This is a genomic window from Leptolyngbya sp. CALU 1928, from assembly GCF_056784215.1.
Genome location: NZ_JBXBCE010000001.1, coordinates 519,043 through 634,385 on the forward strand (window position 1 = coordinate 519,043; position 115,343 = coordinate 634,385).

Annotated in this window: 96 protein-coding genes, 1 tRNA gene and 1 pseudogene (2 of these 98 only partly in view); 44 read left to right on the forward strand and 54 right to left on the reverse strand. The window is 49.1% G+C overall.

Features of this window, described 5'->3' with window-relative positions; genetic code table 11:
* Positions 1–3,119: the 5' portion of an nSTAND1 domain-containing NTPase gene (locus AC1S5B_RS02365; protein ID WP_482034117.1), read on the reverse strand. It extends 271 nt beyond the left edge of the window; 3,119 of the gene's 3,390 nt are visible here — the first part of the coding sequence; its start codon is at positions 3,117–3,119; its stop codon lies beyond the left edge, outside the window.
* Positions 3,120–3,215: 96 nt separating this feature from the next.
* Between AC1S5B_RS02365 and AC1S5B_RS02370 the strand changes: the two genes are divergently transcribed.
* Positions 3,216–3,566, forward strand: coding sequence for a CU044_2847 family protein (locus AC1S5B_RS02370; protein ID WP_482034118.1), 351 nt, complete (start codon positions 3,216–3,218; stop codon positions 3,564–3,566).
* A 1-nt stretch (position 3,567) separates the two neighbouring features.
* On the opposite strand, the gene AC1S5B_RS02375 is transcribed toward AC1S5B_RS02370, so the two are convergent.
* From AC1S5B_RS02375 to AC1S5B_RS02405, 7 genes are all read right to left on the reverse strand, one after another.
* The gene (locus AC1S5B_RS02375; RefSeq protein WP_482034119.1) at positions 3,568–4,374 is read right to left on the reverse strand and encodes a hypothetical protein; all 807 of its coding nucleotides are present in this window, start codon (positions 4,372–4,374) and stop codon (positions 3,568–3,570) included.
* 174 nt (positions 4,375–4,548) lie between these two features.
* Entirely contained in the window at positions 4,549–5,151 is a 603-nt protein-coding gene (locus AC1S5B_RS02380; RefSeq protein WP_482034120.1) for a DUF1517 domain-containing protein, read from the reverse strand.
* Positions 5,152–5,376: 225 nt separating this feature from the next.
* A complete protein-coding gene (locus AC1S5B_RS02385; protein ID WP_482034121.1) occupies positions 5,377–6,924 on the reverse strand; it encodes a mercuric reductase in 1,548 nt (515 codons plus the stop codon).
* Positions 6,902–7,567, reverse strand: coding sequence for a TVP38/TMEM64 family protein (locus AC1S5B_RS02390; protein ID WP_482034122.1), 666 nt, complete (start codon positions 7,565–7,567; stop codon positions 6,902–6,904). The genes AC1S5B_RS02385 and AC1S5B_RS02390 overlap by 23 nt, the downstream gene beginning before the upstream one ends.
* Before the next feature lie 75 nt (positions 7,568–7,642).
* Positions 7,643–9,082, reverse strand: coding sequence for an argininosuccinate lyase (argH, locus tag AC1S5B_RS02395; RefSeq protein ID WP_482034123.1), 1,440 nt, complete (start codon positions 9,080–9,082; stop codon positions 7,643–7,645).
* Positions 9,083–9,151: 69 nt separating this feature from the next.
* On the reverse strand, positions 9,152–9,400 hold the full coding sequence (locus tag AC1S5B_RS02400; RefSeq protein WP_482034124.1) for a hypothetical protein: 249 nt from the start codon (positions 9,398–9,400) through the stop codon (positions 9,152–9,154).
* A gap of 61 nt (positions 9,401–9,461) precedes the next feature.
* Positions 9,462–10,886 carry a PP2C family protein-serine/threonine phosphatase gene (locus tag AC1S5B_RS02405; protein ID WP_482034125.1) on the reverse strand — a complete coding sequence of 475 codons (1,425 nt, stop codon included), beginning with the start codon at positions 10,884–10,886 and terminating at the stop codon, positions 9,462–9,464.
* Between the two features lie 542 nt (positions 10,887–11,428).
* On the opposite strand from AC1S5B_RS02405, the gene AC1S5B_RS02410 reads away from it, so the two are divergent.
* Positions 11,429–12,166, forward strand: coding sequence for an HpsJ family protein (locus tag AC1S5B_RS02410; protein ID WP_482034126.1), 738 nt, complete (start codon positions 11,429–11,431; stop codon positions 12,164–12,166).
* A 32-nt stretch (positions 12,167–12,198) separates the two neighbouring features.
* Here AC1S5B_RS02410 and AC1S5B_RS02415 read toward each other — a convergent pair whose 3' ends face one another.
* Positions 12,199–13,188 carry a Rieske 2Fe-2S domain-containing protein gene (locus AC1S5B_RS02415; protein ID WP_482034127.1) on the reverse strand — a complete coding sequence of 330 codons (990 nt, stop codon included), beginning with the start codon at positions 13,186–13,188 and terminating at the stop codon, positions 12,199–12,201.
* Between the two features lie 52 nt (positions 13,189–13,240).
* On the opposite strand from AC1S5B_RS02415, the gene AC1S5B_RS02420 reads away from it, so the two are divergent.
* The 7 genes from AC1S5B_RS02420 (at position 13,241) to uvrC (ending at position 21,604) form a co-directional block, all read left to right on the forward strand.
* Positions 13,241–14,044 carry a TetR/AcrR family transcriptional regulator gene (locus AC1S5B_RS02420; protein ID WP_482034128.1) on the forward strand — a complete coding sequence of 268 codons (804 nt, stop codon included), beginning with the start codon at positions 13,241–13,243 and terminating at the stop codon, positions 14,042–14,044.
* Between the two features lie 178 nt (positions 14,045–14,222).
* On the forward strand, positions 14,223–15,914 hold the full coding sequence (locus AC1S5B_RS02425; protein ID WP_482034129.1) for a sensor histidine kinase: 1,692 nt from the start codon (positions 14,223–14,225) through the stop codon (positions 15,912–15,914).
* 142 nt (positions 15,915–16,056) lie between these two features.
* The gene (locus AC1S5B_RS02430; RefSeq protein WP_482034130.1) at positions 16,057–17,127 is read left to right on the forward strand and encodes an Mrp/NBP35 family ATP-binding protein; all 1,071 of its coding nucleotides are present in this window, start codon (positions 16,057–16,059) and stop codon (positions 17,125–17,127) included.
* A gap of 117 nt (positions 17,128–17,244) precedes the next feature.
* Entirely contained in the window at positions 17,245–18,501 is a 1,257-nt protein-coding gene (rodA, locus tag AC1S5B_RS02435; protein ID WP_482034131.1) for a rod shape-determining protein RodA, read from the forward strand.
* Between the two features lie 116 nt (positions 18,502–18,617).
* On the forward strand, positions 18,618–18,815 hold the full coding sequence (locus AC1S5B_RS02440) for an NAD(P)H dehydrogenase subunit NdhS (RefSeq protein WP_482034132.1): 198 nt from the start codon (positions 18,618–18,620) through the stop codon (positions 18,813–18,815).
* A 72-nt stretch (positions 18,816–18,887) separates the two neighbouring features.
* Positions 18,888–19,556 carry an HAS-barrel domain-containing protein gene (locus tag AC1S5B_RS02445; protein ID WP_482034133.1) on the forward strand — a complete coding sequence of 223 codons (669 nt, stop codon included), beginning with the start codon at positions 18,888–18,890 and terminating at the stop codon, positions 19,554–19,556.
* A gap of 44 nt (positions 19,557–19,600) precedes the next feature.
* Complete coding sequence (gene uvrC, locus AC1S5B_RS02450; protein ID WP_482034134.1) at positions 19,601–21,604, forward strand: excinuclease ABC subunit UvrC; 2,004 nt, start codon at positions 19,601–19,603, stop codon at positions 21,602–21,604.
* A gap of 54 nt (positions 21,605–21,658) precedes the next feature.
* On the opposite strand, the gene AC1S5B_RS02455 is transcribed toward uvrC, so the two are convergent.
* The 3 genes from AC1S5B_RS02455 to cbiT all read right to left on the reverse strand — a co-directional run bounded on the left by AC1S5B_RS02455 (position 21,659) and on the right by cbiT (position 22,819).
* Positions 21,659–21,766 (reverse strand): DUF4351 domain-containing protein, encoded by a 108-nt coding sequence (locus tag AC1S5B_RS02455; RefSeq protein ID WP_482036593.1) that lies wholly within the window; start codon positions 21,764–21,766, stop codon positions 21,659–21,661.
* Between the two features lie 94 nt (positions 21,767–21,860).
* Positions 21,861–22,079, reverse strand: coding sequence for an IS1/IS1595 family N-terminal zinc-binding domain-containing protein (locus AC1S5B_RS02460; protein WP_482034135.1), 219 nt, complete (start codon positions 22,077–22,079; stop codon positions 21,861–21,863).
* Between the two features lie 140 nt (positions 22,080–22,219).
* Positions 22,220–22,819: a precorrin-6Y C5,15-methyltransferase subunit CbiT gene (gene cbiT, locus AC1S5B_RS02465; protein ID WP_482034136.1), complete on the reverse strand. Its 600-nt coding sequence runs from the start codon at positions 22,817–22,819 to the stop codon at positions 22,220–22,222.
* Positions 22,820–22,991: 172 nt separating this feature from the next.
* On the opposite strand from cbiT, the gene AC1S5B_RS02470 reads away from it, so the two are divergent.
* On the forward strand, positions 22,992–23,408 hold the full coding sequence (locus AC1S5B_RS02470; RefSeq protein WP_482034137.1) for an FHA domain-containing protein: 417 nt from the start codon (positions 22,992–22,994) through the stop codon (positions 23,406–23,408).
* Here the strand turns inward: AC1S5B_RS02470 and AC1S5B_RS02475 are convergent.
* Positions 23,405–24,910, reverse strand: a complete 1,506-nt coding sequence (locus tag AC1S5B_RS02475; RefSeq protein ID WP_482034138.1) for an aminotransferase class I/II-fold pyridoxal phosphate-dependent enzyme — start codon at positions 24,908–24,910, stop codon at positions 23,405–23,407. The two genes, AC1S5B_RS02470 and AC1S5B_RS02475, sit on opposite strands and share 4 nt — an antisense overlap.
* A 9-nt stretch (positions 24,911–24,919) precedes the next feature.
* Positions 24,920–28,423, reverse strand: a complete 3,504-nt coding sequence (locus tag AC1S5B_RS02480) for a GAF domain-containing protein (protein WP_482034139.1) — start codon at positions 28,421–28,423, stop codon at positions 24,920–24,922.
* A 302-nt stretch (positions 28,424–28,725) separates the two neighbouring features.
* Between AC1S5B_RS02480 and AC1S5B_RS02485 the strand changes: the two genes are divergently transcribed.
* The 5 genes from AC1S5B_RS02485 (at position 28,726) to AC1S5B_RS02505 (ending at position 38,536) form a co-directional block, all read left to right on the forward strand.
* A complete protein-coding gene (locus AC1S5B_RS02485; protein ID WP_482034140.1) occupies positions 28,726–30,078 on the forward strand; it encodes an AAA-like domain-containing protein in 1,353 nt (450 codons plus the stop codon).
* Between the two features lie 2 nt (positions 30,079–30,080).
* Positions 30,081–33,569 carry an AAA-like domain-containing protein gene (locus tag AC1S5B_RS02490; protein WP_482034141.1) on the forward strand — a complete coding sequence of 1,163 codons (3,489 nt, stop codon included), beginning with the start codon at positions 30,081–30,083 and terminating at the stop codon, positions 33,567–33,569.
* Between the two features lie 91 nt (positions 33,570–33,660).
* Complete coding sequence (gene ychF, locus AC1S5B_RS02495) at positions 33,661–34,752, forward strand: redox-regulated ATPase YchF (RefSeq protein WP_482034142.1); 1,092 nt, start codon at positions 33,661–33,663, stop codon at positions 34,750–34,752.
* Positions 34,753–35,158: 406 nt separating this feature from the next.
* A complete protein-coding gene (locus tag AC1S5B_RS02500; protein WP_482034143.1) occupies positions 35,159–36,460 on the forward strand; it encodes a glycosyltransferase in 1,302 nt (433 codons plus the stop codon).
* A 216-nt stretch (positions 36,461–36,676) separates the two neighbouring features.
* Complete coding sequence (locus tag AC1S5B_RS02505; RefSeq protein ID WP_482034144.1) at positions 36,677–38,536, forward strand: GMC oxidoreductase; 1,860 nt, start codon at positions 36,677–36,679, stop codon at positions 38,534–38,536.
* Positions 38,537–38,695: 159 nt separating this feature from the next.
* Here the strand turns inward: AC1S5B_RS02505 and AC1S5B_RS02510 are convergent, their stop codons facing one another.
* A complete protein-coding gene (locus tag AC1S5B_RS02510; protein ID WP_482034145.1) occupies positions 38,696–39,340 on the reverse strand; it encodes a 5'-methylthioadenosine/S-adenosylhomocysteine nucleosidase family protein in 645 nt (214 codons plus the stop codon).
* A 55-nt stretch (positions 39,341–39,395) separates the two neighbouring features.
* Here AC1S5B_RS02510 and AC1S5B_RS02515 point away from each other — a divergent pair, with 55 nt between their 5' ends.
* Positions 39,396–39,905, forward strand: a complete 510-nt coding sequence (locus tag AC1S5B_RS02515) for a P-loop nucleotide/nucleoside kinase family protein (protein WP_482034146.1) — start codon at positions 39,396–39,398, stop codon at positions 39,903–39,905.
* A gap of 83 nt (positions 39,906–39,988) precedes the next feature.
* On the opposite strand, the gene AC1S5B_RS02520 is transcribed toward AC1S5B_RS02515, so the two are convergent.
* The 4 genes from AC1S5B_RS02520 to AC1S5B_RS02535 form a co-directional block, all read right to left on the reverse strand.
* On the reverse strand, positions 39,989–40,864 hold the full coding sequence (locus AC1S5B_RS02520) for a ferritin-like domain-containing protein (protein WP_482034147.1): 876 nt from the start codon (positions 40,862–40,864) through the stop codon (positions 39,989–39,991).
* A 210-nt stretch (positions 40,865–41,074) separates the two neighbouring features.
* Complete coding sequence (locus AC1S5B_RS02525; RefSeq protein ID WP_482034148.1) at positions 41,075–45,232, reverse strand: CheR family methyltransferase; 4,158 nt, start codon at positions 45,230–45,232, stop codon at positions 41,075–41,077.
* Positions 45,233–45,540: 308 nt separating this feature from the next.
* Positions 45,541–46,500: an NAD-dependent epimerase/dehydratase family protein gene (locus tag AC1S5B_RS02530; protein WP_482034149.1), complete on the reverse strand. Its 960-nt coding sequence runs from the start codon at positions 46,498–46,500 to the stop codon at positions 45,541–45,543.
* 24 nt (positions 46,501–46,524) lie between these two features.
* Entirely contained in the window at positions 46,525–47,544 is a 1,020-nt protein-coding gene (locus tag AC1S5B_RS02535; RefSeq protein ID WP_482034150.1) for a response regulator, read from the reverse strand.
* A 487-nt stretch (positions 47,545–48,031) separates the two neighbouring features.
* Between AC1S5B_RS02535 and AC1S5B_RS02540 the strand changes: the two genes are divergently transcribed.
* Both AC1S5B_RS02540 and hetR read left to right on the forward strand, forming a co-directional pair.
* Positions 48,032–48,169, forward strand: coding sequence for a hypothetical protein (locus AC1S5B_RS02540; protein ID WP_482034151.1), 138 nt, complete (start codon positions 48,032–48,034; stop codon positions 48,167–48,169).
* A gap of 18 nt (positions 48,170–48,187) precedes the next feature.
* Positions 48,188–49,096, forward strand: a complete 909-nt coding sequence (gene hetR / locus AC1S5B_RS02545) for a heterocyst differentiation master regulator HetR (RefSeq protein ID WP_482034152.1) — start codon at positions 48,188–48,190, stop codon at positions 49,094–49,096.
* A gap of 37 nt (positions 49,097–49,133) precedes the next feature.
* Here hetR and AC1S5B_RS02550 read toward each other — a convergent pair whose 3' ends face one another.
* The gene (locus AC1S5B_RS02550; RefSeq protein WP_482034153.1) at positions 49,134–49,853 is read right to left on the reverse strand and encodes a hypothetical protein; all 720 of its coding nucleotides are present in this window, start codon (positions 49,851–49,853) and stop codon (positions 49,134–49,136) included.
* A 79-nt stretch (positions 49,854–49,932) separates the two neighbouring features.
* On the opposite strand from AC1S5B_RS02550, the gene AC1S5B_RS02555 reads away from it, so the two are divergent.
* On the forward strand, positions 49,933–50,820 hold the full coding sequence (locus AC1S5B_RS02555) for an alpha/beta fold hydrolase (RefSeq protein ID WP_482034154.1): 888 nt from the start codon (positions 49,933–49,935) through the stop codon (positions 50,818–50,820).
* Between the two features lie 169 nt (positions 50,821–50,989).
* Here AC1S5B_RS02555 and AC1S5B_RS02560 read toward each other — a convergent pair whose 3' ends face one another.
* From AC1S5B_RS02560 to AC1S5B_RS02575, 4 genes are read right to left on the reverse strand one after another with little or no spacing between them, the layout of a single operon-like run.
* Positions 50,990–52,051: an NAD(P)-dependent alcohol dehydrogenase gene (locus tag AC1S5B_RS02560; RefSeq protein ID WP_482034155.1), complete on the reverse strand. Its 1,062-nt coding sequence runs from the start codon at positions 52,049–52,051 to the stop codon at positions 50,990–50,992.
* A 54-nt stretch (positions 52,052–52,105) separates the two neighbouring features.
* A complete protein-coding gene (locus AC1S5B_RS02565) occupies positions 52,106–53,260 on the reverse strand; it encodes an alpha/beta hydrolase (protein ID WP_482034156.1) in 1,155 nt (384 codons plus the stop codon).
* A gap of 12 nt (positions 53,261–53,272) precedes the next feature.
* Positions 53,273–53,812 (reverse strand): cyclophilin-like fold protein, encoded by a 540-nt coding sequence (locus tag AC1S5B_RS02570; protein WP_482034157.1) that lies wholly within the window; start codon positions 53,810–53,812, stop codon positions 53,273–53,275.
* A complete protein-coding gene (locus AC1S5B_RS02575) occupies positions 53,812–54,312 on the reverse strand; it encodes a (R)-mandelonitrile lyase (protein ID WP_482034158.1) in 501 nt (166 codons plus the stop codon). The genes AC1S5B_RS02570 and AC1S5B_RS02575 overlap by 1 nt, the downstream gene beginning before the upstream one ends.
* 30 nt (positions 54,313–54,342) lie before the next feature.
* Here AC1S5B_RS02575 and AC1S5B_RS02580 point away from each other — a divergent pair, with 30 nt between their 5' ends.
* Positions 54,343–54,501 (forward strand): hypothetical protein, encoded by a 159-nt coding sequence (locus tag AC1S5B_RS02580; RefSeq protein WP_482034159.1) that lies wholly within the window; start codon positions 54,343–54,345, stop codon positions 54,499–54,501.
* Positions 54,502–54,566: 65 nt separating this feature from the next.
* Complete coding sequence (locus tag AC1S5B_RS02585) at positions 54,567–55,550, forward strand: AraC family transcriptional regulator (RefSeq protein WP_482034160.1); 984 nt, start codon at positions 54,567–54,569, stop codon at positions 55,548–55,550.
* Between the two features lie 48 nt (positions 55,551–55,598).
* Here AC1S5B_RS02585 and AC1S5B_RS02590 read toward each other — a convergent pair whose 3' ends face one another.
* Complete coding sequence (locus AC1S5B_RS02590) at positions 55,599–57,866, reverse strand: pentapeptide repeat-containing protein (protein ID WP_482034161.1); 2,268 nt, start codon at positions 57,864–57,866, stop codon at positions 55,599–55,601.
* A 96-nt stretch (positions 57,867–57,962) separates the two neighbouring features.
* Here AC1S5B_RS02590 and AC1S5B_RS02595 point away from each other — a divergent pair, with 96 nt between their 5' ends.
* Both AC1S5B_RS02595 and AC1S5B_RS02600 read left to right on the forward strand, forming a co-directional pair.
* A complete protein-coding gene (locus AC1S5B_RS02595) occupies positions 57,963–58,145 on the forward strand; it encodes a type II toxin-antitoxin system RelE/ParE family toxin (protein WP_482034162.1) in 183 nt (60 codons plus the stop codon).
* 119 nt (positions 58,146–58,264) lie between these two features.
* A pseudogene (locus tag AC1S5B_RS02600) lies at positions 58,265–58,534 on the forward strand (HigA family addiction module antitoxin); the annotation flags it as partial.
* A gap of 10 nt (positions 58,535–58,544) precedes the next feature.
* Here AC1S5B_RS02600 and AC1S5B_RS02605 read toward each other — a convergent pair.
* Entirely contained in the window at positions 58,545–61,121 is a 2,577-nt protein-coding gene (locus tag AC1S5B_RS02605; RefSeq protein WP_482034163.1) for a tetratricopeptide repeat protein, read from the reverse strand.
* A gap of 786 nt (positions 61,122–61,907) precedes the next feature.
* Here AC1S5B_RS02605 and AC1S5B_RS02610 point away from each other — a divergent pair.
* Complete coding sequence (locus tag AC1S5B_RS02610; RefSeq protein WP_482034164.1) at positions 61,908–63,752, forward strand: hypothetical protein; 1,845 nt, start codon at positions 61,908–61,910, stop codon at positions 63,750–63,752.
* Positions 63,753–63,765: 13 nt separating this feature from the next.
* Here AC1S5B_RS02610 and AC1S5B_RS02615 read toward each other — a convergent pair whose 3' ends face one another.
* The 7 genes from AC1S5B_RS02615 to AC1S5B_RS02645 form a co-directional block, all read right to left on the reverse strand.
* Complete coding sequence (locus AC1S5B_RS02615; RefSeq protein ID WP_482034165.1) at positions 63,766–65,283, reverse strand: site-2 protease family protein; 1,518 nt, start codon at positions 65,281–65,283, stop codon at positions 63,766–63,768.
* A 180-nt stretch (positions 65,284–65,463) separates the two neighbouring features.
* A complete protein-coding gene (gene tsf, locus AC1S5B_RS02620; RefSeq protein ID WP_482034166.1) occupies positions 65,464–66,222 on the reverse strand; it encodes a translation elongation factor Ts in 759 nt (252 codons plus the stop codon).
* A gap of 84 nt (positions 66,223–66,306) precedes the next feature.
* On the reverse strand, positions 66,307–67,095 hold the full coding sequence (gene rpsB / locus AC1S5B_RS02625) for a 30S ribosomal protein S2 (protein ID WP_482034167.1): 789 nt from the start codon (positions 67,093–67,095) through the stop codon (positions 66,307–66,309).
* A gap of 140 nt (positions 67,096–67,235) precedes the next feature.
* The gene (locus AC1S5B_RS02630) at positions 67,236–68,168 is read right to left on the reverse strand and encodes a glycosyltransferase family 2 protein (protein WP_482034168.1); all 933 of its coding nucleotides are present in this window, start codon (positions 68,166–68,168) and stop codon (positions 67,236–67,238) included.
* Positions 68,169–68,225: 57 nt separating this feature from the next.
* Positions 68,226–69,083, reverse strand: a complete 858-nt coding sequence (locus tag AC1S5B_RS02635) for an alpha/beta fold hydrolase (protein ID WP_482034169.1) — start codon at positions 69,081–69,083, stop codon at positions 68,226–68,228.
* A gap of 158 nt (positions 69,084–69,241) precedes the next feature.
* Positions 69,242–69,661 (reverse strand): hypothetical protein, encoded by a 420-nt coding sequence (locus tag AC1S5B_RS02640; protein WP_482034170.1) that lies wholly within the window; start codon positions 69,659–69,661, stop codon positions 69,242–69,244.
* 63 nt (positions 69,662–69,724) lie between these two features.
* The gene (locus AC1S5B_RS02645) at positions 69,725–72,271 is read right to left on the reverse strand and encodes an EAL domain-containing protein (RefSeq protein WP_482034171.1); all 2,547 of its coding nucleotides are present in this window, start codon (positions 72,269–72,271) and stop codon (positions 69,725–69,727) included.
* A 515-nt stretch (positions 72,272–72,786) separates the two neighbouring features.
* Here AC1S5B_RS02645 and AC1S5B_RS02650 point away from each other — a divergent pair.
* Complete coding sequence (locus AC1S5B_RS02650) at positions 72,787–73,839, forward strand: bifunctional heptose 7-phosphate kinase/heptose 1-phosphate adenyltransferase (protein WP_482034172.1); 1,053 nt, start codon at positions 72,787–72,789, stop codon at positions 73,837–73,839.
* Positions 73,840–73,941: 102 nt separating this feature from the next.
* Complete coding sequence (locus tag AC1S5B_RS02655; protein ID WP_482034173.1) at positions 73,942–74,193, forward strand: hypothetical protein; 252 nt, start codon at positions 73,942–73,944, stop codon at positions 74,191–74,193.
* Between the two features lie 41 nt (positions 74,194–74,234).
* On the opposite strand, the gene mnmG is transcribed toward AC1S5B_RS02655, so the two are convergent.
* The 7 genes from mnmG to AC1S5B_RS02690 form a co-directional block, all read right to left on the reverse strand.
* Positions 74,235–76,172 carry a tRNA uridine-5-carboxymethylaminomethyl(34) synthesis enzyme MnmG gene (gene mnmG / locus AC1S5B_RS02660; protein ID WP_482034174.1) on the reverse strand — a complete coding sequence of 646 codons (1,938 nt, stop codon included), beginning with the start codon at positions 76,170–76,172 and terminating at the stop codon, positions 74,235–74,237.
* Positions 76,173–76,304: 132 nt separating this feature from the next.
* Positions 76,305–77,969 carry a serine/threonine protein kinase gene (locus tag AC1S5B_RS02665; RefSeq protein WP_482034175.1) on the reverse strand — a complete coding sequence of 555 codons (1,665 nt, stop codon included), beginning with the start codon at positions 77,967–77,969 and terminating at the stop codon, positions 76,305–76,307.
* Between the two features lie 131 nt (positions 77,970–78,100).
* Positions 78,101–78,757, reverse strand: a complete 657-nt coding sequence (nblB, locus tag AC1S5B_RS02670; RefSeq protein ID WP_482034176.1) for a phycobilisome degradation protein NblB — start codon at positions 78,755–78,757, stop codon at positions 78,101–78,103.
* A gap of 56 nt (positions 78,758–78,813) precedes the next feature.
* Positions 78,814–79,281, reverse strand: coding sequence for a CBS domain-containing protein (locus tag AC1S5B_RS02675; protein WP_482034177.1), 468 nt, complete (start codon positions 79,279–79,281; stop codon positions 78,814–78,816).
* 217 nt (positions 79,282–79,498) lie between these two features.
* Positions 79,499–80,125, reverse strand: a complete 627-nt coding sequence (locus AC1S5B_RS02680; RefSeq protein WP_482034178.1) for an SAM-dependent methyltransferase — start codon at positions 80,123–80,125, stop codon at positions 79,499–79,501.
* A 121-nt stretch (positions 80,126–80,246) separates the two neighbouring features.
* Positions 80,247–81,608 (reverse strand): APC family permease, encoded by a 1,362-nt coding sequence (locus AC1S5B_RS02685; RefSeq protein ID WP_482034179.1) that lies wholly within the window; start codon positions 81,606–81,608, stop codon positions 80,247–80,249.
* Positions 81,609–82,059: 451 nt separating this feature from the next.
* The gene (locus tag AC1S5B_RS02690) at positions 82,060–82,530 is read right to left on the reverse strand and encodes a hypothetical protein (RefSeq protein ID WP_482034180.1); all 471 of its coding nucleotides are present in this window, start codon (positions 82,528–82,530) and stop codon (positions 82,060–82,062) included.
* 178 nt (positions 82,531–82,708) lie between these two features.
* Here AC1S5B_RS02690 and AC1S5B_RS02695 point away from each other — a divergent pair.
* A tRNA-Lys gene (locus AC1S5B_RS02695) sits at positions 82,709–82,780 on the forward strand.
* A gap of 3 nt (positions 82,781–82,783) precedes the next feature.
* On the opposite strand, the gene AC1S5B_RS02700 is transcribed toward AC1S5B_RS02695, so the two are convergent.
* The 3 genes from AC1S5B_RS02700 to AC1S5B_RS02710 form a co-directional block, all read right to left on the reverse strand.
* Positions 82,784–84,850, reverse strand: coding sequence for a S9 family peptidase (locus AC1S5B_RS02700; RefSeq protein ID WP_482034181.1), 2,067 nt, complete (start codon positions 84,848–84,850; stop codon positions 82,784–82,786).
* 142 nt (positions 84,851–84,992) lie between these two features.
* The gene (locus AC1S5B_RS02705) at positions 84,993–85,925 is read right to left on the reverse strand and encodes a sensor histidine kinase (RefSeq protein WP_482034182.1); all 933 of its coding nucleotides are present in this window, start codon (positions 85,923–85,925) and stop codon (positions 84,993–84,995) included.
* A gap of 274 nt (positions 85,926–86,199) precedes the next feature.
* The gene (locus AC1S5B_RS02710) at positions 86,200–86,679 is read right to left on the reverse strand and encodes a Uma2 family endonuclease (protein WP_482034183.1); all 480 of its coding nucleotides are present in this window, start codon (positions 86,677–86,679) and stop codon (positions 86,200–86,202) included.
* Positions 86,680–87,066: 387 nt separating this feature from the next.
* Here AC1S5B_RS02710 and AC1S5B_RS02715 point away from each other — a divergent pair, with 387 nt between their 5' ends.
* The 6 genes from AC1S5B_RS02715 (at position 87,067) to murD (ending at position 92,614) form a co-directional block, all read left to right on the forward strand.
* Positions 87,067–87,786, forward strand: coding sequence for a vWA domain-containing protein (locus tag AC1S5B_RS02715; RefSeq protein WP_482034184.1), 720 nt, complete (start codon positions 87,067–87,069; stop codon positions 87,784–87,786).
* Positions 87,783–88,613 carry a PP2C family serine/threonine-protein phosphatase gene (locus tag AC1S5B_RS02720; protein ID WP_482034185.1) on the forward strand — a complete coding sequence of 277 codons (831 nt, stop codon included), beginning with the start codon at positions 87,783–87,785 and terminating at the stop codon, positions 88,611–88,613. Before AC1S5B_RS02715 ends, AC1S5B_RS02720 begins: the two co-directional genes overlap by 4 nt.
* Positions 88,600–90,414 carry a hypothetical protein gene (locus tag AC1S5B_RS02725; protein ID WP_482034186.1) on the forward strand — a complete coding sequence of 605 codons (1,815 nt, stop codon included), beginning with the start codon at positions 88,600–88,602 and terminating at the stop codon, positions 90,412–90,414. The genes AC1S5B_RS02720 and AC1S5B_RS02725 overlap by 14 nt, the downstream gene beginning before the upstream one ends.
* Positions 90,415–90,537: 123 nt before the next feature.
* Positions 90,538–90,765 (forward strand): hypothetical protein, encoded by a 228-nt coding sequence (locus AC1S5B_RS02730; RefSeq protein WP_482034187.1) that lies wholly within the window; start codon positions 90,538–90,540, stop codon positions 90,763–90,765.
* On the forward strand, positions 90,762–91,133 hold the full coding sequence (locus AC1S5B_RS02735) for a PIN domain-containing protein (RefSeq protein ID WP_482034188.1): 372 nt from the start codon (positions 90,762–90,764) through the stop codon (positions 91,131–91,133). Before AC1S5B_RS02730 ends, AC1S5B_RS02735 begins: the two co-directional genes overlap by 4 nt.
* 131 nt (positions 91,134–91,264) lie before the next feature.
* On the forward strand, positions 91,265–92,614 hold the full coding sequence (gene murD, locus AC1S5B_RS02740; protein ID WP_482034189.1) for a UDP-N-acetylmuramoyl-L-alanine--D-glutamate ligase: 1,350 nt from the start codon (positions 91,265–91,267) through the stop codon (positions 92,612–92,614).
* 54 nt (positions 92,615–92,668) lie between these two features.
* Here the strand turns inward: murD and AC1S5B_RS02745 are convergent, their stop codons facing one another.
* Positions 92,669–93,073, reverse strand: a complete 405-nt coding sequence (locus AC1S5B_RS02745; RefSeq protein WP_482034190.1) for a hypothetical protein — start codon at positions 93,071–93,073, stop codon at positions 92,669–92,671.
* 262 nt (positions 93,074–93,335) lie between these two features.
* Between AC1S5B_RS02745 and AC1S5B_RS02750 the strand changes: the two genes are divergently transcribed.
* Positions 93,336–94,379 carry a YihY/virulence factor BrkB family protein gene (locus tag AC1S5B_RS02750; RefSeq protein WP_482034191.1) on the forward strand — a complete coding sequence of 348 codons (1,044 nt, stop codon included), beginning with the start codon at positions 93,336–93,338 and terminating at the stop codon, positions 94,377–94,379.
* Between the two features lie 115 nt (positions 94,380–94,494).
* Here the strand turns inward: AC1S5B_RS02750 and AC1S5B_RS02755 are convergent, their stop codons facing one another.
* The gene (locus AC1S5B_RS02755; RefSeq protein WP_482034192.1) at positions 94,495–94,689 is read right to left on the reverse strand and encodes a hypothetical protein; all 195 of its coding nucleotides are present in this window, start codon (positions 94,687–94,689) and stop codon (positions 94,495–94,497) included.
* 292 nt (positions 94,690–94,981) lie between these two features.
* Between AC1S5B_RS02755 and AC1S5B_RS02760 the strand changes: the two genes are divergently transcribed.
* The gene (locus AC1S5B_RS02760) at positions 94,982–95,491 is read left to right on the forward strand and encodes an SRPBCC family protein (protein WP_482034193.1); all 510 of its coding nucleotides are present in this window, start codon (positions 94,982–94,984) and stop codon (positions 95,489–95,491) included.
* A 1-nt stretch (position 95,492) separates the two neighbouring features.
* Here the strand turns inward: AC1S5B_RS02760 and AC1S5B_RS02765 are convergent, their stop codons facing one another.
* Genes AC1S5B_RS02765 through AC1S5B_RS02775 form a run of 3 tightly spaced genes read right to left on the reverse strand, consistent with a single transcriptional unit; the run spans position 95,493 to position 100,451 of the window.
* Complete coding sequence (locus tag AC1S5B_RS02765) at positions 95,493–98,675, reverse strand: PAS domain-containing protein (RefSeq protein WP_482034194.1); 3,183 nt, start codon at positions 98,673–98,675, stop codon at positions 95,493–95,495.
* Positions 98,672–99,751: an ISAs1 family transposase gene (locus AC1S5B_RS02770; RefSeq protein ID WP_482033858.1), complete on the reverse strand. Its 1,080-nt coding sequence runs from the start codon at positions 99,749–99,751 to the stop codon at positions 98,672–98,674. Before AC1S5B_RS02770 ends, AC1S5B_RS02765 begins: the two co-directional genes overlap by 4 nt.
* A 55-nt stretch (positions 99,752–99,806) precedes the next feature.
* Positions 99,807–100,451 (reverse strand): PDC sensor domain-containing protein, encoded by a 645-nt coding sequence (locus AC1S5B_RS02775; protein WP_482034195.1) that lies wholly within the window; start codon positions 100,449–100,451, stop codon positions 99,807–99,809.
* A gap of 262 nt (positions 100,452–100,713) precedes the next feature.
* Here AC1S5B_RS02775 and AC1S5B_RS02780 point away from each other — a divergent pair, with 262 nt between their 5' ends.
* Positions 100,714–101,214, forward strand: a complete 501-nt coding sequence (locus AC1S5B_RS02780) for a hypothetical protein (RefSeq protein ID WP_482034196.1) — start codon at positions 100,714–100,716, stop codon at positions 101,212–101,214.
* Positions 101,215–101,266: 52 nt separating this feature from the next.
* Here the strand turns inward: AC1S5B_RS02780 and AC1S5B_RS02785 are convergent, their stop codons facing one another.
* From AC1S5B_RS02785 to AC1S5B_RS02795, 3 genes are all read right to left on the reverse strand, one after another.
* A complete protein-coding gene (locus tag AC1S5B_RS02785) occupies positions 101,267–102,817 on the reverse strand; it encodes a GldG family protein (RefSeq protein ID WP_482034197.1) in 1,551 nt (516 codons plus the stop codon).
* Positions 102,818–102,902: 85 nt separating this feature from the next.
* A complete protein-coding gene (locus tag AC1S5B_RS02790; RefSeq protein ID WP_482034198.1) occupies positions 102,903–103,733 on the reverse strand; it encodes an ABC transporter permease in 831 nt (276 codons plus the stop codon).
* A gap of 193 nt (positions 103,734–103,926) precedes the next feature.
* Entirely contained in the window at positions 103,927–104,976 is a 1,050-nt protein-coding gene (locus tag AC1S5B_RS02795; RefSeq protein ID WP_482034199.1) for an ABC transporter ATP-binding protein, read from the reverse strand.
* Positions 104,977–105,165: 189 nt separating this feature from the next.
* Here AC1S5B_RS02795 and AC1S5B_RS02800 point away from each other — a divergent pair, with 189 nt between their 5' ends.
* The 3 genes from AC1S5B_RS02800 (at position 105,166) to AC1S5B_RS02810 (ending at position 108,257) form a co-directional block, all read left to right on the forward strand.
* Positions 105,166–105,501: a DUF952 domain-containing protein gene (locus tag AC1S5B_RS02800; RefSeq protein ID WP_482034200.1), complete on the forward strand. Its 336-nt coding sequence runs from the start codon at positions 105,166–105,168 to the stop codon at positions 105,499–105,501.
* Between the two features lie 58 nt (positions 105,502–105,559).
* Complete coding sequence (locus AC1S5B_RS02805; protein ID WP_482034201.1) at positions 105,560–107,269, forward strand: hypothetical protein; 1,710 nt, start codon at positions 105,560–105,562, stop codon at positions 107,267–107,269.
* 361 nt (positions 107,270–107,630) lie between these two features.
* Positions 107,631–108,257 carry a class I SAM-dependent methyltransferase gene (locus AC1S5B_RS02810; protein WP_482034202.1) on the forward strand — a complete coding sequence of 209 codons (627 nt, stop codon included), beginning with the start codon at positions 107,631–107,633 and terminating at the stop codon, positions 108,255–108,257.
* 1 nt (position 108,258) lies between these two features.
* On the opposite strand, the gene AC1S5B_RS02815 is transcribed toward AC1S5B_RS02810, so the two are convergent.
* Entirely contained in the window at positions 108,259–109,680 is a 1,422-nt protein-coding gene (locus AC1S5B_RS02815; RefSeq protein ID WP_482034203.1) for an aromatic ring-hydroxylating dioxygenase subunit alpha, read from the reverse strand.
* A gap of 167 nt (positions 109,681–109,847) precedes the next feature.
* On the opposite strand from AC1S5B_RS02815, the gene AC1S5B_RS02820 reads away from it, so the two are divergent.
* The 4 genes from AC1S5B_RS02820 (at position 109,848) to AC1S5B_RS02835 (ending at position 112,698) form a co-directional block, all read left to right on the forward strand.
* On the forward strand, positions 109,848–110,015 hold the full coding sequence (locus tag AC1S5B_RS02820; RefSeq protein ID WP_482034204.1) for a hypothetical protein: 168 nt from the start codon (positions 109,848–109,850) through the stop codon (positions 110,013–110,015).
* 15 nt (positions 110,016–110,030) lie between these two features.
* Positions 110,031–111,194, forward strand: a complete 1,164-nt coding sequence (locus AC1S5B_RS02825; RefSeq protein WP_482034205.1) for an AI-2E family transporter — start codon at positions 110,031–110,033, stop codon at positions 111,192–111,194.
* A 54-nt stretch (positions 111,195–111,248) separates the two neighbouring features.
* Positions 111,249–112,007, forward strand: a complete 759-nt coding sequence (locus AC1S5B_RS02830; protein ID WP_482034206.1) for an HAD family hydrolase — start codon at positions 111,249–111,251, stop codon at positions 112,005–112,007.
* A 142-nt stretch (positions 112,008–112,149) separates the two neighbouring features.
* Positions 112,150–112,698, forward strand: a complete 549-nt coding sequence (locus AC1S5B_RS02835) for an FKBP-type peptidyl-prolyl cis-trans isomerase (protein ID WP_482034207.1) — start codon at positions 112,150–112,152, stop codon at positions 112,696–112,698.
* A gap of 39 nt (positions 112,699–112,737) precedes the next feature.
* Here AC1S5B_RS02835 and rbsK read toward each other — a convergent pair whose 3' ends face one another.
* Both rbsK and AC1S5B_RS02845 read right to left on the reverse strand, forming a co-directional pair.
* Entirely contained in the window at positions 112,738–113,661 is a 924-nt protein-coding gene (rbsK, locus tag AC1S5B_RS02840) for a ribokinase (protein ID WP_482034208.1), read from the reverse strand.
* Between the two features lie 3 nt (positions 113,662–113,664).
* On the reverse strand, positions 113,665–114,159 hold the full coding sequence (locus AC1S5B_RS02845; protein ID WP_482034209.1) for a DUF427 domain-containing protein: 495 nt from the start codon (positions 114,157–114,159) through the stop codon (positions 113,665–113,667).
* A gap of 342 nt (positions 114,160–114,501) precedes the next feature.
* Between AC1S5B_RS02845 and AC1S5B_RS02850 the strand changes: the two genes are divergently transcribed.
* A protein-coding gene (locus AC1S5B_RS02850; RefSeq protein ID WP_482034210.1) for an FHA domain-containing protein crosses the window boundary here: on the forward strand, positions 114,502–115,343 show its 5' portion. Its footprint extends 157 nt past the window's final position; the window shows 842 of its 999 coding nt (coding positions 1–842); its start codon is at positions 114,502–114,504; its stop codon lies off the right edge, out of view.

The following is a 115,343-nucleotide window of genomic DNA, read 5'->3' on the forward strand; positions in this document are numbered from 1 at the left end:
ATTCCTTGCTCATCTCCAGAAGCAAGCATTTGACCATTTGGGCTAAAATCAATACTAAAAACTTTGCTTTTATGTTGTAAATTTTTCAACTCTTTACCATCCGAGATCCTCCATATTCTGACAGATTTATCCCAACTAGCAGAAGCGATCATTTGACCATCGGGACTAAAGCTCACGTCCTCAACTTGGTCTCCGTGGTAGAAGATTTTTAGCAGTTTGCCATCAGCGACTCTCCATAACCTGACCGTCTTATCCGTGCTTGCAGAAGCAATTATTTGACCATTAGGGCTGAAACTTACTCCATACACTGGTCTAGGTTGCTGAAAGCTTTTTAGAAGCTTTCCATCTGATACACGCCAAAGTTTTACATACTTGTCGTAATTTCCAGTAGCAATTATCTTACTGTCGGGACTAAATTTAACAGCCAGGATAGCAGTATCCTCTTTAAGAGGCTGCGGATTTATTTCTTTGATCAGGTTTCCTTTAATATCCCAAAGTCTAATAGTTTCACCTAAGCCAACAGAAGCTATTGTTTTGCTATCTAAACTAAACGTCACTCCTTGGATATTTCCTCTAGAGTTATTACTACTTGATAGTAGCTTACCTTCCTGATCCCAAATTTTAATACTTCCGTCGAAACCACCAGATGCAATAGTCGTACCATCAGGACTAAAACTGACCGTGTTTACTTCTTCAGTATGTCCTTCTAGACGATTGACTTCTTGAGTTTCAGCAATGATTCTTTGAAGTTCTTCGGGTGTTTGAAGTTGTCTTCCCCGCAATTGTTTTAAGACTTTCACAGTTGCCCTAAGCGCTCCAAGTTGATCATGGGTGCGAGCTACTGCTTCCGAATAAGCTACTAATGCCTTAATTTCTTTTGCTTGTGCATTTTGTTTCTCTGCTTGTGCCCACAATGCTGATACACCGGCTACCGCCGCTAGTACAGCTAACGCAACTCCAGATATTGCAGCAATACGATTTTTTTGCCTTTCAGCTTTAACTCTGCCCAAGGCTTCTTTTTCTCGTCTTTCAGCTTCAATTTTTTCGCCGATTTCCGCGATCGCTCTGCCCTCGGCTTCTTCTCTCAACTTGCGTTCTTGGTCGAGTTGCGATTGAATTTCGCGATCGCGTTTCTCAATACTTTGATTCAAAAACTCGGTTTCAGTTTGGGTCAGTTTTGGTTGTTCTTTTGCCACCCATTCTTGAATTGCGGCAAGGCGACCTGCGGATAGGAGAAAATCCTGCGATCGCTCTTTCTCTTGCCAGTCGTGGCAATCGCTTTCTAGGCGGCGGCTGAGGCGGATATTTTCGCGGTTTTCTTCGATCCAGGTTTTCAGCAGCGTCCATTCGCTTAACAGCGCTTCGTGGGCAACTTCCACGGTTTTTTCATCGGTGACGATCAGCCGTTCTTGGGTCAGGCGTGCCACCACGCGATCGAGTTGGGCAGCAGGCGCGATCGCCCTCAGCTTTTCCCAGTGGGCTTTGCGGCGGGTCACTTCCTGCCCATCGCCCAACTGCACCAGTTCCATCAGCAGTTGCCGCGTAAACCCCTGATCATCGGGATGCAAACTGCGATAAAGCTGGTCGGCACGTTGCTTCAAGGCACCCTGCACACCACCGATTTGTTCGTAGCCCTGAAACGTCAGGATGGGCACACTGTCGGGTTGAATGCACAGATCCCAAAGTTGGGTCAGGGCATATTGCAACAACGGCAGGGCACCGGGTTCATTGCCCACATCGGCGATGATCTGCGGCACTAACCCCATTTCAAATCTGGCACCTTGCTGAGCGGCAGGACGTTCAATTGCCTCAGCCATTTCCTGAGCAGATAGGTGAGTCACCATGTAGGTAGTCAGTTCGGTTTCGCGGTTGATCAGCGTGGCAGATTCGGGAATTTTGGCGCAGCGATCCAAAAAGTCGCCCCGAATGGCAATCACAATCCGCTTCAGGTGATTCAATGAGCCAATCGCCGTGGTCATCAACTGAATAAAACTGCGCTGCTCAGCTTCCGAGTCACAAAGGGTAAACAGTTCCTCAAATTGGTCAATAAATAGAATAAACGGCGCAGTGGATTGGGAGCGCTGCTTCAAGCGATCGCCCAGATTTTCCAGGGGTTGCGCCGTGGGAGTTAACATTTCTACTTGCCAGGTTGTGCTTTCAAACGGGCGATCGCGTAGTTCTGGCAGCAGTCCCGCTTTCACCAAGGAAGATTTGCCACAGCCAGAAGGACCAAACACCGTCAGCACTCGACAATTCAGTAAACGCGCTTGCAATGCCCGGACTGCCTCTTCGCGTCCATAAAAATACTGGGCTGTGGCGCTATCAAAGGAGGCTAACCCGATATAGGGATTCGCCAGATTCAGGGCTGGCTCTGAGTTATCTTTTGGCAGGGCGGGGTGAATGGCGATCGAGATGTCATTTCCCCAACCCAAATGCAGCGCTTCCTGTCCCGATCCTTTCAGGCTTTGGGAAAGGCGATAAAACAGCAATCCGCTGGTGATGGTGCGATCGTCTTCTGGGCGAGTGGGTGGAGACAGGGCCTGCAACAAGGCACCCGTAAACAGGCTGTGATCGTCGCTGCGTTTGGCACGGGATTCTTCAAAGCTGCGGCAGGCGGTGATAAAGCAATAGTTTCGCTGCGTAGAATTGAATGCAGTCAACGCCCGTTCCACCGGATCGCGCTCCAGCATATCGCCGCTGTGGCAGCAGTCGAGCAGCAACACCAAACTGCTGAGGCTGGATTGCTGAATCAAGCTGTTCAGTTCACCAAAGGGCAAACTATAAAGCGGCTCCATTGGCTTTCTAGCTTGCCGGATAATCTCTGTGTCCGAGGCTGCCAAAAAGGTTTCTCGGTATCCGGTGATGCTTTCCAGCAGAATCCCGTGTCCCGTGAAATAAATCAGGGCATCATTGCCGTTTGCCTGCTCCAACAAAAATTGCTTTAATGTCTGCCGCAACGTCTCTAGAGCCAGTGTTTCCGCCAATAGCGTGACTTGAAAGCCGCCGTATTCTTGCAAACATCGTGCCACTGCCTGGGCATCCGTGGCAGGTTTGGTTAAGTTGCCTAGCGATCGATGATAATTCGAGATACCGATTACAAGAGCATAGCGCTGAGCCATTGGGTAGAAGCGATGGGGATAAGGTTAGGATTAACCTCATTAAGGCATAGCTTTTTTCCGCAATCCAGCAAAAATCCAATAAAGCTTAAGGAACCGATGGAAAACGAAGAATATTTAGCATTTGAAGTGGATGGTCAGGTGTATGAGATGACTGCCTCACCGAACCCCCCCATAAACGATGAATATGAAAATTATGGTCCGATGGAAGACGCGATCGCTCAAATGGATCGAACTCGCCTAATGATTCGTACCTGTGCTATTCAAGCAGTCAGCGCCTTTCGCAACTTTGGCGCGGCTGATGTGCAGGAAGTCAACCTGAAGTTTGGCGTAAAGTTGGGCGGTAAAGCAGGGGTTCCCTACATCACAGAAGGCTCTGCTGAAAGCAACCTGGAGATTTCAGTGAAGTGTACTTTTCCGCCCAAAGTGCCGCCCACAAGTCCGTTGTAACTTATCGTCTTCTGCCAAAGCTGCGACTACGGGAACCACTGCCAAAACCCGTTCTGGAAGGCTGACGATAGCTTGGGGTATTGCTACGGCGGAGAGTGTTAGTGCCAAAGCCTGCCCCAGTGGAGCGATCGCCCCCAGTAGTCCGTCTCTGGCTGGCTGTCGGCGTTCTCAAATTGCCCGTCGAGCGCACGGTTTGGCGATTGCGAACGGCTGCTGGAGGAGCATTGTAGCGCTGTTGATAGCTGCTAACTGCCTGGTTATAGTTACTGCCATAGCCCCCATGACCGAAAATGCCACCGGACTGATAAACAGGCGGCACGTAATATTGCGGTCTAAACAACATGCTGCCGATCGCCTGACCTGCCAGCGCCCCGGCAAACGGTGACCAGAAACTAGATTCTTGTCGCACCACGACCCGTTCTGTTTGTCCAGTTTGTTGATTAGTTTGCTCTTCCGTCACGTTATGGACGTAGTCAATTTTGAAATCCTTTTCAACGTGCATAGAAGCCTGATTGTTCTCCAACTTCAGGTAGTTCTTCTGTCCCTTGGAGACTTCTTCATCGGTCAGTTGAGCCATTTGCAGGTTTGTAGTGCGATAAGCAGAAGACTCACCGGGCTTTGTGTTGAGCAGCATCACTGTATACTCGCCATCAGCATCGTTATAGGTTGCCTGTTGTACGGGATATTGCCCGTTGCTCAAGCGATTTTGGACAGCACTTGCAGTTTGAGCCGTGGGGTTGGAAGATGAACCGCCCTGATTTGGACTGCCGCCACAAGAAACGGTCGTGATGGCGAGAGTCAGAACCATTGCATAGACAAGAAATCGACGGAGCATGTTCATAGTAAAAAAGGAGTTGGGACTATCAATAGTGGATTCAAAAAAGGGATAGTTACAGGCGAATTATGGCGTTGAGCCATTTCCATAAGAAGTTCTGTGGAACGGCGAACATTTGATGAATCGCGCTATTACCACCCTGATTCATTACAACGGAATCAACTCTGGAAAATGGAGGATTAACTGATCAGAGGTTAATTCATCACCCAGTTGGGCTGGAGAGAAGTGAATCTGCACGGCGCGTAATCGGTCTTGGTAGTGCAAATTAGTCAACGCCTTTAGAGCGGTTTTGAGAGCGCTGACATTGGAAAGGTCAGTTTCTAAAGCAGGCACGTCCCCTTCGTAGGCAACGGTCAACATGACAATCAGGTTTTGAGTAATGGGCACTGACAAAACATCGTTGGATATCTCTAAACCTTCTACTTCAGTACCACTGTGATAGCGCTGGGCAGAATCGGTAAACAGTTCCTCAACAAAGTCACCTGCTTCCCCTTCATCCCAAAATACATCGCCCTCATTGGACACCGATTGCCAGTAAACATCGTATTGCAGAAGGCTCTGGCAAATTTCCCCTAACCCTTCGCCAAAGGTTTGAATATCTCCATCTGCGTCGATCGCATGACGAGCCGCACTATTCAGCACACCCAGCAGCGGCGCGACTTCCTTGCCAGCCAAGTGTAGAAATAGGCGAAAAACAACAAAGCGAGTTTTGCCTGTCATTTGATTAAAGCGATCGCCCAGGGAACCCATCCTTGTAGCCTCCAATGTATGACTAATGTGTGACTCGATCAGTCATCTCATAATCTATAGTTCTACTTTAGATCACTCTTCTCAAGAGTCTTCAGGTAGATACTCGACAATAAATGGAGGGATTGCCGTATGGCAGAAAATGGCGAGTGACGTATGGCGAATGGCGATCGAAAGAATTAATCTGTTCGTATCCTGAACCCGAAACCTCGCACCTTGTCCTTGTCCTTATCCTAATCGAGCCAAGATTCCCAATAGGTTCTTGCTTTTCGGGGTTAGCAGGGTGCGGCGGTAGGCATCGGCAGCTTTTTTGATTGCCTCTGCTTGGGTGGGGTAAGGATGAATCACGGTAGACAATTTGCTGAGTCCAATTTTGGCGGTGATGGCGAGGGTGATTTCGCTGATCAAGTCTCCAGCATGACTGGCAACGATAGTCGCGCCCACAATTTCGTCAGAGCCGCGTTTGTGCAGAATTTTGATGAAGCCGTTGGTTTCACCATCCGCGATCGCCCGATCAACGGTATCAAAAGGAATATGAATCACGTCTACCTCAAGTCCTTTGGCGATCGCGTCCCGCTGGTACAGCCCGACATGGGCAATTTCGGGTGAGGTGTAGGTACACCAAGGCATGACCAGACTGCTGAGTTTGGCGCGTCCGATGCCAAAGGGAGAAAAGAGGGTATTTTTAATTACGATTCGGGCGGCAGCATCGGCAGCATGGGTAAATTTCCAATCCATGCAAATGTCGCCAGCGGCGTAAATTGTGGGGTTGGTGGTTTGCAGGTAATCATTAACGATTACGCCTTTGTGCGGGTCGTAATTCACGCCGACTTGCTCTAAGTTCAATCCTTCGACGTTGGGCGATCGCCCTGCCCCAATCAAAATTTCGTCTACGGTGATACTTTCTGGCTGACCGTTACGGCTAAAGTGCAGCACTTTGCCCAACTCGGATTTTTCGACCCGCTCCAGTTGGGAATTGAGTTGAAGATGAATCCCTTCTTGAATGAAGACTTGCTGGATGATCTCGGCGGCATCGCTATCTTCGCGATCGAGGAGATGACTATTTTTATGGAATAGCACAACCTCAGATCCCAATCGCTGGAAAGTTTGCGCCAGTTCACAGCCAATGGGTCCACCGCCAATCACGGCAAGTCGAGCGGGGCGATCTGTCAGATTAAACACCGTTTCGTTAGTCAAAAAGCCTGCTTCTGCCAGTCCGGGAATAGTCGGCTTGCTTGCCCGTGCGCCCGTGGCAATCACCGCTTTTTTGAACCTGAGGATTGCGTCATCCACCTGAATCGTGTCGCTAGAGTGAAAGTGTCCCTGTCCTAAAAACACATCTACGCCTAGCTTTTGCATCCGAGCAGCGGAGTCGTTTGGGCTAATGTCAGCTCTAATTTGCCGCATTCGTGCCATGACAGCAGGAAAGTCTACCTCGACTGCTCCATTCAGCTTTACCCCAAAGCGATCGCTGTCTCGAATTTCAGCCACCACTCGCGAGGAGCGAATCATGCATTTGGAGGGCACACAGCCAACATTGAGGCAATCGCCGCCCATCAGGTGCTTTTCAATCAGCGCCACTTTCAACCCTATCCCCAATCCGGCGGCTCCGGCGGCAACAACCAAGCCTGCGGTTCCGGCTCCAATCACGACCAAATCGTAGCGCTCAGCCGGGGTCGGGTTCACCCAGTCCGATGGATGCACTTGGGCAAGCAATGCCTGATTATAGTCATCCAACGGCGAAATTAAAGAGTCAGTTTGGAGGGGAGAAATCATCGGTGCTTCCTGCAACACTTTCAGCCAAGGCTTTTTTGGCAATTCGGGTAATGTAGAGGGTGACGGCGATCGTGGCAACCAGACCGATGATGCGAATCACCCACTGCGCGGTTTGCGCTTCAGAACTGAGGGGTTGTTGAGTCGTGATAGAAGTCAAATCTCCTGCCAGAGACCCTAAGTAGACGTATAGAATCGTTCCTGGCAGCATCCCAATTGAGCCTAGTATGTAATCCGTGAGGGAAACTTGAGTCACGCCAAAGGCATAGTTGAGTAGGTTGAATGGAAAAATGGGTGAGAGGCGAGTGAGTAACACAACTTTGAAGCCGTCTTGGGCAACGGCTGAGGCAATCGCGTTGAACGTGACATTTCCGGCAATCTTTTTACTGACCCAATCTTGGGCAATATAGCGACCAATCAAGAAGGCAAGGGTTGCTCCCAACGTTGCGGCTATGAACACGTAAATGGAACCCCAAACTACGCCATAGATTGCGCCACCGCCCAAGGTGAGCAGGGAACCGGGAATGAACAATACAGTCGCCAGATTGTAGATCAGAATGTAAGCGAACACCCCGATCGCTCCCAAGCCCTTGACCCACACAAGGGAGCTTTGGAGAGCCGTTTGGATGAATTCAATCAGGTTCATGAAAGCGGCTCTAGTAATTTTTCTTTGAGGAGGAAGGAAAGTAGAAATCCTGTTCCCTTTCCTTCTGGGAGAAAGCTAGGGGGAGGGTAATTCCGTGATGCGTTCTTGGGCAGATTTTAGGGCGTGACGAACTTGGTCGAACCCGGTGCCGCCGTAGCTATTCCGAGCAGCGACCACTTGCCGAGGCGCGATCGCATCATAAATATCTGCTTCAAATTTGGGATGGAGGGTTTGCCATTCCTCTAGGGTGAGATCCTTCAGTAATTTGCCTTGAGTGAGCGAGGTTTTCACCACTTTGCCTACGAGATTATAGGCTTCGCGGAAGGGAACGCCTTTGGTTGCCAGATAGTCCGCTACATCCGTTGCGTTGGAAAAGTCCTCGCTAACGGCAGCTTCCAAGCGATCGCGGCGAAACTCCATTCCTTCCCTGAGCAAAATCGTCATCGCTTCTAGACACGATTGCACCGTCAGCACCGTATCAAACAGCGCTTCTTTGTCTTCCTGCAAATCCTTGTTGTATGCCAGGGGTAAGCCTTTCATTAGCACCAGCAGCCCTTGCAGATGTCCAAACACGCGCCCAGTCTTCCCCCGCACCAGTTCTGGCACATCTGGGTTTTTCTTTTGGGGCATAATGCTGGAACCCGTAGAGCAGCTATCTTTCAGGGTGACAAAGCGAAATTCTTCTGATGCCCACAAAATCACTTCTTCAGATAAGCGGCTGAGATGCACCATGATCAGGCTGGAGGCACAGAGGAACTCGATCGCAAAATCGCGATCGCTGACTCCATCCAAGCTGTTGGCATACACGCCGCCAAAATTGAGCAACTCGGCGGTGTAATGGCGATCGATCGGAAAAGTCGTGCCTGCCAATGCGCCTGATCCCAAGGGAGACACATTCACCCGCTGATAAATTTCGCCCAACCGCTGCCAATCGCGCTGCGCCATTTCAAAATATGCCAGCAAATGGTGGGCAAGGCTGAGGGGCTGGGCGCGCTGCAAGTGGGTGTAGCCAGGAATCAAGGTTTCGACGTTTTGCTCTGCGAGGGTCAGCAATACGGTTTGAAACTCGCGCAGCCGCTCCCGAATGGTTTGAATCTGCGATCGCAAATACAGTCGCGTGTCGGTGCCGACTTGATCATTGCGCGATCGAGCGGTATGGAGTTTTTTACCCACATCGCCCACTAACTCGGTCAAACGACGTTCTACAGCAAAATGCACGTCTTCGGCTTCAATGCCGGGAGTAAACTGCCCCGCCCGATATTCCTGACGAATTTGCTCCAGTCCACTGACCAGTTGTTCGCCTTCGTCTGTGGAGATGATGCCTGTATGCGCCAGCATTTTGGCGTGGGCTTGGGAGCCGGTCAGGTCATATTCGATCAGTTGCATGTCAAAGCCAATGCTGGCGTTAAATCGGGCGATCGCGGGATGCAGCGCCGATTCAAATCGCTGGCTCCAAGTTTCAGATGGGTGAGAAGCAGCCGGGTTAGAAGCAGAGTGTGGCACAGGATTATTCAAAGGAAAAACTATCCAGACTGAGTGATTGATCTATTGAACCTGATCCACTGACAATCTAAAGTTCACAAATTAACCAAAACTGGTAAATGTTTTTACCATGTATCCAAAAACAATCCCTGCGATAAACGCAGCCAGTTGCCCGGTTTTTACAAAGCCATTCCACCAAACACCAATATCGCGCCCCAAATCGGTCTGTTTAATCTGAGCTAGAACTGAAAAATCTGAAGGCAAATGCCAGGACATCAGCGGTAGTGAATCGACCCAATGAGTGCTGTTAATTAACAGCGATCCCACATCTTGAACCATATGCATCACCATGTTTTTTCTCCTATCTAATCGCAGTCTAAAAAGGACAATCTTACAGCAGAATACTGAAATATCAACTGGGCTGAACTTGCATCACAATCAGAGTCATATCGTCTGCATTGCGATTGCCAGCCCCAATAAAATCTTGAACTTGCTCAAATAAATGATCCAGGATTTCTTGGGGCGATCGACACTGTTGACATGCCTCAAGAAATGCTTTCGTCAGATTTTCTTCATCAAATCGCTCTCCTCCTTGGTTCGCAGCATCTGTAAAGCCATCAGTGTAGTAAATCAGTGTGTCGCCTTCCTGTAGCTGAATTTGGGCATCTTGGTAATGTGTGTCAGCATCTAGCCCAATCAGCATTCCCAAGGTATCTAAGCGTTTGATTGTTTTGGTGGCAGCGTGCCACAGCAGTGGCGGGTTGTGGGCAGCGTTGCTGTAGGACAAGATTCGCGTTTGGGGATCGTACTCTGAATAAAACAGAGTGACAAATCGATTGGAGTTTTCTAGATCGGCATACATGACCCGGTTGAGGTGCTGCAAAATCCGGGCAGGTGAGTGACCGTTCAATACTTCAGCCCGCAACATACCGCGAGTCATGGTCATAATTAGCCCAGCGGGAACGCCTTTGCCCATGACATCGCCGATCGCCACACTCCATTTTGCCGTTTCGCTACCCCCATCTCGTTTCGAGCGAATTTGGTCATAGCTGGCAGGAATAAAGTCGTAATAATCACCGCCAACTCGGCTAGCGGTGAGGCATCGCGCTGCCAGATCTACGCCTAATATTTTGGGACAGTGGCGGGGCAGTAAGCGCAGTTGAATTTCTGCCCCAATTTCTAGTTCGCGATCGAGCCGTTCTTTTTTGCGAAGCTCCACCGATAGTTCGTCGTTTTCAATCGCAACGGCAGTTTGATCGGCCACCAGCCGCACCAGTTTTTGGCGTGTTTCTGTCCAAGTATATTGAGAATCGCGGCTAAACACATACAACCGACCGCGCTCTGCGTTTTTGACTAAGATAGCGGTGCCAAATAACTGAACGCTAGACCCTAAGTAGTGGTTCACCTGATGGTCTAACTCGGCGATCGCTTGTGCTGTTGGAGCGATCGCGCCATCGCTGCGATTGCCAAACGCCGATGACTGCCGGGTCGCTGTTTCCAGCGCTTTCCGCAAATCTTTACTCCAGCGGCTATCTTGGCAGTGCATTCGCTCCAAACGCACTTGCCCATTGGGTTTGAACAACAGCAGCGCGCCCCCATCACAATCAGTCACCCGGCTTGCCATCAGCGGGATTAACTCTAAAAACTGATTGAGGTTGTTAAAGCTGCGGAGCGCAAAGCCCAAGGAACTTAGTAAATCTTGAATCTTATGTTGCTCTCGATTCAGACGCGCCACTAACTCTTTCAACGCAAACACAGGGGTTATCTCCGGAGGCATATTGCTACCAGAGCGATCGGGCGGTTGAGAGGGTTGTCGAGGAAGAGGCACAGCAGTCATCAGGGCAACACTTGGCAAAAAGGATAGCCAACCTAGGTAAGTAAAGAAGTGATCTAAAGGACTACTAGAACAATCTCTATTAATTTCTATGAGATTACTTCAGACGTAGGCAACGCTCACAAACACTTCAAAGGAATCAAAGTCAGGTAAGCATAACCCGGTTTATCAAAAATGAGTGGATGATTTTTAGATGATTTCTCTGAGGGATTTATGGGAAAGGAGCGATCGCCTCTCGTATTCAGTTCTATCAACTTTACAAGATGAATGCCGAATTTAGGACAAGACCATACCAGAGCTTGCCACCGATGTCGCACTATCTTGAGCGCTAAGGGTTTTATGACGACCGACCCATCTGGTCTAGTATAGGTAAGCTACTGAATCGGTTTAAATTTCTGCCGATTAAACAAGTCTGCGATTCGTAAAATGCTAGCGAGCTTTCCACAAGAATCCCTACGCGATCGCTATTCGCCTCTATCACAAGACACTGACACAAGCACAAGACACTGACACAAGCACAAGACACTGACACAAAACACCGAGCCATGAAAGCCATTAATTCTTCCCCCTGGACTCCTCTAATCCTCAAACTAATTGGAGCCTTACTCCTTTTAACGAGCCTGATTGATTACCTTGTGTTGCTTTCAACGGCAAAATTTCAAGATAGCCAGTGGGTCATCACTTTTACAACCCAGGTCGTCGATCGCGGAGTCTTCCCCTTGATAGGGCTAGCATTGATATTTATCGGTTTTTGGCTAGAGGCTGGCATCAGCGATATCGCCCGGACTGCGTCTTGGCTCAAGCTTACTTCACTCATTTTAGCGAGCATCCTAGGACTATTTTTCTTGCTGGTAGTGCCTTGGGGTGTTGTCGCCACTCGTGATGCAGTGGATGCTCAAATGAAGCAGATTGGGCAAGAAGCCTCTAAAGCGGAAAGTCAAATCGATGCCCAAGTCCAGCAATTTAGGGGTCAATTAGATTCTCAGTTGGCTCAAATTGATCAGCTGATTAGTAGTGGGCAATTAAAAGATCCTCAGCTAGCCCAAGCAAAGCAGCAGCAGACCCAACTGAAGCGGCTGAAGTCTGATCCCAAAGCATTTGATGCCGAAATTGCTCCTAAGAAAAACGAAGAACTGAATAAAATCAAAACGCGGCAGCAAGAGTTGGAAAGCCAAACTCAGGGGAATGCACTCCGCTCTGGGCTAAGAACTGGACTGAACAGCCTGCTATTAGCGATCGGTTACATTATTATTGGCTGGACGGGTTTGCGGCAGAGGTTGTAAGCCTGAACTGACAGAATGAGGATTTAGACTCTCTATTTAGAGAGATTTGGTGCTACCACATCAGGGAAACTCTCAAAATTGCGCCTGACCCAATCTATTCCGACTTCATTGTTCAGTTTGATTTTCTGAGGGCTATCAGGATAAATCTTGCCTAAAATATCTGCGTCTTGATCTACAACGACCTTGCCAAACTTAAGATACGTTCCACCTAATAGCTTAAAGACGGGATGCTTCGCTTGACCAAAGAGCAAGATGTAAGTCCGGGTACGGTTTTCAGCTTCGGGCACAAAAATGTGACATTGTGCTGCCTTGCCGAAGGGCATTTCTCCATGAAAAATCACCAGACAGGGGAAGTGGTTTTCTAGATGCGCTTTAATCGTGCGGGGCAGCAACATGACATCTGGCTTTCTTAACTTTTCTGCCAGGGTATAAAGGGCGGTGGGCATATCGTAAAACGCATGGGAATAGTGTCCCTCATCAATGAACTGGTGAAACTCTACCTCTGTAATCCGAAATAGGTCGCGGTGAGTGCCGTTTTGATGATTGTAGTCGTGCATATTCAGCAGCATGGTTAGCAAATCTGTCTCAATGCTGCGATCGCCGATATGTCCCACAAAGTAATACTCGTTTGCAATCTCATTCAGCACCGGAGGAATCGGAATTTTCGGTTCGTAGCCTCCGTAAGACCAAATGAAATCTCCTTGAATGATCAGCTCTAGAGGTTGCAATTGGGGTAAAGTTTTTTGGTCTGATCCGGGTAGAACCGTGCAGCCTGCCGCATCAAACTGCAACGCATGAAATGGACATGCGATCGCGCTTGTTCCATTCTTTTGTTCACACCATCCTTCCGACAGCATGGCTCCCATATGAGGGCAGGCATTGGGGAGTGCATGAATTTCTCCACTCGCATCTTTCCACATCACATAGTCGGTTGAGTACAAGGAAATTTTTCGGGGTTGGTTTACGGTCAACATCGACTTGTGCGCCAATAGCCAAGGCGCACCGGGAAGCATAGACTGCATGGTGTTCTCCGCTCGATATAAAATTGTGAAAAATCCGTCGTGTTTTCACAATATGACAGAAGATTCACGTTCGTCAATCGAATCCTCGAAGACTTTGCGCCGCCAGCCAAAACAGCAGCGCGGCAAAGATCGAGTCGAAAAAATTCTAGATGCGGCGGCGGCGGTGTTTGATGAAGTAGGCTATGCTGCGGCAACCACTCATCTAATTGCTGCAAAAGCGGGAACAGCGATCGGATCGCTGTATCAGTTCTTTCCAGATAAAGCCGCTATTTTTAAGGCGATGGAGTTGCGCCATGTCGAGCGGGTCAAGCTCATGTGGTCACGGGTAAACATCCCGGAAATTGTCAAGTTGCCGCTGCGCTCAATGATCCATGCGCTTGCTACTGGCGTAGCAGAACTATTTGAGCAACCCGTATCGCGGGTCGTGTTTGTGCAGTTTTACACGGCACGCGAGATTTTTCAGTCGATTGACGAGAGCATGACCCAAGAGGCAATCAACTTTCTAGCCACTATCTTGACCCAGCGAAGCTCGGCTTTGAGTCAGGCGCACTGTCGATTACTCGCAGAGGTTTGTGTGCATAGTAGCAATGCGGTCATGCTAGCGGCGCTTCGCACTCCTGACCTAGAAGAGCGCCACCAATTGACTCAGCAAATTGAGGAGTTGTTGGTGTCATATTTAGAGCCATATGTGGGGGATAACCTAGCGGATAATGTAATGAAAGTAATGAAATGCCCCCATTGTCAATCAGAGCAACTATCGAAAAATGGGTATCGCCGGGGGAAGCAGTGCTATTGCTGTAAAAATTGTGGAAAACAGTTTGTAGAATCTAGGTTGCCGACTGCGATCGCCGAGTGAGATAAGTTGACCCTTTAAAATTTACTGTGCCTTTCTCACGCGACGGTTTTTCGGCTCACACTTATTTCTTCAAAAAAGTCTCAATACTTTTACGGTCGCTTCTTGGCGCTGTCAGTGCTAGCGTTTTGGGAAAACGTTATGTAAGTGCATTATTCGCTGTTTTCTGTAGGTTACTCATATGCTTTCCTCAATAGCTGGTGCAGGTTCGGCGATCGCTCCTGCTTTATGGCTGCTAGGGGCTTTTTCAACTCTCAGCCTGACGATAGCGGCAGTAGCCTTTCGCAGAAAGATTAGTCAGCTTGAACATCGCCACATTCAAGACTTGCAGCAGCGTGAGGCTGAACTGCATCAGCGAACTTGGGATCTAGAGTCAAATGTTCAACAGCGCACCACTGAGTTGCAGCGCTTAAGTGAGCAGCAAGCCGCCCTGTCGGAAGTGATCAGCAAAATCCGGTCTTCTCTGGATTTGAACACGATCTTTAAGCTGGCTGCAATTGAAGTTCGCCAACTGCTAGAGGTCGATCGCGTCGGGATCTTTCGCTTTTATCCTGAGTCAGGTTACGACGATGGTGAATTTATTTCAGAAGCAGTATTGCCGCCCTATGATTCGGCGCTGAAGATTCGGATTCACGATCATTGCTTTGGCGATCGCTATGCGGCTCACTATAGCAGTGGGCGAATTCAAGCGGTCAGCGATATCCTCAATGCGGGTCTGTCAGATTGTCATGTAGCGGTGTTGTCTCAATTTCAAATTCGCGCCAACCTAATCATTCCCCTGCGACGAGGCGAGGCTTTGTGGGGCTTGTTGTGTATCCATCAATGCTCTGCGCCCCGCGAATGGCAAGCAGCGGAGATTGATTTTGTTAAACAGATTGCCATACAGCTTGACGTTGCCCTTTATCAGGCAGAGCTATTAAGCCAAACGCAGCAAAAGACTCAACAGCTTGAGCGATCGCTGGATGAATTAAAGCAACTTCAGCTTCATCTAGTGCAAAACGAAAAAATGTCTGCTCTGGGTCAACTGGTAGCAGGCATCGCCCACGAAATTAATAATCCGGTAAATTTTATTTATGGCAACATCAACTATGTCGATATCTACACGCGTGACCTGTTGGAATTGTTGCAGCTTTATGAACAGTACGACACCTCTGCCAGTATAGAAGTGCAGGAAAAACTGGAATCGATGGATCTCGATTTCCTGGCAGAAGATTTGCCGAAACTATTGAAGTCTATGAAAATCGGCTCGGAGCGCATTCGAGAAATTGTTCTATCATTACGGAATTTTTCTCGGTTAGATCAAGCCGAAGTCAAAGAAGTGAACATTCACGAGGGATTAGACAGCACTCTGCGGATTTTGCAGCATCGGCTGAAGCCAACGTCTCTCCGATTTGGCATTGACGTGATTAAAAATTATGGCGCGTTGCCCTTGATAGATTGCCTTGCCGGTCAGCTAAACCAGGTGTTTATGAATCTGCTGGCAAATGCGATCGATGCCATCCAAGAGTTTTATGAAAGCTTACCGTCTGATGCCCCCCTTCAAGAACAAGGCAAAATTACCATCACCACTCAGGCGATCGATTCAGACTGGGTGCATATTTCCATTCAAGATAACGGGTCTGGTATTCCAGCAGAAGTACAAAGCAAACTGTTCAATCCATTTTTTACCACCAAACCCGTGGGCAAGGGCACTGGTTTAGGGCTATCCATCAGCTACCAAGTGATTGAGCGGCATGGAGGCACCTTGGAATACCTACCGCTGAGCGATCGCGGGGCTGAGTTTTTGATTAAAATTCCTATTCGGCAAGAACACTTTGGCTCAAAAAACAGCGTAACTATAGGACTTCCATCGATCTCAATGCTGATCGAGTAATCGGTTAACTCAGGGAATGAATCAAGCTGAATCAGTTGGGCGATCGCGGAAATACTCAGCAGTTCTCCGAAAATGGCTAACAACTGGCTCTAAGATCGAAAGGGCACGATCCGTCTCCCATTGCTTTAGTCAGAGTGAAGAAATGCTTGATACCTTAAGTTCCAGTTCTATTTTAGAAGTGTTGAAACCCGTCCAAGATCCCGAACTGCAAAAAAGTTTGGTGGACTTGAACATGATCCGCAACGTCGAGGTGGATCAGGGCATTGTTCGCTTCACCCTCGTGTTAACCACTCCCGCTTGCCCATTGCGCCAGTTTATTGTGGAAGATTGCGAGAGAGCCGTTCGCACATTGCCTGGAGTCACAGAGGTGCGAGTAGACGTGACGGCTGAAACGCCTCAGCAAAAAGCCTTACCCGATCGCCAGGGAATTGGCGGCGTGAAAAATATTTTGGCAGTGTCCAGCGGCAAAGGCGGCGTGGGCAAAAGCACGATCGCGGTGAATATTGCGGTGGCTTTGGCACAGGCGGGGGCAAAGGTGGGGTTAATCGATGCCGATATTTACGGTCCTAATGCACCAACCATGTTGGGCTTAACCGATGCCACGGTGACGGTGCAAAAAGGCGCAGATGGAGATATTTTAGAACCTGCTTTTAATCACGGCGTAAAACTGGTTTCCATGGGTTTTTTAATCGATAAAGATCAGCCTGTGATCTGGCGAGGTCCCATGCTTAACGGCGTGATTCGCCAGTTTCTCTATCAAGTGGCATGGGGCGAATTGGATTATTTGATCGTAGATATGCCGCCTGGAACGGGTGACGCGCAACTAACGATGGCGCAGGCAGTCCCGATGGCGGGAGTGGTGATTGTGACGACTCCTCAAACTGTTGCTTTATTGGATGCGCGGCGGGGCTTAAAAATGTTTCAGCAGCTTGGAGTTTCTGTTTTAGGGATTGTGGAAAACATGAGCTACTTCATTCCACCGGATATGCCCGACAAGCAATATGACATTTTTGGTTCGGCAGGCGGCAAGAAAACCGCAGATGAGCTTCAGGTGCCGTTGTTGGGCTGTGTGCCGCTGGAAATCCCGTTGCGAGAAGGCGGCGATCGCGGTCTGCCTATTGTTCTCGCTGATCCTGAATCGGCTTCTGCCAAAGCGCTGACGGCGATCGCGCAGCAGATTGCGGCAAAAGTTTCGATCGCCGCGTTGACATAAGTTTTTTTTCAGACTTAACTGAGGACGAAGGTTCTAAAAGATGTGAATGATTAGGGAAGCGTGTCACTCGCAGAAGCAGTGGCATCCTCCCAATGATTAGTGAGTTCTTCCTGATTCATGCTACACAAATCGTTGCCCAAAATTCGTTGGAAAACCCTAGTTCAGCCTTGGCAAAACATAGACTGGTGGCTGTTTATTTTCCCCATTGGACTGACTGTTTTAGGGGGCGTGATGATTCACAGCATCGAGTTGAGCCAAGAGGGTGCGAATTGGGCATCCCAACATTTGATCACCTGTGGCATAGGGATTATCGTAGCGCTGGCGATCGCCCGTTGTCGGTATGAGCGATTGCTTCAGTGGCACTGGATCATTTATGGCATCACCATCTTGCTGCTGCTATCCGTAAAATTCTTTGGCACGGAAGGGTTAGGTGCACAACGCTGGATCACGATCGCAGGGTTTAATCTGCAACCGTCAGAATTTGCCAAACTGGGGGCGATTATTACGATCGCCGCCCTGCTCAGCGATCGTCCGGCTTCAACCATTCCAGCAGCGTTGCGAGTCATGGCAGTAGTAGCCGTTCCGTGGGCGCTCGTTTTTCTAGAGCCTAACTTGGGCACCTCTTTGGTCTTTGGTGCTATCACCATGGGCATGTTGTATTGGGGTAACGCCAATCCGGGCTGGCTGCTGCTGCTGCTCTCTCCATTTATTTCTGCCATTCTGTTTAACACTGCGCTGCCCTTTTGGTTTGCCTGGATTGCAGTGATTGGGGTGGTTGCATGGCGCAGCCTTCCCTGGTATCGGCTCGGCACGTTGGGTGCTGTAGTGGTTAATTTGGTGTCCGGCGGTCTAGGACATTTGCTTTGGGGATTGCTGAAGGACTATCAAAAAAAACGTCTGATTATTTTTTTAGATCCCGACCAAGAACCGCTTAAAGGTGGCTATCACTTGATTCAATCGCGTATTGCCATTGGTGCCGGGGAAATGTGGGGCAGAGGGCTATATAAAGGGACGCAGACACAACTAAGTTTCATTCCAGAACAACATACCGACTTTGTTTTCACCGCCATCGGTGAAGAGTTAGGCTTTGTGGGCGGCATTCTAGTCCTCATTGCTTTCTGGCTGATTTGCTTACGGCTGGTGATTATTGCTCAGAATTCCAAAGATAATTTCGGCTCCCTGATTGCGATCGGTGTTTTTTCGATGATCGTGTTTCAGGTTGCCGTGAATGTTGGCATGACGATTGGATTGTCACCCGTGACAGGTATTCCGCTACCCTTTTTGAGTTATGGCAAATCTGCTCTGCTGATGAATTTTCTGGCGATCGGAGTGGTGCAATCCGTTGCAAATTTCCGACAGCGGCTGAAATTTTAGCGAGAACGATTATTGCTGTTTCCTATTGTCGACATAAACAAAAAACAATCAAAGGATTGACCATTCTTGCCTTCCACCTTGTAAGCTTGTTTATTGAATACATCTGAGCAAACGCTATGATTTTTCCGGGTTCAGTGGTTCGAGTAACCAACGCTCAAGATACTTACTATCAATTTCAAGGGCTGGTTCAACGGATGAGCGATGGCAAAGCGCTCGTCTTGTTTGAAGGCGGCAATTGGGATAAATCAGTCACATTTAAGCTATCAGAACTAGAGGAAGTAGACTTAGCAGCCACAAAGAAAAAGGGAAAATAACTCAGGTTTGATGGTGAAGGATTAAGCTATGAAGAAATGTAGCTTAGAATTTAAAGTCTTCCTGCTTGTCTCATGCGTCTTCCTCTTCCTCAGTTTGCTGCCCAAAATCGCCAGCCCAATCATATTGCCGAGGTGATTGAAACTTCCACTGCGGAGTTTCTAGCGCAGTGTTTAGATCCCGATGATCTCAGCTTTCCCGCGATGCCGCCCTTTGGCAGTTGGGTAAAATCGGCGGAAGAAGAGTCAGGCAATCAGATCTATGCGATCGTGTATTACGCTTCCACCAGCCCGATCGATTCGGTGCATCGAGCGCGGGCACTAGGTTTGTCGCTGGAAGAGTTGCGAGAACAACAGCCGCAAATCTTCGCAATGTTGAAGACAGAGTTCCGGGCAGCGATCGTCGGGTTTGAACCCTACGCTGCCAGAAATAATGGTGTAAAGTCAGACGCATCTGTGATCTATCAACATTTGCCACCCCGCCCGCCCCAACTTCACCAGGCAGTGTATCAATGCGACGCTGATGAAATTTTGCGCTTCACGGATCGGCTCGATTTTCTGCGAACCTTGTTGCAAATGAACGGGGTGCCTGTGGATGCTTTGGTCGCTGCGATGCTGCGGGAAGTATATGGGTTGAGACGGGCAGATCGAGACTGGTTGGTGCAAGCCGGACGAATGTTGAGTCTCTATTTGAAAGATGATTACGATCGCCTCCGCACGATTTTGAGTCAGGTTCATATCTGAAATTCGCACTAAGATCGAAGAGTATACCGAGCTATTTTTTTCGTGTGACCACTAAGATTCTGCCCTTACTTCAAGATCTAGAGCGCCTAGAGACTCGCCTGAAAGAGATTCCCCCGGAGCCGGGAGTCTACTACATGAAGGATGCGACTGATCAGGTGCTTTACATTGGCAAGTCGAAAAAGCTGCGATCGCGGGTGCGATCGTATTTTCGCGATGATCATCACCACAGTCCCCGGATTGCCATGATGGTGCGGCAAATCGCCGATATCGAGTTCATCGTCACGGATACCGAAGCCGAAGCCCTTGCCCTAGAAGCCAATTTGATCAAGCAGCACCAGCCCTACTACAACGTGCTGCTGAAGGATGACAAAAAATATCCCTGGCTGTGTATTACTTGGTCTGAAGACTATCCGCGAATTTTTATTACCCGCAAACGTCAGTTGGGTAAAAAAGCCGATCGCTTTTATGGCCCCTACGTGGATGTGGGGTTGCTGCGGAGTACGCTGCATTTGGTGAAGCGGGTGTTCCCATTGCGGCAACGTCCTCAATCGCTCTTTAAGGATCGCCCTTGCCTTAACTACGACATTGGGCGTTGTCCGGGGGTTTGCCAGCAGCTCATTTCCTCGGAGGAGTATCACAAGATTGTTCGCAAAGTGGCGATGGTGTTTCAGGGACGAATTGACGAACTGGTAGATATTCTATCGATGCAGATGGCAAAAGCTGCCGACGAGTTGAATTTTGAAGTAGCAGCCCGGATTCGTGATCAGATTGCGGGAGTGAAAACCCTAGGAGCCGATCAGAAGGTGGATCTGGCAGATGATACGGTGTCGCGGGATGCGATCGCCTTGGCTGCCGATGAAAACCATGCCTGTATTCAGCTATTTCAAATTCGCACCGGGCGATTGGTGGGTCGGTTGGGCTTCGTTGCCGATGCCCAATCGGGGACTCCTGGGGAAATTCTTCAACGTGTTTTAGAAGAACATTATCAACACATTGACCCAATCGAAATTCCTGGCGAGATTTTGGTGCAGCATGAATTGCCGGAAGCCGAGATGTTGGCAGCGTTTCTCACCACAGCGAAGGGACGAAAAGTCACGATCATTCATCCCCAACGGCAAACTAAAGCTGACCTGCTGGAAATGGTGGAACGCAATGCCGGCTTTGAGTTGGCACGCGCTCAACGCTTTGCCGATCGCAACACCCAAGCAATGCAAGATCTAGCAGAACTACTGGATATGCCCGATTTTCCACGCCGGATTGAAGGCTATGACATCTCCCATATTCAAGGGTCGGATGCTGTTGCTTCTCAGGTCGTTTTCATGGATGGAATGCCCGCAAAGCAGCACTACCGCCACTACAAGATTAAAAATCCTACGGTGACAAGTGGGCATTCAGACGACTTTGCATCGATGGCTGAAGTAATTACCCGGCGGTTTCGCAAGTATGCTGCCCTAAAAGAGCGGGGAGAACTGGTAAAACGTGACGAGACTTCTGTTCTCGATCGCCATGTGAGTGCTACTTCAGATTTTCCCGATTTGGTCATGATTGATGGGGGCAAGGGGCAACTATCCGCCGTAGTCAGCGTTTTACGAGAGATGAACTTGCTGGAAGAGGTGCGGGTAGTCAGCCTTGCCAAGCAGCGAGAAGAGATTTTCTTGCCGGGTGAATCGCTGCCCCTGAAGACGGAAGCAGAACAGCCTGGAGTTCAGCTTTTGCGACGTTTGCGAGATGAGGCACATCGATTTGCGGTCAGCTTCCATCGCCAAAAACGCACGGAGCGAATGCGGCGATCGCGTCTCGATGAAATTCCTGGATTGGGGTTCCATCGCCAAAAGCTGTTGCTCTCCACCTTTCGATCGATCGACTATCTGCGGGAAGCCAGCGCTGAAAAAATTGCCACAGTTCCTGGGATTGGTCCTCGCTTAGCCCAGCAAATTTATACTTACTTCCATCCTGCTCACGATGATAGCCTGGTTGAAGAGCCGCCAACATCTATACTTGAGCCTCACCTCGCTTCGGATACCGAGGAGAATACGGCAATTTTGTAGCGTAAAAAATGGTAATTTTGCTCGGCTTTGAGAAGATGGTTAGTGCGATCGCATCTACTGATTGGCTCGTAACCAGGTATTGAAATCAGCGATTTCTCTAAAATCCAGCAATGCCTCGCCCAATGCCTCTAACTGAGCCGTGGAGAGTGCGTCGATTTGCAGCTGGAGCTATTTGGTAGTTCTCCCAGTTGTCGGTTTAGGAGCCGGAGTGATCAGCGATCGCGCTTCTCTTTGAATCCCCTGTTCAATTCCCCAATCAGGTAGTGCTACACAAGTAATGATACGTTGTAGTGATGGATGAAATACCAAATGGCACCAATGTGATTAGTGCCCGCGTCGCTTGGTCGATAACTTTTTTGCTGGGTTGTTCGATGAACTGTCGTCCGCAGTCGTGGCATTTGAATCGTTGTTTACCATTGTGGATGCGACCGTTCTTAACCGTTTTGGCGGAGTCACAGATGGGGCAGAGAGGCATGATGGGAGAACAGCAAAAACTCTACTTCTCCATCATTACATCTTGAGCACTACCCACACGCGTTCCAACTAGCTCAACAATTCATTTATCAAGACGACAATCGTCCATTTATCTGGGCACTTTGCAATAAGCGCAGACAATTAGAGCTTTTCGCCGCTGAGGACAAAAATTGGGTCAGTTGCCGTAAAAACCTGGCTAATTCCGCGTTTTTCCAATCGGTTCACGGCAAGCTGCACCACTTCCACATTACGAACCTGTAGCTCGGCAAAACTTTCTGATACCTGATACAGTCCTTCCAAGCTAGCGGCGATCGCCACTACTCGCCCTGTCGCTGGTAAGTATTTCCAGACCTCCATCAAAATTACTTTGAGCGATCGCCCCCCTCCAATGCACACCCGCTGGGGCGATCGCGCTAAATCTTTGAGGCACTCTGGAGCAATGCCTTCAATCACTTCAACATTAGTGGCTCCAAAGCGATCGCAGTTGCGGCGAATTAAGCTAGCAACCTCTTCATCGCGCTCGATCGCAATTACATGTCCTTGGGAACAAAGCAATCCCGCTTCGACAGAAATGGTGCCCGTGCCTGCGCCAATATCCCACAGTACCGACGTTGACTCTAATCGCAAATAAGACAGGAGCAGGAGCCGAATTTCGCGGGGAGTCATAGGAATACCAGGCAGACGCTCAAACATCTCATCTGGGATTCCTGGAGTAACATAAGACCATGAGGAGGAAAGCATGAGAAAAAGTTGCACGGGATAAGTAGGCTGGTAAAGCTGGCTAACCCAACTGCTTACACCTTACACTCGCCCTTCTATGAACGAGGATATTTTACTCATTTGGGCGAAGATCCGGGCGATCGCTATCTGGTAGTGAATAATAGAATACCTTCATTAAATTTGCTTTCTACTAATGGTTTTAGACGCTAAGCATGTGTTGATTGTTGAAGACGATCAAGGACGCAAAGAGCATATTCTTGATGCGCCAATGTATTCGATTGGTAGAGATCCTAACTGCGATATTCGTCTAGCTTCTCAGTTTGTTTCGCGTCGTCATGCAACGTTGGTACAAATTATTGAGGACGAAGAAGAGTATCACTATCGGATTGTGGATGGCACGCCCAAGGGAAAACCAAGTTCTAATGGGTTGTTGGTGAATGGGCGAAAAGTGCAAGCCTGCAACCTGAGCGATCGCGACGAAATTCGGTTTGGTCCTAAGATTCACGCCACTTATCATCTCCAGGAGCAAGAACCAGAGCAGGTACGCCCCCAAAACTATGATGAAACCGTGATCCCCATGGATGATTGGGATAATGACGCAACAGACTAAGCTTTGATGACTTTCAAGGTGGCAAAACTCGGATCGGCGCAACCGCTGATCATGCCACCCGATGCTAGGATTTTTTGCAAGTGAGCGATCGCGTTTTCGGTCACCATTTCTCCGGGGATCAGCACGGGAATACCCGGTGGATAGGGGCAGACGAGTTCGGCGCTGATGCGGTTAATAGCCTGAGCGATCGCGACTGTTTCGGTAGCCGCAAAAAATGCCTTACGCGGAGAAATGGCGAATGAAGGTAAGGATTTTAGGTTCGGAATTCGGAATAACTCCTGCGGAGACGCTACGCGAACGGAACTCAGAACTCGGAACTCCTGTTTTGCTAGTTTTTCAAAGGCGTTGATTAGCTGATCAATATCTGCCGCTGTGTTGCCTAGGCTGATGATGAAGGTAAGGTGTTGTAGAGAAGGAAATTCGGCGGTTACGCCTAGCTGAGTATTTAAAATGTCGTCGGCGGTGAAGCCGTCCATACCCAAACCGGAGACGGAGACAGTGAGGCGGGTAGTGTCAAAATCAACAAATCCGGGTGTGGTGGCGTGGTGGTGGCTCAAGGTCGCCAGGTTGGGAATCTGGTTGATCTGCGATCGCGCTTTTTCCGCCAAGCGTAAAGTGTGGGTCATGAGGGCTTCTCCCTGCGTTGCCATTTGCCACCGAGCCGCATCAAGAGACGCTAATAATAAGTAATTGGGGCTAGTGGATTGCACTAAGGCGAGAGATTTGGAGAGGCGATCGCGATCGATTAAATCGCCCTGAACATGAATCATTGCCGCCTGCGTCAGGGCAGACAGAGTTTTGTGAGTAGATTGCACTGCAACATCAGCACCGGCTTGTAAGGCTGAGATCGGCAAATCGGCATGAAAGGCAAAATGGGCACCGTGGGCTTCATCGACGATCAGGGGAATGCCGTGGTCATGGGCAATCTGGGCGATCGCGTTCACATCTCCACAGGCACCATAGTAAGTCGGTGAAACCATCAACACAGCTTTTGCAGTGGGATGCTGGACTAAGGCAAGCTTTACCGCTTCGGGAGTAATGCAGTGGGCAATATCCAGTACCGGATCGTAGTCGGGATTGATAAACACGGGAACCGCACCAGACAAAATCAACCCCGAAATAACCGACTGATGCACTGTGCGCGGCAAGATGAGGCTATCTCCCGGATTGCAGGTTGCTAAAATTGCCGCAATCACACCGCTAGTGGAACCATTCGCCAAAAACCAAGTGCGATCGCTTCCAAATGCGGCGGCGGCGAGTTCTTGCGCTGCCAAAATTACGCCTTTGGGTGCAAACAAGTTGTCTAGCTCCGGCAGTTCTGGCAAATCTGTCCGAAAAACCTGTTCTCCTAGCAATTCTTTCAGGGGTGTTGCGATGCTCTGTCCGCGTTTATGTCCCGGTGTATAAAAGGGAGCATTGGGGCGATCGCGGCACTGGCGCAACGCATCGACCAAGGGCATCTCTGCCTGAGAGTGGTGAATCGTGCGGTTTTCGGTGTCCATCCAGCTATTCTAACTTTCGGAACGGGTTGGCTGAAGCAGCGCGAGTAGGCGATCGAACTGGTAGTTCTCAATCAAATGGGTCAATGTTTGAATTAGGGAGCGATGTTCCGAAGGAATTTGGGTGAGCAAGGTGAGACTGCGAGTATCGTTGCCCTGAGTCGCGGCAAGGCAAAGTTGGGCAATCCATTCGGCTGACATGACGGCAGAGATATCCAGACTCAAAGAAGGTTCATCAGGCATTGAGGGTTGAAAGACGGGTTCTGTTGCGATCGCGACATCCTCATCCAAATTTTGTAATCCCAAATGTTGAGATAAAACATTCAGCAATTCTTCCCGGCGGAAGGGTTTACTGACAAAATCATCACAGCCCGCTGCAAAACTGTCTTGCCGCTGTTCGGTAAAGGCGCTAGCTGTGAGGGCAATGATTTTAGTTGGGGTGCGGGGCTGGGAGTCAAGGACTGTTTCTGCCCCTAGCTCCTCGTTCCTGATTGCCTGTTCCCTAGCGCGAATCCGTCTGGTCGCTTCATAGCCATTGACGATCGGCATGTGCATATCCATAAAGATCAAATGGGGCTGCCACTGTTCCCAAAGTTCGATCGCAACCTGTCCGTTTTCAGCCTCTTGGATCTCAAATCCTACCTCGCTCAACAGTTTGTTCAATAGCAATCGATTAACAGGACTATCTTCGGCAATCAGAATGCGGTGATTAATCTGTTGAGACGTAATCTTGACGGTCGAGTTCGTTGGTATTGCGGTTGTGATTGATGCCGAGTGAGATCGCTCCACTTGAATCTGAAACGCAAAACAACTGCCTTCACCGAGTTCGGTCTGCACCGTAATTTTGCCCCCCATCAACTGCACAAATTGTTGACTAATTCGTAATCCTAACCCCGTTCCTTCTTGAGATTTCTGTCCCGATTGAGTCTGCTTAAAGGCTTGAAACAAATCGCCCAATTCCTCTGCCGCAATTCCGGGTCCCGTATCTTCCACTTCAAATCGCAGGAAGAAGACGGAGCCGTTTAGTTTCTTCCTGCTGTTGTCCTGCAAGCTTTTCACCCTAACCGTGACTCTGCCGGTATCGGTGAACTTAATTCCATTCCCTATTAAATTAATCAAGACTTGGCGCAGTTTATTTTCGTCGGTTTTGATAGACTCCGGTAGCGTCGCATCCCAGTCAAATTGGAGTTGCAACCCTTTGGATTGGGCTTTGAGTTGCAGCATATCTTCCAAATTTTGCAACAGCTTGTGTAGGTCACAGTCTGTTTCATGCAGAGTCACTTGCCCCGCTTCAATCTTGGACATCTCTAGCACATCGTTGATCAATGCCAATAGATGCTCACCGCTCTGGTTGACAATTTTGACGGAGCGGCGATGGTCTGTGCTGAGAGAGGAATCTCGCTGCATCAATTGAGTAAAGCCCAAAATCGCGTTGAGGGGAGTGCGGAGTTCGTGGCTCATGTTTGCCAAAAACTCACTTTTTGCCCGATTCGCCGCGTCCGCCGCTTCTTTGGCGAGTTTCAAGGCGGTTGCTTGGTGTTGGGTTTGCGCGAATAGCTCTGCCTGCTGCACGGCAACCCCAAGCTGATTGCCAATTTGGGACACCATTTGAATTTCGGCTAATTGCCATTGACGAGGCTCTGCATTTTGATAAGTGGCAAGCAAGCCCCACAATTGGTTGCCACAAAAGATAGGCACGATGATGTAGGCTCGTGCTTGCAGGGTTTCTAAGAATTCCAGATAGCAGGCATCGAACTCTTGCTGATAGATATCGATGACACAGCAGTAGTTTGATTGTTGACGGTGTAGCCCTCCTTCATGCTCCTGCAAGTAAGTATCTCGAATGATGACTTCGGTATCATTGAATTGTTTAACAATACAATTAGCTTGCTCGACCGTTCCCTGGTTTAGCGACGTGTTTTCGACCCGAATCGGCAGGATGGCGTTCCAGCGATCGCCCACCGATTCCGCCACCACCTGCCCACTCCACTCAGCATCGAATTGATAGATCAAGGCGCGATCGCAGCTAATGGCTTGCCGCAATTCTTCCGTAGTTGTGGAGAAAATAGTTTCCAATTCTAGGGTTGCCCGCATCCGTTGCAGCACTCGTGCGGCGGCTCGTTCTCGTTCGGCAGTGCGGCGGAGTTCGATTTCTGCCAGTTTGCGATCGATGCCTACGGCGATCGCGCTAGAAACCGATGCCATTTCCGTCAGAGTTCTTTCAGGCAGGGCATAGCGGGCAAAAATTGCCATAACTCCCAGCAGGCGATTTTTGATGATTAAAGGATATCCCGCAAAGGCAACCATGCCTTCTCGTTTTGCCCATTCATGATCACCCACACGCGGATCAGTAGTGACCTGATTGGTCAGGTGAGGCTGTTGATGTTGAGCGATCCAGCCGATCTTGAATTGCCCCACGGGAACGCGGCTATGGTTGCCGTCAATGTGGGTATACAGACCCGCGCTTGCCTGCAAAACTAGCACCTGTTCAGAGTCGTCTAAAGTCCAAATTCGGGCAAACGCGGCATCTAGATGTTGATGCAGGGCGATGGCGCAACGGTTGAGCATATCTTGCAGAGATTCGCCTTGGGTCAATGCCGTGCCGATCGCGGCTCTCAGGGCGGCTAGCTTCATTTGCTGCACTTGCTCTGCTTCTGCCTGCTTCCGCTCTGTGATGTCGTAAATCATGCTGAGAAGACAAGGTTTCCCCTGAAGCTCAATCTTTTCAAAAGAAAACATCCCATATCGAACTTCTCCAGAGCGAACGCAGAAAGGCGCATCTAGCTGTACCGATTGCTGGTGCTGCAATGCCTGAATCAGGCGATCGCGATCAGCTGGATTTGACCAAACTCGCAACTCTGCCGAGGTGCGCCCAATGGTTTCGTCTCGGCTATAGCCAAACAGGGTGAGAAAACTGGTATTCACATCTAACAATCGCCCTTCGCTGAGCGTGGAAATACAGCAGGCGATGGGATTGGAGTGAAACGCTTTAGAAAACTGTTCTTGACTTTCCTGTAACGCTGCTTCTGCCGCAATCCGTTCTCGCACTTCAGCCTCTAGGGCAGCATTGGAAACCACCAATTCTACGGTTCGTGCTTCAAACTGCTGCTCCAACTGGCGATTCAGCGCTTCTAGTTGTTCTGGCGTTTTCAGCGCGAGGAATTGGGGCAACAGTTCCACTAGCTGCAAAGCGGTGTAGCAAGAAACCAGGGCAGTCAGCGCCCTCACGCCCCCCGAAACCCAATAATCGGGATGCCAGAGCGTCCAGATATCCAGCGTGTGCCCGGTGCCACACAAAATAATGAATGCCCCAAATAGCATGAATACCCTGGAAAACGGAATGTCGCCCCGTTTTTTCACAAAGTAGATCAGCATCGCTGGAATGGAGAAATAGGCGATCGCGATCAGCGCATCGCTCACCACATGCAATCCGACCAAGGGAGTCTGCCACAGATAGCAATGACCATGAGGAATATACTGATTGGGTGACAGTAAAGTGGTAATTAGTTCCAGCATGGTCTTCCCATAAAGAACGAATTAGAGGTCGTAGTTTGCAGCAATTAAGGACACTCAAATAACTAGAGAAGTTAGCGAACCATCGAAGCAGTCAGCTTCTTTTAAATCTAACAAGGAAATTTTGCTTTCAACTTGTCATCGTGGCATCTGGCGACTTGAACTACCAGCCCTGATGGAACGTTAAGCCTGTAACTTAAGAACTTAGATAGGAATCTTACTTAAGAGCGAGGATAAGTCCTGTAAAGTCTATTGAGAACACCAGGTTACATAAAAATCAGGTGACATTTTCGTGTGTGTTTTTCATGACAGACTATTCTGATCAATCTCAAACCCTCAAGCGCAGACGAGGGATTATTCTCAGCGTGCAGGGCTGGCAGCGTCTCCAGGCAGCAGAATTACTCTCGGCAGCGCGGGAGAATGGCGGGAATGCCTACACCTTAGAGCAGTTGGGCGATCGCACCCAACTCAGCACCAAAACTCTAACCAAAGTTCGCCGTCGCCAGAATCCGGTTGATCAGCCCACACTCGCAGCGTATTTTGAAGCCTTTGGGTTGACTTTAGCAACCGATGATTATGTCAGCCAGGAGGCAGACAGCGAAGCCTCCCTTTCCGTCCTATCGGGCTTGCTTCAAGCCCCAATCAAAGGGCAATTATCGCTGGATTCCCCCTTTTGGATTTATCGCCCCCCGATCGAAAAGCTGTTCGCCAGAGAAATTCTTCAGCCAGGGGCTTTAGTTCGGGTACGAGCACCCCGGCAGTTTGGCAAAACCTCGTTTATGGCTCAAGGGTTGAGTCAGGCAAAAGACAGCGGATTTCGCACCGCAATGGTCAGTTTGCAACTCACCGATCGCGAAGTGCTGAGCAATTTAGGTCAGTTTTTGCAATGGCTCTGCTTGATGGTGGGCGACAGTTTGGGGCTACCTAATCGTTTAGAGGAGTTTTGGAGTCCAATTTTTGGCAGTAACTATAGCTGCATGGATTATTTTGAACGGTATTTATTGCCGGCAACTGACAGTCCAATGTTGCTGGTGCTAGATGAGGTGAATATGCTGTTCAGCTACCCGGAGGTGGCGGCGGATTTTTTTGGCATGTTACGAGCGTGGTATGAGCGATCGCGCTACAGCACGGCAGTGAGTCAGTTGTGGCAACGATTGCGGCTGGTGATTGTTTACTCCACCGATGTCTTTCTGCCGCTGAATGTGAATCAATCCCCTTTCAATGTAGGGTTGCTGATTGTCTTACCCGCGTTTACCGAGGCACAAGTCCAAGAGCTATCCCTTCGCTATGGGTTAGCACCCTCAGAACCCTATGCGGCTGCGTTGATGACGCTGTTAGGCGGACACCCCTATCTGACCCAGTTAGCGTTGTTTCATCTGAGCCAGCGGAAAGCAGATCTTGATCACTTTTTAGCGATCGCGACGACTCCAACCAGTATTTTTGATAGTCACCTGCGGCAACAGTTGGGCTATGTGGAAGAGCAACCCGAACTTAAAGCCGCCATGCAGCAAGTCGTCAGTTCACCAAATGGCGTGGCGCTTTACCCCACTCAAGCGTTTAAGCTGCAAGGGGTTGGGCTAATCCGGTTTGAGGATCAACTGGCAGTATGCAGTTGTCAGCTATATCAGAACTATTTTTCTCACCTGTTGAATCCCTAGCGATGCTCATTGCCTCCAGCCCCAATCCGTTTTATCAAGTGGGCGGCAGTTTGCCCTCCACTGCTTCGACCTATGTGCGGCGGCAAGCGGATGAGGCACTGTTTGAAGCGTTACAGCGGGGTGAATTTTGCTATGTGTTTAATGCTCGACAGATGGGCAAGTCGAGCTTGCGGGTACATACTACCGATCGGCTGCAAGCTGTTGGGGTGCGCTGTGGCGTGATTGATATTACGGCGATCGGCACTCGCAACATTACGCCCGATCAATGGTATGCCTCGATCGCCGGACTGTTAACCAAAGCCTTTGAGTTAGAAGTGAATCTGGTGCAGTGGTGGCGCGATCGCCTGCATCTGTCGGTGGTTCATCGATTGAGCGAATTTTTCGATGAGGTGCTGCTGCCTCAAGGAACCGACCCGATCGTGATTTTTATCGACGAAATTGATAGCGTCCTCAGCTTGCCGTTCTCAACCGATGATTTCTTTGCCTTGATTCGTGCTTGCTATAACCGTCGCGCCGATCGCCCAGATTATCAACGACTCACCTTTGCCCTGTTTGGCGTTGCCACCCCCACAGATCTCATTTCGGATATTAGCCGCACACCGTTCAACATTGGGCAGGCGATCGAGCTAAGCGGCTTCCAAGCTTCTGACGCTTTCCCCCTGCTCTCTGGATTGGTGGAAACAGTTCCCAATGCAGAACTTGTCCTAGCTGACATTCTAGATTGGACGGGTGGACAGCCGTTTTTAACCCAGAAGGTGTGTCAGTTAGTGGTGCAGACATGGAAGCATGGGAGCGAGATCGATCGCCTGATTCAAACCCATATCCTGCACAACTGGGAAGCTCAAGACGAACCGGAGCATTTGAAAACCATCCGAGATCGCTTGCTCTATAGCGAACAAAAAGCCGGAAGATTGCTAGGACTTTATCAACAAATTCTGCTACGAGCCTCCCGTGATTCCTCAGAACTCGCTGCGTCTGAAGGCATTGCCACAAACGACAGCCCGGAACAGATGGATCTGGTTTTAACGGGATTAGTGGAGAAGCGGCATGGGCAGTTGCAGATTAAGAACCCCCTCTATCAACAAGTCTTCAGCTTGGAGTGGGTGAACCAGCAATTAGCCAACCTCCGCCCCTATTCCCAGGCAATCAATACCTGGATAATGTCTGGCTACCTGGATGAATCGCGGCTGCTCAGGGGAAAAGCCTTGCAAGATGCGCTCAGTTGGGCACAACACAAAAGTCTGAGTGATTTGGATTATCGCTTTTTGGCAGCCAGTCAGGAGTGCGATCGCCAAGAGAGTCAGCGCCTTCTGGAGGCAGAGCGATTCACGGAAGTGGAGGCACGGCTGAAGCTGGAACGACAACGGGTGCTTGAGCAGCGCCACAACCTCAGACGACAGCAGGTGCTGCTCGGCATTGTCAGTGTGGTGATGACGATCGCGATCGCCCTAGGACTGGTTGCCTATCGCCAATATCAGCAAGCTGCCCTGAGTGAATTGCGGGCGATCGACCTTTCCTCAGAAGCCTTGTTTGCCTCTCACAAAGGATTTGATGCATTGCTGCAAGCGATTCGTGCCAAAGAACGTCTCCCACACCTGCCAGCAGATGCACTCCTACAAGCGAAGGTGGATGAAACTCTCTGGCAAGTGGTGCTAAGCATTCAGGAATATAATCGGTTGGATGGACATAAGGCTGCCGTTTTAGCGGTTGACTTTAGCCCCGATGGTCAGCAGATTGCCACCGCAGGCGTAGATGGCACCATCAAACTGTGGCAACCCGATGGCACACTGCTTCAGACTGTGAAGGGACATACTGCCCTGATTCGTTCAGTCAAATTCAGCCCCGATGGATTGCTGCTTGCCACCGCAAGCGATGACAAAACCATTAAGCTATGGCGAGACGGCACCCTGATCCGGAGCATCCAGACCCATACGGCGGGAGTGTGGAGCATCGACTTTAGCCCCGATGGAGCGACCTTGATCTCTGGAGGCAATGATCGCTCGGTGGAACTGTGGGATCGCCAGGGAAACTGGTTGATGACCTTGCCAGGGAAACAATCCGGCATCCGAGTGGTTGCATATAGCCCAGATGGTCAAACCATTGCGGCGGGGAATAGCGACACCACGGTCACGCTTTGGCACCGGGATGGCACTCAACGCCAAGTGCTAGGAGGACATACCGCGCCCGTACACGCGATCGCCTTCAGTCCCGATGGGCAAACCCTGGTTTCAGGCAGCTCCGATGGCATCATCAAACTGTGGAATCCGCAAGGCAAACTGTTGAAGACAATGCAAGGACATGATACGGGCATTTGGAGCGTAGAGTTTAGCCCCAACGGTAAAATGTTTGCCTCCGGCAGCCGAGATAAAACCGTGAAATTGTGGAAACCCGATGGAGCCTTACTGACGACGCTTCAAGGACATAATGCTGCCATTTGGGATGTGGCTTTCAGCCCAGATAACCGCGCGATCGCCTCTGCGGGAGCCGACAATACGACCCTGCTGTGGAAAACTGAGAACGCCTTCCAACGCACGATTCGTGGCGTGACCGATATCACGCTCAAGCTCCTATTTAGCAAAGATGGCACCATCATTACCGCAGCGGGAAATGACAAAATGATTAAACTGTGGCAACTGGATGGTACGCCACTGCGGTCAATCTCTGCCCATGATGCCACGGCTGGAAGAATTGATCTTAGTCCCGATGGCAGCACCCTTGCCTCGGTGAGTGAAGATAAAACCCTCAAGCTCTGGCGGCTGGATGGCACATTATTGCAGGTCGTCAAAGACTCGACTACTGCCCTGATCTCGGTTGCTTGGCACCCCAGTGGACAGAAAATTGCGGCGAGTGATGCGGCTGGAACCCTTTGGCTCTGGAAAGCCGATGGCGCGTTACTAAAAACTTGGAAGGGACACACCGCCCCTATTTGGGATGTGAAGTTCAGCCCAGATGGTCAACTGCTCGTTTCAGCAAGCAACGATTCCACCCTCCGCCTCTGGGACTCGAATGGAACTGCGCTGAAAACGCTGAAAGGACACACGGCTGCTGTCTGGCAGGTTGCATTTAGCCCCGATAGCCAACTCTTAGCCTCTAGCAGTGGAGATACCACCGTCAAACTGTGGACACGAGCGGGAACGCTCCAAAAAACGCTGACTGGTCACAAAGCCGCCGTCTGGGGAATTGCCTTCAGTCCAAATGGGTCGCTGATTGCAACAGCCAGCATCGATGAAACGGTTAAACTTTGGACGCGAGACGGCACCCTGCTCACCACCCTCGAAGGGCACACGTCAGGAGTGCGATCGCTCGCCTTTCATCCTCATCTTCCCATTCTTGCCTCCGCCGGAGATGATCAAACCATCATTTTTTGGAATTTAGATCCAATCCTGCATCTCAAGCCGCTGGATTATGGCTGCCGTTGGGTCGGAGATTATCTGCGAACCAATGCGACAGCAGAGCGAACCAATGCCCTGTGCAAACAATTCTCCTCTTGATACCTGAGTTAGTTTTTTCTGTTCTCCAACACCTGTCACAAACCGATACAATTGAAGGCTGTTCTACATAGCGCGATCGCTTAGGTAAGTTATGCTTCAAGCCGGGATTGTTGGATTGCCAAACGTGGGAAAATCCACTCTATTTAATGCCCTGGTTGCCAATGCCAAGGCGCAAGCTGCCAACTTTCCATTTTGCACGATTGAACCCAATGTGGGCATCGTGGCAGTGCCCGATGAACGCCTACCAGTTTTGGCAAAGATAGCCGCTTCTGCCGAAATTATCCCCACGCGGGTCGAGTTTGTAGACATTGCTGGATTGGTCAAGGGTGCCAGTAAAGGGGAAGGATTGGGCAATCAGTTTTTGGCAAATATCCGAGAAGTGGATGCGATCGCCCATGTAGTGCGCTGCTTTGAAAACGATGACATCATCCATGTTTCTGGCTCCATTGATCCCATTCGCGATATCGAAATCATCAACTTGGAACTGATACTGGCGGATCTGGGGCAGATTGAAAAAAGACTCGATCGCGCCAAAAAACAAGCCCGTGGCAACAAAGAACTCCAAATCGAAGTGGATGCCTTAGAAAAACTGATTCCTGTGCTGAACGAAGGGAAGCCTGCCCGACAAGTAAATCTCACGGAAGAAGAAGCGATCGCGGTTAAAGCGCTGGGATTGCTCACCCAAAAGCCGATCATCTATGCTGCGAACGTTTCAGAAGACGACCTGGCAACGGGCAACGCTTGGGTGGAACAAGTGCGCGAACTGGCAGCCCAAGAAAATGCTCAAGTCGTGATCGTATCCGCCCAAGTGGAATCGGAATTGGTGGAACTGCCGGAAGACGAACGCGCTGATTTCCTCGACTCTTTGGGCGTGCAGGAAGGCGGTCTAAAGTCTCTAATTCGTGCCACTTACGATCTCTTGGGACTCCGCACCTACTTCACCGTAGGACCGAAAGAAGCCCGCGCCTGGACAATCACCGCTGGTATGGTTGCACCCCAAGCCGCTGGCGTAATCCACACTGATTTTGAACGCTGCTTTATTCGCGCTGAAACCGTTGCCTACGATGATCTGATTGCGGCGGGTTCCAAGCCTGCGGCTAAGGAGAAAGGATTGGTTCGCAGTGAAGGAAAAGAATATGTCGTTAAGGAAGGCGATGTCATTCTGTTTCATACCAGTGCTTAGAGGTCAGAAGGCGATCGCTCTTCAGGCACCACACAAATACTCTCATCTTGGTTTCAGTCACTCAACAAAATCACAAGCCCTTCCTGAGTAAAGTGCTGGTCGTGGGTCATATAAAATCCGGGTGTAAACTGACTGGGTAAAGTAGCGCTCTAATCGCCATTGCCTCAGACTCTTGCTCCCAAAAAGAATGGCATGACTCAACCATCAGCCTATGGATCTTAATAAGATTTTCTCACAAGTAGGAATTAGTGTTGTGCAGGACGGCTGACCGCCTAAGTTGAATTTAGAACCACGGATGATTGACCTGATTCAGTTTTTCTAGCGATATGCTGGACGGTGAAACCCGATCCTGTGTTTGGATTGATTCACACTCCTCCCCAACGTTGATGTATTGTGCCCTTGTACGTTGAGTTTGGCAATCGTGCGGATGAGTGAACTAGGGCTGATAATTGCGCTGCTGTCTGTGCTGATTTGGGCGGGACTGCTGATGGTTTGGGGACAATTTTGGCGCTGCAATCAGCGGCTGGACAAGAGTTCAGCGTTGGGCGTTGAGAATGCGGGGTTAACAAAAAACACTCTGACACCCAACACCCGACACCCGACACCTTTTATCTGCGCGATCATTCCGGCGCGAAATGAAGCGGATATGCTGCCGATGACTCTGCGATCGCTCTTGCTGCAAGACTATCCCGGTGAGTTTCACATTATTGTGGTGGATGACCAAAGCACCGATGGAACGGGTGCAATTGCGACAGCGATCGCCCAAGAACTCAGTCAATCTGAGAAGCTAACGGTGATTCACGCCAAACCGCTACCCCCAGGCTGGACAGGCAAACTATGGGCAATGGAGCAAGGTGTGCAACAGGCTCAAACCTTTGATCCATTGCCAGACTATTTTTTGTTGACCGATGCCGATATTGAACACGATCGCGCCAACCTGCGCCAACTGGTCACTAAGGCTCAACACGATGATTTAGATTTGGTTTCCCTAATGGTGCTGCTCCGCTGTCAGAGTTTCTGGGAAAAACTACTGATTCCCGCCTTTGTCTTCTTCTTTCAAAAGCTCTATCCCTTTCCCTGGGTCAACAATCGCGATCGTTCGACTGCCGCTGCTGCTGGAGGGTGTATTTTGATCAAACAGGAAGCGTTAACAGCTATTGGCGGTTTACCAAGTCTGCGGCAAGCGCTGATCGATGACTGTTCCTTGGCGCAAAAAGTGAAAAGATCGGCAGTTAAAGGATTAGAGGTCGAGGAACAGCATCCGTCCATCACCTCTGGCACCTCTGGCAAAATCTGGCTGGGATTGACTCAAACCACGCGCAGTCTGCGCCCTTATGATTCCCTACAAACGATTTGGGAGATGGTGGCACGCACTGCCTATACCCAATTGGGCTACTCACCGTTGCTGTTGGTGGGAACCGTGTTTGGCATGACGCTAGTGTATCTAGTCTCGCCGATCGCCGCTTTGAGTGGAGCCTTGACCCAAAACTGGATGCTGAGCGCGGCGGGTTTACTGGGCTGGGCGTTGATGACGATCGCCTATTTGCCAACTATCCGGCTATATCAACTGTCCTTTCTATGGGCAGTTGGCTTACCCGCGATCGCCCTCCTCTATAACCTGATGACCATCGATTCTGCAATCCGTCACTGGCGCGGACAAGGCGGAGCCTGGAAAGGGCGTACCTATCCAAGTAGCGAGGCTCCTTGAATTTTCAATCTGAATTTAATACCAAAACATAATAAAAATCTGTATCGGATGAGGGTTGTATAAAGTTTTCTTCTTTGATAAAGAAACGCATTGGCTTTGCCACTAGAATTCAGGGACTCTTGATCAAAGCACCTAAAGTTCTCGCTTAAACAGAACCGTGCAGCTGATCAGAAGTAAGGCTTTATCCCTAACCTGTAATTTAAGGTTGTAAACACTATGATGATTGATGCCCGACAGGTGCCTGACGGTGAGATTGTTACTACGGAAGTCTGTGTGATTGGCGCGGGTCCTGCCGGAATCCTGTTAGCGCGAGAACTGGCTGGGCAGGATTTTCGGGTTTGTTTAGTTGAATCCGGTGGATTGCAGCCGGAGCCAGACATTCAAGCAATGACTGCCAGCGCTGAGGAGGCAATTGGTGATTTCTACCCAAATCTTCGCTACTCGCACCAGCGTCAATTTGGGGGAACCTCTAACATGTGGGAGATTCAGTACGGCAAAGGGCGCAAAGGAGTCCGCTATATTCCCCTAGATGCGACTGATTTTGAAAAGCGCGATTGGTTGCCGCACAGCGGTTGGGCATTTTCTCGATCGCACCTTGATCCCTACTATCAACGCGCCCATGTTGCGTGTCAGTCAGGTCCCTACGATTATGATGTGTCAACCTGGGAACGTGAGAACACTCGTCAGATTCCGTTTGAGAGCGATCGCGTCTCAACCCAAATGTTTCAATTCGGTCCAGCCGATATTTTCAAAGATGAATATCGCCAGCAATTGGAGCAATCTAAGAATATTCAGATACTGACATACGGGACTGCCATTGAACTAGAAACCAATGACCTGGCTCAAGCCGTGACCCAGGTGAAGATTGCCACCCTAGAAGGAAACCAGTTCCACATAGCTGCCAAAATTGTGGTTTTAGCGATGGGTGGCATTGAAAACGTGCGCTTGCTGCTGCTGTCTGATAAGCACCAGCAGGGCGGTCTGGGCAACCACTATGACAACGTGGGTCGCTACTTTATGGATCACCCTGTGATTCGGTCGGGGTTGCTCATTCCTAAAAACTCTCGTGGATTTAAAGCCTTAGGGCTGTATGATGCCCATTGGCTCAATGGCTCAATGGTGATTGGCAAACCTGTCATCACTGAACAACATCGACAAGAGCAACATCTATTGGGCATCAACGCTGCCATCTTTCCTCGCTCTGCCTTATTTCGGATCAATCTACTCAGGATGCTGTTTCCCAACGGCAAAGCGTATCGTTCAGAAGCGGTTGAGGCGAGTAAAGTGTTGCTGAATGCCGCGAGAAAGCGGAAACTTCCCGACCATGTGCTTAAGCAATTAATCACCTGTCTCAAAGGGATTGATGACATTTTGTACTATCAAGGGCGCAAGGGAAATGCATGGGGCAACCAAGCTCTAAACTCTGGATCAAAATATGGGTTTGATAGCTCTGGGTGGGTCAATGAAAAAAACCTGGAGAAGGCATTTAACTGCTTTGAAGTGCTGCATATTACAGAACAGGCACCCGATCCAAATAATCGGATTACACTGGGCGAAGCGCGCGATCGCTTAGGGTGTCGTAAACCTCAACTCTATTGGCACTGGAATGATATTGATATTCGCAGTGTGCAGCGTTCCCAGGAAATCTTTACCCAAGAGTTTGCCAAAGCAGGCATCGGCACGATGAAGCTTGAACGGGATAAGGGCTTGCCTCATATGTTCATCACCAGTATTCACCACCACATGGGCGGTACTCGCATGAATGAAGATCCCAGGCAAGGGGTTGTGGATGCCAATTGCAAAGTGCATGGGGTCTCTAATTTGTTTATTGCGAGCAGTTCTGTGTTTCCTACAGGGGGGTATGCAAATCCCACGCTGACCATTGCAGCCCTGGCAATTCGGCTTGCGGATCACATCAAACTAATAGGCTTGCCACTGGCAATGCTATTTTTCTTGCGGGCAGGACTACTCACAATGACACCCTCGCAACCCTGGAAATCCACTACTGCCAGCATTGGAAAAGTCAAAATGAAGACAAAGAAGGAAGACGTGCCATCGTTAAGTCGCAATGCCTAGTTGAGTGCCAAAACTCTCCCGCTCTCAGCCCTCTCCCAGAGCAGGCTACTGTGTACACACATCTCAGGTTAGACGCTAAAACCCTCCTCTATATCCATCCTTTATAAGAGATAGGATATATCCATCCTTTATAAGAGATAGGACTACCCCCGATCTTATTTAATTCGCTATCCTAAATAGCTTTTGAGTCAACTCTTGTAAGCTTTTCAACCCATGCAGGGAACCACGGATGAGATGGGTGGCGGCGATCGGTTGGCGTAACATTGCGATCGCCAAGGCTATAGGCTGCAAGGAACCTTCGGCATTGAAGGCATGGCTGAGATCGGGGATATTGTGATGACAGTCATCGCTGACAACGCGCAAGATAGCAGTGGAAACACCGATCGCGTTCAAGATCTCCAGCGCAGCCGCACTTTCCATATCTACAACATCCGCGCTGAACTGAGTTGCCAACTGCTGTTTATCGTGAACGGTGGAAATAACGCGATCGCTGGTGACACTGCAAACGATTGGCACGTCGAGCAAAACTTGAAGTTGAGCGGTCAAGGCGCGATCGCATAGATAGGCTGTAGAAGCCAGACTATTCTCGTACAGCACCGCATCTCCAATTGCAAATTTGGACGTTAAGCTGCCGCATAAGCCCATCAGCAAAACCCGCTGCCCTTTGTCAAGACAGCCTGCGGTTTGTAGCGATCGCAAATAGGGTGCGATCGCGGCTCCGGCAGGGGTATCAAACACCGTGGGCGGCTCGGCAATGCCCCGCAATCCCCGGCAAACTGCGCGATGCTCTGCCCCTTGAGGCACTAGAATTGTTTGGATCAAATTGTTAAGCTTTAAGTAAACTTGGAACAATGTAACGATGGTGGAGACAGATCCCGTTCTGCACTTTTTCTGCGGGAAAATGGCATCAGGCAAGACAACGTTATCGAAAAAGCTGGCATTCGATCATAATGCCATTCTTATCAGTGAAGATATTTGGTTGTCAAAGTTATACCCCGAAGAGATTAGTACCTTTGATGATTATTTAAGATATTCGTCCCGCTTTAAGTCTGTAGTCTCACAGCATGTGCAAGACATTCTTGCACAGAGAATATCCGTTGTTCTAGATTTTCCAGGTAATGTTCCTTCTCAACGACAATGGTTTCGTTCAATATTTGAAGCAACTAAAGTGAATCATGCACTCCACTATATTGTTGCGCCTGATTCCTTGTGCAAAGAGCAATTGCGGAAGCGAAACGCTGAACAGCCCGAAGGTTCAATGATCATGTCGGAGGCAGAATTCGACTACATCACGGCGTATTTTCAACCACCGACCTCAGACGAAGGCTTCAACATCATTAAATATGATCCAACTTCAAGAGCTTGTTAACAGAGCAAAAGCATAATGCTTCCTTTGCACACTGGAATTTCTCGATAGATAAAGCGGGAAGGTCAAGCCAAGCGATAAACAATCTAGCCGTTAGCCCCTCTTTCTTGTACGATCTGGCGATCTTTGTGCTTGGGCAATAACTTCACCGTGTTGTAGGCAAGGGATGCGATCGCCGGGAGGAAATCGGGACGCAGCAGTTCTTCAGGATACGCCTGCATCCGCTTAGCGTTTTCCGCAATACACATCTCCAAGAAGGATTCCAGGGTTAAATCAACTTTTACCGCTTTGGCTCCTGCGGCGGTGAAGCCTTTTTTATTCGCCGATTTCTTTTTACCTTTGCCCATACTCATCAGGTTATCGAGTCGCCGAAAGGCTGCCCCGGTGTATTGCTGGAATGAGGAGATGGGACGCAGCGCTCCCCGACCTTCCGCGATCTGCTTGTGGGCAATCCAGTTGACAAAAAACACCATATGACGCGCTTCTTCGTCTACTAAGGTGTTGAAAATCGTGAATAGGGGATCGGGAATGAAGCCACCCTGCCGAGCGATGCCAAACAAGCCAAAGGCAAAAAATGAATCGAAGCATTCGCCATAGCCAAATCTCACAAAGGCAGGCTCTAAATCGTTAGGCAAAGGCTTTTCAGCCCGTTCAGCAACTTGAATGCCGTAGTGGTTGATCATATAGCCAATCACGCGACCATGACGGGCTTCTTCTGCCGATTGCAGGGCGATCGCCGCTCGAATTTGTGGGTCTTCCACGGTTTCTGCATAGGCTTTTAGCATCACGCCAGCTTTTCGCTCGGTATATAGCGCTTCATCCCAAAAGGGAATCTTTTGCAACCGTTCAATCATGGCGCTGTCGAGTTCGGGCCACGCGAGTGTTTCCGGTTCATACAGCAGATGGCTATCCATAAAGCTCTGACAAAACAGATCTTTGTGAGCCTCAGACCCAATTTTCATCGTTCACTCCCATGTATTAGGTTTCAGGTGTCGGGTGTTAGGTGTCAGGTTTCGATAGACACGTTTCTTCACTGTAAGCCACGACTTAAAAAGAAGGCTAGTGGTCAGAATGCCTTGCGTTTTTTCAGGCGATCGCGGGTATCGCGATCAGCACTTTGATATAGACTGCGTGGAACACACAGACCACACCATAAACTTGCTGTTAAGTGTCTAAGCTTGTTTTGCCAGGTCTGCAATTAGCACTGCCAGTTGAACTGGATCGACGGGTTTAGCCAGGTGAGTTTGAAATCCAGCCTCGATCGCCTGTTGTTGAGCCATCTCACCCGCATAGGCAGTCAGCGCCACGGCTGGAATTTGCCCTCCGGCTTCTACACTCAGCGATCGCACTTGCTGGATTAGCCAGTACCCATCTTCTTCTGGCATCCCAATATCGCTAATGAGCAGGTTGTATGGATTGGGAGCTTGATTGAGAGCAGACAACGCTTCTCTGGCAGATGATGCAGTAAACACTTCTGATCCATACCCTTCCAGCACAAACTTGAATAGCTCACGGGTATCAATTGCATCATCAACCACTAAGATTCGTAAGCCTGCTAAAGATGGGACAGATTCCCTCGAATCTCCAGAGGGTTCTAAGGCAGGCGGCTCTAAAGCGATCGCTGGAGTTAGATCGGGGGGCGGATTTTGCAGCGGCAATTGGACGGTAAACGTCGCTCCTTGCGCCTCACCGGGACTTTCTGCCTCAATGGTGCCGCCATGGAGTTCAACTAAATGCTTGACGATCGAGAGTCCTAGTCCCAGCCCTGCCTTGGCTTTGGTGCTGCTGGAATCTCCTTGCCGAAATCGCTCAAAAATATAGGGCAATAGGTCTGCCGAAATGCCCTGTCCGGTGTCGGCAACTCGGATTTGAGCCTGTCCCTCGACTGCCTCCAGCGTAATTTCAATGCATCCGTCGGCGGGGGTAAATTTAATGGCGTTTGACAATAAGTTCCACAGGACTTGCTGCAAGCGATGGGCATCACCCAAGATATTGGCAGAACTCAACTGCGAAATGATGCGGATGTTTTTGGCTTCGGCGGATAGCTGAACGGTTTCGATCGCCGCTCGGATGACCCAACTCAGATCAAGCAGGCTGGTGTTGAGCTGGGTCTTGCCGCTGATGATGCGAGAGACATCTAAGATATCTTCGATTAATTGAGATTGCGCTCTGGCATTTCGCTCAATCACTTCTAGAGCCTGAGCAACAGTGTCGGCATCAAGGTTTCCCAGACGAAGCATTCCAGCCCAGCCTAGTATGGCGTTCAGGGGGTTTCGGAGTTCATGGGAGAGGTTTGAAAGAAATTCATCTTTGGCGCGATTGGCAAATTCTGCTAGCTGACGGGCTGATTGTTCTTGCGCCAAGAGCTGAGATCGCTCCACTTCAAACTGCTGACGTTCAGTGATGTCTAAAATCGCCAGCAAAATCAAGGTTACCGCTCCGTCTTGTTGGAGCTTGCAAGCATTAAGCAACATGGTTTTCTGCCCAATGTGCTCAAAATGATGGTCTACTTCAAAATTTTGAACCTCGCGAGAACTGGTTAAAATCTCGCTCAACAGCGATCGCAATTGAGGAATATCCCACTGCCCATTGCCTAGCTCAAACAACAGAGTTTGCTCGGTTTCTGGCACTGCAACTTGAAACGTCTCGCAAAACGCTCGATTAACAGTCTTCACCCGCAGATCGGCATCCAGCACCAATAGGGGGACTTGAACGGTTTCGACGATCGCTTCTGCATAGTTACGAGCCGACTCTAAGGTAGCAGCATAGCGTTTGAGCGCGTCGATATCCAGAAAAACGATCGTCACCCCGTCAATTTGGTTCTCTGTGGTGCGATAGGGACGAACTCGGATGCGATACCAGTAGCCTGCTTGCGTTTGAATCTCCTGGTCTTTTGTGTTGAGGGTTTCTAGCACCTCCAAAGCGATCGCTTCCAAGTGGGAAACATCAAAATCGGTGCGGAAGTCGTTAAAGGGTCGGTCAATATCCGTGGGAAGGAAGTTGAACAAGCGCTGGGCTGCGAGGGTAAATCGGCGAATTTTTAAATCATTGGTCAGCATTAAAATCGGAACGCTGATGCTGTCCACAAAATTATTGATGTCGCTGCTGTTGCGGCTTTGTTGCAGGTTGCGGCTGCGGAGTTCGTCGTTGGTGGTGGAGAGTTCTTCGTTGGTCGCCTGGATCTCTTCTTTAGCGGTTTGGAGTTCTTCATTGGTGCTTTGCAACTCCTCATTGCTCGATAGAATTTCTTCGTTAGCGACTCGCAGGTTTTGGTTGAGAAACCCCTGTTCCTGAATCACCGCTTGGAGGTGGGCCTGAGCCGAAAGCTCTCGTTGAGTGGCGGCGGCAAGTGCCTGACGGAGTTGCACAATTTCCCGATCTAAGGCTTCGGGGGCGGGGCGGTCAGAGGTCGTGGCAGGGGGAGGTGTGACGGCAGAAACGGCTTCAAAAATCACCAGGAAATAAAGCCCGTTTGAGGTCGTTGGCTGGAATGGAATCACTTCCAAATTGAGACAAGTGGGTCGCCCATCCGATTCAATTTGAATCTGGTCTTGTCGAACCGCCATATTCTGAGTTTGAGCCTGATAGGTTGCCGTCCGCAGCGGAATCTCCAATCCTTCCCGTGCCATCAGCAGGAGATTCAGGTTCGTCGTTCCAAACGGCAGCTTCAAATAGGGATCGGTATCTCCTCGCAGATGGAGAATGTGCATCTGATCATTGACCAGCACAAAGACCGGAGCATAGCGACTGGAAATGAATTGATCCACTTCTCGCCCCAACTCAAACTGATTGGCGATCGTTGTCGCCGCCTGCCGCTGACTCTCGATGCTGGCGGTGGGGGGATAGGCACTGTTTGAAAATGAGAACAGGGGACGAGTCAGGGACAATTTTCGACTATAGATCTTGGTGGGTTCATGCACCGCAGTAAACAAGTCTGAAGCTTGCTTAACGCTTTCTGAAGTGCCCAGCATCAAAAAGCCCATCAAGTTGAGACTGTAGTGAAACAGAGAAATAACACGCTCCTGCAACGGGTCTGATAAGTAAATCAGCACATTGCGACAGCTAATCAGATCCAGATTGGAGAACGGCGGATCGCCGACTAAGTTATGGCGGGCAAACACACACATTTCACGGACGGTGCCGCTGATTTGATAGCCCCCCATAGACATCGGCACAAAGAAGCGATTGAGCCGCTCTGGTGAAACCCCTTCCATTTGGCTTTCGAGGTAAAAGCCCGCCCTAGCTTTGGCGATCGCGGCTTCGCTAATGTCGGTGGCAAAGATCTGAATCGGCGGCATCGTGGCGCGATCGTGGAAAAACTCTAGGAGGCAGATGGCGATCGAGTAAACTTCTTCCCCAGTGGAGCAGCCTGCCACCCAAATCCGAATCGGCGTATCGCCCGATTTGTTTTGACTAATGGTGGGAAAAACCAGTTCCTTTAGCTGTTCAAATGCCTCCGGGTCACGAAAGAAACTGGTGACGTGAATCAGAATTTCTTCATACAGTGCTTTCACTTCCTCTGGGTGTTCTTGTAAGTACTGGGCGTAGTCTTGTAGGTTTTCAAACTTATACAGCAGCATCCGGCGCTGCATTCGGCGATCGAGGGTGGTCGATTTATAGGCAGTGAAGTCAACGCCCGTCGTCGTCCGCAGCCGCGCAAAAATGGCGGTCAACGCATCACTAGCCCCGGGCAATTCCTTCACGACCGGCATTGGCTTTGGGTAAAACAGGGAGGGACTGCGACTCATATTTGCCAGTTCTGCGGCAATGGCTTGGGGCGGCAAAACAAAATCCACGTCTCCCGTAGCAACCGCTGTATGCGGCATACTGTCAAATTTGGCGGTCGCTTCACATTGAGCAAACGTCACACCGCCCGCCACCTTAACGGCTGTTAACCCCACGGAGCCGTCGCCATCGCTGCCCGACAGCACTACGGCGATCGCTTTGTTGCCGCGATCAATTGCCAGAGACTGGAAAAACGTATCCCCCTGCATATATTTTCCACCCGTCTTCTGCCGGGGAACGAGACGCAATAATCCGTCTACCAGCGTCATTTGAGTATTGGGCGGAATCACATAAACCTCGTTTGGCTCCACCCTCATGCCATCTTCCACCTGTCGCACAGGCATTTCAGTCACTCGCCCCAAAATTTCAGCCAGCAGGCTTTCGTGATCGGGGGCTAAATGCTGAATCAGCACAAACGCCATGCCCGTATCGGTGGGTAAGTGACGGATGAGGTCTGTAAAGGCTTCCAGACCTCCGGCTGAAGCCGCAATGCCCACCACTGGAAAAGCGCGATCAGGTGAAGCGGATTGATCTGGATCGCTCATTTTAGATGTAGTCCAGTCGGGTGATTTTTATTTTTTTTGGGGGGGGGGGAAATCATTGGTCAACGGCGCGGGGTTTGGCGTTGCTTAATTTGGCGTTGCTTAAATAGCGTCAATGACAATAATCAATATTGGCTCAGATTAACGAATAATAGGGTTTTTATTAACTCATTAACTCCCGTAAAGGCACACTAGCACATCCGCCTTTTGGAGGAGAGGCGTTTTTGGCGTTGCTTAATCTAGACATTAATTACTCAATTGGCTCACCTTATGGGAAGTGAGCTACAGGAGCCGATCACGAGGGGTGAAAATTAGCGGCTAGCGGGCACTAATTCTTTTAGGGTTTGTTCCACGGAACGCGGCTGCCAACCGAGTTCTTGCCGTGCTTTAGTGGCATCCACTTGCACACAGCGATCGTAGATATAGTGAACTCGCTCTCGGCTTAAGGGAGGCTGCCAAGACGACAACCGCCCGATGGGATCAAGCAGAGTGCCAAGCAATCGTACCAGCCATTCTGGGGCATCGGCAGGAGCAGAAATCCCGACTTCCCGCCCTAAAATCTCAAACATCTCGCGGGTTGTTAGATCCCCGGCAGAAATGATGTAGTGTTCCCCTGCCCGACCTTTTTCGGCAGCTAACAGCAGGGCGATCGCCAGATCGTCTACCTGCACAATGCCCGTGACCCGTTGCCCACCTGCCCACAGCTTTAAGCGTCCTTTCAAAAAAGACTGAAGCACAGGACCAAAATGGGGATCATCTGCACCAAAAATGCCAGAGGGTAAGACGCTGACGGTTTGTAATCCTTGGGCAGCCGCACGATCAACCAGTTGTTGGGCTTCGTATTTGGTGCGATCGTAGGCAGAAGAAAATCCTTGCTGTTGGCGAATATAAGTTTCATCAACTGTTTGCCCGTTGGTATCACCAAAAATGCCAATGGTGCTGCAATAAACCAGTTTGGCTCCGGCTGCCTGGGCTGCTTCCACGATCGCACGAGTGCCTTCCACATTCACCCGCTGCATCTCTGCTTCGTTAACAATGCCTAACTCCACATACGCAGCCAGATGAAACACCACCTCTATTCCGGTCATGGCAGCTTGGATGGCAGCGCGATCGCTAATCTCTCCATAGACTAGATCGACCTGACAGCTTGACAAACGGTGTAAATCGCTGGACTTGCGGACGAATGCCACCACGCGATCGCCCCGCTGATTTAGCGCTTTAACCAAGTGCGATCCAGTAAATCCGTTGGCTCCAGTGACCAAAGCTTTCATAGATTAGGCTTTCATATTTAAAACTTATGCCGCAGAGGGCGCAGGTTGAATCATCGCGTTTGCCGAAATAGTATCCTGCACAGTTGACAGAATAAATCCCTTAAACTTCAGCATTAATTCTGGATTACGCCAGCCCTTTGCTGTTTCCTCATCCAAAATAGCGAGTGCTTCGATATGAGTAAAGGCACGTTTGTAAGGACGCTCACTGGTTAGGGCATCATAAATATCAATCAGTTGAAAGATCTGCGCTAGGAGCGGAATTTGCTCACCCACTAATCCATCAGGATACCCAGAGCCATCCCAGCGTTCATGGTGAGAGCGGATAATGGGCACGACTCCCCGCATGGTTCGCAAAGGTTGGCAAATCTGCTCACCGATGGAAACATGCTTTCGCATAATATCCCATTCCTCAGAGGTGAGTTTTCCTGGCTTTAATAAAACGGCATCTGGAATGCCCACTTTGCCAATGTCGTGTAAATAGCCACCCCACATTAAATCGCGAACTTCGCCACGAGTTAGCCCCAAAAATTCGCCAAATTCCTTGCCACGAGTGACTAGGCGCTCACAATGGTCACCTGTATTCGGGTCGCGACTTTCAATGGTGCGCGCGATCGAAAATAGGACTTTCTCGGCATGATCTAAATCTTCGTTCAGCCGCTTTTGCCGAATCAATGATTTAACCCGTGCGGATAGCTCTAGCTGATCGAAGGGTTTAGTCAAAAAGTCATCGCCCCCCGCTTCGATACCGCGCAGTCGAGAGCGGCGATCGTCCAATGCCGTAATAAATACAATGGGGGTGAGGCGGGTCTGGTCATCTTGTTTGAGACGACGACACACTTCAAAACCGTCCATTCCTGGCATCATTACATCTAGCAAAATCAAATCTGGATTGCCAGAATTGACTATTTCCAGAGCGCTGGGACCACTATCCGCTTCGATTACGTTGTAGCCTTCAACAGATAAGAGCGCGACTGCTGTCATCCTGCTAGAAGGATGATCATCTACTACAAGAACTTTCGGATGATCTGAATCGAGGTAATTCACGGGATGCCAACCTTGCAATAGGAATTAGGGAGCATGCAAAAGCATTTAGCTAAATTGCCCTACTAGCTTCTGAAAAATACTGTCTTCTCAGTATGATAAATCGAGGCATGGGCGAAATCAGGTTTTTTACTGAGATTGTGTAGCTAACTGCTAGCCCAATTAAGAGATAGTTGGCTTGTGCCAATTCGGACAAGTTGTTCGGAAAAACTAGAGCAGGCTTTGCAAAAGTTTATTATGTTTGAATACGCACTATTGTAACTTAAGCGATCGCGTAGCACTGACTGGTCATTTTGCAGGGGGCAAGCAGGGTCATTTCGCTCAACTGACTCATGGCAGGATTGACTTTATGGCAGGAGAGAGCTAAAAGGCAACTGAATTTGGTTAAAGCTGTAAAATTTAATATTTTTGAAGTGTTATCAGCTTCATACAAGCAAATTCAGGGAATACTGACGCTAATAACCATGATTTAAAGCTTTTTCTTTTAACTATGGTTAAGCGATGGCGGTTTGTAGGGGCGAATTTTGGCAGCATTACTGACTCTCAAAAAACTGCCTGTCTGTATGAAAGTGGAATTATTATGGGGTATGCGCATTGCACCCAAGATACTCGTAGCATTGCGGTTTAAAGGAATAGCGGTTTAAACATGACCAACGATATCGATTTGATCAAACGCCTTAGTCCAAGTGCGATGGATCAAATCATGCTTTATTTAGCGTTTAGCGCGATGCGGACTGGCGGGCACCGACATGGAGCGTTTCTAGACGCGGCAGCGACGGCGGCAAAGTGTGCTATTTACATGACTTATTTGGAGCAGGAACACAATCTCCGAATGACGGGGCACTTGCACCACATTGAGCCAAAGCGCGTTAAGGCAATTGTGGAGGAGGTTCGAGAAGCTTTAACGGAAGGAAAACTGCTAAAAATGCTAGGCTCGCAGGAGCCTCGCTATCTGATTCAGTTTCCCTATGTGTGGATGGAGCAGTTTCCCTGGCAACCGGGGCGATCGCGGATTGTAGGGTCTAGCCTCACCTCGGAAGAAAAACGGCAGCTTGAACAAAAACTTGGCGCTATCAGTTTGCCCGATGCTCAGATCATTAACTCTTTTCAGTTTTTAGATCTGATCGAATTTTTGCATGGGCGATCGCAGGAGGACTTGCCGAGCGATCGCCGAATGCCTCTCAGCGAAGCACTCGCAGAACATATTAAACGTCGCCTCATCTATTCTGGCACCGTCACTCGGATAGATTCTCCTTGGGGAATGCCCTTTTATGCCCTGACTCGTGTTTCCTATTCTCCTGCCGCAGATGAGGAGCGCACGTTCATCATGGTCGAAGACACCGCCCAATATTTTCGCCTAATGAACGATTGGGCAAATCGCCATCCTCAAGTGATGCGGATTTTGGAAGAGTTGGATATCCCCCCCGATCGGGTTGATCAGGCAATTGAAGAACTTGATGAAGTCATCCGAGCGTGGGCAGATCGCTATCACCAAGTTGGCGGCGTATCCTTTGTGGTTCAGATGGCAATGGGTTCCAGACAGCCAGAACTTTAAGCAGGGATTCATTGAAAACTGATAGATTGGGCAGGTTTTAGCCTCCATCGCCCAAAATAAAATCAAAATTTCCTTCGCCGACCGTTTCATGAAGAGTTTTAAGAGTTTTGATGGGGTCATCATAGGGACCATTCATGTAGCAGGGCTTGCCGCCTCGCCCAAAGGTTAAAATGGGCGTTCCTTTCCAGTCTCCTAGCTGCGATCGCGCTTGTTCAAAATCTGGATGGGGTTGAAAGCCTAAAGTTTTGGCATAGTCAGCGCCGCCAAATACGATCGCTTGCGCCAGTTCTAAAGGAATGTCTTCTGTTCCCGCCGGAAACTGACTGTAGACAAATTCTACAAAGTCTTTGTAGGTGCTGGGGTTCATCAGGCGTGGACCTGACGCATCTTTTACGCCCAAGCACCACAAATCGACCAGGTAGGTGCAAACTTCCAGTCGATTAAATCCTGCCTTGCGAGATAAGATAATCACGGCTAATCCAGCATCCATGTCGTCTTCTAATTCGTCTGAGGGGGAGATCGCGCTTTCCGTTTGGCGTTCCCGCAGTAGACTCGCTAAGCAATTTTGATTGATTAAGCATTGAAAGAGGGGGTTTAACTCTCCAGCCGCCAGCCGAGCCATCGCTGCTTGTTCGGCGTGGGCTTTAATTAGGGTGCTTACTTCTGCCGGACGTAGCCCAAGCTGACGAGCAATCTGCTTCGGCGCAACATTACGAGTGCGGAGGTCTAAAACGGCTTGCTCTTGTTCAGGAGTCATCAGAAAATCAGCAAAAGAGTGAGTTCTAGATTGCCATGCTTAAGATTTGCTGTAAACAGTTGCCCTGTAGACTAAAGAAATGTATCCAAATTTTCTACCTGCCACGGTTGCCCAACTGACTGAACCGACCTCGATCTCGTTGGCACAGCAAATCCAGCGGCAAGCGATTTTGACACCGCTTAGATCGAATGCGATCGCCACCGCGTTTGTCCAGCAAGGCGGAGGCGATCCGCCGATTTTGTTGCTACACGGCTTTGATAGTTCCGTATTTGAATTTCGCCGATTGCAGCCATTGCTTGCCGCCAATCATGCGACTTGGAACGTAGATTTACTAGGGTTTGGCTTCACCGATCGCCCAACCGATGGGCCCTTTACCCCCGCTGCCATCAAAACCCATCTTTACTGCACCTGGAAAACCTTGATCGGTCAGCCGATAGTGCTAGTGGGTGCTTCCATGGGCGGAGCAGCGGCGATCGACTTTGCTCTGACCTATCCTGAAGCCGTCAGACAACTGATCTTAATAGACAGCGCTGGTTTTGCCGCAGGTCCAGAAATGGGCAAATTTATGATTCCGCCCCTAGGTTACTTAGCCACCGAATTTTTGCGTCGCCCTGGGGTTCGCCGGCAGGTGAGCCTGAAAGCCTACGCCGACCCCAGTTTCGTCACCGCCGATGCCGAACTGTGCGCTGCGCTGCATCTCCAACTGTCTGGCTGGCAACAAGCCCTGATTGCCTTTACTAAAAGCAATGGTTACAACTTTCTTGCCAACAAAATTGCTCAAATTACTCAACCAACGCTGATTATTTGGGGTGATCGCGATCGCATTTTAGGAATCGCCGATGCCGAAAAATTCACCAGTGCATTGCCCCACAGCAAACTTGTTTGGGTGCCCAACTGTGGACATGTGCCCCATTTGGAAAAACCTGGAATCACGGCTCAGGCGATCGAGTCATTCATTGAGGCTTGATGAAGTCCGAGGTTCGGAGTGCATCATCGAAAAATATCATGCCGCGATTAGCCGTAGCCCACAGCCCATTGGGAATCTCCTAGGTATGTTTGGGCAGTCCCTAGGAGATGTCTATGCCCATGCAGCCTGATCGCTAAGACTTGATAAATTGCTATTGTCAAGCTTATGGTTATTCAGATTTCAGGGATGCCATATCGATCACGAAGCGGTATTTCACATCGGACTTGAGCAGGCGATCGTAGGCTTCATTGACCTTTTGAATGGGAATGACTTCGACATCTGCGGTAATATTATGCTCACCGCAAAAGTCGAGCATCTCCTGGGTTTCGGCAATGCCGCCGATCATCGAGCCAGAGAGGCTACGGCGACCCATGATCAGGCTAAAGGCTGCAACCTCCAAGGGCTTTTCCGGTGCGCCAACCAGAGTAATGTTGCCGTCGAGACGGAGCAGGTTGAGATAGGCGTTAATGTCGTGCTTGGCGGCGACGGTATCGAGGATGAAATCGAAGCTGCCCGCGTGTTTCTGCATTTCGTCGGCATTGCGGGACACCACGACTTCATCCGCACCGAGACGCAGGGCATCTTCCGTCTTGCCGGGGGACGTGGTAAAAACCACAACGTGCGCTCCCAGTGCATGAGCAATCTTCACGCCCATGTGTCCCAGTCCGCCAAGACCCACCACCCCCACTTTCTTGCCCTCAGTCACACCCCAGTGGTGCAGGGGCGAGTAGGTGGTAATCCCAGCACAGAGAAGCGGTGCAACTCCAGCCAGATCGAGGTTCTCTGGAACGCGCAGCACGAAGCGTTCATCCACAACGATGCTATTGGAGTAGCCGCCATAGGTGACGGGAGCCGTCTTGTGCTTGTCTGGGGAGTTGTAGGTGAAGATCGTATTTTGGCAAAACTGCTCAAAGCCCGCTTTGCAGTTCGGGCAGGTGCCGTCGGAGTCAACCATGCAGCCAACTCCCACCGCATCACCGGGTTTGTACTTTGTCACTGCCGAGCCAACTTCGGTGACGCGACCGACGATCTCGTGACCGGGGACGATCGGATAGGTGGTGGACATGAATTCGCTCCACTCGTCCCGCGCTGCATGAAGGTCAGAGTGGCAAATGCCGCAGAAGAGGATTTCGATCTGCACATCGGTTTCAGTGAGATCGCGTCGGGCGATCATCGTGGCGGCTAACGGTGTGGTTGCGCTGGCGGCAGCATACGCTTTGGTGTTGGACATGAATTAATGCTCCTATTTGTTTACATTCTATGGCTCTTGCCAATGGCTTGCTTACTAGCTGAGATGCTGAACGAAGAAGGACGCAAGTTTGTCCCAGGGAATGAGATTCACTCGATCGTACAAATCGACGTGTCCCGCCTTGGGAACGATGTAAAGCTCCTTTGGCTCGGCGGCACGTTTGTAAGCATCTTCGCTGAACTCCCTGGAGTGGGCATCTGCCCCCGTGATGAACAGCATGGGACGAGGCGAAATCGTTTCAATGTCATCGAATGGGTAGAAGTTCATGAATTTGACGTTACTGGTCAGCGTCGGGTGGGTTGTCAGTTGTGGTGACGTACCTTTGGGGGTATATTCGCCCCTGGAAGTGCGGTAGAAGTCATAAAACTCACGCTCAATGGGGGTGGAGTTTTCCTTCAGTTGATGTACGGTTCCACCTGTGTATTGAGTCTCGCCGCCTGTGAACTCTGCATAGCGTTGCTCAGCCGTCTGTGCAATGACTTCCTTCCTCTGTTCAAGGGTTGTCGAACGTCTCAGCCCATTACGGTTGGCTGCACCCATGTCGTACATACTGACCGTCGCGATCGCCCTCATGCGCGGGTCAATTTTGGCGGCGCTGATGACAAAGCTGCCGCTGCCGCAAATCCCAAGAGCGCCAATCCGGTTCCGGTCAACGAATGGACGGGTGCCTAGAAAGTCGATCGCAGCACTGAAATCCTCGGCATAAATATCTGGCGCAACAACGTTACGAGGCTGCCCCTCACTCTCGCCCCAGAAGGACAAATCGAGGGACAGGGTGATGAATCCCTGTTCAGCCAGCTTTTGGGCATACAGATTGGCGCTCTGTTCTTTGACCGCACCCATCGGATGCCCCACAATGATGGCGGGATGCTTGGCGGTCTGATCCAAGGCGTTGGGCATGAAGAGAGTCCCGGCAACCTGCATGTTGTATTGGTTTTTGAACGTCACCTTCTGCATCGTTACCTTGTCGCTTTTGTAGAAATTGTCTGCCCCCTCGACCACAGCGGACGGTTGCACAGGTGCTTGGGCGATCCGACGCGAGATGTGGGGTTGGTCGATCACAAACGCTGTCGTTGTGCAGATTGCACTCATCAAGAGGGTTGGTATGAAAACAGCATGTTTCATTGCTTGCTTCGGATAGTTGAGTTGATCGAATGGGTTTGCAGTGCGATCGTCGTTACCAAGTTTCATTGCCGTACCCTTCTATGGCGTTTGCAGCTCGATCGTCACCTTGACAGAAGCAGGCACATTCAACGCCGTCAGATCACCGTCAATTTTGCCGAGGATCACGAGTCCGTCTGAGTAGCCAAAATCGTTGTAATAGATCGCCAAGTTCCCCCAGGGAGCGTAATACGCAAGATCGCCAACAGACGGATCACTACCCGGAGGTGCATCTTCTGTTGATAACCGTCTTGGCAAATCACTAACTTTTTCGGTGTTCGCGTGGTCTTTCAACGTCAACGTTAATGGCAGCAGGGAAATAAAAACCTGAGTGGTTTTGCTATCAATCAACGTCGCTGTCATCACTTCGTTTCCGACCCTGATGTTGATCTTCATCCTGTTTGCCTGCTCAGTTGATGGTTCAGTCGGTGTCTCTGACGGTATCTCTGATGAGGTACTGCTGGTGATACTGTTGTTGGCACGGCAAGCTGAGGAGCTAAGAGACATTGCCAGGGCGAGGAGCAAAATCAGCATTCGCTTCTGACCGTTTTTTCCTCTAGCGGTCAGCCATCTCGAAAGCATCAAGTTTCCCCCTTATACTGCTCGTCGCTGACCTGTTCCAGCCAGTCCACAGGGCTGCCATTGAGCGCCTCATGAATGGCAATATGAGTCATGGCTGTCGTGGCGGTAGCGCCGTGCCAGTGTTTCACACTGGGTGGAATCCAGACAACATCCCCCGGTCTAATTTCCTGAATTTGACCGCCCCACTGCTGCACCCAGCCCATTCCATCCGTCACAATGAGGGTTTGCCCCAAAGGATGGGTATGCCATGCGGTGCGGGCACCAGGCTGGAAGGTGACACTTGCACCAGATGCGCGTGACGGCTCGTGTACTGGAAACAGAGGATTGATGCTTACAGAACCCGTGAAATAGTCGGCTGATCCTTTAGTGGAAGGCTGCGAACCATTCCGTGTGATTTCTACGCTTTGTGGGCGATCGCCCGATGAGACTTGAGTATGCCCTGCCTGTGCAAACCCCAAAGCGAATGAGAATGCCATGACAGGTATCGTGAGCCGTTTCATTGTTGTTCCTCCATGTTTAATGCAACGCCCATGAAAAACTTGCCCACAGCGAGTCGCTGTGGATTGGCTGGTGCTTCCTGTGGATCGCAAGAAGTGATCGCTCCAACCAACCTGTGTATTTCCTTTAATAAAAGTCCAGACGATTACAAGCCGTTGGAATCGTTTTCTATTGCTTTAACCTCATTCTAGGCATCCTGAAAGGTAAGCAATAGGATGATTGTCTAGAATGGTTGTACAATCCTGCAAACCTAGCCATGAATGCGACTAAAGTCATAGCAGAGTTCGATCGAGCTTCCATTAACAATCCGCAGGCAAAACGCGAGGCAGACAGAGCGCAAGCCAACCGAGACGAACTGGCTGATCGGCTTGCCCAGGCAATGGGTCAGGATGGGACGATCGAGCCACTGCAAGGCTTGCACGTCTATCGCATCTCTTCCCCTTCGGAATGCCTGCATAGTGTCTCGGTTCCTTCCTTTTGTGTGATTGCTCAAGGCAGCAAAGAAGTACTGCTGGGTAGCGATCGCTATCAGTACGACCCGCTGCGCTATCTGCTGGCGACCGTTGAAATGCCGATCGCCAGTCAAATTCTAGAAGCCACTCCAGATAAACCTCACCTGAGCCTGCGGCTGGATCTTGCCCCCACCTTAGTTAGCGCCGTCATGGTTGAGGCAGGCTATCCCTCAGACCAGCGGGGTGCCAATGTCAAAGCGATCGACGTTAGCCCATTGGATGCCAATCTGCTAGACGCTACGGTGCGGCTTGTCCGGTTGCTCGATGCCCCGGCGGAAGCGCCTGTGCTGGCACCCTTGATTAAGCGGGAAATCATTTATCGCCTGCTGACGGGAGCGCAAGGGAATCGGCTGCGACAAATTGCTGTTCTGGGCGGCTACACTCACCACATTGCCAGAGCCGTTGATCGCCTGCGTCAAGACTTTGACCAACCGCTGCGGATAGAAACCATCGCCCGCGAACTTGGCATGAGTGTTTCAGGCTTTCATCATCATTTCAAGTCTGTCACTGCCATGAGTCCCTTGCAGTTCCAGAAGAACCTGCGGCTTCAGGAAGCTCGCCGCTTGATGCTGGGGGAAAGCCTGGATGCAACCAGTGCCGCCTACCGAGTGGGCTATGACGATGCCTCACACTTCAACCGGGAGTACAAGCGACTCTTTGGTGCCCCACCCATGCGTGATGTGGAACGGCTGCGCGAAGCAACCAGGGAGCCTGCTCGTTCAACATGATCCCATCAATATCTTCAGTTGAGAGGATAATAATACTCTCCCTGTTGATCACTTAAAGTAAATCAACAGATTGAGTCCGGGAATCGTGCGAGAGAGCGTCCAGAGCAAGAGGGCGATGTAAAGGATGCCAAGCGACCACTGATACCAAACCAGGGTCGTAATCAGTCCGGGCAGATGTTCATCGCGCAAGCGAATGTCATTAAAGCCAAATTTCAGCAGGTTGTTAAAGCTGAAGTCAAAGTAGTTGAGCCAACTCCAGCGCCGATCCCAGAGGATGGGAACATAGCGTTCACGAAACATCTCGAAGCGAGGCAGGATGGGAAGTCGCCCAATTAAGATGCGTAACTGGCGCAGAGAGCCTTCTTCGCTAAAGTAGCTAACATTCATTAAGGAGTGATAGCGCCCTTGTTGATAGAGGCTGATCAGCAGCAGCGCCGGGAAGGGAACCGCGATCGCGCCTAAGCTCAGCAGCGTCCAAATTGGATATTCGGCATTGCGAAAAATAGCGCTAAATCCTGCCAAGGTCAGAAGGCTGTAGGTACTCATCACCCAAATTGCTTCCGTGGGTGACGGCACAATGGGATTGGGGGCGATGCGTCGCCAGCGATCGACCAGCCAAAATAACACCCCAAAATAAGCGATCGCCACCAGACCGACCCCAAAAATCAACCAAGTGTTGGTGCCATAGCGACTAAGCAGCAACAGCAATCCCAAACTGATACAGGCTAGCCCCGTGCCGAGACGACTCAGCAATTCTTGGGTAGGAGACATCACGTCTCTGGCAATCACGCGATCGCGCACATTAATGTAGGTCGCCAAATCCACCGCTCCTAGGGACAGCAATTCAGTCGGATTTCGGAAGGGAAGTTGGGTGCGACGTTGGGCGATCGCGGCTGCCTGATCACTCGAAAAACCTAGCCGCGTCAACTGCATCACTGGAGCCGTATTGATATTTACGCCATAGATTTGCTGCCGTAATTCGCCCCAGCGCAAGCGCTCTCGCGTATACTCCAACTGATTTGCATCTGAAATTTGCTCCAATCGCCGAAAGTTACCCACCAGTTCCCGCAGCAGATTCTCATTGCCTTGCAGCGTCGGCACGGAAATATATTTGCCAATTTGCCCCGGATTTCCGACAATTTTCGCTTGGTCCGAATCAAACCTCAATCCCGGCACATTCAGATAAGCGCCTTTGGCAAATCCCGCATAGCCAAAGTCCATACGCCCTAGCAGCGTCGCTCCCCGCAAATTAACCGGCTGGTTAAATCGCACTTCTCGAAACAACCCCGTTTTTTCAAACACCGCATCCGCCAGAAATAGGGCTTGGCTAAAAGTGCTGCGCGTAAATATCACTTGATCATGCCAAAGGGTTTGAGCAAAATCGGCGTTTCCTTGCCACTGAATCCGTGAAAAATTGGCAGTTTTCTGAAAAACTGCTCGGTTAAAATTCGCAGTTGCTTGAAACTCACTGTTTTGAAAATTGACGGTGCCCTGAAACTGAACCTGATCAAAGTCTACTTTGGTAAAAAAGATGCTACTGCGAAAACGGGCATCGCGGCTAAAGGACGCTCCCGCAAAGTTAGTAGACTGGCTAAATCGCGCTTGCGACCAATCGGCGGCTTGCAAAAACTGTGCGCCTTGCGCTTCAACCCGATTCAGAAAAAAGGTGTTGGTAAAATCTGCATTGCCCATAAACCGCGCTTGCATCAGTTTGAGGGCACCGCGAAAGGCGGTGATTTGCAGGGAAGTGGCTTGAGGATCAAGATTGGGGGTCGTCAGCAAGGATTTGGAAAGCTTGCCCAATTGAGATAGGCGGCGGCGATCACGCTGAAGCTGAACTTGCTCGGCGGCAGAGAAAATTGGAGCGAGTGCTTGCCCATACAGGGGCGCTCGTAGCCCAAGCTGACTGACTTGAAAATCACCTTGGATCACAGAATTACTCAAATCGAGACCCACTGGCGTTCCTGGACGCTGAATTTGGACTTTAACCAGTCGATAAAACTGATCGCGAAAGTCTGCATTCCCTGGACTTAAATCGATGATTAATCCATGCAAATCGACCGTAGGTAACCCATCGCTTTGCACTAAATTTTTGAGCCGATCCTGCAAAATTTCTAGCGTCAGCGGCACGCGATCGGGCTGGGCGATCGCTGCCTGTGCCGCAGAGCAAGGGAACAGGGAAACGGGAAACGGGATCAGTAAACCAACAAACAGCAGTAGGGCAATTAACCTACTGACAATGAATCGATAGATTGAACTGGGAGATCGCGTATCCAAGCGAGGTGTGCAAGCATAATGGGCGCTGCGATCGTACACTGAACCGCTAACAAAACACCGCTATTGTTCAATAGAGTAAAGAGTAATCGCGTTGAGGATGAATTGGAAGCGCGATAGCCAGTCTTGCAGAGTATATTGCTACAAAGCAAACGCACTATTTCATTGAGTCCCCAGTCACTTTGGAAAGTCGCTGCCCAGAAACTCGATCAGTTAGATTCAGTAGCAAGTTTAGAAGATTTGCGAGTACCACCGGGAAATCGTCTGGAAGCTTTGGAGGGCGATCGCTCAGGACAATACAGCATTCGCATTAACGACTAATATCGCCTTTGTTTTATCTGGCACGAAAACGAACCTAGCGACGTAGAAATTGTCGATTATCACTAACCGTCACCTTACCCAATCCAATGATTTGAGTTCCCACCCATCGCGCACCCACCCATCCCGGCGAAATGCTAATGGAAGAGTTTTTGGTGCCTATTAACCTACCGATCCAAGAACTTGCTGCCGCGATCCATGTCCCTGTGGTGGACATTCAGACGATCGTTCAGCAGCAGCAGGCAATTACGCCTAGCCTAGCCCTACGGCTGGCAAAATACTTTGGAACCTCAGTTGATTTCTGGATGACTTTACAACTGCGATGGGATTTATACCATGCATTAAATACAGAAGCAGAGGCTCTGTCTCGCATCCAGCCCCGCTCTGCTTAACATCCACTCGCTAGACTCGACAACCCGCACTCTGCTCTAATTGTTTCAGACGATTTTGGATGCGTTTGTAGTCAGCGATCGCGGGTTGAAAGTCTGGCTTTAAGGCGATCGCGTTTTCAAACGACCGCACGGCTTCTGCATACTGTTTCAGTTCTGCTAAGGCTCGCCCCCGCCAATACCAGGGAATGTGGCGTTTAGGCTTCAGCCGGATTGCCCGCTCAAATGCGGCGATCGCTTCTTTATAGCGCTGCGATCGCATGAGGCTAGCCCCTAGACAACACCAAAGTTCCACATGCTTCGGGTGAAGCTGAAGCGCTTTGTTATAAGCAGTCGCCGCTTCATCATGACGACTCAAGAGGGTCAACACATTTGCCTGACACCGCCACAATTCTGGGTCATCGGAACAGGTTTGTAGCGCTTGATTAAACGCAGTTAGGGCTTCTTCATAGCGCTGCAACTTCTCTAAAGTGCGCCCTTGATTAAACCAAATGTGATGGGTGTCTGATTCTGTCGTGTTGGGGGTTTCAGGCGCAAGGTCTGCACCGATGAGACTGGTAACCAAAAAATTAATCTGAGTTTCCTCTTCTTCAATCAGGTGGATCAACTCGGTATCTGGCGCGTCTGGGGTGCAGTTGATAATGGAAGTTTCTTCAAAAAAGTCACTAGAGGTATCAAGATTCAAAGCCGCCGCATCCGGTTGGGGTGGCTGAGCATTGCTAAAAGACGCTTGGCGTAATCTCAAGTTTGAGGAAGTTAAGCCGTCTTTTTCAGTCGTCCCCGAAAAAACGGTCACATCTTCATCAACCGTTGGCGCAATCACGCTTTGGTGAAGCTGCTTCAAAATGCGGGTGCGTGCATCTACGGATGCTTGAAAATCGGGCTTAAGCTGCAAAACCCGGTCATAGCTGGCGATCGCCGCTTCCGATTGCCCCAATTTTTCGAGCAGTTTCCCGCGATCGTGCCATGCCCAATAATTGGCTGGCTGTAGCTGGATGACCTGTTGAAACGCCATCAGTGCTTCATGGGGTTTTCTCACGGTGGCGAGCAGCGTCGCTTGTTTAAACCAGGCAAGATGATCATCGGGCTGAATTTCGACCACGCGCTGATATGCCGCGATCGCAAGATCAAATTCCTGCAAATTTTCCATTGCCATGCCGCGCATAAACCAGGCAAGCCCATCATCTGGATTCTCTTGAATGGCGCGATCGCAGGAGGCGATCGCTTCATCATAATGCTGCAAATGGTAGAGCGTATCGACCTGTTTTAATCGGCTCAAAAGTTGCTTACGGCTGGCAATGGCAACCTGAAAATCAGGCTTGAGGTTGACCGCCCGATCGTAGGATGCAATTGCCTCGTCAAACCGATTCAAAGTCTCCAACATTTTGCCGCGATCGTGCCACGCCCAGTAGTTATCAGGCTTTAGCTGCACCACTTGCTCGTAAGCCTGGAGTGCTTCGGTCGATCGCTGAAGCCGTTCAAAGGCATTCCCGCGCTTATACCACGCCAAGTAATCCTCTGGTTGAAGCTGAAGCACCCGTTCATAGGAATCCGCTGCTTCTTCGTAACACTCCAAATTTTCTAAGGCAATTCCCCGTTTAAACCAGGCTACATAATCACTGGAACTGGCTTGGATCACTCGATCGTAAGCAACTACGGCTTCTCGATAGCGCTGCTGCTGGAATAATTCATCTCCCCGTTCGAGCCAAACGAGATGCCCCTCTACGGTGACAATCGTTTGTTCTGTTAATAAATCTGAAACCGAAGTCACTCCCATCAAACCGTTCAAATCTGCCAGTGCTTCGGCAGCAGAGGGATAGCGATCGCGAAAATCGTAGCGCACCATCCTATCTAAAATGGTAGCAAGTTCGGAGCTAACTGGAGCGCGATCGCGCCACAGAATTTCGCTCGTTTTCACATCTTTAGGCAGCTTCTGGAGATAACTTCCAGTCAGGCATTGAATCGCCAAAATCCCAAGCGCATAAATATCACTGCTAAAACATGGCATTCCCGCCAATTGCTCGTTCGGCATGTAACCAGAAGACCCGATCGCCACACTATCGGTTGAGTGCCGATGGTCACCATCCGCCCAGCCGATTTGCTTAACAGCACCAAAATCGATCAGAACCAAACATTGATCCTGCGATCGGCGAATGAGATTAGATGGTTTAATGTCGCGGTGAACCACCTGCTGCTGATGCACAAACTCCAGCACCGTTAAAATATCTTGCAAAAGATGCAGGATTTCTGCTTCAGCAAACTGCGTCCGCTGCCGTAATTCCTGATTAAAAACGGTTCCTTCAATAAATTCTTGCACCAGGAAAAAGTTCTGCTCTTCTTCAAAGTGAGCGAATAGCCTAGGAATCTGGCTATGGCTGCCTAAGGCATAAAGCACCTCAGCTTCTGTATCGAATAAGCGCTTTGCAGCCTGAAACGTTTCTGGATCAACCTTTTTAGGTTTTAGCTGCTTGACTACACAGGTAGGCTGTCCCGGCAAATGTAAATCGTCTGCCAAATAGGTTTGCCCAAAACCACCGCCCCCCAAATGCTGTTTAATTTCGTAACGGCTTCCAAGAATTTTGCCCAGCATAACTTGCCAATCTTCCAGAGTTTACAAGTCTATGTAGCGACAGCCAGGAAATTTCCGAAGCTACTCCACCCTATCTATAAGGATCGCAACAAAGTAGTTTCAAGGGTTCCGAGGAATTACCCAGAAAAGCTTAAAAGCATCGTGGATTTGCATGAAGAAACCATGAAGATTTCAGCTTGAGATATTCACGGATAGAGAAAGGTTTTGTTTATGGAAAAGCGCAAAGTCTGTGGTGGTCCATATTAAAGGGCGATCGCCACACATCGATCAATTAAATAGTGGTCAACCAAATTTTTTGTCGAGAATCTTGACGAACTGTTCATCTTTGTCAAGACTTCATCAACTTTGAAAACTTTCCTTGTTATTCTTAATCAAGGGTGGCTGGGCAAGATTCCGATCCAAGATTGCAAAATACATTGGCTCTCTTCTAAATCTCTAGCGTGATGTATTTTCAGATTTGTAATTTGTTTTATTGCTGAGTGCATTGGTATTTGGCGCTTTTAGACGGATGAACAAATTCAGCAGGGATGTCGTTTCCGATGTCCACATCATCACGAGCAAGATTTTTAACCTAGACGCAATGTGCAGTTTTCTCGATTGCCCTTTCCTTAGATCTTTCTACCGTTTTGGGAAAAAGCTTTGACTCTATATCTTACTTCTCTCTTACCGCTTAAGGAGAAGGGTTGGGGAGTGCGGGCTAAGTTTAGCTGAGTAAATTACCCTACACCTGAGCAATGGCTATATTTCTCTATTTGACCCAATAATAAACACGACTGACTTTAGTTTATGTGTATAAATTGTACCTATCGTGCCCTTGAGTCTCCGTTAGGCTTTGGCTCCTCTCTATCAGACTCCATTGTTCAATCTACATCCCATTCCAATATTGCTTCTAACTCAGCATTAACAGATTCGCTGCCGATGAATCTTTCCAGTGCTTCTAGCTCTCTGGCTAACGCGGATTACACTGACTTGAGCATTGGACAAGATTCTAGTTTCACCCCACTTGATCAAGCTTTGCCCGGTCTGACGGTGTTAGATCCTGGGGCAATCGCTTTTGTGCCCTCACCCACTATTGCTCCTGTGTTGAGTACTGATCAAGGGGTTACTGCTCAACGGGTGACCCGCCCTAGGGTGCCAGTAGAAACAGTAAATAATGATCCGAGCGTTATTGCGCTGATCATTCCTCCCAATGAGCCGACTCCGCCCAGCTTGGTGACTTTTAGCAATCTTCTGTTTAGTGGAAAGGAAGGCGATACAGGAACCTTTCAACTAAAACTTAATTTAGCGCAAGCACCCACTTCAAACATTACGCTGGCATTCACACCAGGTAGCTTTTTGGTCGTAGATGCGGATGGCAGTCTACAAAACGGTACTCAAAATTTTGTGACCTTTACGCCCCAAACTTGGGATCAAATTCAAACCGTTTGGTTTATTGCTGAAGTAGATGGCGTTGCAACCGATCGGACGATTGGCAATACTCTCGACTACCAGTTAAACGGTGGAGCGATCTCCAGCGGCACCATCTCCAGCGGCACCTATGATCTAGGCTCAATTACGAACACCTATACTCCTGATACCTCACGGTTTAATATTGACCTCGATTTTCGCAACGATACCTCTGGCTTTTGGACGATTGAGCGACGGGCGATCGCCCAACAAGCATCTTTGGATTGGTCAAGCCGAATTGCGAATGAATGGACTGGCTTGCAGCTAAATGGAACGATTAACAAATTACAGGCTGGCTCCACTACTACGGCTACTACGGCGTTTCAAACCCAGCGCTATGTAGATGATTTGGTTGTGTTTGTGAATACCATCAACTCCAATGGCACTGCTGGCGGCTATGGCGGAGTTGAATATGACTATGGTGGATGGATCACCTCCGCCGATTTGATGCCTCGCGTTGGGCAAATTACGATCGATGAAGCCGTCAGCAATACCTACCTTTACAATGCGGTGTCCCACGAATTGGGGCATACCTTAGGATTGCTAGGGTTAAACTGGGAAGGGTATTTGAAGCAAGACTTTACGACTCCTCAAACCGCTGTTTTTAAAGGGGAATACTCCAAAGCCCTCAACGGTGGACAATATATTCCTTTGCAGTCTCAAGATGGCGCTAATCCTGTAACGGCTCAGTATGACTATTGGCATCCAGCCGGCAGAGTCTCATCCATCATGTCTTACCAGTGGCTTTACTATCTACCGGGTCCAACCGAAATGGATTTTGCCATGCTGGCAGACAGTGGCTACCGGGTATATGGGGTTAACGCGCCCTTCCCTCCGGTGGTGCCTCCAATCAGTGTGCCACCCGTAGCGGAAGTGGATCAGCCAACGAACCTAACGAGTACTCAAGTTATTGCTAATGCTGCGCCCCTTTCCGTGCCGGAAGAGGAACCAACCAACCCAATCAACCCGGTGAACACCCAAGGTGTTGTTACGAATGCTGTGCCTCTTTCCATGCAGGAAGAGCAGACGACTGACCCAATCAGCGCAGTGAACACCCAAGTCGTTATTGCTAATGCTGCGCCTATTTTCCTAGAGGAAGAGCAAGTGACCGACCCAATGATCACTGTTGGTCAAACCTCAAATGAATCAATCCTAGAATTAACTCCTGTCCTGCAAGGGGTTTAAATAGTTCAGCGACTCACATGCCAATGCCTAACCGCCCTGCCAAACTGGGTGTCAGTGGCAGCAACGTCACAATCATCAAAAACAGTGCCAGTAAGCACAATGCGGCTCGTGCATCATCTGGTTCGGTCAGTTCGTTCGCGCAAGGACGCTCCAAATCACGCTGAACAAAGAGCAGAATTAGCGCCCAATAAAATGCTAATGGATTCACAAAAGAAGCCAAGCCCAACACAATCAAAACTGCAACGGTGGTTCGAGCAGCAATTTTGCGTCCATAAACTGCCTGGACGATTCGCCCGCCATCCAGTTGCCCAGCGGGTAGCAGATTGAGTGCCGTAATTACCAGACCTAGCCACCCTAAAACAACGAATGGGTGAACATCAACAATGGGTTGTTTTAAGGGTTCTTGCAACACGACTCGTGCCAAAGTGGCAACCAAAATGGAACCCTGAAAAAATTCGGACGGCAGTTGAAATAAGCTGCCTTTATGGGAGAGCAGTAAGCCGAGAAGCAGCACCAAAAAGGAAACGAACCCTCCAGCGGCGGGTCCTGCAAATGCGACATCGAATAAAACATTGCGATTGGGCAAGATGGAAAGAAACTTGGTTAGAGCGCCAAATGAGCCAATTTGCAGAGTGGGAATAAAGAAGGGCAGACTCAAGCGGACAGTATGGCGGTTAGCGATCGCCCAATGAGCAACTTCGTGAGCAGCCAGAATTCCAATAATGCCTGCCGCGAATGGGATCGTTTCAGCGACTCTATTTGGGTTTTCAAACAAGTCAAACCCCAACATCAACCCTGCACTTTCTAAACAAGCGATGATGCTAAGAATGAGTAAAACGCCTGATAGCAGCTTTTGTGACGGGTTCAGCGGTTGTGGATCACGACTGCTTGGCAAGACGATAATTACAGGCTTCTCATCCTGATTCTCAACTAGAAATAGACGATAGGTTTCTCCCAAGCGCGTTTTTAGGCTTTCGGATAGTTTGGTGTAAGCCACATCTGGGTCGCCGCGCAGATTGCCCCGAAAGATTGCGCCTTCTTGATAAGGGATAGTTTCGGTGGCAAAAAAGGTATCAATCCCAAAAATGCCTTGAATTGCTTTGAGGTCTTCGGGCGGCAGGGGGACGACATCCAGATCGTCTGGTGTTGCGCTTGCCTGAGATGGATCTAGGCTAGGTTCAGGTTGAGGTGAGTGATCTAAGGACTCATGATTAGGTTTGTCGGAAGCCGCGATCGCATCTACTCGGTGAGCCGCTGTTTCTTGCTTAAGCGATCGCACTTGACCACCCAAGCCCATGTAAACTCCGGCCGACACCACTAGCAACAGCAACATAATCACCAGATTTAGCATCACTCCAGCCGCAGCAAGCCCAAGGAATAGCAGCCAAGGCAACATCAGCACCACAGACTGCAACCACGCAAAAATTCCAACCTTGCCTGAGGGTCTAGCGCGGAAAAATCCCCAAGCTAACAAGCCAACTCCAAAAGCAACGGTCAGTAGTGTTAAATCTTCAGTTATTGCCGTGAACATCCCAAACCCTTTTTCTAAATCAAACGACTCTGTTTAAAGAGACTTTATTTGTCTTAATAAAATGCCTAAATATCTACTCTACCTGAATTAGCTCCCTCCATTTCTCGTCAAAAAATAGAGGGAACCCAATTGGACTCCCTCTAAAGTTTGGTTTAAGCCAATTAGCCTTGCAAAAGCCAACTATTTCTTACCTTTCTTGCCGTCTTTCTTGCTCTCTTTCTTTTTGTCGTCTTTCGACTCACCGTTTGCCTCTGCCGTTGCAGAGGCTTCAGGGGCTACAGCCGTAGAAACTCCCATTTGAGCCGCAACCTCTGCCGCAAAATCGGTTTCTTCCTTCTCAATTCCTTCGCCTAGTTCAAACCGGACAAAGCGGCGTACTTGAATGTTTTCACCCAAACTTGCCACATGCTGGGCAACCAACTCTGCGATCGTAATGGTTTGATCCTTAACATATGCCTGATCGATCAAGCACAGTTCTTTCAACCGTTTTTCAATGCGCCCCTGCACAATCTTTTCCTTCATTGCCTCAGGCTTGCCCGATAGGTCATCTCGACCCATCTCAATTTCTTTTTCCTTGTCGGCGATCGCGGCAGGAATGTCGCTAATTTTGACGTACTCCACCTTGGACGCTGCAATTTGCATCGCAATATTTTGAACGAGTGCCTTAAACGCCTCATTCCGAGCCACAAAATCCGTTTGGCAGTTCACTTCTACCAACACGCCAATCCGACCACCAATGTGGATGTATTGACCCACTAACCCTTCCGCAGCCACTTTACCAGCTTTTTTCTCAGCCGATGAAATTCCCTTTTTCCGTAGCCATTCGCTTGCCTTTTCAATATTGCCCTCCGTTTCTTGGAGTGCTTTCTTACAATCCATCATGCCTGCGCCCGTTTTTTCGCGCAGTTCTTTAACCAATTTTGCCGAGATGTCTGCCATTGCCCTTACTCCTAACGGTCTAAAGCAATGAATGATCAGTGACAAGTTAGGGTCTGTAACTTATCACTCATCATTCACTACTATTTAATTTGCGGTTTCCTCATTTTCCTCAGGAGGAGCATCACTATCTTCATAGTCGTACTCCCCATCAGCGCCATCATAATCATCGTATTCTTCATCGGCTTCAAGCTGACCATGCCGACCTTCATAGATCGCATCTGCCAACTTGCCCACTATTAGCTTAATTGACCGGATGGCATCATCATTCGCTGGAATGGGAACATCCACCACATCAGGGTCGCAGTTGGTGTCCAACATAGACACAATGGGCAGGTTGAGCTTTTGGCACTCTTGAACTGCGTTGTATTCTCGCTTTTGATCCACGATCACCACAATGTCGGGCACTTTCCGCATGGCTTTAATGCCACCCAGATATTTCTGGAGCTTTTCGAGTTCGCGCCGCAAGACAGACGCTTCTTTCTTGGGCAACAAATCGAGTCCACCCGTAGCTTCACGGTGTTCGAGATCTTTTAGGCGATCGACGCGAGTTTTAATCGTCGCCCAGTTGGTCAGCATTCCGCCCAACCAGCGCTGGTTTACATAGTAAGCACCGCAGCGACTCGCTTCTTGTGCCACGATTCCGGCAGCTTGACGCTTGGTGCCAATGAACAGAAACTTTTTACCCTGCTCAGATGCAGTCCGCACATAGTTATAGGCTTCATCCATCAATCGGGCGGTTTGCACCAAATCAATGATATGAACGCCATTACGGGACGTGTAAATGTAGGTATCCATTTTGGGATTCCAACGGCGGGTTTGGTGCCCAAAGTGAACCCCAGACTCTAACAATTGAGCCAATGAAACGACTGGCATATCAACTTTTCTCCTGTTCGGGTTATTCCTCCATCCGGTTGCATCTCTGAATTGAGACACCCGAAATTCCGGATGTGTGAATTTAAACAACATTCCCAGTGTAGCGCAGCGAGGATGTCATTTATTTAGCTGTATCTATATTAGCTGTGCTGCATTTCTCGATAGGCTTGGTAGACTCCCTGGACGTTGTACCAGTTGAGGAAAATCCGGGCGAGTTCTAGGGCGAGTTGAGGCTTGCCTTGGTCGATCAGCCATTGGAGTAGGGGAGCCATGGTGCGTTCGTTGAGGGAGCCGCCCAAGGAGAGAACGCCCCAGAGAATGCGATGCAGCCAGGTCATTTGAATCATTAGCCGCACATTCCAGGTGGGGTGTTTTTGGTAGAACAACACGCCCATTTTGCCCCGCTGAATTTCTTGGTCGATCAGTTTGGGAATCTGACTGAGGGAGAAGGGCGGATGCCAGTGATAGCCGACGGCATCGGGACATTTGATTAGCTGTAAGCCTAGATTTTTGAGCCGCACGCCGAGTTCCAGGTCTTCCCAGCCGTAGAGTTGGAATTGGGTATCAAAAAGTCCGGCTTGGATTAGCCAGGTGCGGGCGATCGCCACGTTTCCAGTCGCAAAAAACGCCTGAGAATAATCGGTAACTTTGAACGGTTCTGAGGTGGGGTCGTCAAAGTTGCAGGTGTTGATCACGCGCCCATAGGTGAAAAGGCGATCGTGACCCAGCGATCGCGCCCCTTCTACCAACTTTTCGGCGTGGGATTGCAAAAATATTTCTGTGACCACCAAATCACTATCAATAAAAATAATCGTGTCGCCCGTTGCCTTTTCCACGCCCAAGTTTCGCGCCGCCGCTGCACCTTTGTGATCTTGCTGAAACAGTCGCACATGAGGGAAATCAGCCGTACTGTGCAACCATTCCACCGTTTCATCCGTGGAGCCATCATCCACTACCACCACTTCGTATCCGGCAATGTGGCTCGGATCAAATACTTGATGCTCCAACGCCTTCAGGCATTTCTCCAAAATTGGCTGACGGTTATAGGTGGGAATGACTACACTAAAAAACACTCTAACTCCTCTCAGTTCGTTCGTCTGACTAAATGGGAAAGCTTTACCAGCTTGAGTTTAGCGTGTCAGAAATTCGCGCATATATTGATTGACGAGTTGGGGCTGCTCTTGTTGCACCCAATGGCTGCAATTGGGAATGTATTTGATCTGAAAATCACGAACATATTGCTCAGTGCCGTAGCTGAGTTCTTTGCCTAGGGGAAGGTCATCTTCACCCCAAATCATCAGGGTGGGCACGTCCAAAACAGTCCACGACCTTTGTAGGGAGGAACCTAATTGAAGGACATTACGGTAGTAATTAACGGCAGCAGTGAGAACGCCGGGTTTGGCAAGGGCATTTTTGTAGGCTTCGATATCCGCATTGGTAAAAGCACTTTTATTAACTGCCATGCCTCGAAATGCTTGTTCTAAAGCCTGGTAGTCATTCAACTGAATCACAAGTTCTGGCAGAAAGGGAAGCTGGAAAAAGAAGATATACCAACTGCGAAGAAGCTGCTGGGGAGTACGTAAGCCTTCGGCAAATTTGGCGGGGTGGGGAAGGTTGAGAATGATCAGGCGTTCTACCATTTCGGGATGGGCGTAAGCAAAAGACCAGGCGATCGCGCCACCCCAATCGTGACCCACCAACACACATTGGTCATATCCTAAACCTGTAATCACGCCCTGCACATCGTTGATCAATTCAGGCATGGAGTAGGCGGTAGACTCTGCTGGTTTATCGCTATTGTTGTAGCCACGCAGGTCGATCGCCACCACTTTGTGATCTTTGGCAAACTCTGGAATTTGGTGCCGCCAAGAATACCAAAACTCTGGAAATCCGTGAAGAAACAGCATTAAAGGTCCACTGCCTTGAGTCACATAGTGCAGCCGAATACCGTTGGTGGTGATAAAGCCGTGAGTCCAGGGTGATTGCATAGGAGTTACGAATGGCGAGTGGCGAATGAGAATTGTGAATTACAGATCAGGATTTAGTAGGGGTTTAGCATACCCTGCGGCAAGCAATCTACGGGCAATGATCCCTGCAACTTATCCAAAAGTTATGTTCCGAAGGCTAAACCCGTACAGGTATGAGACTAGAACGTATCAGTTGAAATGCGTTGGGTTGCCCAGATGGGTTCGCCATTTTCGGTGGTTTTAATGAAAGCTAAGCGCCAAGTTTTCCCTTCTTTTTGGCGTTGCAAATACACTTCAAAGGGAGCCTGACGTTGGGTGATGTCCCGTTTGGGCAGTTTGATCGTATAGTCGCAGGTGCCTTTTACTTGATATGCCTGAAGCTGTTGGATTTGTAACGGGTTCTTTTCGGTGATTTTGATGCGCCGAATGTCGATTTCAGGCTGAAGATCTAAACGAAGCTGTTGGTTAAGCTGTTGCTGAGTTTGGCTTAGCTGGAGCGCGATCGCTTGCTCAACTAAATCGTTTGGCAACTTTATGCCTATTGTTCCGCAAGCAGTAAGCAACAGTGTCAGCGCGATCGCCCAAATGACTCGTCCCATTTAGATTGTCACTCCAGTTCCCACCTTACAATTATGACGGCTAAAGGGATAGGAATTAACGAATTACCACTGAGGGGCGCTTTCTAGTAAAGCTGTTGCCATATCTGAAGGGAGAGGTTTTGCAAAGAAATACCCTTGACCATATTCACACTGGAGCGATCGCAACAGGGCTAGCTGCTCGGCTGTTTCCACGCCTTCCGCCACAATATACATACCCAGATTGTGTCCTAGCATGATGATGGTTTTGACAATGTGAATGTCCTCCCGTTCAAACCCCATCCGGCTGACAAAAGACCGATCCACTTTGATGGTATCCGTCGGAAACTGATGGAGATAGCTGAGAGAAGAATACCCCGTGCCAAAATCATCAATGCTCAGTTGAAGATTGAGCGCTTTAAGGCGTAGCAATAAGGCGATCGTGGTTTCCACGTTGGTCATCGCAATGCTTTCGGTAATCTCAAGCTTAAGGCAACGTCCATCTATATGAGTATCTTTTAGGATTTGCTCAATTTGATTGACCAGATCATTGGGTTGACTAAACTGTTTAATGGATAGGTTGACGCTAACCACCAAAGGAGCGCTACTAGGAAATTGGTTTTGCCAGATTTTTAATTGACGACAGGCTTCCTCAATCACCCATGCGCCAATCGGAATAATCAAGTCAGTTTCTTCGGCAACTGGAATAAATTCTAGGGGATGAACAAATCCCCGCTGAGGATGTTGCCAGCGTAGTAATGCTTCAAATCCAGCAATTTTGCCGGTTTCTAAGCAAACAAATGGCTGGTAGTGCAATTGGAACTCTTGGCGATCGATCGCCCCCCGCAAATCAATCTCAAGCTGCATCCGCGTCATCACTTGTACGCGCATTCCAGAGATAAACATCTGATAGCGAGCTTTTCCGGATGCCTTTGCCTGGTTCATTGCAGTATGGGCATCTCTCAACACTTCTTCGGGCTGGTAGGCTTGGTTTGCCGGACACCAGACAATGCCCGCACTAGCGGTTGTAAAGACATCTTGCCCATCCAGATTAAACGGTAATTTCAGTTGCTTTTGAAAGCGATCGGCTAAATGGCTCACTTCATCTTTATCTCTGACGGGTCGCAGCAGAATCGCAAACTCATCTCCCCCCACCCGCGCCAGTTCGTCATGAGACCGGAGGTACGCTTGTAATCGTTGAGCGATCGCAACCAGCAATTGATCGGCTCGTTGATGCCCCAAACTTTCGTTAATGGTTTTAAAGCTATCGAGTCCTAAAAGCAAAACGGCTATTCCAGGCGGCTCTTCAACCGATTGGCTCAACTTTTTTGGAGAACGATTGAGTGACCATTGAAGCCGCTGGACAAACAAAGCCCGATTTGGCAATCCCGTGAGTTCGTCGTGAAGTGCATCATATAAAAGGCGATAGGCAACTGCTGCCACACTGGAGCTAACAAAGGCGATCGCGGGTGGCACAAACGGTATCCAACCATTGGATAAAAACAGGATAAAACAGCCACCAAATAATCCGGCGATCGCCACAACATTGCCAACGCCCAACGTGAGAGGATGTCGGAAGCGCCACCCCAACACTCCCCCCGCACAAGACCAGGCAACAATCCAGAGAATTTCACCTTCCTGCCACCAAAACCAGGTCAGTGGATAGCCATCCAGAACAGTGCTGAGAATTTGGCTAGCCTTTTGAGCATGGACAATTACCCCAGGCATTTCAGGGCTTTTATCGTTGGAAAGATTATAGGGCGTTAAAAATAAATCCCTAGTGCTAGGAGCCGTAGTACCAATAATGACTAACTTGTCTTTCACCCAAGCTGGATCAACCCGTCCATTGAGTACGTCAGATAGGCTGACTTGACGCGCTACATTGTAGGTAGAGCGGTAGTCTAGTAGTACCTGATAGCCGCTATCGTCCAAGGTTTGGTAGCCGCCGGCATCTGGATTGAGGGCAGGAAAAACGGTCTTACCCACTTTAATTGCTTCACTGGGCACCACCTCAAACTTGAACTGTTTTTGATTGGATAAGTAATGCAACGCTAATTGCAGCGAGAATGAGTAAAAAGCTTTGCCTTTAACGGTGGCATACATCAAATTACGCCGCACCACTGCATCTGGATCAACGACGATATCGCTGATTCCTACCCGATTAGGAAGAACCCCATCAGGAGCGGGAACTGCATCTTTATCGGCATTTCCCAGCAGCATAATTGCAATTAAATTAGGGGCTTGCAACTGTTTTGCTAAGGCAGCCTCTCCTGGCGAATGAGGCACATCCCGATAAATGTCTAACCCGATCGTGCGAGGTTGGTAAGATTGCAATTTTTCAATTAATTCAGCAATGACAGCATCGGAAATGGGCCAGCGCTTTTGCGATCGAATATCTGCTTCAGTGATCGTGACAACTAAAAGCCTGGGATCTGCTGGACGATCGGGTCGCAGCCGAATCATCTGGTCGTAGGCTAGCAGTTCTGATGATTCCAATCCGCCCACACTGCGGATGCCGACTATAAATCCTGCAACCAGCAGGCTAGTCAGCAGGGCAGGATGCTTCACAATAGAGCGAACGACCCGGCGACTGCTCTGGATAAAATTAGTAACTCTTCTTTGGGAATGTGCCATGCAAGCAGAGTAAACGGGGGTAAGCGATCGCGGGAAACACTAGTTCACATTTTTGGCTCTGTGTAGCCTGTCAAAAACACTCTACATAGAGCCATCAAGCTCAGCCGGATAAATCCACGGCTGGTACTCAAAAAAGAGAAAAGCTTGAAAGATAAATGTATAGACGCACTTAGCCATCAGTTTTCCATGGGTTGACTCTCAAATCATTCGACTGTCAACCGATCGTGCTAGTTCCTCTTTCAAAAAAATTCAACTGCTGGAACTTGCATACCGAGTCAGTTTGAATCTGAAGATGGCTTTATCCCCTGTACAGCTTATTCTACTAACTGAAACTTATCTCAGCCAATAGAACCGCAAAATGTTTAGATAAGGGCTTCAGGCAGGAGGCTTCTGCCCCGTTAGGGTGATCTCTTAGTTGCGAATACTTCGATTCAATTCTCATAAGTTTGCTCAAAAGAATATCTAAACCCAAGAATTTGCGAGACAATAGGGCACTGGAATAGTACCAGTTACCTATGACTTTTGATTTAACTTTCGCCGCAAAACTTGCTAAGTCTGCCGATCGCCTATTTAATCTGCTGGACTGTTTCCATCAGCCAACCGTGTTAGTGGTAGGGGATCTCTGCCTAGATGAATTTTTGACCGGACAAGTAGAGCGGCTTTCACGAGAAGCACCGGTGCTGATTATTCGCCATGAACAGACTCAGCAAGTCGCGGGTGGTGGTGCAAACGCGGTCTATAACTTTGCAAAATTGGGTGCCCAAGTCAAAGCTGTTGGGCTAGTGGGCAAAGACGATCAAGGCAAAGCATTGCGCCAGATTTTTGAAACGGCTGGCGTGAACATTGAAGGAATTTTGTTAGATGGCGATCGCCCCACCGTTACCAAAACCCGCATCTCAGGACACGCCCGCCAATCCGTAACGCAGCAAATTGTGCGCGTCGATCGCAAGTCCGATGAATTGCCCTCTGCTGAATTGCAAACCCAACTCGCCGACTACATTCGTCAACACATCGGCAGCGTTGATGCAGTCGTTTGCTCTGACTACGGCGATGGCACCCTTTCGGACATCGTGATTGCCGCCGCCCTAGATCATCCTTTTAGCGTTGTGGATGCCCAAAAAGATCTCGATCGCTATCAAGGAGCCAGCATTTTTACGCCTAACCTGCCTGAAGCCGAACAAGCCGTGGGCTACCCGCTCGTCAAAATAGACGGTAGTAAAAGCGAGGCTCTGTTGCGTCAAGGCGGCAACGACCTGTTGCAGTTAACTCAAGCGCAAAAAATGCTGATTACTCGCGGCGAAGATGGCATGAGCCTATTTCAAAACGACGGGGCTGAGTATCACATTCCCGCCTTTAACCGAACCGACGTATTTGATGTCACCGGAGCCGGAGATACCGTAGTTGCCGCTTTGACCTTGGGCTTGACGCTGGGAGCTTCTTCCTGGGAAGCTGCTGTTTTAGGCAACTTGGCTGCCAGCATTGTAGTCCGGCAATTTGGCACCACTCCAACTACGCCAGCAGAAATGAAGACCGCGTTAGAACTGCTGTTGGAAGAATTCAATGGATAAGCAGGTTGCAGGAGTCGGGTTCTGGTTTTCGGGTTTCAGATGGCAGGTGAGTGTTCTTTAAGGAAAAGGGCACTATAGAGCAGCAAACTATGCACATCGAAAATGATTAATTTTTCTATCATGCTCATGGCGATCGCCCTTAGCACTCTCACCCTTAGCGCTTGCAATAAACCCAAAGCGACTACTGCCCCCAAGCCAGAAGCTGTCTCATCGCCCACGACCAAAGTGGTGAATCAGCGCGAAGAAGCTGCCCAACAGCAAGCTAACAAGCTTGAGCAGAAAAAAAACCAAGTTCAGCAATCAGTCATGCAGTCTGAGCAGCAGGTCAATCAGTCTGAAGCCCAAGCTAAATAACTAAAGGGTTGCTGCCACCTTTATTGACTGCCGTTCAAAGTTCATAGTTTCAATGCCGCAACCGGGTTAGCACTGGCAGCAACCGCCTGATTTTGACGAGATTGGATTTCTAGGTGAACCAATAGGGCGTTGATGTCGGCGGGGTTGACTCCACCAATGCGGGTTGCTTGACCAATCGTGAGGGGGCGCACTTTGGAGAGCTTTTCACGGGATTCTTTGGAAAGAGTAGCGATCGCATCATAATCCAAATTGGCAGGAAGTTTACGGTGTTCCTGACGGGCGATCGTGTCAATTTGGTGCTGCTGTCGCTGGATGTAGCCAGAATATTTGATGTCGATTTCGGCGGCTTCTTTTTCGGCGCGATCGAGGGCGGGATTGCCTAGCTCAAATTGCACTAGATTGGCATAGTGAAACCCTGGTTTCCGCAGCAGATCCGCTAGGGTGATTGAGCCTTTGATCAGTTGTTGAGTATGAGCAGCGATCGCTTTTCCTAGGTCGTCATGTTCCTTGATGCGAGTCACTCGTAGCCGCTGTTTTTCAGTCGTAATGTTTGCTTGTTTTTGTTGAAATAATTGCCAGCGGCGATCGTCAATTAGCCCGATTTCTCGTCCTAACGGGGTAAGGCGTTGATCGGCGTTATCCGATCGCAGCAGCAGCCGATATTCGGAACGGCTAGTCAACATCCGATACGGCTCCCGCAAATCTTTAGTACACAGATCGTCGATCAGGGTGCCGATGTAGCTGTGTTCTCGCGGAAAGGTGATCATTTCCTGACCGTGACAGAATCGGGCGGCGTTCAATCCGGCGACAAAGCCTTGAGCGGCGGCTTCTTCGTAACCTGTGGTGCCATTGATTTGTCCGGCGCAAAACAAACCCTCAGTTTTCTTGGTCATCAAAGTGGGGTAGCACTGGGTGGCAGGCAGGTAGTCATACTCGACGGCGTAGGCAGGTCGCAGCATGGCACACTGTTCCAAACCGGGGAGCGATCGCAGCATGGCAAGCTGAAGCGTTTCCGGCAGTCCAGTCGAAAAACCCTGGACATAGATTTCAGGACTGTCCCGTCCTTCGGGTTCCAAAAAAATCTGGTGGCTGTCTTTGTCAACAAACCGAACGATTTTGTCTTCAATGCTGGGACAATAGCGCGGACCTTTGGCATCTACCCAACCCCCATAAACGGGCGACAGATGCAAATTTTCTTGAATAATCCTATGAGTTTCGGGAGTGGTGCGGGTCAGATGGCAAGGCATTTGTTCGCGCTCAATCCACGCCGCCGGATCAAAGCTAAACCAGCGCAGGTCTGTGTCGCCGGGTTGCGGTTCTAGTCCGTTGAATTGGATGGTGCGGCGATCGACTCGTGCAGGCGTTCCGGTTTTCAGTCGCCCAGTTTCAAAGCCCAATCGGTTTAGGGTATCGGTTAAGCCCACGGCGGCAAATTCCCCGGCGCGTCCGGCTTCCATGGATTTGTTGCCGACCCAAATACGCCCACCCAGAAAGGTGCCTGTGGTCAAAATTACTGTTTTGCACTGAAACGCTACGCCAAAGTAGGTTTGAACGCCGATTACTTCGTTGTTGGTGCCGAGTACTAGATCCGTCGCCATGCCTTCCCGCACGGTTAAGTTGGGCTGGTTTTCCACGATGCCTTTCATCACGGCGGCATATTCGCGCTTGTCGGTTTGCGCCCGCAGTGCCCAGACCGCCGGACCTCTAGAGGAGTTCAGCACTCGCTTTTGCAGATAGGTGCGATCGCTGACTTTGCCTATCTCGCCGCCTAGGGCATCGACTTCATGCACCAGTTGCGATTTTGCTGGACCGCCCACCGCCGGATTGCAGGGCTGCCACGCGATTTTGTCTAGATTCAGCGTCAGCAATAGTGTCCGAGAACCCAGCCGAGCCGCTGCCAGTGCCGCTTCGCAACCCGCGTGTCCGGCTCCAACAACGACCACATCATAGGCATCCAAAAAGTCAACAGAGGGAGTCATGATCACAAGTATCGCAAGGCTTTTATCTATTATGACTGAATGATATGACTGAAGGACTCTACTTCTTAAGACGGTCTGGTGAAGTGACCCAACCGGATTTTGCATCAGAGCAAGGGATCAGCGATCGCCGCTTTAATGCAAATCAGCTTCCCAAATGGCGATATAGATGCGATCGCGATCGTTGCGCTCAATGGTGCCTTTGAGGGTTGCGGTAGAAAAAGTGTATTGGTTAGAATTCCGCTTCCAGACGCTGTTAAATCCTTCGTCGATCGGGGCAGTCAGTCCGCCATCTAACATACCGTTAAGGGTTTCAGTCATGACGGCGCGATCGATGGCTTGGGCGAAGGAGGCTTCGGTTTGCCGCACTTTGGCGGTGTCTTTGTCATACAGGTAAGCCACCGTCACTTGATCGGGAACCAGATCATATTGGGCGGAGCGGGTATTGTTCCAGTATCCAGTGCCTGATTTGGAAGGTTCGCCCAGCTTTGCAATAATCGTTTGTTCAGCAACCCCTGGTGGAAAGCCGGGTACGGGGGCGCTGGCACTGCCGCTAGTGTCGGTGCTGGAGGGTTCTGGCGACGGGGAAGAGGGGATTGGATCAGGAGATTTTGGCGGAGGAGCAGGGATTGGGGCGACGGGTGTTGGCGTGGGAGAGGGGGGGCTAGAAGTGGGCGTTACGGTTTCTGGGGTAGCAATGGGCGTAGGCTGTTGGGTCACTTGGGGCGAGCGCGCGTTGTGCCAGATTGCTCCAAAGGCGGCAGCAGTAGCACTGGCAAGCATAGCAACGCCTACAAACAGCCACGTTCCTTGGCGCGATCGCGGTTTAGAGGCGACAGGCGCGATCGTAGGAGCAGGGAGATTGGCTGGACTGTAAGCTTGAGTCGCCATCTGGGAGATAGGGTCGCCCACGGGATTCGCAATGGGATTCGCAATGGGATTCGCAATGGGATTCGCAATGGGAATGGCAGGTGGAAAGGATGATGGGGCTGCACTCGACAGCAAGTTCACCCACTCGGCGATCGTTTGGGGACGATAGTGAGCCTCGATCGCCATGCCGCGCACCACGGCTTGATTGGTCGCTGGGGTAATTTGGGGAACCAAATCGCGGGGAGACGGCATCGGTTGGCGATCGCGCAGAATTGCGGCGACTGGTGCGTGAGCCGTCAACAGGGCATACAGGGTTGCCGCCAATCCATAGATATCCGTGGCGGGAGTACGTTTTGCCTGGGATATATACTGCTCAATGGGCGCATAGCCAGCTGATGTGATGCTGGTATGGGCTTGGGTAGCACCCATCGTAAACTCTCTAGAGATGCCAAAATCAATCAGCACGACATCTTGGGTGCCCTGACGCAGCATAATGTTTTGGGGCTTGACATCTCGATGCAGCAACCCGTTGGTATGAACCACCTGCAACGCGGCGGCAACTTGGCGGATGTAGTGCAGCGCAGTAGCTTCGGGCAAGGGGCGATCGGGAAACACCACTTCTTCAAGGGTATGCCCTGGAATATAATCCATGACAATGTAAGGCATCCCGTCTTCTACAAAAAAGTCGCTGACTCGCACAATATTCGGATGACTACAGAGCGCCAGCCGTCTTCCCTCATCTTGAAACTGCTGCTGCACCTGGGTAAACTCTAGATTGCCTTGGTTCAGCGCATTCAGCGTTTTGATCACCACCGTTTGTTGGAGGTAGTGATGGGTTGCTCGAAAGGTAACACCAAAGCCGCCTTCACCCAACAGATGATCTAAGGTATATTTGCCGCTTTGTAAGGTTTTACCAATGAGGGAATTCATGCTGGGGAGTCCTTCTCCGTTGAATCTGCTTTTGCAGACTTATACAGAATAGACAATACCAGAGCAGATCTGGCTGATTTTATTCAAATACTACTTACTACTGTAGAGCGTTTTACGAAACCTTCCTTCAATCAAACCAGACCCAATTTGGCTTCTTCGGCAACTTGGTCTGTGGGGTCTTGGGCTAAGGTTGCCAGGGTCGTTTTAGCTTCGGGGGTGCCCAATCGACTGAGAGCTTGAGCCACTCGATAGCGGACTTGCCAGTCAGGATTCGCTGCATGACCGATTAGGAGCGGTACAGCACGGGTATCGCCTAGTTCGCCAAAGGAGCCGATCGCCGCCATTTGCATCAATTCATTCGGCGACACGATCGCGTCTTCCAATAGTTCAAAGCCGCGTGGATCGCCCAATTCTCCTAACGCCGCCACAATGCTAAATTTGACCAACCATTCGGGGCTGGTGTTATACAAAAATCGTAAATCTTCAAATGCCTCAGTCAGCTTGAGTGCGCCAATAGAATCCGCAGCGGCGGCTTGCACATCGGGTTCGGCATCGTGCAGGCGATCGCGCAAGGTTTCCAAAATTTTCTCCCGATCTTGCCCACCCAAAGACGACAACTGGCTGACAGCGGCATAGCGCACCCTAGGATTGACATCATCCACCGCTTGCAAAATCATCCCAAATGTAATGCTGGGATCAAGGGTTCGCATTTGGTTCACGGCTCTCAGGCGATCGCCCAGATCAGCCGACTCTAAAAGGGTTCTAACAGATTCAGGAGTAATGTCCATAAAAATTGTTTGTTATTAAATAGTTTTCAGAAAAATTAAATTCTCTTTCCTCTTCCCTAGCCCTGATCTGCCGCCATAGAGCGGATGATGTCGCCGCGAGTCAAGATGCCAATCACGCGATCGCTGGCATCGACTACGGGCAAACGATGCACTTTGCGATCGTGCATTAACTGGGCAGCATCTCGCAGGGATTGATCGGCAGCGATCGTCACCAGATGCTCACTGGTCATGGCTTCCCCCACGGTTTCACCTAGCGCTTTATGCACTTCCCGTTCGTATTGGGCAGGGTTTTCTAGATAGATCACGCTGTCTAAAAACATGATGTAGGGCGGCATGGTGGCTCCTGTTTCTCGCCACATTAAATCTGTTTCGGAAATCACACCAACCAGTTTGCCAGCTTCATCCACTACGGGCAGACCGCTAATGCGTTTTTCTGCCAATATTTTGATGACCTCCGTCAGCGACGTGTTGCGGTTCGCTGTAATCGGGTCATGGGTCATTACATCCCCAACAGTCTTAGCCATAATTCGCGGGTTCTACACAAGGTCTGAACCCATTGTAGGGAATAGCGGCGATCGCCCAACCAGACTCAACAGGTTGTTACATCAGTAAATGGGATGGCTCAACGAGCATTGAATTTCTTAAACTGATTCAAAAACTACTTGCAACTCAGCTTTAAGATCCTCCTCGGTTTTTCCAAAGAGGATCTTAAGTGGATATAGAGCCAAAATCAAAGTGGTACTATTGCGGATTGTTGCCAACCCGGTTGGGTACAGTCCAGTAGTAAATTGTTTTACCTTGAACCTCCACAGTTTTTTCTGGTTTCCAATCGCCCATATCAAAAGCATGGGAAACAATGCGAGTGCCAGGTTTGAGTTGCTGTAACTTGGGACGCAGCCTGAGATTGATTTCGGGCAACAGATAGAGCGTTACCACGGTCGCATCACTCAAATCTGTTTGAAACAGATCTTGCTGACGAAACTCCACAAGATTAGTAACTCCTGCGCGTTGGGCATTTTCATTGGCTTCTTGAACCCGATCTGGATTCAGATCTACCCCTACTCCTCGTGTCCCAAACTTTTTGGCGGCTGTAACCACAATTCGCCCGTCTCCACTACCAAGATCGTAAAGCCGATCGCCTTGTTTCACATCAGCAAGGCTTAGCATTCGATCCACAACAGCCTGAGGCGTAGGCACATAGGGCACATCAAGTTGTCGGCGGGGTTGAGTTTGCGCTGGAGTATTTTGCGCCATCTCTTCAGATTGTTGGGCTTCTGCAATGTCTTGCTGTTGGCTACATCCAACAATTCCAAAACTGACAGATCCAATACCTGCCATTAAAACAAGCAATGCTCTTTGAAATATCATGACCAAACTCTCCTTTTGTATATGAACTACACCAATCAAACGAGTGCTGTATAGTCACGGGGTACGTTAAGCGGTTTTCCAACCAGATCCGCTTTAGTTGTCTTCTTTGAAGAAACTTTGACTAGGCTTTGCGCTGTTGGGTTCGCTCCCACCAGATCAGAGGAATACCGAGGGCGACTACAATAATTCCGGCGATCGCGCCAGTTCCGGTGTAAGCCATGCTGGAGTAAAGCAAGTAGCCACACACTCCGCAAAAGAGCAAAGGAGTCAGCGGATAGAACGGCACTTGAAAAGGGCGTTGTCGTTCAGGCTCTCGATAGCGCAACACTAAGAGCGAAAGCCCAGTCAGCAAGAAGAAGAACCAGAATACCGGAGCCGTGTATTCAACCATTGTTTCAAACCCCTTGCGGGTCGTCGTGCCAAGCACTACCAGCGCTAGTGTGATTGCTCCTTGTAACAGGTATGCCGTCTTGGGGGAACCCGGTTGCTGTTCCCATCGCCCAAGCAGACTGAATAGAGAAAAATCTTGACCTAGCGCAAAGTTTGTCCGTGCGCCTGTGAAAATTGTGGCATTGATGGCACCAAGCGTAGAAATCGCGATTAGAACGCTAATAAATCTGGCTCCTGGCTCACCAAATGCCCGTCGCATTAAATCTGCTGCCACTGCATCAGACTGTGCCATCCCTGCTAGTCCTAAACCTTGTAAAAATGCAAGGTTAATCAGCAAAAAAATAACGGTGATAATGCCAATACTCCACAGCAGGGAGCGAACAATATTGCGTTTGGCATCATAGATTTCTGCTGAAATGTAGGCGGCTTCATTCCAACCACCATAGGACAGCAGGACAAACAGCATTGCCATTCCCCAATTTGAGGGTTGTGAACTGGTAGGAACCGGACTTGCTGGGGACGCGATGAATAGCAACCCAACTCCAACCACCAGCAATAAGCCTAAAACTTTAGCAACCGTGAGTATGTTTTGGGTTTGCTTGCCCTGCCGTAAGCCGACGATGTTTAGCCCGGTGAGCAACGCGATCGCGAGGACAGCATAAATCGATGGTGAAAAAGTACCGAGTGGCAGGAGTTGAGAGGCATAATCTCCAAATACAAATGCCAAGAGCGCGATTGAGCCAGTCTGAATAATAGTCAGCCGTGCCCATGCAAAAAGAAAGGCGGTATTGCTGCCAAAGGCACGTTTCAGGTAATAGTAACCTCCACCCACATTCGGATAAGTCGTTGCTAATTCGGCGTAACAAAGTGCTCCAATAATCGAAACTCCACCCCCAGTCAGCCAAACTATCAACAAAGCTGCACCACTCCCTGTGTTGGCAGCTACCAATGCAGGTGTTTCAAAAATTCCTGCTCCGATGACAATCCCAACAATTAAACCTACGGCATCAGCAAGAGTTAAAGCAGGTTTAGGAGATGGTAAATTGGCAAGACTTGGCTGCTTTAGTAATACATGATTGCCATGTTTACTCACAGTTTTATCTCCTGATTTTAATTTTTGCTGTGTTTCCAGATTTACAGGTGAGAGCTAAGTCGCTAGAACGTGACTTCCTGAAAATGAAATGAAGAATGAATCACTAGATTAATAGCTAAGCTGGTCATAGTTACCAAAAATAGCTATTAGATAAAGTGTTTTGAATCTATCTTTAGAAAGTAAAAAATGCCCTACTCACGATACATTATGCCAACGGTTAGATTAAACGTGCCTAGCCATTACTTCAATGTTCATAGAATGCCATTCCTTACTTTTCAGAGAGTTTATTTTCAAAGAAATCGCGCTTTAGTAGTATTAATTTCATTGGTATGATAAGCAGTTTTTTAAGATGATTTCGTCTCTCTAAAGAAGTATTGTTTTTGGATTTAAGTTAAGTATTGGGACTGAATTCAATCTGATTTTTATGTGCTGCTACAACTACTTTCTAGTACTAGTGGCTCATTAATTTGGAACAGTGCATCTTAACCTTTCGTTGCTCATTGCTAGCCTCTTTTTCCTTATTTTTTCTGATAAGAATAGGTGCTTTCGGCGTAGATTTCTTCTTCAGATTCATGATCTTAATCGACAAACTCTTGAATCCGAATGCGGTAGTGTCGCAGGGTTTCATCGACCCAGTTGCGATCGCAGAGTTGCGAGATGAAATCGCCTGATCCCAAACCGCGATCGCTGGCGTTTGCTCATCCTGGAAAATCCCTAGATCTCGCATTGCTTGTTCAAGCTGCTCTTTAAAGCTGCGTTCTTCAGTTTTCTCTTGCTCAAGCTTTTCAGATAGTTCTTCCTTCTCGTCCTTTTCAGTCTCTAAACGCTTAATATTTTTTCGGCATTCTCCAACTTTTCCCAGATTGTAGGCAGATTCGGCGTGGGGTGGGATAACGTTTTTACGGCGGTTAAGATCTTTCATAGGAAATGGCAACTTTTCTATGGTTAGGATGCCCACCCAGAATTTTTTGCCAAGAAAAAACTTCGCAACTTACTTTACTAGCGATCTCATACCGTAGCCTCTATTTTAAGTTGAGGAATATTGTCTAACCTGAGGAGTCGTGCTGTGTTATATTAAAAAACGTTGCCAAACGCAATAAGGGACGCTAGCTCAGTGGTAGAGCATTCGGCTTTTAACCGACTGGTCCTGGGTTCGAATCCCAGGCGTCCCATTCTCAAACTTCTGCTAGTTTCCATTGGTCTAGCAAAAAGGCATATTCAAACGCGCCTTCCTTGAGGCTTTCGTAGCGCCCAGATGCGCCGCCGTGCCCTGCGCCCATGTTGGTTTTCAGCAGCAGGGTGTTGGTATCGGTTTTGAGGGCGCGCAGTTTAGCCGTCCATTTGGCAGGCTCCCAATAGGACACGCGGGAATCATTCAGACCGCCCGTGATCAACAGATTAGGGTAGGCTTTTGCCGTCACGTTGTCGTAGGGCGAGTAGGCTTTCATATAGTCGTAGTAGGGTTTTTCGTTGGGGTCGCCCCATTCTTCTCGTTCTAGAATTGATAGCGGCAAAGAATCATCCAAAATAGTAGTGAGAACATCCACAAAGGGCACATCGGCGACCACTGCATGAAACAGGTCAGGACGCAGATTAATCACGGCTCCCATCAACAGTCCGCCAGCGCTGCCGCCAGAGATAGCGAGATGATCGGCAGAAGTCCAGCCTTGCTCGATCAGGTGTTCGGCGCAGGCGATGAAATCAGTGAAAGTGTTGGTTTTGTTGAGAAATTTGCCAGTTTCATACCAGCGTCGTCCCATTTCTGAGCCGCCGCGAATGTGGGCGATCGCCACGACTGCGCCGCGATCCAACAGGGACAACCGGCCCGATGAAAATCCTGGATCATAGCTATAGCCATAGGAGCCGTAGCCCGTCAACAGCAGCGGATTTTTGCCTTCGTGCTCAATGCCTTTCTTGTACACAATTGAAATCGGTACTTTAGTCCCGTCGGGGGCAGTGGCGAGGAGGCGATCGCTGGCGTAGTTTTGTCGATTGTATCCACCCAAAACAGGCGTTTCCTTTTTAAGCTCTTGTTCGCGGGTATCGAGGTGATAATCAAACACCGATCTCGGAGTCACCAAGGACGTATAGCTATATCGCAAAATCGTAGTATCAAACTCTGGATTGGCATCTTCGCCGACGCTGTAGGTTGCATCAGGAAACGCGATCGCGTGTTCTTCACCCGTCGCCAACTGCCGAATTCGTACCGTAGGCAATCCGGCTTCTCGCTCATAAATTACTAGATGATTGGTAAAGGCGCTGACTCCTTCTAGCAAAACGTCTTCGCGGTGGGGAATCATTGGCTCCCAGTTTTCTTTCGCAGAAGAAGTCACGGGCGTTTTCATTAGTTTGAAGTTGAGCGCGTCTTCATTGGTAGTGATGTAGAAAACGGTGCTGTGATGCTCAACCATGTACTCAATTCCGGGCGATCGCGGCTGAATCACCTGAAAGTCACCCGTGGGCTGATTGGCATCCAGGAAATGCACCTCAGAGGTCACTTTACTGCCCAGTTCCAGCAAAATGTAGGCTTCACTGCGGGTTTTGCCCACACTCAAAAAGTAAGAGTCATCTGGCTCGTGATATACCAGCACATCGTCGGCGATCGCGCTGCCTAACTGATGGCGAAGCAGCTTAAACGGGCGATTGGCGGCATCCAGTTGGGTATAAAACACGGTTTGGTTGTCGTTGCCCCACACAACCCCATAGTAGGTTTCGGGAATCGCTTCTGGATAAAGCTGACCCGTGGCTAAATCTAAAAAGCACAGGGTATAGCGCTCAGAACCCGTCGTATCCGTGGAGTATGCCAAAATTTGATGATTGGGGCTGATTGCCAATGCTCCTAAGGTAAAAAATTCGTGGTCTGCGGCTAACTCGTTTTGATCGAGCAATATTTCTTCGGTTGCCTCCAAACTGCCTTGCTTACGGCAGTAGATAGGATAGGCTTTCCCTGCTTCGGTGCGCGAGTAATAGTAAAAATCGCCCTTGCGGTAGGGTACAGACAAATCAGTTTCTTGAATTCGGGCGAGCATTTCGTCATAAAGAGCCGTTTGCAGGGCTTCGGTATGCTGCATCATCGCGGCGGTATAGTCGTTTTCGGCTTCTAAATAAGCAATCACCTGGGGATCATCGCGATCGCTCAGCCAGTAGTAATCGTCTACTCGGCGATCGCCATGCATTAACAAAACATGGGGGCGCTTTTCTGCAATCGGCGCATCCAAAGGTGGGTTGCTTGAATAATTCATCTTTAGGGGGTGATTCGTTAGGGTGTGAACTTGCACTGTATCTAGTTTCGCAGAAGACCCGTCCGTATGTAGATGCTGTGTAGATGTGATCGCGGCGGGGTATCTCTCTACCTTGTAATCATGCCACAGAAACATTCTCAGCCTATGCAACAACCAGCGGAATCGTGCATTGAAGCCGGGTTTGATTGGGGAATGGTGGGTCTTGTAGAGGCAGAATCTCTAAGCTGCCGCCCATGGAAATCAATAGTTTTTGAGCTAACAATCGGGTAAAGCTTAGCGACGGAAAGGATATGGATGCTTGCTCAACGATCGCGGCTTTCTCCAGGGTATTATCCAAAACTGACTCCAGGGGCGCGATATCAGGCGGCACAAATTCCAGCGGTTGATTCCATACAGTTAAGGGGATCGGCTGGTCGATCCAAAGCTGAATCGAGTCTGAAGCCTCTGTCCCTAGCAAGATAGTAATGCTGCCATCCTCCAAATGTGCGATCGCCCCATCTACTAAATGGATCAGCGCTTGCTGCAATCGACGCGGATCAGCCATGACATAGAGCGCTTCATTTACCGCTGGAATATGGAGCTGTAGGTTACGATTTTGTGCCTGTAAATGGGTTGCGGTGTAGAGATTCAACAACACCATATTGAGTTGTACCGATTGCAGCGCCAGTTCGCTCGTGCCATGTTCTACCTTGGCAACATCAATCACATCATCTAGCACCTTCACCATGCGTAAGGCTGCTTCATTTGCCTGTTTAACAAAGTCTCGTTCTTCCGCTGGGTTGTCACACAAATCTGCCAAAATCAACTGCTGCATTCCGATCAACCCGCTCATGGGCGATCGCAGTTCATGGGAAGTTCGCGCCAAAAAACCACCCTTCAAACGGCTCATCTCCGCTGCCATGTCATAGGCTAGTTGAAGCGATTGCTGCGACTGAGTTTCCTGTTGGGTAGAGTAGGCGTTTTGATGGTTCAGGTCGGGGGCTGTTGCGACAGGCGGCGATGATGCAGCCGGACGGCTTCGCCAGCCCGCCATAAACCCAGCCACAAGCCCAATCATTAGCCATCCTAAATTCATCAACGTTCTCTCACTTGCGAAACTTTAGTTTAAACCTCGATCGCAGAAAAAATAGTGAATCGAAGCAAGTATTCAAAATTCGCTTAAAAAAATTCGCTTAAAGTTGACTAGGAATCGGAGCCAGACAGCGATCGCTCAGGGTCGAGGCACTTTATGTTTTTGAGGGAAAGGTTTTGGACAAATCTAAGATTAAATCTGGGAAGTGCGGTAGGGCGATCGCTTCGTTAGGCAACAACACTCTTTTAATTTGATAACTAAACTCTCCTGACAATTTTTAATAGGGTTTGCTGTAAGTTTCTAAAACGTTTTCCAGCAGGTTGAAAATCCAGTAATCTTGAATATTATTTTCAGCATAGAGACTCAGTTTTGTATCCTGGTCGTAAGTCAAAAAAGAGTCAGAAATTTCAATCAGCAATAAAATATCTTCTGGAATCGGGTGGGTGAATACATAGTCATCATCACGGTTTTTGACGACAGCAAAATCAGGTTCCGGTGCCCCATCCGTTGGCATGACTACAGGAGATTGATCTTGAAGTGTTGCCCGCTCGCCAATCAGTTTAGGAAGTTCTCGAATTAGTTTTCGGTTATAAGCTTCATGGGCGGTGCCTTTTGCTGCCATGTATACCAATTCTCCTCGAATCAATTCGATGCGATCGCCGTCCGTAAAAAAACCAAGCTCACCCAGGCGATGATACTCCTCTAGCGTGAAGCGTTTGATCGTGGGAGCTTGAACGCGTTTGTCGGTTAAATTCATAGGAGTTTTAGTGAATTTGCCTGATGTCTGGGATTATAGCGATTTGCATTGTTCAACGCGGTTAGTAGTTAAACGCAGAGTGTATTAGTGCCAACGTAATGCATCTTTTCAGTGGTAGGGTTTACGCTTTGCTAACCCATCCTTAAATAATTGAGTTCGCCTACGTGCAACGGTTTCCACCTGGGTAGACCACAAATCTCTGTAAGGGCCAATTCGTGAATTGTCCTTACCTGTTTGACAATGGTTGTAAAAACAACACAAATCTCTCTAAACCTCGGAGGGCTTTCTGTTTCAAGGCGTAAACAAGTGTGATTTTCTAAGAACTCGCGGGAATTATGTAGAAAGATTAGCCTGAGAAAAAATTACCTGAAATCCAAAACCGAGCTTATGTACAATACTTCTTCTGGACAATTACCTTTCAGTGACGAATATGCGAATTCTCAAGATTTACCTGCTTTTGGAACAGACGATTTTGCTAGCAACCCGGAACCTCGATGCCCTGTAATTCTGTTACTTGATACGTCCGGCTCGATGCGAGGAACCCCAGTTCTGGAATTAAATGCTGGAATTGAACTATTTAGAGATGAGCTATTAGCCGATACTTTAGCTTCCAAACGAGTAGAAGTTGCGATCGTCGGTTTTGGTCCAGTTAAAGTCCTACAAGATTTTGTTACAGCAGACTATTTTAATCCTCCGCAACTTCGAGCCGAAGCGGATACCCCAATGGGATCGGCAATTGAAACTGCTTTAGATTTGTTGCAAAGTCGCAAAGATACCTATAGGGCTAACGGTATTGCATATTACCGTCCCTGGGTATTTCTGATTACAGACGGCGGTCCAACCGATTACTGGCAAACGGCTGCTCGTAGGGTTCATGAAGGGGAGGGAAATAAATCTTTTGCTTTCTTCTGCATTGGCGTTGAAGGTGCAAGAGTGGATATTCTTTCCCAAATTTCTACAAGAGAACCACTTAAGCTCAAAGAACTGCGTTTTCGTGATTTATTTCAGTGGTTGTCAAGTAGTTTGAAATCCGTATCACGTTCAACACCAGGAGATGAAGTTCCACTCCAAAATCCTACTACTCCTGATGGTTGGGCTTCAGTATGAAATATTGGCGGTATGTCCAAGCGTGCAGCAGCGGAACTTCCCATCTGATAAGTGATTTGCCTTGTCAAGATCGGGCTTTGAGCAAGATTATTATTGATGGCAACGGGCAGGAAATCTTTTTTGGGGCTGTAGCCGATGGGGCTGGTAGTGCCTGCTGTAGTGAGTATGGATCTGAGATTGCTACAAGGTGGATTCTCAGAAAGTTTGAAGAATTTTTCAAGCAAGGAGGAGCATTAGCTGAACTGTCAAAAATTACTGTTGAACAGTGGGTTAATCAAATTTCAGATCAAATAGGTGAATTAGCAAATGAGGAAGGCTTAAGTCGTCGTGACTATGCTTGTACTTTACTGGTTGCTGTCGCAAGACCAACAGAGGGTCTATTTTTCCAGGTTGGTGATGGTGCAATCGTTGTTGGCTTAGAGCAGAACTATTACCCTGTTTTCTGGCCCATGATGGGCGAATATGCGAATTCTACTTACTTCATAACTGATGAGTCCGCTATAGAGAAAATTCAGTTTGAGTTTGTTAACAACAAACTCATTGAAGATGTCGCGTTGATGAGCGATGGTTTGCAGGGACTAGCCTTGCAATTCGCAACCAAAACAGCCCATAGCCCATTTTTTAAACCTATGTTTACTCGCCTAGCAGAAGAGAGTTATCCAGGCTTCTCTGAACTTCTAAGCGCTTCTCTAGAAAAATTTCTTGATAGTCAATTAGTTTGCGATCGCACAGACGACGACAAAACCCTGATTTTGTCAACTTGCCGCTGCAACCTTTTTTCACCCGCAGTGTTAGAAGAGGAATCAGAATCAAATGCAGCTTTATGATCACCGCAATCGACCTATTTTATTAGGAGAGGAACTAGGGCGCGGTGGAGAGGGCTTAGTTTACACCATACAAGGAGATACAGCGAATGTAGCGAAGATATATCACCAGCCCATATCAACTGAGAAAGCAGAAAAACTCAAGGTGATGGTTGCAAACAGCTTAGATTTATCCAGATTTACGGCTTGGCCATTGGCAACACTTTGGGATGGGTCAAAAAGTACGATAAAAGGCTTCATTATGCCGCGAGTAGCCGGACATAGAGAAGTTCACGAATTATATGGACCAGCACATCGTAAAGCACAATTTCCTCAAGCAGACTGGGCTTTTCTTATCCATGCTGCTAGAAATGTTGCTGCTGCTTTTCAGTCCATTCATGATTTTGGTCATACCATAGGCGACGTTAATCAAAGCGGTATTCTAATCTCACAACAGGCTCTCTGCCGTTTGATTGATACAGACAGTTTTCAGATACGTTTAGGAAATAAGGTTTATTCCTGTGAAGTAGGCACTCCTCACTTTACGCCGCCTGAACTTCAAGGAAGATCATTTCGAGATGTTTTACGGAAAGAGAATCACGATAACTTTGGGTTGGCAGTTATTATCTTCCAGTTACTATTTATGGGTCGCCATCCCTTTGCAGGACGCTATTCAGGCTCCGGTGAAATGCCTATCGAGCGAGCTATACAGGAATGCCGTTTTGCCTTTGGAGGAAGAGCTTCTGCGAAACAAATGGCTCCTCCTCCCAACGCTTTAGATCTATCCGTATGCACTGCATCAGTCGGGCAGCTTTTTGAAAGAGCTTTTAGTGAAGCAACATCTCACCAGGAGAATCGTCCAAGAGCGCAAGAGTGGGTCAATCAACTTGATGCTTTACGAGCAGGGCTTCGCTCTTGCAATCAAAACTCATCACACAAGTATCATAGAGACTTCAGTTCCTGCCCTTGGTGCAAACTGGAAAATGTCAGTGGAACCGTGTTTTTCTTAGCTTATACCAGCACTGGACCAGCTCAAAATGCATTCAATCTTGAAGATGTATGGTCACAAATACAAGCTATTAAAGTACCTTCTTTAGGGAATCTACCTGCTATATCCATACAAGTTTTACCAACTCCTCTACCTGAATATGCTAAACCACCTACAGGTCTTCTAGGTTTTGTTAATTTCTTTATTAATTTTCATGATGATAAAGGAGAAAGGAGCAGACGTAAATCTCGTCTTGATCAGGCGGAACAAGAATGGCAAAATATTGAGAGGCAATGGCAAGTACTAAAATCTGCTTCAGATTTCAATTCTACTTATCAAGGACTACAAAATAATTTTAATAAATATAAAAATCTTCCAAATAAACATCAAGTTGAGCGAAGGTCTGCTCTATTAAAGATTTATCTAGAACGATATTTTATAGAGAACGCAGAAATTTCAAATATTGGTAGAACAAGGGCACTTGTTCTTGCGTCATATGGAGTAGAGACAGCCGCAGATGTCTCTCATAAGAGGGTTTCTTCAATTCCTGGCTTTGGTCCAGTGCTTACTCAAAAGCTTGTTGACTGGCGCAACACTCTTGAGGTTAGCTTTCAGCAATACCGACCCTCCCCCAAAGATTTAGCAGCTTTAAACTGGGTTGATCAAAAGTATGTCCGTACACGAAGTGAGCTAGAAAGTAAGCTAGTTAGCGGAAAAGCCCAACTTGCCCATAATCGAAATACTTTGGTCGAAAAGCGTAAACAAATACATCAGGAAGCTGAAAGTGTTGCTAAGAGACTAGGCCAAGCACGAGCAGATATGAAAGTATACATTTGAAGCAAGGCAAATTTTTTGCCAAAAGAGCGAAAATGGGGATCTGCAAAAAATATTTCCATGGAATTTAAGGCACAATCAAACCTTACAAAAGGCGAAATTAAGATAGGAAGGTAGGGAAAAATCATGACAATGCTTGACCAAATTAATCAAGATCTCTCCAAGCTTGATGAGCAGCAACTCCAGCAAGTGGCTGTATTCATCGCTAAACTTAAACTTTCTCCAAACCATAAAAAACGTCTCAGCGATTTTTATGGAGTATTACCAGCCACTCAGCCCTATCCAGGGAAGGAAGAAATTCGTCAAAGCATCGCCGAGCGCCTGACTCAAAAACATCATCTAACCGAATCATGAACGGCTTTTGGATTGATGCCAATCTGATCCTGCGCTTTCTCACGCGTGAACCACAAGATCTTGCTGAACGTGCCCTCCGCTTTATTCAACGGGCAGAACGGGGAGAAATCACTCTTCAAATTACATCTTTAGTCATTGCTGAGGTCGTTTGGGTGCTAGGCTCGTTTTACAAATATCCACGCCCCCAAATTGCCGAAACCCTTATTGCATTTTTGGGATCGGACGGATTAATTGTTCAAGACCTACAACTTTCTTTAGCCGCGTTAGACCGCATGGCAAGTGCAAATGTTGATTTTGTCGATGCCTATCTTGCTGAAGTGACTCGCCAAACCGGAGGAACTGTTGCCTCCTTTGATCGTGACTTTTGACGACTTGAAATTCCTTGGCTTGAGCCAGATTAAGATGAAGTGCGCGGTTGAAAGAAGAGAGATGGCGATCGCGCAATCCAAATTAACAGTACTATGAGGGATGAAATTTTAGGGACTCCGACTCAAAAGCGATGCCTCAAGCCTGTGTAATCGGTCTGGGAAAATCAGGAATGGCAGCAGCCCGATTGCTCAAACGTGAAGGCTGGCAGGTAGCGATCAATGATTCTGGCAACTCAGAAGCATTGCAGCAACAGCAACAGCAGTTGGCATCTGAAGGGATTGGGGTCAATTTAGGCAGTTTTTTTGATCCTGACGCGATCGCTCCAAAGTTAGTCGTGGTCAGTCCGGGAGTGCCGTGGGATGTGCCGGGACTGTTGCGTTGCCGCGAGTTGGGGATTGAAACCATTGGCGAAATGGAATTGGCGTGGCGCAATTTAAGGGATATTCCTTGGGTGGGCATTACAGGCACCAATGGCAAAACGACGACCACGGCATTAACGGCGGCGATTTTTGCGGCGGCTGGGCTGGATGCTCCGGCATTTGGCAATATTGGCTATGCTGCCTGTGAAGTGGCGTTGGCAAAAAAAAGACCCGATTGGGCGATCGCCGAACTCAGCAGTTATCAAATTGAAGCGTCTTCCTCCATCGCTCCCCAAATTGGCATCTGGACAACCTTCACACCCGATCATCTCAGTCGGCATAAAACCCTGGAGCGCTATTACAGCATCAAGGCGCAACTGTTACAGCGATCACACCTTCAAATCTTTAACGCTGATGATCCCCACCTTCGCAGCGTGGGTAACTTGATGGCAGATCCAGTGCGATCGGATACTTGCTGGACGAGTGTGCAAGGTCTGGCAACTATCCCTGGCAACCCTGAGCTAAGCGTTTACATTGAAGACGGTTGGGTGAGAACTCAAGCGGAATTAATCTTGCCAGCCAGTCTATTCAAAATGCCTGGAGGTCACAATCAGCAAAACCTGTTGATGGCAGTAGCCGCCGCGCGACTGGCAGGAATTGATAAGAAAGCGATCGCCGAAGCCGTGGCAAGCTTCCCCGGTGTGCCCCATCGATTGGAACACATTTGCACCTGGCAAGGCATTGACTTTATCAACGACAGCAAAGCCACAAATTACGATGCCGCTCAAGTTGGGCTAGCTGCCGTCAAAAGCCCAGCAATCTTGATCGCAGGCGGCGAAGCCAAACAAGGAGACGATCGCGCCTGGATTGCCACTATTCACCAAAAAGCAGCGGCGGTTCTCCTAATTGGCAACGCTGCCCCAACGTTTGCGGCGCGACTGGATGAAGCAAACTATTCCAACTATGAAATCGTTGAAACGATGGATCGGGCGGTCGCGCGATCGCGGGAACTAGCTCCCCAGTTGGGTGCTGCCGTAGTCCTACTCTCACCCGCCTGCGCCAGCTTTGATCACTATCAAAACTTCGAGCAACGCGGCGATCATTTCCGCCAACTCTGTTAAAAAAGTTTTGAGTTTTGAAAATTTCCCTGACACCCGAAACCCTAAACCTGACCCCTATTTTTCTGGCTTCCGTGTGCTTTCCTCAATCTCTGATAAGGTTTGCAGCACTAAGCGTTTTGCCTCAAGTTTCCAGCCGTAGCGTTGAAGGGCGATCGCCAATCCACCTGCAACGACAGTGACGATCAGGTCTAACGGTTGCAGCATGGAGATGCCAAACAGCAAGCCCAAACCAGCAATCCCCCAAAAAGGCAGAGCTACGGTTTGCCGCTGATCAACAATGATTTGACTAATCGGGTCAGTCGGAATTTCTGCCACTAAGGTTTCTTTGATTTGCTTTTGCTCTCTTGCACTGACGGACAACCCGATTTTTTGGCGTAGTTTCTCTAGTTTTCGGGCATCGGTGCTGTATTGCGTCAGTTCATCTTCTGCCATCATGATCAAGCGTTCATACTGTCCCACGGGTCAACCTCTTCCGCTTACACCATTGTTTGCTTACGCGATTCTAATTATCTCACTGAAGGCTCTGTGAACAAAAGGCGAAATTTTTAGGCGATTCGTGAAACGTTAGCGAAGCTTTCCACAGCACTCCCTACGGGAATCGCCAAGAACCTCTGGATCACATCGATCAAAACTGGCACAAACGCGATAACCGAATTTGAGTTCACGAGTATTTCTAGATCAGTCAGACTGTAAATAATTCCCTTAATCAGGTGGGTATCGTGTGCCCCGTTTAATGATGACTCGCCGATTTTTTCGCTTTTTCAGATACCTCAATCTTGCAACAGTGAAAGAGGTGGTCGTCTGCACTGGCAATCAACGCCTACCTGGATTGGCGGCAGAAATTGCTTATAGTGCTGCGCTAGCGATGTTTCCAGCAACCCTAGCACTGTTGACCGCGATCGGCTTAGTTGGGTCTTCTCAGGCAGCCTTTGGCGAGATGGCAAAACAGCTAAGCTGGATCGCTCCAGCGGAAGTGCTACAGATCATTCAGCGATTTATTCAAGAAGTGAGTCCGGGTAGCAGTCGCAGTTTGCTATCGATTAGTTTCTTGGCAGCATTATGGGCGGCTTCTGGAGCCGTTAGCTCCACCATGAGCGCTCTTGATCGCATCCATCAAGTTTCCCCTCGGCAACTGCGCCCTTTTTGGAAAGCTAAGATTGTCTCAATTATTTTGACGGTTGGAACGATTTTGCTGCTGGTTGCCGCTTCTACCGTCGTGTTTGTTAGCGATGTGATCATCAAAACGGTAGTCAATCAAAGCGATCAGCTTGTAGAAGCGGTGGTGCAACGTCCGAGTTTTATGGAGCCTCAACTCCTCCGAGCATGGCAAAAATTGAGTATGCCGTTGGCGCTGAGTATGGTGGCGATCGCCTTTGCCTTCATTTATCGATTTGGACCGAGCCGTTGGTATAAAGGTACGCCAATTTTACCGGGTGCCTTTTTAGCAACCCTGGCATGGGCGGTCTGTTCTAAGCTGTTTAGTTTTTATGTCGCAAACTTTGGCAACTATAACCGCATTTATGGAGCAGTTGGAGCCGTGATTGTGGTGCTACTTTGGCTGCAGTTAGGAGCTTTAACCCTGTTGATTGGGGCACAACTCAATTTCACCGTTGGCAAAGCGATGCATCCCAAGCCGCAATCCCTAAGCAAAATTCGACCCGCTGGCGATCGCGCCAATCGTGATCTAGCGAATCGCGCTCAATACCGCCAGCAAAATGGAGGCAATGATCAACCCCCAAAGAATCCACCCCGGCATAAAGCCTAATAGCGTTAATCCGCGCAAAATCCAGAGCGCCAGCGTTAATGCGGCAACACTTAAGAACACAAGCGTCGTTACTTTGAAGCGTCTGGTCATTAGAATTACCTGTGATGGAAGTAAGTTAAGGCTTGAGGCTCCGCAACCCACCTAGAATGCCACCGCCGATCGCAAACAGAGTCAGCGCCCAAGCTACATAATCGGGAATTTTAGTCACCCATCCTAAACCCTTCAGCACTACTAATATCGCCAGCATCACCAAGGAGATGCCAAGAATATACAGCCCAATAGTAATAAAAAGATTGAGAAACTTGTTCACAGCAAACTTTACACTTTCAAGGATTAACTTGGGAAGAGGATGACATCCCCATTTGTGAAATTTTCATATCCTTCAGCATTCTCACGCAACGTTCTTTTCCAAAATAGGAGTAACCTCTGAGAAAGAACCGTTTATTTAAAGCACTTTAATTGATTAAAGCTTGTATTTATCTTTAGCGTTGACCTTAGTCGGAGAGTTAAGAATCCATATGGTTGTTTCAACTGCACCAAGCTTCAAGGGAGATCGCACTCTTTCCGTAGGGTTCTCTCAGCTGCCTAACTCAGCAGCACTCATGCAGGGAGATGTTTTACTTGAAACTCGTGCCCACACCGCTTGGGGCGCATCAGTTACGGCTCAGATGCATTTGCCCATTTCCCGCGAATCGGCTTGGCAACAACTGGTTGATTATCCGCAATGGACGCGATATTTTCCAGATGTCAAGCACAGCTATCAACTTGCCGATGATTTGCAAAGCGCTGATACCATTGACTCGGTAAATTACAAACGGCTGTATCAAACTGCCAGCAAAAGCTTCCTATTTTTATCAGCCCAAGTCGAAGTTTATCTTAAGGTGGTCGAAACATTTCAGCAACAGATCCAGTTTCAGCTTGAATCCGGCAGTTTTCATGACTTTCTAGCTGAATTAACCCTCCAGGACTTTGCTAACGGCACTCTATTAACCTATTTTGTTCAGGCAACCCCCTTGATCCCCGTTCCCAGCCTGTTCATTCAGCAAGCAATTCAGTATGATCTGCCTACCAACATGAAAACGATGCGTCGCGCGCTGTGCAATCCGTCCTAGGTCAGTCTAAATCAGGATTAGATTGGTTAAACCATGCCCAATCCTGTTGATATTCAGTCCTAATAACTTCCACGGAGGGAAACAGCGGGGCATTGAGTTCTGGGAAAACCTGATTTTTCACCCCTTTAACCTGATTAGTAGGGTCGTTTACGACTGCCAGCATCGTTTCAAGTCGCACGAGATCACTAATATCGATCGCGGAACCAATAACGCCCTGCACCTGATTTTCCGCATCAATCAATGGGTGAAGATTGACTTGATGCCAGCGCAATTTACCTTGGGGAGTAGAAATTGCTTTGGGTGAAATAGTTTGGGGTTGGCGAGTTTGCATCACTTCTTGATCGATCTCGCGGAAGTTTTCAACTTGGGCACCCGCTGGATTAAAATCGGCATCCTGCTTGCCCACAACAGCGGCGATCGTGGTGTTATAAATATCAGCAAAGGCTTGATTTACCATGAGATAGCGCCCCTCACGATCTTTCACAAAAACGGCAGAAGGCACGGCATCAATCACCTGGCGCAAATACAACTGCTGTGCCTGGAGTGCCGCTTCAACCTGTTTACGCTCACTCACATCCACCACAATGCCATGCCAAGCTGTGTCTCCATTTGCCCGCCGCTCTGGGCGAGAGTTACCCTGTAGCCATTTCAGCTTGCCAGAGGGTGTAATGATACGCCACTCATGCTTAAACAGGGTTAGGGTTTCAGCGCTATGGGCGACCGCTGATTGATAGGCAGCCCTATCCTCAGGATGAATACAGCGCAATAGAGTAGAGGCATCCTGAAGGATATCGGTGGCAGATAGCTCGTGAATTTCTTCGATCGCTACACTCATATATTCAAACCAGACGCGCCCATCCAAAGACTGCACCACCGTATAAATATTGCCGGGAATGGTTGCGGATAGCTGCTCAAACCGGGCTTCAATTTCTCTACGAGCGGCAATATCTAAGCTCGTGCCCACCATGCGAACCACCTGTCCAATTTCGTTAAAAATAGGCTTGCCGCGATTTTCGGTATGGCGGATTGAACCATCGCAGTGAAGAAAGCGCAAATCGATCTTGTAGCAGGTTTCTTGGGCGATCGCGGTTTGAAATACCTGATTGAAGCGATCGCGATCATCAGGATGAATCATCTGAACAAGCTGCTCTAAAAAAGGCACTGATTGGCTTGGAGCCATGCCAATCATGTGAAACAATTCTTCGCTCATTCGCACCTTGCCAGTGGCAAGATCTAACTCCCAACTACCAATATGGGCGATTTGCTGGGCTTCTCGCAAACTAGCTTCCTGCTGCCGCAAACTGCCTTCAATCTGTTTACGAGCGACTTCGTCGCGCTTCGCTTCGCTAATATCAAGCGCCGCCGCTGTTACAATCCAGCAATTTTTGATCGGATTTTGGCGAAACGTTACTTGATCAGAAATCCAGCGCAGGGTGCCATTTTTGTGATAGAAACGATATTCCGTTGTAACCGTTCCCTCTTCAGTGGGAAGAATGACACCCACGGGTTTGTGGCGATCGTCAGGATGCACCCGCGAAAACCAAAGCTTGGTATCTGCAAAAAACTCCTCTGGCGAATAGCCGAAGACGCGTTCATTGTTCGATGAAAAATACTCATAGTGGATTTCACCATCGGGGTAGAGGTCATAGCTACAAATGGCAATGCTTGCCGTGTCTAGCACTTGGTTTAGCTTGGCTTCTGATTTTTGCAGGGCAAGCTCTAGCTGTTTGCGATCGGTAACATCGATGGCGGCGATGGTGGCAAGCCAGTAGCTATCGGTGACATCCCGGCGAAAGGTCATGTAGTCTACGATCCAGAGCCAGTGACCATCTTTGTGACAAAAGCGATACTCGGCGGTGAAGTAGCGGTCTTCTGGAATCTGGCTGTAGGTCAAAAATAGTTTATTGTAATCGTCGGGATGCACCCGCGAGAGCCAGAGATCAGGTTCTGCCATGATTTCAGCCGATGAAAAGCCAAACATAGTTTCGTGACTGGGTGAAAAATATTCATACTGGCGGCGCTCACCGGGGTAAATCTTAAAGCAGCAAATTGCCGCTTTGGAACTATTGAGAATGTCGGTTAGCTTAGCTTCTGATTTTTGCAACGCCACTTCTAGCTGTTTGCGATTGGTGATATCTTTGCCAACGGAAAGCAAGCAGCGTCGCCCATCCAGTTCAACCAGCTCACAGGATGCCAGCAAAAATATCTGCTTGCCAGAGCCAGTCGTCCACTCAATTTCCAGACCCTGAAGCCTACCAGAGTCATTTAAGGTTTGCATCGCTTGCTGTTGTTCTTCAGGAGATGCGACCCACGTACCCAAATCATCTAGGGTCTGCCCAATAATGTCTTCTTTAGAATATTCCAGCAGGTTTATAAAGCTTTCATTAACTTCTAAATATTTTCCTTCTGGGAAACTTCTCAAGCTAATTGGATCTGGAGAGGCGCGAAAAATTTTGGCAAATCGCTCTTCCGACTCCTGCAAGGCACCTTTCACTTCTTCAAATGACTCTTGCAAGTAGGCAGTCATTTGATTGAAGGTGTATGCCAAGATTTCTAGTTCGGCGATCGGGCTATTTTCGTCAACCGGATTTTCTAACTGGTCTAAGGCGAGATCTCGACTGGCTTGGCTAAGCTGAGAAATGGGTTTGGTAATCCAGTAAGTAGTGACTAACCCTAGGGCAAGAGAACCCGCCAAAGCCGCTATCATTAGCTGAATAGTGATCTGATTGCTACGGTTAATATCGGCAATAAAATCGGCTTCAGGCACGACCACGACAATCAGCCAATCTAGACCGGCTTTGTCTCTATAGGGCACTACTTGCACAAAGTTTCGCTGGTGATTTTCGACGAAACTCAAATTTTTGGGTGCGGCGATCGCCTTCAGATCCCCAAACTCATCCTTCAAATACTCTGCCGTTGCTTGAGTCAGGAAATTCTGGCTGCTGGCAGCAGGAACCCGAAAGCTTTTTTGTGGGGCAGAATTTTTTTGAGGCGACTTGAATCGAAACGGAGTTTCTAGGGTAGAAGTCGCTACGAGTTCACCCGATCGCTCCATCAAAAACGCCTGCCCACCGGAAGAAATATTTAATTGCTGTAAAAATTTGCTAATTTCTTCGAGATGGAGTTCTGAAACAAATACTCCCTTAAACTTACCCGCTGGCTCAAATAGGCAGGGCTGATTCATTGGCAGAAGGAAAATAGGCGAGGGATATCATGAGCAACCTGTCGAATCGCCTGAGTCAAAGAGTCAAACCCATGCTGCCGGAAGAGATTAAGGGCAAAGGTTCGCACAATTGCCATATTAATCAAAGCGTGACCCTCACACAGTGGAGTCGTATCTTCTTGAAAGACCACATCTTTACACCAGTGGAGGCGATTCTCAATGTGCCAATGCTGCCGGATACGACGGGCAAACTCGGCGGCATCGGTTGCCAGCGAACTGATATAAAACACCGTCTGTGAAACGGGTATGCCTGCTCTTAGTCCGGTGCGTTCGACCCGAATCACTCGTTTAAGAGCGACCCAACTTGGGTCAATGGTGGCACTTGGCTCCAATACACACACACGGCGTTGGGTTGAGCGATTGCGCGTCCGCTCTGAGTCCACGTGACAACTGAGGGGAGACGAGTGTTCAAACTGCTGCTGGATTTGGGCTAATAATTTGGGTTGATTCCCTTTGATGGCAATTAAGTAGTGGTTCTGACTGGCTATAATTTGCTGAACTGTTTTTTTTTTGGCGTGCAGGGCATCAAAACTAAAACACACCCCTTGCAACTGAAGGTGCTCCAACAAGGTTTGTACCGTTACAATTTCACTACTCGTTTTGTTGTGCATGGATTGCACCCCAACGACCAGTCCCAGTCGAGTGCTGACCACCGACACCACACTGACAAAATCTTGATACGCCTGGTCGTAATCTCTCAGACTGACTCGGATGCTCTTGCCGTCAACGGCACAAGCGGCTTGCTCTTCCAGCTCAACCGTTTCCTGTGCCCATTGATTGAAAACCTCGGTTAACGCCTCAAAGTCCACTCGCACCAAAGCGCGGCGAATCGTCGAGTAGCAGGGTAACCGCTCATAGGGCACTTCGAGTACCCCTAACAATTGGGTTTGATGGCGCTCCACAAAGCACGCGATCGCTCGATACCCCACACACCCGCTCATCGTTGCCATCAGTACCAGCAACAAAATCACCCACAATGGATACTGGGGTTGGGTTCGATAGTCTCGTACTTGTTTGAGAGCATCAATCAGGCTCATGGCTAGCTAGGGGTGAAAGAGCATCACCCATTATCATTTTTCTACCACTGATGAACTAGCCCTGCTCAAATAGGGGAGATGCAAAAGAGATCGCCGCCCTAGAATTTAGTGGATGTTGAAAAATAGGACTCCAGACCGATTTGCCTGCCTGTTTTGCCAGGGTATACCAGGGACTTACGCGAGGATCATGGTTAGAACTTTGAGCAATCGGTTGTTTGATTTGACCTTGAGCATTCAAGAGGTAATTGCGCCGCAAGCCGCGATCGGACTGCTTCAAGGTCGATAGATAGGAAAGCCCATTGGCAAACTTGGTAACACTGACAAATTCTTGTGCTTCGCTGGCATAGTAAACCGCCATCATCGATTCTAGAAATCGCTGTTCCGCCCAAAACTGATGCTGAATTTGATTAGGATCTTTTAGGCTAAGTGTTCCTGATTTAACGGCATTCAGGTTGATTTTATTGATCAACTGTGGCGCTTCTAAATAAGTACGGATGCGTTCTTGAATGCGATCGCTTACTTGACTGGTTAACTGAGTTGCAAAGCTGTTAACCGCCGCTTGCCCATTGCGAAACGACAAATAGCCTATTAGCCCCACTACACCCACTACTTGCAGCACAAATGGCAAAATCAGTACTAGTCGCAGTGGAATGCCACGCACGCGAGGCGGAAATTGAGGTTTAAGACCAGGTTTTTCCACGGAAACACCTAAGATTTATGGAAGCGGTGCATTGCAGCGATCGGGAAACACTCTTTAAAAAATGCCTAAAACGTTTTAGCGATCATCACTCCAGCTTTGATTGATGAAAACCCAAAATTTCTTCTGCTCAAAGGTTTAAAGCAGTTTCTGATCTTTGTCTTAAAAGCTTTATTCAACATACCCTAGACTAGGTGGAAGTTCATAGCGCAACAAGAGAGTGAAGGCGGATAAATGCGTCGCAATGGAGATAATTAGTGAGATAGTGCAACCACTAGAAATTTCAACGATAGCCTCAACACCTCTGACCCTGCAACAAGGTTTGGAGCATTACTATCAGGCAAATCCAACGTTTGTGCGCGATCGCGATATGCAAGTTGGCATTCTGCATATTCCCTGGCATGATTTGCAGCGCCACGACATCATGCATGTGGTCACGGGTTACAGCACCAGCTTGGATCACGAACTGCGGCTGATCGGCTTTTTGCTGACGGCGTTGACTTGGCGGCGACCCTGGTATTACTACCTTCAAAGCGTGGGCGTATTTTTGGAGCTACTGGCGCAATCGTTTCGGGGGGAAGCGTGGGGTGGCAACTACTTGAACCCAATGCAGGTTTGCCAACTCTATCTGCAAGGAATTCGTCAAGGCTTAACGGTTAGCAAAAAGATTGATGCCTATATTCAATCCGATCGCGTCATGGGGCGATCGCTAAAATCTCTGCGGGATGAATATGGGATCGCCAATATGGGCGCTTGGGATGAGTGATAGGGCGTTTCGACTGCGCTCAACCACTCATCCCAAGCGCCCAACACTGCAATCATCGGCGTTTCCACCAGACGGCGATCGCAGTTCCGAATGCGAATAAAGGCAAAATTCCCAACGCCAACCAACCCGCTAAGCTTGCCTGCGCCGTTGTCAGGTTAATCCGGCGATTTTTGGCATCCTTGGGGCGCACTGTGAGGGTCGGCTGCTCCTGTTGACTCAGCCAGCGCACCGAGTTGAAAAACACATCCCCGTTTGCCACCTGTTCTAGCAAGCCATTGGCAACAAAACTAGAATTACCAATCACCACCAGCCGGGACTCTGGTTTTTTCCCGCTTGCCGAACGAGTCAAGGCAAACCCCAACACCAAAGGTCCTTTCTGATCGGCAGGCGCATCATACTGAAGGGGTTGAGATTTCAAATTGCTTTCTGCCCAACTGGTGGCACTGGTAAACAATAAGGGTGTGGCTTGCACTCCGGTTACTTCTTTGATGCCCAAGGGTCGCGCCAGGGAGAAAAATGCTAAATTGCCCTGCAAATCTTTGGTAATGGGATGATCGCCAAACTGACTGACCATAGCATCCGCAGGTCCAAGGTTGACCAATTTACCGCCGCCAGAGGTGTCGATCGCCACGCGCTGATCCAACGACACGCCCCACTGATTCAGCAACGGTTCCAGCTTGGGGTCAGGATTGGTCGGGTCAATCAGCAGCAGTAAATTGCCGCCTGTGTCTAAATAGGTTTTGAGAGTAGTCACTTCAGCAGCTAATAAGGGCTTTTGCGGTCCAGCAACAACAATGACATCGGCATCCTCCGGCAGTTTTCGACTCTCTGCTAGATTGAGTGGTTTTGCGACAAAATTCTTTTCGCCTAGCAGCTTCACCGCTTGATCCATGGCTCCCTGTCCGCCATCGATCGCCCGTTCCCCATGCCCTTGTAAAAAATAAACCATGGATTTGCGATCGCTATTGATCTGCTCAATCGCGTTGGTCAGTTTCACCTCAGACAGGCGATCCTGAGCATTCACCGATTGCACAAATTGCTTACGCTGATTGGGCGATCGTTCCAAAATCACCTCGCCAATATTTTTTACCTCAAGCTGTTTTGCCAGGGAAGGCGCGGCTTGCGGATCGACAAACTCAAAGCTAAATTGTTTGCCCAGCCGCCGATAGCTTTCCAGCAATTCCCGATCTTGAGGATTTTGTTGCTTGTCAAACACCCACACCTTTACCGGCTGCGGCAAACTGCGAACCAACTCTTGGGTTTGGGGTGCCAGAGTAAACTGCTGATTTTCCGTCAAATCCACACGCCAAACATTCTTTGCGGCTAAAAAATTGAGCAGCCCCAAAATTGCCAGCACCGCCAGCGTTGTCACAACAGCATTTGCCCCCGCCTCCGTCGATCGCCGCCGCCAAAATTCCGGTTGATCCGACGGCGTACTGCCTAATGCCAGCAATCCCAGCCCCGCGATCGCCGCTCCTACCACCATCATTCCTACTGGAATTGCCCCCCAACTCCCCGACACCACCCCAGCCGTTAGCCCCGCCACAACCAGCATGGGAGCCAACCAGAACAGATATTTAAGAAAAGGACGGAGAGATTTCATAGAAGAGGCAAGGGGTGAGGGGAAACGACGAAGGGCGAATGACGATTGACGATTGGTGAACCCAAAACTCAAAACTCCTCCTGACTCACGATCGCTGAAACCGCAGTCCATCGATCGATTGGGCGGTCAGAAAAATGCCAAGAAAAATGTAGCTGGCAAAGACGATGAGGCTGCTGCTATCAACAATGCCCTGAACCAGGTTGGTGTAGTGCTTGAGTAGGGAGAAATGGGCGATCGCGTCACCCACTGAGCCGCCAATACTTTTGCCCAGCAGGTCAATTACCCAGAGGAATAGCACCAGCGCAAAGGTAAACACCGCCGCCAGAATCGTGCTTTCCGTCAGAGACGAGATGAACATACCGAGGGACAAAATGGCAGCCGCCAGCAAAATCAAACCCAAATGTCCAGAGAACATGATGGCACTACTGATTGGTGGACTACTGGCATTCAGGGCGATCGCTTGATAGACCATCAGCGGCAACACTAGCGTTGTGAAAAAAGTAACCACTGCCAGCAATTTTCCCACGGCGATCGCCCAATTGGTAATGGGCGACGTTGCCAGAAGCTCCAATGTCCGTCGCTTGCGTTCCTCCGCATACAGCCCCATGGACAGCACGGGCAAAATAAACAACGACAGCGACCCCAAAACACTCAAGAAAAACTGCAAAAATTGATAGGGTACATCCACGGAGGGCACCGGAATTCCCGCTTGCTGACCCACCAAATCAGCCTGCGCCGCTTGCTGAATAATTCCCTGCGGACCCAGCAGCAGCGCTACAAAGAAAAAACCCGCCAGCAGCCAAAACACCCCTGCAATCAGATACGCCAGCGGCGAGACAAAATAGCTCTGCAACTCCCGGCGATAGATCGCCACAATATTCGCAAAAACAACTTGAATCCTATTCAAAATTTTCATTTACGCCCCACACTTCCCTTGAAAACAACCATTGCCGCTTACCCAAATCCAAAATTCTGCATAGAAGCGTCCAAAGCAACCCAAAAATTGTCTTCCAAAAAACCTTGTGGAGGGGGCGTGGGGGCGACCCCAATGCTTTGGTTTTCCCTCTTTAGCCATCGCACCTACCCCTAGACGGCTTTTCTCAATAAGCTTAAGACTGATCCACCGGATGGAGTTCACCACCTATTTCACCACTCGCCTCTTCAGGTGTGACATCTTCCATGGTCAACTGCAAAAACACATCCTCCAAACTGGCTTCAACTCGCCGCATTTCCAACAAGCCCAACCCAGCCCCCACGATCGCCGCCGCCAGCGATCGCCCCACCAACTCGCCCTCAGCACCCACTACCCGCACCCGGCAAAATCCCTCTGGCAACTCAGCCGCCACCGCCTTCACATCCTGCACTCCCGCTAGCGATCGCAACACCCCTTGCGCCTCCTCCCAACTGCCTTCAATTTCCAGTTCATAGCCAGAACCGCCCACCCGCTGCGCCATCAACTGTTCCGGCGTATTCGTCGCCACCACTCGCCCTTGGTGAATAATCGCCACCCGATTACAGGTCATGCTGACTTCCGGCAAAATATGCGTTGAGAGAATCACCGTATGGCTGCCCGCCAAATTTTTGATCAAGTTGCGGACTTCGATAATTTGCCGTGGATCAAGCCCCACAGTCGGTTCATCCAAAATAATCACGGGGGGATCATGGACGATCGCCTGAGCAATGCCCACCCGCTGCCGATAGCCTTTAGAAAGCTTGCGAATCAGGCTAGACCGCCGTTCTGTCAAGCTAGTTTTCTCCAGTGCCGACGTAACCTTTGCAGTGCGATCGCCTGCATTCACGCCCTTAATCCGCGCCACAAAATGCAGAAATCCTTCCACTGTCATATCGGGATACAGCGGCGGCGTTTCGGGTAAATAGCCAATCCGCGATCGCACCGCCATCGAGTCAGAATGCACTTCATAACCTGCCACCTTCGCCGTTCCAGTGGTGGCTGGCAAATAGCCCGACAAAATCCGCATAGTGGTGGTTTTTCCGGCTCCGTTGGGTCCCAAAAAGCCCAAAATCTCCCCCGACTCCACGGAAAAGGTGACATCTGCGATTCCCATAGGGATCGTTCCACGACTTGTCGATGCCGTGCCGTAAATTTTGCTCAGATGCTCCACTTCAATCATGTCCACCTCATCTTGGTGCGACCTCATTGGGCTGCGATTAACCACTGCCTATCGTAGACCACTCAAGCGACGACTGTGTGACAGGATTTGTGAACTGATCTCTGTATCTTGCAGCTTAGAATGAAACCTAAGGAATCTGCCAAAGTGCCCCCCATGCCGTCATCGCTTTCCGAGACGACCTTCAACCCATTGATTCAGTTTTGAGGAATGAACAGCATGATTTTTCATATCACGACGCGATCGCAGTGGGAACAGGCACGACAACTCGGTGAATATCGAGTGGACAGTCTAGAGACAGAAGGGTTCATTCATTGCTCTACATCTGCTCAAGTTGTGGGATCTGCTAACCGTTTTTATCGTGGACAAACCGGACTGGTGTTACTCAAGATAGAGTGCGATCGCCTCAAAGCCCCTATACAATTTGACGAAATTGAAACCGGAGAGTTATTTCCTCATCTCTACGGCTCACTCAATCTAGATGCCGTGGTTGAAGTGATAGAGTTTGAACTAGAGTCAGCTAGTTTTGATATCTCTTCCACTGAAAGCTTGTAGCAGTTCGATAACTCAGTGGGTAAGCTAGGTTTAGCGAACGGGACTAAATCAAACAGTTATGGATAATAGTGAGCTACAGAAGAGACACTTTGCTGCTCTTAGAGCCAAATATCAAGTAGGTCAATATAAGAGTTCTGCGTCTGATAGTTTCTTATATCTGATACTGAGAAAAGCCGACTTGAGTATTCAAGTTCCAAATCTAGAGCTTCAATGGTTAGCAGAGAATAACCTTTTTGCAGCCGTTGAAACCATTCACTTACAGCAATACCAAGCAGAAGATCATAAGAGGCTGGAGGCTGAATTTCTACAACTGCAAACTAAATACCATATTCCAAAAGATTTAGAGCTTCCGCTCACTAGCCCAGTTTATTCGATCTGCTGGAAATTGGATGCGGGAGATACTGTTACAGATTCAGAACTTGAATTACTAAATAATCAGGGTTTCATAGACACAGTTATCCTGATTCAGGATATTCTAAACTTTTCAAAACTAAAAGTTAACTATAAGGCAACCAAACACCTAAATCAGTTGCCTGAAGAGCCTCTCTGTTCAATCCTAAAGAAGCTTGATATAAAGGAGCAATTAACTGACTCTGAAGCTGATTGGCTACTAGAGTATGATTTTGAAGAAACACTAGAAATTCATTGGCAGCAGGAGAATGAGAGAAAAGCTGAACTTGAATTTGCAGAATTAAAGTCTAAATATCGAGTTGATTCGCATCCAGATACTTCTATTTCTAGCCTGCTCTATTCCATTTTAAAGAAATTGAAAGCGAAAAAAGAATTAGAGCATAGTGAATGTAAATGGTTGAAACAGCAAAACCTAAACGAGTTAATCACAATTGATCGAAATCGTAAAGATAGAAGATACTTTGCGGAACTTAAAGATAAATATAAAGCGACTCAATATCTAATCTCCGATCCTTCTAGTCGTTTATTTCTAATCCTTAGAGAGCTTGAATTTAGTGAGTTAAAAAATTCAAATATTTCTAGAGACTTGAGAGCGGTAGTTGAAAACATAGAATTTCAAATCTCCGAAAAGGATATTCAATGGTTGGCAGAGGAAGGACTTATTGAAACAGGAGAGATTGCCAAACAGATTCATTTCAAGACATTAAAAGCTAAATATCAGATGGTGGGTCAATTAGAGATCGCTCCATTTTATGAAATTATGCTCAAACTTGAGCGTGAGGAGAGACTCGACCCAAAACAAGTTATTCAACTTATTGAAGAAGGTCGTCTTTCTCGACATGGAAAGATAGCGATCGCCTACTATCGATTAGAAGCCATGTTTTATGAAAGAGAATATCAACGAACGGGCAACACACGAAATTTGCCCAGTGCGAGTAGTAACTGGCGTAAAGCAGACAATCCTGAAAGAGCGTTGAAAGTCACAGAGAAGGTGAACTGGAACAGCATACCAGAATCTGATCTGAAATCGGCTCTATGGGTAACGAGAGGTGCAGCTTTTCGAGATCTTGCTCAGCTAGGTGAAGCAGAAAACTGTGCAATGCAAGCGATGGAATGCCAACCTGATAGCCACCAACCCTATACCTTGCTGGGCGCAATCTGCTATGACAGAGGTAAATATTCTGAAGGTGATCACTGGTTTGAGATGGCGGCAGAGCGTGGGGCTAATGATACTGAGGATCAGATTGAAAGAATTGTCAGAATGACAAAAGATAAAAAGAAACGTAGAGAAGTTGCGGAGTATCTTCTCAGCAAAGATCCAGTTCAATATCAGTGGGCAAATTCGTATCTTAAATAGAAGGAACTATGGAAGCATTGATTGCAGAAATTGTGCGAGGACTCCAGTCTCTACCCAAAGTTAAGTTCCTGGAAGTTTTAGACTTTGTTAATTTTTAAAGTACAACAAAGAGCATTTAATATTACAGCAATCAGAAGATTATCTTATTCAAGAAACTGAAGAATTTGAGGCAATCGCTGATCATTTAGCGGACGAATTCCAACTGTACTTTGGAACTACCGTACCTGCTCTATCAGATTATGCTGTGAGTCGAGTGGCAATCTATGAGGAGTCTCCCTGAAGGAATCGTGGCTGTTGCACCAGAAACTGTTAGGGTAACCACATAACATTGCGTTGATTTTGTTATTCGTAAAATTCTCCCATGGCAACCATTCTTCGAGATCTCAGCTATCGCTATCAATGGCTTTATGACGGCATTTCTCGGTTGTCGGCGTTGAGTGTGGGCGGCGAAGAGCGATTTCGTCGGCTGGCATTGGAGGGACTAAGGATTGAACCAGAAACTGCTGTGCTGGATTTATGCTGTGGCAGTGGACAGACGACCCAGGTATTAGTTGAGCGATCGCATCAGGTGACTGGGCTAGATGCCTCACCGTTTTCCATCAAGCGCGCCCAGAAAAATGTGCCCCAAGCCGAGTATGTGGAAGCCTTTGCCGAGGCGATGCCCTTTGCCGATAACCAGTTTGATCTGGTACATAGCAGCGTTGCCATGCACGAAATGGAACCCGACCAACTGCAAAAAATCTTTAGCGAAGTGCATCGGGTCTTGAAACCAGGCGGCTCCTTTGCCATGGTGGATTTTCATCAGCCGACGAATCCAGTGTTTGTGCCAGGAATAGTTATCTTTTTGCTACTGTTTGAAACCGAAACCGCTTGGCACCTACTCAAAACAGATTTAGTAGAAGCGCTGACGGCGATCGGGTTTCAGGTGACGAAGCACGCTCTCCATGCGGGCGGCAGCTTGCAGGTGATTCAGGCACAAAAAGGCTAACCTAACCTTTCTTCTCTAGCTTTTTCTTCTCTGGCAAATTGCGAGGCGGCACGGCGCGTCCTTGATAAAACTGACGTTCCAAAGTGCCCAGCCATAGCCAGAGTCCACCTGCGGTTAGGGGAATCATCGCCATCAGAATTGCAATAGATTGGGATGGAGTGCCGGACGCAAGGGTGAGGAGTGGCAGCACTGCCCACAGAATTGCCCCGGCGATCGCCATTCCTAACCGAAGTCTTTGAATATTAGCAAGGGCAGCGCGACAACTGGCGCAGTGTTGAGTGTGGGACTGGTAGCGATCGAGCAGTACCGCATCTGTTAACGGTGGCGTTAGCCGTTGCTCTGGAAACGGATCGGCTTCATAGTCAGTTACCCACTTCCGCAGCGCAGAAACATAGGCATCGGCACGAGTCGGCAGATAAAATGCCTTGGCAAGATTGGCACCGCCCCCTTTCGCTTCTAGATAGCGCTCTTGATGGTGCAAGAAAATCTGATCGTCTTCCAAAATGGCGTTGTTGCCAATGTGAGAATACCAGCGGGGTGTGAGCTTGATGAAAAAGGCAGGCAGTTTCGAGGAAAACTGAAACGGAAACCGAGCAAACACCCGACACTCGCCTTTTCGCATAGGAGTCGCGTATACAACCGTCATGGTGCGGCCAAACTGCTTAGAGGTGAGATCATGCCACATCAAGTTAGGGGCAATAAATCTGGTGTGCTGCGACCCTAACGTGCCCTTGCGGGGTCCGGCTTCCCAAAAGCCATCGAACCCCTGTTTTCCGGTTTGCACTACTTCCAGTTCTACAGGAGAGGCGGTGGATCGGTTGCCTACAGAGCGATGATGGGTAAACGGAACATGGCTAGAATCCAGGACATTTTCTAGCAGGGTGAGCGCATCGTAGGGCAAATCGCGAAAGGTGTTGAGGCAAACCCACTTGTCTGGGTCTTCTTCCAGCGGCTCGATAATAGGAATGCTAACCTGCAAAGCATTTTCGGACTTGCCAGGGTAGATAAACAGCAAACCCTGTCGTTCTATGGTGGGGAAAACAGTGGCACAGGCTCGTTTCGATTCATTGGCACGATCGCCCGTGGGCTGCTGAGGAATGCGATCGCACTCACCATCACCCTTAAACGCCCAGCCATGATAGGGACACTCTAGCAGTCCATCCTCGGCAATTCGCCCTTCCGATAGGGGCACCAACCGATGGGGACATTGATCGGCAAAAGCCCGCCAGCAGTTCGCCTGTTGATCCCACCAGATCACCAGATCTTGATCCAACAATGTGAACTTAGTCGGCTTCGTTTTATCCAGATCGCGAACGTAGTGAACCGGATACCAGGCTTCGGTAGGATGAAAGCGGTTCGGGTCACTGCCGCCCGCAGGCAGCGGGTTCGTTGAGGAAGTAGAGATGCGATCGCGGGTCAACATGACAAACTTGTGCCTTGATCAAGAAAACTTTCTTTAAGAATCTTAACAATTTTGCAGGCGACTCGCCGATGTTTTCAGGTGGCGTGCAATCTTCGCCTGCTATGTTTTGGATTAAACAAAGATTTTCACCTAGCCGTTTTACATTTCTAAATCACATCTAAATCACAATGACTGGTTTTATTGTCAAAGTTTTTGGGCTTTCAACCCTCATTTCTGTTGCCATCAAATATGGTGCGCCCTATCTTGCGGTTTCTGAAACGAATGCAACGGCGATCGCGGTGGTCTTGTTGCCAAGTATACTAATGGCGATCGCGTTGGGTTGGCGATCTCGATAGTTCTGGGAGCGGCTTGTGAAACTGGGAGAATGGATTGCGCTACTGGGGTTAGTTGCCTCTGTTTATATTCTTTGGCAAATCAAAGAGGTGCTGCTGCTGGTGTTTGCGGCAGTCGTGCTTGCCAATAGCTTAAATTTGTTTGCGCGGTGGCTGCGAAAAAAATTGGGAATTCAGCGATCGCTCGCCGTGTTGATCGCCATTGGATTTTTGGTGGCTGCGCTAGCGCTATTTTTCCAAATCATCGTGCCAGCCTTTGCCAAACAGATTCAAGAAATCTATATTTTGGTGCCCCAGGGAATCAGCCAGCTAAACACCTGGGTTAATTCGGTGGATGATGTAGTTCCTGATAACCTTGAGCGCTACGTTCCAGATGTGGATGATTTGATTCAGCAGGCAACGCCGTTTGGTAACCGCTTGCTGGGTGGCTCCTTTGCCCTCTTCTCCGATTCTTTGGGGTCATTGCTAAATGTCCTGCTGATTGTGGTGCTGGGCATTATGATGCTGGTGAATCCTGCTGCCTATCGCGGTGGATTTATCCGATTTTTCCCATCGTTTTATCGGCGGCGAGTGGATAGCATTCTCGAAGAGTGTGAAAGCTCGTTGGGAAGCTGGATCGTAGCAGCGCTGATCAGCATGAGCGTGATTGCCGTGCTTAGTACCCTCGGGCTGTCGATTATTGGAGTCAAAGCAGCGTTGGCAAATGGGGTGTTGGCAGGCTTGCTGAACTTTATTCCTAACCTGGGTCCCGCCTTTAGCGTGGTGCCCCCGATGGCGATCGCCCTGCTGGACTCCCCCGTGAAAGCGCTGCTGGTACTCGGTCTTTACGTTGCCATTCAACAGTTTGAGAGCAACTTTCTCACGCCCTACGTTATGTCGCAACAGGTTAATTTGCTGCCTGCCATTACCTTACTGGCTCAAGTTTTCTTCGCTACCATCTTTGGTTTTTGGGGCTTGCTGCTTGCCCTACCTCTCGTCGTCGTTTGCCAAATCTGGATTCGACGAGTGCTGGTAGAAGACATTATGGATCGGTGGAATACACCACTCCCTAACAAACGAGCTTTCCAATCTCCTACTGCTGACGACCCTGCCGTCCTCACCGAAACCGTCCTGCAACCCACTGACAATCCCCTGGAACCAGACGACCTCTGGGCAGATACGGCGGACAAGACGGAAAAATAGTCTTAAGTTTTTCCTTCCACCTTTTTACTTTTACCTTTTACCCTTTACCTTCCCATGCTTCAAGCCCTGATTTTCGATGTAGATGGAACCCTTGCCGATACCGAGCGAGATGGACACCGCATTGCGTTTAACCGAGCCTTTGCCGAGTCTGGACTGGACTGGGAATGGACGGTGGAACGCTATGGTGAATTGCTAGAAACCACGGGCGGCAAGGAGCGATTGCAGCAATATTTGAAGGAAGATCAGCCCGATTACCCCTTAGCCACCGATGCGCCCACGTGGGCAGCTACGATTCACAAGCTGAAAACGAAACACTACAAAGCCTTGATTCAGGCAGGCAGCATTCCTTTGCGTCCGGGAGCGCACAGGCTGATTCAGGAAGCGCGGGAAGCGGGAGTGAGACTGGCGATCGCCACCACGACCACGCCAGAAAACGTAACGGCACTGTTGGAAGCTGCCCTCGCGCCCGATAGTCTCTCCTGGTTTGAGGTAATTGCGGCGGGAGATATTGTTCCGGCGAAAAAGCCGGCTCCTGATATTTATCTGTATGCCCTCGAAAAAATGGGGCTGAAGCCAGAGGATTGTTTGGCACTAGAAGATTCGCAGCAAGGCTTAAAATCTGCCGTTCAAGCGGGGCTGAAAACGGTGATCACGCTGAATGATTACACGAAAAACCACAACTTTTCAGGAGCGGCGATCGTGCTGGATCAGTTTGGCGAACCCGATGCGCCTTTTCAAGTGATCGCAGGCAATTCAGGCGGCAAATCCTATTTTGATCTAGCACTGGCGCGATCTCTGGCAGAAGGGCAATAATTCCGCAAATCCCAAACCCGCAGGTTCAAACTGTGACCGAACTCGATGGATCGAAGGAACCTTGAAATAGTTACAATGTTCAAGCGTTAGCGTTGGTGTCGCAACGACTGACCGTAAACAGGTACGACACAGGAGGCTTGCTGTGAAAGAAATTTTAGTCAGTGTAGGAGTGATGCTGGCATGTGTGCTGGTGCTAGTCGTTTCTCAGTTTAGCGCTGGACACTCCGCGATCGCGTCTCAACTGCCAACGACGGAAACGATTGAAGCCACCTTTGCCCCGTCTGCCCAACTGATCGCGCAATCTTCTGAAATCCCTATTACAACTGCAAAAAAAGTGGAAGCATCTAAAAATTACGTTACAACCGCCTCTGGTCTTAAATATCTTGATTTGGTTGAAGGCACGGGTGCTGATCCGGTCAAAGGTCAAACCGTGAGTGTGCATTACATCGGCACTCTGGAAGATGGCACCAAGTTTGATAGCTCTCGCGATCGCGGCGCTCCCTTTAAATTCAAGCTGGGGGCTGGACAAGTGATCAAAGGCTGGGATGAAGGGCTTTCCACCATGAAAGTTGGCGGTCGTCGGCAGTTGGTGATTCCGCCCGGATTAGGGTACGGCGATCGCGGAGCCGGTGGCGTGATTCCGCCCAATGCAACTCTAATATTTGACGTGGAACTTTTGGGCGCTGGGTAAAAAAGTTTCGAGTCTTGAGTTTCGAGAGCTATGGGGCGGTTAAGTAACGCCCTTGGCAACGAGAAATGCATTGAAAGTGGGGCGATCGGGCATTGCAGCTTGCGCCCCTTTTTTTGTGGTCGCCAAAGCGCCCGCCGCCGCACCCCAAATCACCGCCTGCTGGAGTAAGGCACCTTCTACTAACGCCGCCGCCAAGCCTCCCGCAAAGGCATCTCCTGCCGCCACGGTGTCGATCGCTTCCACTGTAAACGCTGGAACAAAAAATGTTTCATCCGGCGTGGCACAAAAGACCCCTTGAGCGCCCAGCTTGATGATCACGGTTTTGACTCCCTGGTGTTGCAGCGCCTTAGCCGCCATCGCCGCAGTTTCAGGGGAATTCACCGAAAAACCACCCAACTGTCCGGCTTCTATTTCATTGGGTACAAGAATATCGATGAATGGATATAAGGACGCGATCGCTTCATCGGGCACCGGAGCCGGATCGAGAATCACCTGAATCCCTGCGGCATGAGCCACTTGCGCCGCTTGCTTCACAGCCGCGATCGGGATCTCTAATTGCAACAGCAAAAGCTTGGTGCCAGACAGCCGGGTCTTCAGCCGCTCTACATCCGTCTCATCCACAGTGCCATTTGCCCCAAACACCCCAATAATTTGGTTCTCGCCCGTTGCCGCCACCGTGATCACCGCCACGCCAGAATGAGTACCATCCACCAGAACGCCATCCGTTCCAACACCGACGGCTTTCAACCCGGCTAAAAGCTCCAGCCCAAACGCATCGTCGCCCACGCGACCAATAATTTCTGTCGAAATACCCAACTTTGCCGCCGCCACCGCCTGATTTGCGCCCTTACCGCCCGGTGTCGTGTAAAAATCTGAGCCAATCAGCGTTTCACCCGACTCAAGTAAGCGCGGTGTTCGCACGACCAAATCCATATTCAGGCTGCCAAAGACAACGATAGACATGATTTACCAGCCCCAGCTTCCAGCCGCACCTTTAAACGGACCCACCACATCATGGGTAATCCAGCCGCCATAAAAGCCACCGGGCTGAGGCTCCACTTTTTCGCCATCCACGTAGCAGGCATCCATGGGGGCTGGATAAAAAGCCACATGATCTTTGATATCGGCAAAGTCATCTGTTGGCTGTGGATAATACCAGCCGACATTTTCAGCCTGCTTATCCCCTACCACAACCGTATAGTAAGCGCCCTGTCCTTTCCATTCGCAGTAAGTAGCGCGTGGACTTTTCACCAAATATTCCAGCTTGATGTCAGTCGGAGGAATGTAATAAACAGGCGGATGGCTGGTTTCCACGACTCGTTTAGCGTGATGAGTATCGGCGATCGCCACTCCATTAAAAATAATTTGGATGTGTTTTGAGGTTTCTTCCAAGCGTGGAGGGCGGGGATAGTCCCACACAGATTCTTGACCGGGCTGAGGATCGATGCGATCGGGATGCATAGTGAACCTAGATAAAAAAAGAGCAACTTATAACTCTGTAATACTAACTCTGTAATATCTTTGACGTTCAAGCATCCTCTTTATAAGTCAACTTCGACTACTGGTTACGCAATGTCACAAGATTAAGAGTGCGATCGCCCAACGCTACATCAGCGTCGCAGAAACCTATACTGAGACAGTCTGTGAATTATAATTCCAAGTTGGGTCAGGGGGATGTCTATTCGCCCGTTGTCAGAGTACACTCGAAATGAAGAGTGGTCAGTCACTCTTTGGCGCTATGCTGACACTGCCTTAATGTGTTGGGATGCATCATAGGGGAAGTTTTTTCTTTAAATGCAGTCTGTGTTGACTACACAACCCACTCCTCATTTGCTGCTCCGTACTGATTCGGGCTACCGTCGCTTGCCGTTGACTGGGACAAACTGTTGGACAGTAGGTCGCAGTGAGGACAATAACTTCGTACTGCCAGATCGGTGGATTTCGCGTAATCATGCCATGTTGCAGTACATGGAAAGCGGTGAGTTTTATTTGATCGATTTAGGTAGCCGCAACGGGTCGTTTGTCAATGATCGCCGTGTTAGCATTCCCGTCACGCTTAAAAACGGTGACCATCTTACCTTCGGGCAAACTGAGCTTGAGTTTTACTGTCCGTCTTCAAAGCATTTTGAAGAGGTAGAACCAGGGAGTGAAAAAGATTTCACCGCAACAGCAACTTTGCATGTGCGACGGTTGATTTCAGTACTGGTCGTAGACATTCGCAACTTCACTGGATTAACCCGTCAGCTTGATGAAAAAATACTTTCTGAAATGATTGGGACTTGGTTCCGCCATGCGGGAGAGATTATTCGTGAAAACGGCAGTTGGGTTGATAAGTATATCGGCGATGCGGTGATGGCAGTTTGGATTCACGGCGCACAAGAAGTGGATAACCATGAAATGCTACAAATTTTGCAGGCACTTAGCGCGATGCAAAAAATGACCACCGATCTCTATAATCATTATCCCCTACCGTTTCCACTGCGGATTGGTGCGGGAATTAACACAGGTCATGCCATGGTTGGCAATACGGGCAGTGGCGATCGCCCAGATTACACAGCTTTGGGTGATACCGTCAATGCTGCCTTCCGCTTAGAAACGTCTACCAAGGAAATTGGCAAAGATATTTCTGTAGGTAAAACGACTTT

Excerpts from the sequence above, each read along its gene's own strand:
- rpsB (WP_482034167.1), bottom strand. The coding sequence starts at position 67,095 with ATGCCAGTCGTTTCATTGGCTCAATTGTTAGAGTCTGGGGTTCACTTT.
- AC1S5B_RS02415 (WP_482034127.1), bottom strand. The coding sequence starts at position 13,188 with ATGCAGTCTATGCTTCCCGGTGCGCCTTGGCTATTGGCGCACAAGTCG.
- AC1S5B_RS02845 (WP_482034209.1), bottom strand. The coding sequence starts at position 114,159 with ATGCATCCCGATCGCATCGATCCTCAGCCCGGTCAAGAATCTGTGTGG.
- AC1S5B_RS02610 (WP_482034164.1), top strand. The coding sequence starts at position 61,908 with ATGTGTATAAATTGTACCTATCGTGCCCTTGAGTCTCCGTTAGGCTTT.
- AC1S5B_RS02375 (WP_482034119.1), bottom strand. The coding sequence starts at position 4,374 with ATGGTTCTGACTCTCGCCATCACGACCGTTTCTTGTGGCGGCAGTCCA.
- AC1S5B_RS02650 (WP_482034172.1), top strand. The coding sequence starts at position 72,787 with ATGACTTTTGATTTAACTTTCGCCGCAAAACTTGCTAAGTCTGCCGAT.
- AC1S5B_RS02370 (WP_482034118.1), top strand. The coding sequence starts at position 3,216 with ATGGAAAACGAAGAATATTTAGCATTTGAAGTGGATGGTCAGGTGTAT.
- AC1S5B_RS02420 (WP_482034128.1), top strand. The coding sequence starts at position 13,241 with ATGACAGAAGATTCACGTTCGTCAATCGAATCCTCGAAGACTTTGCGC.
- AC1S5B_RS02585 (WP_482034160.1), top strand. The coding sequence starts at position 54,567 with ATGAATGCGACTAAAGTCATAGCAGAGTTCGATCGAGCTTCCATTAAC.
- AC1S5B_RS02665 (WP_482034175.1), bottom strand. The coding sequence starts at position 77,969 with ATGAATTCCCTCATTGGTAAAACCTTACAAAGCGGCAAATATACCTTA.
- AC1S5B_RS02790 (WP_482034198.1), bottom strand. The coding sequence starts at position 103,733 with ATGAAAATTTTGAATAGGATTCAAGTTGTTTTTGCGAATATTGTGGCG.
- AC1S5B_RS02645 (WP_482034171.1), bottom strand. The coding sequence starts at position 72,271 with ATGGCACATTCCCAAAGAAGAGTTACTAATTTTATCCAGAGCAGTCGC.
- AC1S5B_RS02530 (WP_482034149.1), bottom strand. The coding sequence starts at position 46,500 with ATGAAAGCTTTGGTCACTGGAGCCAACGGATTTACTGGATCGCACTTG.
- AC1S5B_RS02655 (WP_482034173.1), top strand. The coding sequence starts at position 73,942 with ATGATTAATTTTTCTATCATGCTCATGGCGATCGCCCTTAGCACTCTC.
- AC1S5B_RS02515 (WP_482034146.1), top strand. The coding sequence starts at position 39,396 with ATGGTGGAGACAGATCCCGTTCTGCACTTTTTCTGCGGGAAAATGGCA.
- tsf (WP_482034166.1), bottom strand. The coding sequence starts at position 66,222 with ATGGCAGACATCTCGGCAAAATTGGTTAAAGAACTGCGCGAAAAAACG.
- AC1S5B_RS02680 (WP_482034178.1), bottom strand. The coding sequence starts at position 80,125 with ATGATATTTCAAAGAGCATTGCTTGTTTTAATGGCAGGTATTGGATCT.
- AC1S5B_RS02555 (WP_482034154.1), top strand. The coding sequence starts at position 49,933 with ATGTATCCAAATTTTCTACCTGCCACGGTTGCCCAACTGACTGAACCG.
- AC1S5B_RS02520 (WP_482034147.1), bottom strand. The coding sequence starts at position 40,864 with ATGAAAATTGGGTCTGAGGCTCACAAAGATCTGTTTTGTCAGAGCTTT.
- AC1S5B_RS02785 (WP_482034197.1), bottom strand. The coding sequence starts at position 102,817 with ATGAAATCTCTCCGTCCTTTTCTTAAATATCTGTTCTGGTTGGCTCCC.
- AC1S5B_RS02605 (WP_482034163.1), bottom strand. The coding sequence starts at position 61,121 with ATGCTGGGCAAAATTCTTGGAAGCCGTTACGAAATTAAACAGCATTTG.
- AC1S5B_RS02470 (WP_482034137.1), top strand. The coding sequence starts at position 22,992 with ATGGTTTTAGACGCTAAGCATGTGTTGATTGTTGAAGACGATCAAGGA.
- AC1S5B_RS02635 (WP_482034169.1), bottom strand. The coding sequence starts at position 69,083 with ATGCAATCACCCTGGACTCACGGCTTTATCACCACCAACGGTATTCGG.
- mnmG (WP_482034174.1), bottom strand. The coding sequence starts at position 76,172 with ATGACTCCCTCTGTTGACTTTTTGGATGCCTATGATGTGGTCGTTGTT.
- cbiT (WP_482034136.1), bottom strand. The coding sequence starts at position 22,819 with ATGCTTTCCTCCTCATGGTCTTATGTTACTCCAGGAATCCCAGATGAG.
- AC1S5B_RS02490 (WP_482034141.1), top strand. The coding sequence starts at position 30,081 with ATGCTCATTGCCTCCAGCCCCAATCCGTTTTATCAAGTGGGCGGCAGT.
- AC1S5B_RS02385 (WP_482034121.1), bottom strand. The coding sequence starts at position 6,924 with ATGATTTCTCCCCTCCAAACTGACTCTTTAATTTCGCCGTTGGATGAC.
- AC1S5B_RS02480 (WP_482034139.1), bottom strand. The coding sequence starts at position 28,423 with ATGCTGGAACTAATTACCACTTTACTGTCACCCAATCAGTATATTCCT.
- AC1S5B_RS02380 (WP_482034120.1), bottom strand. The coding sequence starts at position 5,151 with ATGGGTTCCCTGGGCGATCGCTTTAATCAAATGACAGGCAAAACTCGC.
- AC1S5B_RS02795 (WP_482034199.1), bottom strand. The coding sequence starts at position 104,976 with ATGAGGTCGCACCAAGATGAGGTGGACATGATTGAAGTGGAGCATCTG.
- AC1S5B_RS02830 (WP_482034206.1), top strand. The coding sequence starts at position 111,249 with ATGCTTCAAGCCCTGATTTTCGATGTAGATGGAACCCTTGCCGATACC.
- AC1S5B_RS02400 (WP_482034124.1), bottom strand. The coding sequence starts at position 9,400 with ATGGTGATGCATATGGTTCAAGATGTGGGATCGCTGTTAATTAACAGC.
- AC1S5B_RS02725 (WP_482034186.1), top strand. The coding sequence starts at position 88,600 with ATGCAGCTTTATGATCACCGCAATCGACCTATTTTATTAGGAGAGGAA.
- hetR (WP_482034152.1), top strand. The coding sequence starts at position 48,188 with ATGACCAACGATATCGATTTGATCAAACGCCTTAGTCCAAGTGCGATG.
- nblB (WP_482034176.1), bottom strand. The coding sequence starts at position 78,757 with ATGGACATTACTCCTGAATCTGTTAGAACCCTTTTAGAGTCGGCTGAT.
- AC1S5B_RS02735 (WP_482034188.1), top strand. The coding sequence starts at position 90,762 with ATGAACGGCTTTTGGATTGATGCCAATCTGATCCTGCGCTTTCTCACG.
- AC1S5B_RS02810 (WP_482034202.1), top strand. The coding sequence starts at position 107,631 with ATGGCAACCATTCTTCGAGATCTCAGCTATCGCTATCAATGGCTTTAT.
- AC1S5B_RS02570 (WP_482034157.1), bottom strand. The coding sequence starts at position 53,812 with ATGCTTTCGAGATGGCTGACCGCTAGAGGAAAAAACGGTCAGAAGCGA.
- rodA (WP_482034131.1), top strand. The coding sequence starts at position 17,245 with ATGCTACACAAATCGTTGCCCAAAATTCGTTGGAAAACCCTAGTTCAG.
- AC1S5B_RS02460 (WP_482034135.1), bottom strand. The coding sequence starts at position 22,079 with ATGCCTCTCTGCCCCATCTGTGACTCCGCCAAAACGGTTAAGAACGGT.
- AC1S5B_RS02425 (WP_482034129.1), top strand. The coding sequence starts at position 14,223 with ATGCTTTCCTCAATAGCTGGTGCAGGTTCGGCGATCGCTCCTGCTTTA.
- AC1S5B_RS02575 (WP_482034158.1), bottom strand. The coding sequence starts at position 54,312 with ATGAAACGGCTCACGATACCTGTCATGGCATTCTCATTCGCTTTGGGG.
- AC1S5B_RS02540 (WP_482034151.1), top strand. The coding sequence starts at position 48,032 with ATGGTTAAGCGATGGCGGTTTGTAGGGGCGAATTTTGGCAGCATTACT.
- ychF (WP_482034142.1), top strand. The coding sequence starts at position 33,661 with ATGCTTCAAGCCGGGATTGTTGGATTGCCAAACGTGGGAAAATCCACT.
- AC1S5B_RS02815 (WP_482034203.1), bottom strand. The coding sequence starts at position 109,680 with ATGTTGACCCGCGATCGCATCTCTACTTCCTCAACGAACCCGCTGCCT.
- AC1S5B_RS02800 (WP_482034200.1), top strand. The coding sequence starts at position 105,166 with ATGATTTTTCATATCACGACGCGATCGCAGTGGGAACAGGCACGACAA.
- AC1S5B_RS02505 (WP_482034144.1), top strand. The coding sequence starts at position 36,677 with ATGATGATTGATGCCCGACAGGTGCCTGACGGTGAGATTGTTACTACG.
- AC1S5B_RS02770 (WP_482033858.1), bottom strand. The coding sequence starts at position 99,751 with ATGAGCCTGATTGATGCTCTCAAACAAGTACGAGACTATCGAACCCAA.
- AC1S5B_RS02525 (WP_482034148.1), bottom strand. The coding sequence starts at position 45,232 with ATGAGCGATCCAGATCAATCCGCTTCACCTGATCGCGCTTTTCCAGTG.
- AC1S5B_RS02730 (WP_482034187.1), top strand. The coding sequence starts at position 90,538 with ATGACAATGCTTGACCAAATTAATCAAGATCTCTCCAAGCTTGATGAG.
- AC1S5B_RS02820 (WP_482034204.1), top strand. The coding sequence starts at position 109,848 with ATGACTGGTTTTATTGTCAAAGTTTTTGGGCTTTCAACCCTCATTTCT.
- murD (WP_482034189.1), top strand. The coding sequence starts at position 91,265 with ATGCCTCAAGCCTGTGTAATCGGTCTGGGAAAATCAGGAATGGCAGCA.
- AC1S5B_RS02440 (WP_482034132.1), top strand. The coding sequence starts at position 18,618 with ATGATTTTTCCGGGTTCAGTGGTTCGAGTAACCAACGCTCAAGATACT.
- AC1S5B_RS02485 (WP_482034140.1), top strand. The coding sequence starts at position 28,726 with ATGACAGACTATTCTGATCAATCTCAAACCCTCAAGCGCAGACGAGGG.
- AC1S5B_RS02765 (WP_482034194.1), bottom strand. The coding sequence starts at position 98,675 with ATGAATCAGCCCTGCCTATTTGAGCCAGCGGGTAAGTTTAAGGGAGTA.
- AC1S5B_RS02445 (WP_482034133.1), top strand. The coding sequence starts at position 18,888 with ATGCGTCTTCCTCTTCCTCAGTTTGCTGCCCAAAATCGCCAGCCCAAT.
- AC1S5B_RS02690 (WP_482034180.1), bottom strand. The coding sequence starts at position 82,530 with ATGAAAGATCTTAACCGCCGTAAAAACGTTATCCCACCCCACGCCGAA.
- AC1S5B_RS02430 (WP_482034130.1), top strand. The coding sequence starts at position 16,057 with ATGCTTGATACCTTAAGTTCCAGTTCTATTTTAGAAGTGTTGAAACCC.
- AC1S5B_RS02475 (WP_482034138.1), bottom strand. The coding sequence starts at position 24,910 with ATGGACACCGAAAACCGCACGATTCACCACTCTCAGGCAGAGATGCCC.
- AC1S5B_RS02550 (WP_482034153.1), bottom strand. The coding sequence starts at position 49,853 with ATGACTCCTGAACAAGAGCAAGCCGTTTTAGACCTCCGCACTCGTAAT.
- AC1S5B_RS02760 (WP_482034193.1), top strand. The coding sequence starts at position 94,982 with ATGCAGGGAGATGTTTTACTTGAAACTCGTGCCCACACCGCTTGGGGC.
- AC1S5B_RS02565 (WP_482034156.1), bottom strand. The coding sequence starts at position 53,260 with ATGAAACTTGGTAACGACGATCGCACTGCAAACCCATTCGATCAACTC.
- AC1S5B_RS02675 (WP_482034177.1), bottom strand. The coding sequence starts at position 79,281 with ATGGCTAAGACTGTTGGGGATGTAATGACCCATGACCCGATTACAGCG.
- AC1S5B_RS02700 (WP_482034181.1), bottom strand. The coding sequence starts at position 84,850 with ATGAATTATTCAAGCAACCCACCTTTGGATGCGCCGATTGCAGAAAAG.
- AC1S5B_RS02615 (WP_482034165.1), bottom strand. The coding sequence starts at position 65,283 with ATGTTCACGGCAATAACTGAAGATTTAACACTACTGACCGTTGCTTTT.
- AC1S5B_RS02720 (WP_482034185.1), top strand. The coding sequence starts at position 87,783 with ATGAAATATTGGCGGTATGTCCAAGCGTGCAGCAGCGGAACTTCCCAT.
- AC1S5B_RS02640 (WP_482034170.1), bottom strand. The coding sequence starts at position 69,661 with ATGGGACGAGTCATTTGGGCGATCGCGCTGACACTGTTGCTTACTGCT.
- AC1S5B_RS02715 (WP_482034184.1), top strand. The coding sequence starts at position 87,067 with ATGTACAATACTTCTTCTGGACAATTACCTTTCAGTGACGAATATGCG.
- rbsK (WP_482034208.1), bottom strand. The coding sequence starts at position 113,661 with ATGTCTATCGTTGTCTTTGGCAGCCTGAATATGGATTTGGTCGTGCGA.
- AC1S5B_RS02405 (WP_482034125.1), bottom strand. The coding sequence starts at position 10,886 with ATGACTGCTGTGCCTCTTCCTCGACAACCCTCTCAACCGCCCGATCGC.
- AC1S5B_RS02580 (WP_482034159.1), top strand. The coding sequence starts at position 54,343 with ATGAAAAACTTGCCCACAGCGAGTCGCTGTGGATTGGCTGGTGCTTCC.
- AC1S5B_RS02705 (WP_482034182.1), bottom strand. The coding sequence starts at position 85,925 with ATGAATTTAGGATGGCTAATGATTGGGCTTGTGGCTGGGTTTATGGCG.
- AC1S5B_RS02710 (WP_482034183.1), bottom strand. The coding sequence starts at position 86,679 with ATGAATTTAACCGACAAACGCGTTCAAGCTCCCACGATCAAACGCTTC.
- AC1S5B_RS02410 (WP_482034126.1), top strand. The coding sequence starts at position 11,429 with ATGAAAGCCATTAATTCTTCCCCCTGGACTCCTCTAATCCTCAAACTA.
- AC1S5B_RS02805 (WP_482034201.1), top strand. The coding sequence starts at position 105,560 with ATGGATAATAGTGAGCTACAGAAGAGACACTTTGCTGCTCTTAGAGCC.
- AC1S5B_RS02560 (WP_482034155.1), bottom strand. The coding sequence starts at position 52,051 with ATGTCCAACACCAAAGCGTATGCTGCCGCCAGCGCAACCACACCGTTA.
- AC1S5B_RS02390 (WP_482034122.1), bottom strand. The coding sequence starts at position 7,567 with ATGAACCTGATTGAATTCATCCAAACGGCTCTCCAAAGCTCCCTTGTG.